This is a genomic window from Nocardia jinanensis (assembly GCF_014645735.1).
In the GTDB taxonomy this organism is placed as follows: Bacteria; Actinomycetota; Actinomycetes; order Mycobacteriales; family Mycobacteriaceae; genus Nocardia; species Nocardia jinanensis.
Genome location: NZ_BMMH01000005.1, coordinates 57551 through 172893 on the forward strand (window position 1 = coordinate 57551; position 115343 = coordinate 172893).

The window sequence follows — 115343 nt, forward strand, 5'->3', positions numbered from 1 at the left end:
AGTCTCGTCCAAGGTTCCCGGGAGCTTGCGCGGCGCCTCGTCGGTCGACCGCGCGGTCACCACCACGGCGGCGCCTTCTCCGGCCATGGCCGCGGCGATCGCGGCACCGATTCCACGGCTGGCTCCGGTGACCAGAGCCACCCGCCCTTCCAACTGCCCCACGTTCCGACAGCTCCTTCCCACTTCGGTTCCAGAAACCCGGCCAGGCCCGGCCGACGGGCCGGCGATACGGCGCGACTGCGCGTTCACTCGTCTTCCGGCGCGATGACGACATCGAGATCGGCCAGTTCCGCGCGCTGCCGCACCTGGCATGCCAGCCGCGAGCGGTCCGGGTCGTAGGAGTCGGTCTCCTCGAGCAGTTCGAGCTCGTCGTCACTGCGGTCTCCCAGAGCCCGCACCACCGACTGCGGCAGAAATACATGGCAGGTCGCGCAGGACGCGTTTCCTCCGCAGGAGGCCAGGATCGCGAAATCGCTGTCCCGCAATGCCTCCATCAGCGACTGTCCCGGAATCCAGTCGACGGTACGACTGGCGCCGTCGCGGTCGGTCACGTTGATTGCGGTCACGGTTCCGGCTTCCGACATACGCTGTCAGCTCCTTCAGATCTCGCTAACGGCCGATTCCTCGACCGCGTCGGACAATTTGGCAAAAGAATCCGCGGCTCGCCGCGGATCCAACCGGGCCCCCGCGCCGATGAGCTTCTTGCCGGCGTTGAAGTCCCGCAGCGTCCCGACCGCGTCGATGGCCGCCAGCCGGCCGGCGCGCAGGTACAGGACGGAGAACTGCCCACTTTCGTGGGTCCGCACGAGCACGGTGTCGTCCGGGCGTCGCAGACCCGCGGTTTGGAGGCGGACGCCGTGCTGGATGGTCCAGAACCACGGCACCTCGCGCTTTCCCGGCGGTAGGCCCATGATGTGATCGGCGGCTCGCGCCGCCTGGGATACAGCACTCTGGATACTCTCCAACCGCAGATCGACCCCATCGGCTTTGAGCCGGGTGACGTCACCGGCGGCGTAGATATCCGGATGGCCGGTGCGCCCGTCGTGGTCCACGACGATTCCGTCGTCGACGCGCAGGCCGCAGTCCCGTGCCACGTTCTGGCTCGGCACCACCCCGATCCCGACAACGACCACATCGGCGGGATGGATCGCGCCGTCCGAGGTGACGACTTCCTGGACTGCGCCCTCGCCCCGGATCTCGGTCACCGCCGTCCCGAAATACAGTTCGGTACCGTGTTCGCGGTGTAGCTGTTCGAAGAATCGGGATACCGGCTCGCTGGTCACCCGGTTCATCGCCCGGTCCGCGATTTCCAGGATCGTGGTCTCACAGCCGAGTGCGGCGGCGGCGGCCGCCACCTCCAGACCGATGTATCCGGCGCCGACAACGACGACTCGCGTACCCCGACGCAGCGCTTTTTTCAGCGCACCGGCATCTTCCCGGGTCTTGAGCCGATGAACACCGGGCAGGTCACCGCCGGGCACGGCCAGGTTCCGCGCCTCCGATCCGAGAGCGAGGACGAGTTTGGCGTAGTCGTACCGGGCACCGTTGTCGAGCAGGACATAGCGTCCGTCCGGCACAACCTGCCGGATCCTGCCGCATACGCGTTCGATGCGCTTGTCCTCGAAATAGCCGGCCCTGCGCAGCGGGACCACTTCCTCCGCCGACCCGGATGCGAGGAAATGCTTCGACAACGGCGGCCGCTCGTAGGGCAGGTCGGAGTCCGGCGCGATCATGGTGATCCGGCCGGGCCAGCCGAGCTCACGCAACCGGACCGCGGACTGCACACCCGCGTGTCCGGCACCACCGATGACGACGGTCTCTTCAGGCATCATTTCTCCAGAATCGACAGGACCGATAAGCTGGCCCGCTGGATGGCGATTACCGGCGAGGTGTCCGCATGGATCCTCTTTCGGCTGGTCAGGCCATGTTCACAGATATGAGCTGCGCCACAGGACCGGTTTTCGTTCAGTGAAATCCGCGCCGGATTCAGCGCGGCGCGATCCATAGTCCGTGGGCGTGGGCACAGATTTCTCCGCCGGACCGGATCTCGCCCTCGGCGAAAGTTTTCCGGCCTTCCGTGGCGGTCACGCGTCCCGTCACGGTGAGCGGTACTCCGAGCGGGACCGGGCGCTCGTAGACGACGGTGAGTTCGCGGGTGAAACTGATGCCCCGCACTTCGGTGCGCACCGCGTTCCAGATCGCTTCGTCCAGCAGCACCGAGACGTATCCACCGTGCAGAGTCCTGGGTGGTCCCTGGTACTGAATCGGCAGCACCACCGAGAATTCCGCGGCACCACCGGAGCCGGTCGCCACCATGGGCGGCGCCAACGGGTTACGGGCGCTCATGACCGGATTGGTCTGATTCCGCAGTCGGCCCTTACGGTCACGATAGGGCGGGGCGGCCGGCGCTGCGTCCGCTACCGGACCAGGGCATTCGATCAGTTCACGAAGCTGTCCCGCCGCCTGCCGGACAGTATCGAGAAGGCGGTCACCGGTCTCCTCCAACAGGGTGCCGGCCAGCTGTCGGCACCAGTCGGCGACCGCTTCGGCGAACAGGCTTTCCCCGGCGGTCTCCTCCCGGTCGGTGTCCCCAGGCGCTGTGCGCGGCGGTGTCGTTGTTTCGTCCATGACCATCCCTTCTATTGGTTTGACCATTACACCTACCCCAGGAGCTCGGCATTCGTCCAGATCTCATCGAAAACACCAGGAAGCACAGGAATAATGGTAGAACCAATTGACTCGAGCTATTCAGCTCGTTACGGTCGAACCGTCGAAGGGAGCCGGGCAATGTCGGCAGTGTTCAACGAGGATCAGAGCGAACTGCGCCGGATGGTGCGCGCATTCTGCGCTGACTACTTCTCGCAGGAGGACATCCGGCGCGATATCGCCGGCGACCCCGGATTCCGAACGGCCATCTGGCAGCGGATGGCGACAGAGCTCGGTCTCCAGGGCATCGCCATCGCCGAGGAATACGGCGGCTCCGGCGCCGGGCAAGTGGAATTGTGCGTGGTCATCGAAGAATTGGGCCGGTCACTGGCACCCGTACCCTTCCTGTCCACGATCGCGATGTCCGCCGCTCTCCTGTCGGCGACCGGCGACCGATCCGCCCAAAGCCGCCTGCTACCCGGTATCGCCGATGGCTCGCAGACCGTCACCGTGGCCCACCGCGAACCGAACCCCCGATCTCGCGCGAGCGAAATCACCACCGAAGGCACCTACCGGGACGGGCGGTGGACGCTTTCCGGAACGAAGACCCACGTCGTCGCTGCCGACCAGTCCACGGTCCTGCTCGTCAGCGCCCGCACCCCCGACGGGCTCTCACTGTTCGAGGTGGACGCCGCCGCACCCGGTGTGCGGATCACCGCACTGGATACCCTGGACCTCACCCGGCGGCAGGCAGCGATCGATTTCCAGGCCGCGCCGGCCACACCTGTGGGAACACTCGGTAGCGCACGCCTGCCCCTGTCCGAGATGCGCTTGCGGCTTTCGGCCGCTGTCTGCGCGGAGAACACCGGCGGCGCCCTTCGCCTGTTGGAAGAATCTGCCGGCTACGCGAATACCAGAGAACAGTTCGGCAAGCCGATCGGCAGCTTCCAGGCGATCAAACAAAAAATTGCCGATATGACCCTCGATATCGAACTCGCCCGCGCCGCCGCCTATCGAGTCGCCCGCGCGATCGACACCCGCGATGACGCGACCGCGCAGGAGGCCGCCATGGCCCACGCGCTGACCTCGGATACCTATATCAGCGCGGCCTACGACGCGATTCAGATCCACGGCGGTATCGGGTTCACCTGGGAGCATATGGCGCACCTGTATTTCCGGCGGGCCAAATCGAATGCCGCGCTCTTCGGAACCCCCGACGAACACCGCGAGCGCGCCGCCCAGCTCTTGGGTCTCTGACCCGGAACCGCACGAGAGGAACACTGCAGAATGCTGTTCTCCACCCGTACCGCCGAGGCCAAGCGCGTGGCGCTGCGGCAGCTTCTGGCGTCGAACACGATTGCCCGGTTCCCCGGCGCCTTCACCCCGCTGTCCACGCGGCTGATCGAGGAGCAGGGTTTCGAAGGGGTGTACATCTCCGGCGGAGTGCTCGCCAATGAACTCGGCTTTCCGGATATCGGACTGACCGCCCTCCCCGAGGTCGCGGCACGCGCCGGCCAGATCGCCCGGATCACCGACCTGCCCGCGCTCGTCGACGCCGACACCGGCTTCGGGGAGCCCATGAATGTGGCGCGGACCGTGCAGGAACTCGAGAACGCCGGTTTGGCGGGTTGCCACATAGAGGATCAGGTCGATCCCAAACGCTGCGGTCACCTCGACGGCAAGTCGGTAGTCGATCTGGCCACCGCCACCCAGCGCATCCGCGCCGCGGTCCAGGCTCGCAGAGATCCGAATTTCCTCATCATGGCCCGCACCGATATCCGCGGCGTCGAGGGCCTGAACGCGGCGGTCGATCGAGCGAAAGCCCTGGTAGATGCGGGCGCCGATGCCATTTTTCCCGAGGCCATGGCCGATCTCACCGAGTTCGAGGTTCTGCGCGCGGCCGTCGATGTGCCGATCCTGGCCAATATGACCGAATTCGGGAAATCGGAACTCTTCACCACCGACCAACTCCGCGACGTCGGCGTGAACCTGGTCATATACCCGGTCACCCTGCTGCGCACGGCTCTCGGCGCGATGGAGCGCACCCTGCAGACAATCGGCCGAAACGGCACGCAGCTTGACGCCGTTCCACAAATGCTGACCCGCGCACGCCTCTACGACCTGGTCGACTACGCGAGATACAACAACTTCGACGCCGGCGTCTACGATTTCGAGATCCCTGTCTGAACCCGGGAACCCAATCGGCCTGCCATCGGGGGCGCTCAGCATCCTTCGGGCCCACCCCGGCCGGGATCGGACGGGCCGCCCCCGGGCCGAGGAGAATCCGCGAACTCGCTACGCAATACATGCGAGTGGATCAGCTCAGTGGCGCGCCGAACACCTTGCGTACCGCGAGGTAGTCCACGGCCATCGTCGTCTCGTTTTCGTCTCGTTCGTGCCGAAGACGGTCCGCCGGTGTTCTTCGGCATGCGAAGCCGTACTCGACAGGCCACCGGAGACTTCCCGATCCGCAGTCGCGGCCGGAGTTGCGGCAGGCGAAGACCGGAGTGATCGGGAGAGCAGCCGTACTCGTTCGGCGCGGTCGGTCAGCTCCCGCGGCGCAGGCGGGTGACGCTCAGGAGCCACCGGTCGCTACTGCCGGATCGATGATCGGGGCTCCGAATCTCGGTGGCCGGTGTTCGTTGTAGGCGGCGATACCCTCTCGAAAATCGTTCTGGCGCATGAAATGACCGATGAGTTCTTTCGAATCATCGATGGCGCGACGAGGTTCGAGATGCAGGAGTTCCGCATACATCTGCCGTTTCGCGGACGTCACCGATGCGGGGGAAACCTGGGTGGCGATCATGCGGGCCACCTTGTAGACCTCCTCCATGAGGGTCTCACGGGGGAACAGTCCATTGAGGAAGCCCATCTGCAGGAGTTCTTCGGAGTACACGACCCGGCCGGTGTACAGGATGTCGGCAGCATGAGTCAGGCCGACTATCCGCGGGAGAATCCAGGACAGTCCGTACTCCGCGGGCAGCCCCAGCCGCGGTGTCGAAGTCGTGAACTTGATTCCCTCGGCGGCGAATCGGAGATCGCAGAAGCTGGTGATGGCGGCGGCGATACCTGCGCAGGCTCCGTTGACGGCCGCGATCACCGGTACGCGCAGACCCCACTGCCAGATGACATCGGTTTCGAACTCCGGATTGACACCGGTACCCGGCTGCGCGGCCGCGCTCGCGTCTACAGTGTCCGCGTAATCGTCCTCACTGGTGGTATAGAAGTTCAGCGCCTTGGTATCGGCACCCACACAGAACTGGTTGCCGCTGCCGGTCAGCACCACCACGCGCACCTCGGGATCCCGGTCGAGGGTGTCCATGATCCAGCGGTATTCGGTATTCATCAGGTTCGTCCATGAGTTACCGCGCCCAGGACGATGGAACCACACCGTCGCGATCCCGTGGTCGTCGACTTCGTACCGGGTGACCTTCAGTTCCATCAGTTGCCTTCTTTCGCATGATCGGACACATTCGGTGAAATCGGTGACAGGACCGGACATCGCGGCGGGCGAGTGTCCGCTCCGCTCGCCGGATACATCGGTCCCCGTGGCCCCGTACGTGCCTCCCCGAGGGGGCAACCACTACCCCTGGAACTCGGACCCCCGGCGTTCCAGGACCTGCTCGGATTCGAGGATCTCGCCGCTGACCCACTGCGGGCTCGACGAGCAGAGGATGACGGCAGCCCCGGCCATCACATCGGGGCTTTCGGCATCGGGATCGTCGGCCCGGAGGACGCCGTGGAAGACCGGCCCGGGGGTCGCCACCAACCGGGACGGACGCAGCGCGTTGACGGCGATGCCGTGCGCGAAATTCTCCGCCGCGAACCCTGTCGTCAACCTCTCGAGGGCGGATTTGACCATCCCGTACCCCGTGGTCGTCCCCTTGGCGTCGAAGCGTGACGGCGGGATGCCCGGATGCCTGGACTCGCCGGAGGTGATGTTGAGAATCCAACCCTCACCTCTGTCGCGCATCCCGGGCAGGACCAGTTGACTCAGGTGTATGGGGGCCTGGACCTGAATATCGAACATCAGCTGCAGTCGGCGCAGCGCGAGTTCGGCACCGGGCTGGAAGAAGGTGACGGCCGCGTTGTTGACCAGGATGTCGACCTGGCCGAAGCGGCGCGAACTTTCCCGCAGGATGCGCTCGCGGTCTTCCGGCTTCGTCAGATCCGCGACAACGGTGCAGCATTCGCCGCCGGCGGCATGGACGGCCGCGGCGGTTTCCTCCAATGTCCCCGCGAGTTTGCCCGGCTGCTCGGCGCTGGAACGTGCGGTCGCGATCACCGAGGCGCCCTCCTGCGCGAATCGCTCGGCTATCGCGGCTCCGATACCACGACTCGCCCCGGTCACCAGGGCTACTTTGCCGTCGAGAATGCCCATTGTTTCGCTCTCCTGAATATCGTGGAATGGTGCCGGCTCGCCTGGTCACCCGGCGAGCCGCGGACCCGGCGTCGACGTACCGGATCGGGCGCGCGAGCGCTTCGGGTCCACGCCGGTGCTCGCTCTGGTCGGCGCTGTCGCCGTATCTGCCTCGACGGTCATCCGATCGCCCCGGAGGTGCGAAGGGTTGAAATTGCGTCCCGGGTCCAGCCGAGTTCCGACAGAATGCTGTCGGTGTCCTGTCCCGGTCTCGGGCGCGGCCGAGCGCGCGACGGCGTCCGGCCGAAGCGCGGCGCCGGACTCGGTTCGAGGAATCCGTCGATATCCACGAAGGCACCGCGGGCGCGGTGATGCGGGTGCGCCGCCGCCTCCCCCGGGGACAGTACGGGTGCGAAGCATGCCTCCACCCCGGCCGTGGCCATCTGCCAGTCCTCTCGTGTGCGCTCGGCGATAGCCGCTGCCACCAGTTTCTTCCGGTCCGGCCACCGACTGCGGTCGTACTGCGGGAACATCCGGGTCGGGTCGAGGCCCAGAACGCCGACGAACTGTTCGTAGAATTTCGGTTCCACCGCACCGACCGACACGTAGCGGCCGTCCTTGGTCTCGTAGACCTCGTAGAAGGGCGCTCCGCTGTCGAAGAGGTTGGTGCCCCGGTCGTCGGACCATCGGCCCACCGACCGCAGCTGGTGCACAACGGTCATCAGCAGCGATGCGCCGTCGACGCAGGCAGCGTCCACCACTTGACCGCGTCCGGACGCCGACCGCTCGATGAGCGCACCGCAGACGCCGAGCGCGAGAAGCATCGCACCGCCACCGAAATCCCCGACCAGCGACAGCGGCGGCACCGGTGCGTCGCCGGCCCGGCCGATCGGTTCCAGCGCGCCGGCGACCGCGATGTAGTTGATGTCGTGTCCCGCCACCTGCGCCAGTGGTCCGTCCTGGCCCCAACCTGTCATCCGTCCGTAGACGAGGCCGGGATTCGCCGGCATACAGTCGTCCGGACCGAGGCCGAGGCGTTCCATCACCCCCGGCCGGTTGCCTTCGAGGAGAACATCCGAGGTGCCGACCAGTTCCCGGACGACATCGCGACCGGCAGCCTTTTTCAGATCGACGACAATCGACCGCCGACCACGGCCGAAGCTATCGGTCTTGCGCGTCTTCTCCGGATCGGCGGTCGGACGCTCCACACGGATGATCTCCGCTCCCATATCGGCCAGGAGCATCGCGCAGAACGGGACGGGGCCCTGTCCGCTGATTTCGACGATCCTGATGCCCGTCAAGGTTCCGGTCATTGCAGCCTCTCTCACCGGTTTCCGGCACTTCCGTGCGAAGGGGACCGATCGTGATCAGGTCCGGCCGAGATCGATCCAATGCGGTCCGAGGTCACGTTTCGCCATCCGACGCTTCCTTCTGAGATCTGGTGCCAGGGCGGTGGCCCGGATGAGGTCCGGGCCTCGGTCGGTACCTGTGCCACCCGTCTCGGCGCCTGATCCCGTAATGGTTCTACCAATTGGTACCGCGTCGGCATCGCCCTGTCAATGCCACAGGGACGCTTGCGGGGGCACAGGCCGCACTACGCGTTCAGAATGCCGCTGTCGCGCAATGCTCGAATCTCGTTCGCGTGGTAGCCCACTTCCCGAAGTATCTCGTCGGTGTGCTCACCGAGCCGGGGCGCATACCCCCACGGGCCGGTGGCGGCGTTCTCGAAACGTATCGGGTTGTTCGGCACCTTGTAGGGGCCGTAGTCGGGATGGATCAACTCGGTCACCGCCTCGTTGGCGATCACCTGCGGATCATCGAGAGCATCCTCGAGCCGGTGGATCGGACCGCACGGAACGCCCGCGTCCTCGAGTTCGCGCAACCAGCACTCGGCGGGCCGCTTGCCGAAGATCTCCTGGAGCCGGCCGCACAACTCGTCCCGGTTCTCGATTCGTCCACTGTTGGTTGCGTAGGCGGGATTCCGGAAGTCGTCGTACCTGTCGAGCACCGGGACCAGCTTGTCCCAGAACTTGTCGTTGAGCACCGCCAGGATGAAGTACTTGTCGTCCGAGCCCAGGAAGGGCTGATACGGCACGAGCTGAGGATGTCCGCCGCCCTGCGGCCGGAACGGCACACGAGTCTTGTCGTAGGCGGTGATGTAGTTCGCGAACGCCGCCACCTGACCGTCGAGCAGATTGATGCTGATCTTGTCGCCCGTACCGGTCAGGTCGCGCAACCGCAGCGCCGCACACACGCCGAATCCGAGGAAGAAGGATCCGACGAAGTCGGCGATGGGGACACCGACCTTCACCGGCCCGCCGCCGATCTCACCGGTCACACCCATCATGCCGCTCAGCGCCTGGGCGAGGATATCCATACCCGGCTGGTGCGCTCGGGGTCCCGCCTCCCCGAATGCCGTGATGGAAACGTAGACGAGCCGGTCGTTGATCTTTCGCAGGGTGTCGTAGTCGATGCCCATCCGCCGCACCGCGTCCGGCCGGAATGCCACAACGAGAACGTCGGCACCGCGGACGAGCCGCTCGAGCACCTCGTAGCCCGCTCGACTCTTCAGGTCGAGAGCAATCGATCGTTTACTGCGGTTGACCCCGAAGAAGTACGCACTTTCGCCGGGATCGAAAGCGCTGTCGACGTAGCGGAAACTGTCGCCCTGCAATGGTTCCACCTTGATGACATCCGCGCCCAGATCGCCGAGTAGCGACGTCCCGTACGGGCCGGCACCGATCTGGGACAGATCGACGATTTTGATTCCGGACAGCGGGAGGCGACCTTCGCCGAGAGCTTCTTTGCCCTCGATCGTGGTGTGATCGCGGCTGTTCGAAGTGGTCATCACTACCCCTAGAAATCGATGCGGAGATGCCGCTGATCGCGATCGGGTCGCGCCATGGAGCGGCAGAGACATATGGTAGAACCATTACAGACAGGTGCGGCGCGGTCTGTCAACCAAAGGTTCTCGACGCCGGATAGTCGAACCACGGTTCGCGGTCGCCCACGTCGGCCCCGCGACACAGTCGCCGCGGAGCCGGAGCGCTGATCACACGCCCGGCCGGCCGCCACGATCCACTCGTCGTTCATGCCGGGGCTCTCGGGCCATGTCGTTCTCCGGCCGTTAGAATCAATAATCGACGTAATCAATGGTCAAAACATTCGACCCAGCTACACGAGGTGGGAACATGACTGATTCCGCGGCACTATTCCGCCGAGACGGCGTGGATTCGTCGATCTTCACGAAAGTGCACACCCGGCGAGGGTTCGAATACATCTACGAGCAGGTCCGTAACGCGGTTGCCGATGGTCAGCTCAAACCCGGCGACCGGCTACCGGCGGAACGGGAAATGGCACAGATCTTCGGAATCGCCCGGCAGAGTGTGCGCGAGGCGCTGCGCGCTCTCGAGACCGCCGGACTCGTCGAGTCCCGTCTCGGAGTCACCGGCGGTGTATTCATCCGCAACGGCGATCCCGACGTGGTGTCGCGGGCAATGACCGACCTGGCCTCACTCGGCGCCCTCTCCCCCGCAAGCCTGCTCGAGGCCCGGATCATCCTGACCTCCGATATCATCCGGATGGCGTGTGAGCGGGCCACCGAGGAAGACTTCCAGCTGCTCGACGACGACATCACCTTCACCGAGCAGCAGGCACAGACCGAGGCCGGCCTCGAACGAACCACGCAGATCATGGAGTTCTACCACCTCCTCGCCGATGCGACGCATAACGAGGTGTTGGTCATGCTCACCGATTCGCTGTCCCGGATCGTCCATCTGCGGCTCAATCGGGCGGGGCCGCCACCCAGCAAGGACATCGGAAAAGTTCGCCGCCGAATCCTCAACCATCTGCGGGCCCGCGACGCGGACAAGGCGATCGCGGCAATCACGCGCCACCTGAAACGGCTGGAGAAGACCCTCGTGGAAGCGGAGAAGGCAAAGGCGCTCGAACTCGGCAAATCCAGCTGAGGCCCCCGGACCCGCACCGTGACATCCGGAGCGGGCCCCGGAGGGCCATTCGTACTCTCGCTGCTACGCCCTCACAGCTGCTGCATGGCGATGAACTTGGTCTCGAGGAATTCGTCGAGACCATCGCTCCCACCTTCGCGACCGAGTCCCGACATCTTGGCGCCACCGAACGGCGCCGCGGAGTTCGACACCGATCCCTGGTTCAGGCCGACCATGCCCGACTCCATCGCTTCGGCGACGCGGATCGCGCGGCGCAGATCCTCGGTGAAGATATAGGACACGAGGCCGTAATCGGTGTCGTTGGCGAGCGCGATCACCTCGTCCTCGGTGTCGAACGGGATCAACGGTGCCACGGGGCCGAAGATCTCCTCACGAGTGACCCTGGCCGTTGTGGGAACGTCTTTCAGCACGGTCGGCGGGTAGAAATAGCCGGCGCGATCCGGTCGCTCACCGCCCAGAACCAGTTCCGCACCGGCCTGGACGGCATCGCGGACCAGGTCGTCGACGAGGGTCTGCTGTTTTTCGTTGATCAACGGTCCCAGGGTGACACCCTCGTCGACCCCCCGGCCCAGGATGAATTCCGACATCCGGCCGGCCAGTTCGTCGGCGAAGGTGTCCATCACCGACCGGTGCACATAGATCCGGTTCGCGGCCGTGCAGGTTTCGCCGGCGTTGCGCATTTTCGTCAGCATGAGGCTGTCGAGAGCGTTCTCCAGGTTCGCGTCGTCGAAGACGACGAACGGTGCGTTGCCGCCGAGTTCCATGGACGTCTTGAGGACCTTCTGCGCGGCTTGTTCGAGCAGGTGGACCCCGACGCTGGTCGATCCGGTGAACGAGAGCTTGCGCGCCTTCCCGGATCGGATCAGCGGTTCGATGACCTCGCGCGGTGATTTCGTCGTGATGACGTTGACCACGCCGTCGGGGACTCCTGCCTCGTGGAACAACTCGGCCAGCGCGAACATCGTCAAGGGGGTCTCGCTCGCGGGCTTGACGACACAGGTGCATCCGGCGGCGATGGCCGGCGCGATCTTTCTCGCTCCCATCGACATGGGGAAGTTCCACGGCGCCACGAGGATCGCCGGACCGATCGGCTGGCGGGTGACGATCATACGCCCGCCACCTGCCGGGTTGACCTGGTAGTTCCCGGTCACACGCACAGCTTCTTCGGAGAAGTGCCGGATGAAGTCCGCCGCCAGTGCGATCTCGCCCTTTGCCTCGTCGATCGGCTTTCCGGCCTCGAGGGTCATGATGAGCGCGAGCTCGTCCACACGCTCGAGCATCAGCTCATAGGTCTTGCGGAGTATGTCCGAGCGCTGCCGCGCCGTGGTGGCGGCGAACGACGGCTGGGTGGCGACGGCGACGTCCAGTGCGCGCATCGCGTCGGTGGCGGACGCGTCGGCAACCTGGCACAGCACCTGTCCGGTCGAGGGATCGAAGACGTCGAGCGTGGCGCTGTCCGTGGCCGGTACCCACTGCCCCCCGATGAACAATTGTTTCGGTACCGCCGCGATGCCGGAAACTTCCTGTTCGACTGTGATGGTCATCGAGAGACTTCTCCTTTACTGTGCATCGGGCGCCGATGCGTTCTGTGGATTCGATGCCCACGCCGGGCTGTGCCGGACGGGGCCTGTGTCGTCAGGCGTCAGCGGGCCACCAGGCCGCCGTCCACCGGGAGGGGAACGCCGGTCACGAACGAGGAATCGTCGGAAGCCAACCAGAGGGCCGCATGGGCGATTTCGTCCGGCCGGCCGGGCCGTCCCATCGGAATCGCGGAGACGAATCGCTGCTCGGTCTCTTCGGGAGTGAACCGGGGATCGGAGGTCATGAAGTCGTTGTAGAGCATGGGTGTCGCGACCATGCCCGGGCATACCGCGTTCACGCGAATGCCATCGACGGCGTATCGAACCGCCAATCCCTTTGTGAGTCCGATAATTCCCGCTTTGAACAGCGAGTACAACGGACTCTGCGCCGAGCCGACCAGACCGGCCGACGACGCGGTGAAAACGATCGATCCGCGCTGTTGCTCGCGCATCACGGTAAGAGCCCGGCCGGCGAGCAGCGTCGATTGTGTGACGTTCAACTGCGCAGCGCGCTGGTAAGCGTCGAGATCGAGGTTCTCGGTCTCGGTGGGGGCCGGGATTCCCGCATGACTCCACAGCACATCCAGGCCACCGAGCCATCGGGTCGCCTGGGCAAACGATTCGACGACCGCATCGTTGTCGGCGAGGTCGGCGACGAAGCCGACCGCCTTGCCACCGTTCGCCTCGACCGCGGCGACCACCGCTTCGAGCGCTTCGGCGTCTCGGTCGATCGCGGCGACGAAGGCACCCTCGCGTGCGAAGAGTTCGACGCCCGCCTTGCCCATACCGGATGCGGCGGCGGTGATGATCGTGCGCTTGTTCTGTAGTCGCATACTCGGACCTCGGTTCTTCAGTGCGGGTGGGTGGTGTCGCGCCGCGAGAAGCCTCCGAATGCGTCGACGGTATCGCATACCGCAGGCCGAGCGGCTGCACGTCGCCGGTCCTCTCTCATGCGACGAGAAGTGTGAAATATATTGCGGCGCAGACTTTTATGGACACAGTCCCACTGCGGCGGTTCGCCTCGGACCGCATAGAGCCATGTTCGTGCGAGTGGCCTGCGACACAAATAGGGTTTTCGCTGAATGAAAACATCGCTTCGATACGTGGTCTCTTTTCGCGAAATCATCATTCGATCCAATGCAATGGTTCTACCATCTTGAAGTGTCCCGCACGCCACCCCCGGGACTGATGCCGCCACCGCGGCATCACCGCGACCTCGCGGTCATCGGCAACTCTTCTCTCATCCACCTTCAGCCCGAACGAGGTGTTGGCATATGTCATCCCCCACCGACCACCGTCCGCCCATCGATATCCGCACCGTGACCCGAGCCGGGGCAATCGGCAACTTCATCGAATACTTCGACAACGCTCTCTACGGCTTCTTCGCCGTGACCATCGCCGCGCTGTTCTTCCCCGAGGCGGACCCGGTGGTCGGGCTACTGGCGACGTTCGCGCTGTTCGGAGTCTCGTTCGTCGTTCGACCGCTCGGCGCGATCGCCTTCGGGCATATCGGCGACCGGTGGGGGCGCAAGACCGTCCTGATCAGTTCCATCCTTCTGATGAGCATCGCGACCGCGACCATCGGCCTGCTACCGACCTACTCGGCGGTGGGAATTCTCGCGCCGGTGCTACTCCTGCTGTGCCGTCTCCTGCAGGGATTTTCCACCGGAGGCGAGTCGACCACCGCCTTCGTACTCGTCGTGGAGCACTCCGCCGTCGCCACCCGCGCCCGCAGCACGGCGCCACTGATCTCCTCCACCATCGGTGCCAGTGTGGCCGCATCCCTCACCGCGATGCTCATCAGCGCACTGGTATCGACCGAACTCCTCGACAATTGGATGTGGCGAGTGCCGTTCCTCCTCGCGATCCCGCTCGGCGTCGTGGGACTCGTCCTGCGGATGAAAGTCGACGACGCAGACGTATACAAGGCCGCTGCCGAAGTTTCCTCGGTCGTCGGCAGCGACGAGAAGAACCAACGGCCCCCACTGGTGCAGGCGTTCCGGGTCGCCAAGAAGAAGATGCTGACCCTCTTCCTCTGGGTGGCTCTTAACGCCACCGCGGGCTACATCACCGTGGCCTATATGGCGACCAACTTGATGCACTTCGAAGGCCACAGCAAGACCAGCGCGTTCGCCATCATCGTCATCGCCCTCGGTTTCGCCTGCGTGGCCATGTTCCCGATCGGCCGGTTCGCCGACCGGATCAGCAGGAAACATTTCGCGATGATCGTCGCCGCCGGGCTTCTGATATGGAGCTACCCGGCCTTCGCCATGGCAGGACACGGGTTCGTCGTAGCGACCATCGGCCTGGCGGTATTCGCCACGCTGCAGTTCTCGACGATGATCACCTCGGGCCTCGCCGTCGTCGAACTCTTTCCCGTCGACATTCGGGCCAGTGCGAGCGCCCTGCCCTATGCCCTCGCCTTCGCGATCTTCGGCGGCACGGCTCCGTTCATCGCCACATCACTGGCCTCCGAATTCTCCCCCACAACACCGGCCTTCTATGTGATGGCCTGCGCGGTCGGCGGATTCTTCGTCGGATGGCTCGGCCTTCCGAACGCCCGGGAGATGGCCGTATTGTCCGAGGACCCCGATACCGCTCTCGATGTGACACCGCTGCGGGAAAGCCGATCCACGGCGCGTTCGACGAGTGAGAGCTGATAGGAACCGCAGGATCGCTCGTTCGGCATACGAGCACGGAGCAGCCGAGGTGGGATCGTGCGCCGAGAACCGACAGCGGGTCTCTGACCCACAAGTCCGGTCGGCGGGCCCATGTGAACGGCGAACACGGTCAGCGGGTGGTTCCGATCGTGGCCGGCACCGGTCCGCATCGACCACATGAGTCCTTCGGAGCGCTGGCCGAAAGATCGAGCACCGACATGAAATCGAAGAAAGCGAGTCAGCCATGCAGCTCGAAGGCAAACGGATCGTCGTCACCGGCAGCGCACAGGGCATGGGCGCCACATGCGTCCGTGCCTACGTCCGGGAGGGCGCGACCGTCGCCGCGATCGACGTCCGAGACGAACTCGGCCGGCAGACCACCTCCGAGGCCGCGGCCACCTCGACCGGACCGGGAAGCGCTGTCTACCTACACGCCGACGTCTCCGACCGCGCGCAGGTCGACGCCGCGTTCGACGACGCAGTCCACCACCTCGGCGGCCTCGACGTCCTGGTCAATGTGGCGGGTGTGCAACGCGCCCGGCCCGCAGCACAGTTCACCGACGACGACCTCGACTTCCTCCTCGGGATCAATCTCCGAGGAACCATCCTGACAAACCAGGCAGCCTTCCCCACGATGCGCGACGCTCGGACCGGAACGATCCTCAACTTCGGATCCGACGCCGGCCTCACCGCCATGCCCGGACTGGCCGCCTACTCGGCCACCAAAGGTGGGGTCATGGCCTGGACGCGCACCATCGCAGGCGAATGGGGCGCACACGGAATCCGGGCGAACTCCGTAATTCCTGCCATCCAGACGCCGATGACCACATCAGGTGCCACCGAACGAAGCGATATCTACTCCAGCGTCCCCCTCGGCGGCGCACTCGGCGACCCCGAACGTGACTTCGCCCCGGTCATGATCTTCCTGGCAAGCGACGGAGCACGCTTCATCACCGGTCAAGCCATCGCCGTCAACGGTGGACTCGGCATGGTCCGATAACCGATACCGGCGCCTCGACGCCGCCATCCGCAACACCCCGAGCAGCACGGTGATCACCGAGAACTGTGCCCATCGTGGTGACGGTAGAGCAGCGACCCGCCACCCGGAATCATGCGTAGCGGGTGAAGACCGGTGTCGCCGCCCGATCGTCACCTAGCGCTGCGGGCACGATTACCTTAGACCTGTCGCAAAAACGATCCCTGGGCTCAACCGGTCAGTGCATCGCCGCGTGGAGGATGCTGTCGGCGTGGAGGGTTCGGTGCGGGACTACGGGGTGGAGGTCAGACCCGAAATCGGGCAAGCGGTTTCGGTAGTGGACAAGCTGGACGTGCAGGCGTGCGCCGAGGACACCGCGCACGAGACCGCCGAAGTCGTGCAGAGTGAGGCGGCCGACTGCCGAGCATCGGGCCGAGCACGCGGCCCAGGAATGCTTCGCCGTGGGCGCGCTGTGCATTGGGCTGAGGACGACACGCTCCGGAGTCCGGCCGAGTTGCCTCCACGGCAGCGCGAGCAGCTCGGCCGACCCATGCTCCTGCAACCGCTTCCGCCTGTCGTGCACGTCCGGGCCGCGAACACCGCTGTTCCCCTGCGCGCCCGGCTCGACCAGCTGCTCGTCGAGGCGTCCGGTCACCGCATCGGCTCGGCTTCCGCGGTCCGCCAGTGAGCGGGACGAACACGTCGGCAGGTTGGCGTCCGATCTGGGCTACGCCTCGGAAGGCTCCTCGAGCTCCGCATTCGAACGCGAGGTCGGAGAACCACCACTGCGGTACCGGAAACGCGTTCGCGAGGGGTCACGCTGTGAATCCGCCGTCGATGTTCAGGCTGGAGCCGGTGATATAGGCGGCGTCGGGGCCGGCGAGATAGGAGGCGAAGGCGGCGATCTCGGCCGTGGTGCCGTATCGGTCCAGTGCCATGACGCCGAGCATGCTCGGCGCCGCGGGCCCGTCGGCCGGGTTGGCATCGGTGTCGGTCGGGCCGGGCTGGATGTTGTTGATGGTGATCCCGCGCGGTGCCAGTTCATGCGCGAGACCGCGGGTGAGGCTCGCCAGCGCGCCCTTCGTGAGGGCATAGACCGATTGGCCGGGGAACGGTGTGCGGTCGGCGTTGATACTGCCGATGTTGATGATCCGCCCGCCGTCGCCCATATATGCCAGGGACTCGCGAATGGCGACGATTACGGATCGGACGTTGATCGTCAGCATCGCGTCGATATCGCCCATCTTCAGGTCGACGAGTGGGGCGAAGGTGCCGACAGCGGCGTTGTTGACGAGGATGTCCAGACTGCCGAAGTGGTCGACGGTCTGCGCGACGGCGGCCTCGACGTCCTGCTCGTGCAGGCTGTCGGCGTGGATCGGATGTGCGATGCCGCCCGCTGCGACGACCGCAGCCGCCACAGCCTGCGCACTCTCACCGGAGCGGGCATAAGTGAACGCCACCCTCGCGCCGTCCGCGGCCAGCCGGGCGACGATACCGGCACCGACGCCCCTGGATCCGCCGGTTACCAGCGCGGTCTTGCCTTCGAGTGGTCGTGTGGTCATGTGTGGTGCCCTCTCGTCGAGTTATGGAATAGTCAATCAAATACATACGCATCCGGTCGGTTTGTCAAATTTGAACGATCACTCCATAACCAGTAGGGTGGAATTATGGCCAGGCCGAGGAAGTTCGACGAACAGACCGTCCTCACTGCCGCGCGAGATACGTTCTGGCGCTGCGGATACGAGGCGACGTCGGTCCAGGACCTCACCGCGGCGACAGGGGTGGGTACCCAGAGTCTTTACGGTGCGTTCGGCAGCAAACACGACCTGTTCCTGCGGATACTGGACGACTACTGCGCCTGCCAGTCCGCCGGGCTCGAGCGCGCTGCCACCGCGAATACGAGCCCGTGGCGCGGGGTCGCCTCGGCCGTCACCTTCGAGGACGGCGGCCGCTTGGACCTGCCACCGGAAGGCTGTCTGATGGCCAACAGCGCCGCGGCTCTGAGTACGCAGGACGAGGAGGTCCAGACCCGCGTGTCCCGGGTCTACGCCGAAACCCTCGTACTGTTCACCCGGCAGATCACCCGGGCTCAGGAGGTCGGCGAGATCGACGCCGATATCGATCCGGAGGCGACCGCTCGTGCCCTGATCGCCGTCATGCAGGGGATCGAGTTCCTGCACAAGTCGGGTATCGGCGAGCAGGAGCTGCAACTCGCCAAATCTGCCGCGCTCGAGATGATCGAACGCTCCGTCGGGCGCTGATGCACTCATCGACCAGAGCTCGAGGTGGATCCACTCATGGCAACGATCGGCATCATCGGTGCGGGCGAAGTCGGTAGCCAGATCGCCCGGGCGGCGATCGCGAATGGCTACGACGTCGTCATCGCCAACTCGCGAGGACCTGAGACGTTGAGGAACCTCATCGCCGAACTCGGCCCCTCGGCCCGTGCCGCGACCGCTACCACCGCCGCGGCCGCGGCCGACTTCGCCGTCATAGCGGTTCCCCTCAAAGTCGTCAACGACATGCCGGCGGAGGAACTGGCGCAGTGGCCCCGGTCAGCCCGCATGGCATGCGCACGAACACCAGACCCGCGCCGAACTGATCACCAACCTCGCCCGTGCGCAACGGATCGTCATGGCATAGCACCGAGAGCCTTGCTGTGCCTTCTTCCTTCGTGTCGCCGTGCGCTCTGAACCCCACCCCAACTCCGGTGACAGGGACGCGCAGGGCCGGACCCGGCGAGGTAGTCCTCCCTACTTTCTCCGCCCGAACCGAACCAACTGCCGCCGGACGACTGCAGTTCGGCGGCGCGGGGCATGAGTTCGTGTCGTCGTGGCGCCGGAGGGGTCATCGCTGTAGGTCCGGGTTGCTCAGGGGACATTGAGCCACTATCTTAATACGACATCCGTCGCATTAGTGAGGTTGCCTGTGCTCTTCCGAAATGTTCGTCCGGCCACGCGGTCCCTGACGACCGCCTCGTCCTCGAATGCTTTGGAGTGCCCGCATGCCCACACAGATCACCGCGCTCGACATCAGCACATCCTTCCAACCGCGGGCTCGTCCTGTATTCGGTGACCTGCTCACTCATTACGGGCGAGCGCACCGGGACCATCGGCGAGAACGGATCCGTCGAAACCACCCTGCCGTGCCTGCTCGCCGGGCACGACAGCCCGTTCAGGCGCAGGTCGTCGACCAGGCGCTGACCGACTTATGCGCCGGTCCAGGCGCGGATGCGCCGCCTGGAGGCGTCGACGACCCGGGACGATCGCTCAGGCCCGGCCGGGTACGGCGATCCGCGGGCAGCCTTCGAGCAACGCGGCGGCTACGACACCCGCGCAGCGCCACGGATAGCGCCCTGCGTGCGGTACCGCGCACTCCCACCTGCTATTCGTTCGTACTCCGACCACAGAATCGAGCCGTCCCCGTGCCTGCTCCGTCTCATCACAACTCCTTCGCCGACTGGCTCGGGTCCCATGCCGTCGACCTCGCCCACCTCGACCCCGCGGCCCCGCTGGATGACCTGGAGCCACTGCGCGGCATCATCGGTGACGCGCGCGTCGTCGCGATCGGCGAGAACTCCCACTTCATCACCGAGTTCTCGCTCATGCGCCGGCGCATCCTGCGGTTCTTGGTCGAACGCTGCGGATTCACCGTCCTGGCCTACGAATACGGCTTCAGCGAAGGCTTCCCGCTGAACACCTGGGCCCAGGGGGAGGGTCCGGACGACGACCTGTCGGCGCATCTCGCCGGGTCGATTCCGGTGGGCGTCGATGAGCCAGTGCGATGGATGCGCCGGCACAACGCCACAGCCGAGACGCCGGTGCGGTTCGCCGGGATCGATATCCCCGCGGCCGGCGGGTCCTTGCTTCCCGCTCTGGTCCCGGTCGCCGACTATCTGAGTCACATCGACCCCGAGGTCCTCCCGGCGGTCCGAGAGGCCGTGCGGATCGCCGGGTCGTTCGCCGGTGCGGCCGCGGCCGCGGCCGCACCGGCCTGGACCCGCCTGGTGCCGGCCGAGCAGGATGCTCTCAGTGCGCTCCTGATCCGCCTGGTCATCCGGTTCCGTGCCCTCGCACCGTTGTACATCACCCGTGGCGATCAGCACAGTTATGACATCGCCCTGCGTCGACTCGAGGCCGCTTGCCACGCCGATTACGGTTTTCGTGCCATGGCCGGCCTGTACTCCGGCAGCGGCCTGACCGCAGACACTTCAGCGCGGGACGTCTACATGGCCGGATCGGTCGCGTGGCACCTGGAACGTTCCAGCCCCGGAACCCGCGTGGTGCTGGTGGCCCACAATGCGCACATCCAGAGGTCACCGGTCTTCTTCGACGGCCACCTCACGGGGCTGCCCATGGGCCGGTACCTGCACGACTCCCTGGGCGATGATTACGTCGCCCTCGCGCTGACCAGCATCACTGGGCACACCGCCGATATGCGCCCCGACGAGGACGCGCGTTTCGGCTTCGCCATCGAGGACACCGCACTGCAGCCGCCGGAGCCGGGCAGCATCGAGGCCGCCTTCGCCGATGCCGGCCTCGGGCTCAGCCTCGCCGATCTTCGCCGGGCCCGTACCCGAGCTTCCGGCGGTCCCGGCCCCGACCGCATCCGGATACAGAGCACCTATTTGCACACGTCCGTCGTCGAGGCGTTCGACGGTGTCCTCAACACTCCGACCTCCACCGTGGCCGATATCGAAAGTTGAGGCGAATACGCTCGGCACTCACGAGTGGAGGCGTGGTCGCTGTGGTGATCGGCGCGGGCGCCGGCCATGTGTGTCGGTGTGGTTACCGCTGTCGGGAACCTCGTGGCGGGTGCGGTGGGCCGCGCGGAGTCCCGAGTCGGCATCGACGAACTCGACGCCCGAGCCGAGTTTTGGGCCTCACCGGAATCGGTGCCGCCACCTCCTTCGTCGACCTCCTCACTTCGGCGCTTTCTTCGTGATCGTCCGCCGGGACCCGATTCTGGCTCCGTTTACTGCTGATGCGATTCGATCGCGATCTTCGCGTTCGGCAAGAAGATCGTTCCGCCGCTTGATCTGAAGAACCAGCGTTCACTAGGACTACGGCGACGAGAGCCATCTGACGGGGGTCGAGTTCAGTGGGCCTACCGGTTCGGTCACCTGGATCGATTCGACCATCGGGCTCAACGGCTGCACGGGTTACGCCCGGGCCGGGGCCTCGTGCGGGTCAAGGTGACCTCGATGGCGGTGTGGGGGGCAGCCTTTCAGCCTCGGCTGAACGCGTCACCTTCTTCATTCCAGGGAGCCGAGCGCCTCGGTGGTGCGGCGGGGCGGGCGGCGAACCCAGTGCTTTGCCGCACCACGGCTGCAGCCGGTCCGGCAGGGAGTCGCCGAGCCTCGGTGTTGCCCGTGGCACAACCCCCGAGATATTCTCAATCAGGTTAGCGCAGGCTAACCTATTTAATTGCGTGGATGAGGTCGAGTAGTGGAATTGAATAGGCGTCAGGTATTCAAAGCGGGGTTGGGCCTCAGCGCGGTACTCGCGCTCGCCGCATGCACCGACGGATCATCTCCCTCCGACAGCTCGGGCGGCACTCCTCAGCGTGGCGGGACACTCCGCTTCGGTGCGATCGGAAAATCGTCCAAAATCGAGCGCGATCCGCACGAAACAATGAGCAACGAGAGCGATTTCCTGATCATGTCGCTCGTCTACGACCCACTGACCGTCCCCGGCACCGACCCGAATGTCGCACCGCGCCTCGCTTCCACCTGGGAATCGGATCGGGAACAGCGGAATTGGACTTTCACGATCGCGGACGGAGCTCGCTTCCACGATGGCCGACCGGTGACTTCCGAGGATGTCGTGTGGTCGCTTCGCCGACTCCGTGCAGCCGGGGGCGAGACAAAGGTGCCCGTAGCTTCCGTCGACGATATCAATCCCACCGGCCCGAATGCGGTGGTATTGACATGCGCGGCCCCGAACAGCCAAATGCCGCTATTGCTGCGAATGATGACTTTTGTGCTCCCGAAGGGGACCGCCGATGTCACCGAGGCGATCGGTACGGGGCCGTTCCGTCTCGAATCCTATGACAACGGCAATGCCCGGCTGGTACGCAATGACGATTGGTACGGTGGCGCGCCCCTGCTCGATGCCATCGAGGTGACCCTCTTCGAGAGTCCCGAAGCGATGGCGAACGCGATCATGGCGGGTCAGATCGATGTCGCCTCGAGTGTCGGCGCTGTCGCCGGGCGGATGGCGGAAACACGAGACGACCTCGAGGTGTTCCGGCGACCGAACGATGTCGCGGTAGCGATCGCGATGCGGACATCCGATGGCCCCTTCGCGGATCCGCGCGTGCGAGAGGCACTTCGTCTGGCGGTGGATCGCGAAGCGATGGTGTCGCAGGTTCTCTCGGGCTACGGCACTGTCGCCAACGATATTCTCGGTACCGCCGATCCGACCTTCGATGCGTCGATTCCACAGCGGGCCCGCGATCTCGACCGGGCCAGAAAATTGCTCTCCGAGGCGAAATTCGACACCAAGAAGACCTACCAACTGGTGACCAAGCAAGAAGCCGCAGGTGAGGTCGAGTCGGCCAAGGTCTTCGCGAGCCAGGCGAAGGAGATCGGCCTCGACATCGAGGTCGTGGTCCAGGAAGCGAACGCCTTCTACGACGCCACCTGGTTGAAGGCGCCGCTGTACACAGTGAACTGGGGCACCAACGACTCGGTCATGTTCTTCGCCAGCAAGGTCATGTATTCGCGCACCAAGTGGAACGAGACGAACTTCCACGACCAGACCTTCGACAAGGCCTACGCGACCGCACTCGCGGCGCCCCCCGGCGCGGAATTCACCAAGGCGAGCCGGGCGATTCAGCAGATCCAGTACGACCGCGGCGGCTACATCGTGTGGGGAATGGCCGATGGCATCGATATTGCCAGCAGCTCGGTCCGTGATCTGCCGAAGCTGGGTGGGTACGGCCGGGTGCAGCTCGAGCGGGTGTGGTTGTCGAATTGATTGCCTTCACCGGTGTGGTGGCACGTCGGGTCGGGCTGCTGATCACTCTGCTCGCGGTCGTGTTCGTGGTAATCGACCTGCTACCCGGTAATGCCGCCCGGGCGGTACTCGGACGCGACGCGAGTCCGGATCAGGTAGCGGCCAAAGAGCACGAACTGGGATTGGACCGGCCACTGCCGGTCCGCTTCTGGGATTGGTTCAGCGGCGCAGCTACCGGGGACTTCGGTGTCACTGCCCGCGGCCGGTCGGTGAATGAATTGCTGGCGGCCAAGTTCCCGCAGACCTTGCTGCTGGCCTCGATCGCCCTGCTCGCCACGATCGTGATCGCGTTGCTGCTCGGCGCGTGGTGGGCGGCCCGGCCCGGCAGCCTCGTCGCACGCATAGTGCAACCCGGTTCGGCGTTCGTGATCGCGGTCCCGGAGTTCGTTGTCGCGACGCTGCTGGTGATGGTCTTCTCGCTGTGGCTGGATTGGCTGCCCGCGGTGACGTTCACCGACCGGGCGGGGTACCCCGCAAGTGCGCAGATGCTGATCCTCCCGGCGTTGGCCTTGGCGATACCGCAGGCCGGCTGGAATCTGCGGGTGGTGCGCAGCGCGTTGATCGATGCTGCGGCCGCGCCGCATGTCGACAGCGCCATCCTCAACGGCCTATCCGAGAGGACGGTCCTGATCCGTCATGTGCTGCCGTTCGCGCTTCCGACCATCGCGATGTCGCTGGCCACCTCGGTCGGCACCTTGTTCGGCGGCGCGCTGGTCGTCGAGACGATTTTCAACTACCCGGGGATGGGTGCCATGGTCGCGGGGTCGGTATCGGACCGGGATACAGCATTGGTCGCGGCCGTTGTCGCACTGACCGGGACCACCATCATGTGCATTCTGCTGCTGGCCGATGCCATTCGGGCCTGGTCGAACCGAGGTCGTCCATGAAGACGCCGACACTGTCTCGCCCGGCCGGTTCCCGGCGATTGGGGCTGACCGCGCTGCCCGCGGTCGCCGTGGTCGCCCTGGCCGTGGCCGGTCCCCTGTTCGCGCCCTACGCGGTCGATCATCCCGTCGGCATCACCTTCGAGAATCCGAACGGCAAGGCATGGCTGGGCGGTGATCGGCTCGGCCACGACGTCCTCAGCCAGCTGCTGCACGGCGGGTGGGGACTGCTACTGGTAGCAGCGACCATCGCATTACTGGTCACCACGATCGCCGCTGTACTGGGATCGGTGGCGGCGTTGTATCCGAGAGCGGGAGCCTGGATCGAACGAACCGCGGATCTGGGCATGCTGCTGCCGCCGGTCCTGGCGATCTTGTTGTTCATGCTCTCCTGGCCGGAATCCGGTGCGGTCGGACTGGTCGTCATCTCCGTGGCCTCGGGCACGCCGTACACCGCGCGGGTCTTCGCGGCGGCCGCCAGCGGCGTGGCGGCCTCCGGTTTCATCGAGGCGGCCCGGGGGCGTGGCGAAGGGATGGGATACCTCGTCTCGCGGGAACTACTTCCGAATCTCCGCGAAACGCTGCTCACCCAACTGGGCCTGCGCTTCGTGGAAGCGATGTATCTCGTGAGTACTGCCGCGTTTCTCCAACTGCCGACCACCCTTGGTGACGCCAATTGGGCGGTCATGGTCCGCGAGAACGCATCCGGAATCCTGCTCAATCCCGCCGCCGTGCTGGCGCCGAGCCTGGCGATCGGCCTGCTGGCGGTCAGTGTGAACAGCGCCGTGGCGATATTCGGTCGAGGAAGGCGGGACATATGACCGACGAAATGACAGTCGAGACCGAAGGGGTGGTGGTCGACGAACTTTCGGTACGCTCACTGTCCGGTGCCGAACTGTTGGAGCCGACCTCACTGCGCGTAGCCCAGGGCACGATCACCGCGATAACCGGCCCGTCCGGTGCCGGCAAGACGACGCTGATGCGTGCTGTCCTCGGCCATCTGGCCGGCGGCACCACTCGATCGAGCGGTTCGGTGCGTGTGTGCGGGCAGGATGTGTTCGCGTTGGAGCCCGCTGCGCTGCAATCCTTCCGCCGGAGTCGCATGGCATTCGTGAGCCAGGATCCGGGCGCGGCCTTGAATCCGACGATGCGGGTACGGTCATTGCTCACCGAGGCGGTGGGCAAGCGCGCCGGCGCCGACCTGGTGGCCACTCTCGAACGCGTCGGGCTGCCCGGCCATTACCTGCGGCGGCGTCCGGGCGAGCTCTCCGGCGGCGAGCAGCGCCGGGTAGCGCTCGCCCTCGGCCTGGTCCGCAAAGTCGGGGTTCTGGTCGTCGATGAACCGATCGCCGGTCTGCACGGCCAACTGCGCAATGAGATCGGGGACCTGCTCCGTTCGCTGGCCACCGACGAGGGTGTCGCGGTAGTGGTATCCGGCCACGACACCACGGCCCTGCACCGAGTAGCAGATCATGTGGTCAATCTGGGCGAACCGCCGAAGACACCGCAGCGGCCGACAGGTCTGCTCCCGACCCCTGCTCCGGCGGACTCACCCGCGCTTCAGGGTCGTGCGATATCCGCGAGAGCGGGTGGCAGAGCGCTGCTCGAGTCGGTCGACCTTGCCGTTTCCTCCGGCGAAGCCGTAGCTGTCGTCGGGCCATCCGGGGCAGGCAAGACCACCCTCGCGCGCGTACTGGCAGGCCTCCACACGAACGCCTCGGGGACCTTGGAAGTAGGGGGGCGTCGCCTGGCCGTCGGTCGTTCACGGCGATCTCGGCGCGACCGCCGACGGATTCAGCTGATCCCGCAGAATCCACTGTCCACACTGAACCCGAAGCACACTGTGCTGCGAACTCTTTCACGCCCGTTGCGACTTGCCGGAGTATCGACGCCACAGGAAGTGGCCGAGCGCGCGGAAGCACTGATGCGGAGCGTCGAACTGGACTCCGAACTGTTGCGCCGGTACCCGGACGAACTCTCCGGGGGCCAGCGGCAGCGGGTGGCGATCGCGCGAGCACTGGCCGCCGAGCCCGACGTGCTCCTGTGCGACGAGATAACATCCGCCCTCGATGCCGGGACGGCTACCGCGATCATGGAGATGGTCGAGCGCACCCGGGTCGAGCGAGGGATCGGCGTTCTGGTCATCAGTCACGATATGACCCTGATTGCCGAGCATTGCCGGCAGATCGTGGTGATCGCCGACGGAAAGGTTGTCGAGACGGGAAACACCGCGGAAGTTCTCGCAGAGCCCAGCTCCCCGCACACCAGGGCGCTGTTGACCTGAAACCCATTCGCCCTCGATGCACGCGGCCGGGCGGAACCGACGCGCATCGGGCGCGTCCGCCGACCGCTCGGCGTGCGGCGAGCGTCCGGGCGGTCCCGAAACCCAGCCCGGTGTTCGCGCCGGTCACGGCGTGGCCGCCTGATGGCCAACAGCACCTGCGAACTCGGCAACGCCGATCCGGAAGTCCTCGACCGTCATGGGTGCGGCGGTATCGCGTGCCGGCCGGCTCACGCCGATCGACGAACAGACTCGAGCCCCACAACACCTGTCCGCACACAGTGACCGCTATCCAACCCTCGCCGCGAACGGCTACATGCTCGACGACGACTGGGACGGTACGTTCGCCCGCAGCCTGGACTACCTACTCGACGGCATTCGTGGCTGCGACCAGGGCCCGCCACGCACCTCCGACCCATCCGTCGAGAGGGTGCACAACACCGTCCGCTCAGGACACCTGACATCCCGGAGCCTGCGAAGCGCCTGCGAAGCGGTCGGCGAGGAAGTTCATACCGCCGAATGCTTCACCCGCGGCGGCTCCCATGTGGCCCGGAAACAGCGAATGGGTCGCGGTGAGGGTCGCGCCCTGCGCGCAGTAGGTATCGACGAGCGCGTTATAGCCGACGACGGGGATCTTCTCGTCGGAGATGCTGTGGTACAGGTACAGCGGGGTGTCGGGGGCGGTGCCGCCGAGCTCGTTGGGCGTCGCTGCATCGCGGAAGGCGGTATGCGCCAGCAAGTTCGGGACCGCAGCGAGGTCGGCGATGTGGGTGTCCGGGTATTTTTGAGCCAGATCCGCACCGCAGGCCGACGTGTCCGCGGTGCGCAGCGCGCTGCGCCCCTGGTCGTTCAATAAGTCGGCCAGGCGGGATTCGGGTTCATTGCGGGCCAGGCCGAGCAGGATCAGTATCGCTCCCGCGTCGCCGTCGGCGAGTTGTGCCATGGTCGGGATATCGGTGGGGACTCCGCCCGCGCTGGTGCCGGCGAGTCCCACATCCGGTGCGTATTCCTGACGCAATTGCGTGGCCCACAGTGTGGCGAAGGCTCCGCTGGAGTATCCCCAGGCACCGATCGGGCTCGCGGTATCGATCCCGGCCGGGGAGAAGGACCGCGCGGCCCGAATTCCGTCCAGGACCCCACGCCCGGACGTCACCCCGTCGAAGAGCCGCGACTGCGGCCCTTCGTAATCGCTCACCACGACGGCCCATCCGCGCCGCAGTGCGTCCGCGATGAACGGCACATCCTGCGCGACGGCCGCCATTTCGGTGTTGCGTCCGCCGCGCAGCGTGAACGACGGCGCGCACCGGGTGTCGAGACTGTTCTCGGGTACCTGATACGACAGCACCGGCCGCGGCCCGTTCCAGGGCACCGGCGGCACCAGCACACTCGTCACATTCAATTGCGGTTTTTCTTCGGAATCGGTTGTGCGATACCGTAATTGCCACGCATCCACCGGGATCGGCAGCCCGAGCGGTGCGATCGTCCGCGCCCCGAGCACCGCTCCGTTCGGATGCGAGGCGAGATCGGCGGGTGCGGCATAGAAGGGATCGTCACCGGGCGCCGGCACCGCGGCCCGAGCGACCGGCATCGACATCACCGCGGGCAGCACGATCGCGGCGAGCGCGAGGATCGCAAGCCATAGTCGACCGATCCGCCGGAACATCACCGGTTGCCGGCGTGCGCCGTCGACCGGCAGACCGGGTATATCGTTAGCCGAACGCGATGTCCGGCCCGAACTATTTCGATATGCCGACAATGATTGCCCGGATTCCATCACACCTCCAGCGTCAGGCCATCCGACGCGCAAGCACTTCGAACCCGCACCGACCGGCCACACCATTTCTGGGTCAAGATCACGATAGCGTAACGACTCACCACACGATAACATAACGATTGCATATTCATGCATGGTCGATCAGGAGCTCAGCGGAAGAAAGGTGCTGGCCACGATGATGAAGATCGATGCCGACACAATCGCCGAACACAACGGCACCATCCCGCTGATATCCGACAAGAGGCTTCGCTGGAAAGTCGCCGACGACCGGTGCGGCCGCCAGATACGGAAGAGAAGGCTCGCGGGACCGAGCCGATACCGGTGCGCATACCGACCTCGCCGCCGCGGGAAATTGTTCGGCGGACGCCGCCACGGAATGAGCCTGCGATCCGTACGCCACGCCAGCTTCACAGAATTCGATGTCAGAGGCACGACCTATACGATCGGGGCGAGTGATGAGTGACAACCCAGGAGGCCTCGACTTCGCCGGGCCGGTCGCAGCAAACGACCGCGTGGTCGGTTCGGGGCCCCGAAAATGGCTGCCACGCGGAAACAGAATGCGGACACAGATGTCCCGGGACGGTGCGGGAATGCCGATTCGACGGATTCGGTGGCTCGTGCTGGGGGTCATATCGGCAGCCGTATCCGCCACGCTGCCCCTCGGGCCGGCGAGCGCCGACCCGGTCGACGGCATCCCGGGTGGGTTGGAGTCGTTCTATCACCAGCGACTGGACTGGAAACCGTGTAACGACGCGGTTCTCGATGGTGCGGGGGCTCAGTGCGCGGGCGTTGTCGTACCGCTCGACTACAACCGACCGGACTCACGCACACTGACCGTGGCGATCTCGCGTATCCCGGCCACCGACCCGGCCCACAGACACGGGATCATGTTGTCCAACCCCGGCGGTCCCGGCGGTCCGGGGCTGAGCATGATGGCCGACCTCCAGGACCGGTTCACACCGGATGTCCGCGCCCGATACGACCTGATCGGCATGGACCCGCGTGGCATCGGCCGATCGGACCCGGTGAATTGCGCGCTGCCGCTGCCCACCATGTTGTTCTCGGCCGGTTTCGACGGCTTCGGCTTCGCGCGCGACACGGCCCTGGCCGCCGCGCTCGCGGCTTCCTGCACAACACCCGATCCGGAGAAGGCCCGCCAGATCACCACCCGCAATACCGCCCGGGACATGGATGTCATTCGCAGCGCATTCGGTGAACGCACACTCAGCTATTACGGCGGCTCCTACGGCACCTACCTGGGTGCGGTGTACACGCAGATGTTCCCTCAGCACAGTGACCGGATGGTGTTCGACAGCGCCGTCGACCCGGACCGCTACTGGATCGGCATCTACCAGGACATGGGCGCTGTCAACGAGGCCGCGCTCGACGAGTGGGCGACCTGGGCGGCCCGCCGCGACGCCGACTATCACTTCGGTAGCAGCGGACCGCAGGTCCGCGCCTTTGTCGAGGACATGATTCGACGTGCCGCCGCCCATCCGGTCATCGGCAACGGCTACCTCATCGATGAACACACCGCGCCGATGATGCTGCTGGCGCTGCTGTCGGATCCGCAGAAGAACGCCGACCTCGCCGAGGTCGTGCGGATCGTCGCCGACGCAGTGTCCGGGCGGCCCGTCGACATGGAGCAGCTGAAAACGAAGATCAGCGGCCCTGTTCAGCTGAACGCCTCTGGCATGGCCGCAGTTCTGTGCGGCGACAAGGCCGCACCCCGGGATCCGGCCTGGTATTACCGCAACATCGAAAATGTTCGGGCGACCCAGCCGGTGTTCGGTGCGTTCGCCAACAACATCACCGCCTGCGCATTCTGGCCGGAACCGGTCGAGGCACTCACCGCTGTGCACAACTCGACACCGGCCCTGATCCTGCAGGCGACCCGCGACACCCGCACCCCCTACCACCAAGGCCTTGCACTGCACCGGGACCTGACGGCGTCACGTATGGTCACATCGGCAGACACCCGCGTTCACGGCGTCCTCCGCGCCGGCACGAACAGCTGCGTGAACGACATCGTCAACACCTACTTCCGTGACGGCACCCTCCCCGAGGCCGACACCACCTGCCAACTCGACCCCGGCCGATAGGATGTACCGACCGCCGGGGACGATCCCGGTAAGAGTATTCAGCCGGTTTCTCTCCGTAGGTTCGGTCGTCGCGCCGACGGTCGGTCGAGGTAATCACCGACCCGGACGTTGGACCGCGGTGGCCGGGTGGCTCGTATGCGTGGTTGTGCCAGTGAACTCGGACATCATTGCTCGGCGGATTCCGACGTTGTCCGGAGCGCCCCGGATACAGTCCGTATCGGCGAATTCCGACGGCTCGGCGGTCCGGTACCTGAATACGCCCAATTCGCGCCGGCACGGTAGCCGACCAATCGAACGGTCCGGTGGCGGCCCCATCCGCGCCCGAAGAGATCTACGGTGGAGATATGACCGCCTTGGAGTATCAGCATTTGCTGGTCGCGCGGGACGTCGACACGGTGCGCATCACCATGAACCGGCCGGAGCGGCGCAATGCACTGTCGGGCGAGTATCTGGCCGCACTGCTTGCCGCATTCCGTGCCGCCGGCGAGACCGACGCCACCGGGATAGTTCTCGGGGCGCACGGCCCGGTGTTCTCCGCAGGACATGATTTCGCCGACGTCGCCGCGCGCGACCTGTTCGGCGTGCGGGAACTGCTCACCCTGTGCACCGAGCTCATGTCGACCATCGAGTCGGTGCCGCAGGTGGTGATCGCCCGGGTGCACGGTCTGGCCACGGCCGCCGGCTGCCAGCTGGTGGCCTCATGCGATCTGGCCGTCGCCGCCGAATCGGCCGGTTTCGCGCTTCCCGGGGGCAAGGGTGGCTGGTTCTGTCACACCCCCGCGGTTCCGGTGGCCCGCGCCGTCGGCCGTAAACGCCTGATGGAACTGGCCCTCACCGGCGACCCGATCGATGCCCGCACCGCCGAACAGTGGGGCCTGATCAACCGAGCGGTGCCAGACGCTGACCTGGACACAGCCGTAGGCGAGTTACTCGCCCGCGCTACCCGGGGCAGCCGGGCGAGCAAGGCACTCGGCAAACGCACTCTCTACGGCCAACTCGACCGCCCTGAAGCAGAGGCCTATGCTCTCGCCCTGGAAGTCATGGCCGCCGCCGCCCAACTTCCCGGCGCCCGCGAAGGGATGGCGGCCTTCCTGGCGAAGCGCCCACCCGTCTGGCGTGATTAGCGCTGCCAGGAGGCTCTCGGCCACGTGGATCACCTTGACTGTCAACGCGTTCCGTGGCGAAGAAGAACGTCCAGGGGTGGGTACACGCCGATGTGATCGGTTCCGGCGTAGAGGCGCGCGGCTACGGCGGGGCCGTCTCCGCACGCGGCCGGCGCGTCGATGAGTTGGTCGCTGCCGGAACCGGCCAGGTCTCGGTCCGGTGAAACCGGGCCGACGCAGGTTGTTCCCACCGGGCCACTCCGCGAGCAGAAGGTCACCCGGCTCTCGCAGGTCCGACTGCGCGCCGGGGAGGGTGATCCGCCCGTTGAGCAGCCTCCGACGAGCGCACTCCGGGCGGGTGTTCCCGGTGGTGGGCGGGCCGTGTCGTGGGTGGGAATCTGGGTCGACAGGTCTCCGTGCGACTCCGGGTGAGTGTTGTGGTCACATTTCCCGAGGGGTTCCCCTCACCTTGTGTGAACAGGTCATGGGACCGTATCCGCGGGGCAATCCGCAACAGATGTGGGCCGGTAGCGATGCCTGGACCGCGGCCGAACAGCAATGCCTGGCCGAGGCGGACCGGCTCGACGCGGTAGCAGCCTCGACACCGGGCCGATTCGACGGCGACGCCGGTGAAGCACTCCGACAGTCCGTCGCCGAGCTGTGCGCGGAGAAACACCGGGAGGCCCAGTACTGCCGAACCCTGGCCGCGCAATGTTCGGAAGCCGCCCTGGCAACCGACCTCGGTCAGTTGACCTGGAAATGGATGGCCGTCGCACTGGTCGCCGAACTGGTAGCGGATTGCTTCCTCGCCGCGGGCGCACCGGTCGCCGCCGCTGCACACCGCACCGCCGCACGGGTCGGATGGCGACTCGCGTTGACCCGCCTGGGCCGATATCCGCAGCCGTCACAACGTGACTCCGAAAGAATTCGCCGAACTCATCGGGATCATCCCGGCAGCCCTCGAGAGATTGGAAGAAGGAAGCCTCGGCCCTTCCGTCGACCGGCTCCGGATCCTACTGGGCAAGAACCTGGTACCGGAAAACGATCTACAGTCCGCCTACCATCATTTCTTCGACGACCCGGCAAGGTACCCGAACGGACTCCCACCTCTCACTCCCCTCATCAACAATCCCGTCGTCGGCAATTGGCTGGCCGAAGTCCGCGGACTACACGCTATGACCCAGCAGGAATTCGCCGGCACTCTCGGTATTCAATGGAAAACGCTTCGCTACTGGGAATCAGGCGAAGAGAAGCCTTCTCGCGAGCAGCTCGGATACCTACTCGACAGGAATGTCGCACCGAAAAACACCATGGAAGCGGCTTTCCAGAAATTCTACAAGAATCCCCACAACTTCCCGGGCGGACTTCCACCCCTTGTCCCCGAAGTCCACAACCCTATCGCCTACCCATCCTTCGGTACCTGGCTGACCGATATCCGCGAGCAACACAATATGGCCCGGAAAGAATTCGCCGAACTCATCGGATCCGACGAGAAATCCGTCCGCAGCTGGGAAATGAACACACGAAATCCTACGGTGCAGATTCTGCCGGCGGTCCGGCATGCCGCGGGCATATCCGTCGATATGTTCCGCACCGCCCTCGAACATTTCTCCCGGGCCCGGGCTGCTCGTTCTGTCGCTCGGAACTAGTACTTCGTCGAGCTTCCATTATCGGTCGCCCACCGACCCGGACAAGCTCCGCCTCCTGGGTAGCCGGCCCGGCGCGGTAGTCGCATTGACCCGAGCTATCCGGTTTCTACCAGGGGCGCTGCAAACAGGGCAACAGCTCACGTCTATCGCCCTGGGAGCGTCAGACCGAGGCTTATCGGCGTACGCGAACCGACATCGAATCCCACTGCGCGAGAGCCGTACGCATCGTCGCGACGAGAGCAAGCGGTTGATCCATCATCGGATGATGGCCCGCGTCGGCCAATTCGACAACTGTCGCCCGACGCTTGAAAGACCCTGCTATTGCCGATGCGGTATCACGCTCGACCAATCCGAGCTCGCACCGGATGTACAGCGTGGGGGTGTCCACTGTCCGGAGTAGGCCGGGCATATCGATGCTCTCCTGTTCGAGCCGCTTTCGGAACATCTCGGGATCGAACTTCCAGACCCATCCGTCGTCGGTGCGGCGTACTGATTCCTCCGCCACATGCCGGGCCACGTAGGGCAGCACCGTAGCCTGTGCCGGCTCGGTACGAAACCGACCACAGATTTCTTCCTTGGTCGGGTAGGCCTTCGGCTTACGTCCGAGCTGCCGGATAATCGTCTCTTCCGGCGGCTCACGGAACATCGGCGAGTCGATGATCACCAGGCCCCCGACAGAATCCCGATGTCGAGCGCCCACCGCGGCGGTCACCCCTCCGCCCATACTGTGGCCGACGATGTACGGTCGAGCCGATATACCCCCGGCCTCGGCGGCCGCGATCACCTCGTCGGCCCAGCCGTCGAGCGGATACCGGGATCGTACGGCGCTGTCTCCGTGGCCGGACAGATCGAGCGCAACCACGCGATATGTGGTCGCAAGCAACGGTGCAATATGGTCCCACCAGCCCGAATGCGCCGATCCGCCGTGCACCAGGACCACACCGGGCGTGCCGGCCCGGCCCCAGCAACGCAGATGAACAAGGCCGCCCGCGACCTCGACCTCACGATGTTCGGGTAACTCCGCGATGGCTTCCGTGAACCATCGCGGTACCGCCATTGCAGACGTCACCGTCACCGTCACTGTCAACTCCTTCGCGCAGTCCTACTCCATGGACCATATCCACCAGCGCTACCCCCCGTTCGTGCGGATTGTGCAGGACGTACGGGCGGAGCCCGGGAAATGCCGGTCACACAGGCGCGGATCGTCATACCGTGCCAACGCAGCGTGTCTTGCAGTAGTTGATCAAGCTCGGCACTATTGCCACCGTCGAGCTGTCCGATAATGCCGAATTTCGTGCGAATTCGCCGTGCTGGCAGGCCGCCGGAAAGCGACGGTCATACCGGCTCGAACTTGTCAACCAGCCCGGTTATCGAACATATGTTCTATTCTGGGGTAGGCTGGTTCGGGTGACCATACCTTCGACCGCGCCGGCGCCGGATGCTCCAGCGTCGGGATGGCCAGCACTGGCCGATGTCGACTTGCTGCGCACTCTCGTCGAAACCGAACGCCGCCGGAGGCGACTGGACGCCGCCATGCGCGCGGCAGTCGCCGAAGCCGAGCGGCGTGGCCTCGCCGCAGACACTGGCTATCGCGACACCGTGGAGCTATTGGCTGATCTGCTGCGGATCAGTGCCCCTGAAGCGCGCCGGCGAATCGAATACGCGGCTCCGCAGGCCCGCTCGCGTTCCAGAAAGGTGTGGAGGGTGCTGGCGGCAGCAAGTTGAGGCCGAGCCCGAGTACCTCGGTCTCTGTTCAGAGTGCCGCGAGGAGCCGAGGTCATCTCGACCGGCCGAACCACCGAGCTGCCGCGTACGGCGCCGACCGAGGCGGCCGGCCGCGTGTTCATGCAGGTCCCACAGGGTCGGCGCGCGCCTGGGCTCGAGACTTGTCAGATGCACGTTCTCGATGGTCTGGAACGGAGTAGTCATGGGCAGGCAAGTTCGAACTCTGCACCGATGCCGCCCACAAGATCCGGTCGCGGCTCGAGGCGGGCAACGATGGGCCTCTGTCTTTGGTCTCCTGGCGCCCGGTGGGCACTTCTCATGCCACCTTGATGACAACCTTGCCCGAAGTGTGACCATTCTCGACGGTGGCGAGGGCGGCCGGGGCGTCGGAGAGCGGATGGACCGCGGTGACCACGGGTGCGAGGACTCCGTCGAGGGCCAGCCGGGCGGACCGCTCCAGGTTCTCGCGGTCGAGGCGACGCTCGACGAAACGCCCACCGAGATCGGGCACAGACAAATCACCCACGGCGATGACATTGCGGGGATCCCGGGCCAGCGGAGCGACGGTCCGCAGCGAGGTGCCTCCGACCAGATCGACGATCCCGTCGAAGCCGTCCGGGACCAGCTCGCGTGCCGTGGCGACGACGTCCCCGGCGGCATAGTCGATGAACCGCACCCCGATGGCCTCGGCATGCTCTCGCTTGGCGGTACTCCCGGTGCCGATCACACGCAGCTCGCGTCCGATGGCCAGTCGGGCGACGGCGAGGCCGACCCCGCCCCCGACCCCGTTGACCAGGACCGTGGCACCGGCCGGGAGGCCGAGCTGGTCGAGCGCATCGACCGCGGTTGTCCCGGCCACTGGCAGTGTTGCCGCCACTGTCGCGGACAGACCCGCCGGGATGCGCGCGGTATTCGGTGCGGACAGCACCGTCGTCTCGGCGTAGGTGCCGCCACCGGTGAGTGCGAAGCCGAAGACCGCGTCACCCACCTCGAGCCCATCGACGTCCTCACCCCGGGCGAGGACGGTTCCTGCTGCCTCCATGCCCAGCACGCGGGGAAACGGACGCCCGCCGTCGAGCCCGGGGACCAGACCCGAGCGCAGCTGGTGGTCGAGCGGATTCACGCCGGCGACGTATACCCGGATCAGTACCTCGCCGCGACCGGGGACGGGATCGGGACGATCGAAGAACTCCTGCACCTCGGGCCCGCCATACCTGCCGAAACCCCACGCCTGCGCCATTTTTCGCCGCCTCCTGTGTGACCGACCCCGGCGGTTCCGGGCTCTGTAGCCATCCTCGCCCCTCACACCGACGTAAGGGGCAAGCGGCTGAGGTGCGGATCACAGCATCAGGCCGACCGCGCCACCGGTTCCGGGTCCGTGGACAGCTCCGCCCGGTGTCGGCCGTTGGTCCTGATCAGCGCGTCCCCATCTGCTCAGGAGCCGATGGTCGGGATAGCCCTCAGGGTTTCGGAATTGTCGGGTCCCAGTTCCCGTACCCGCTCCTCGTACACCTCGTCCAGTCGACCGGTGACGCCTGCCGTCGTTCCGTCATTTGTACTCGACGAAGCCGAGCCGTTCGTAGAGGGCCAGAGCCGCGGAGTCGATATCGGTCCCGCAGCGCCGACGGCGGCGCTCTACGCCCACCTCGCCCGGGAGCGAATCCTGACGCGGGCGATCACCGGCATCTCCGAGAACGGGTTGCTCCGGATCACCATCGGCCCACCGGCGCAGCGGACAGTGGTGCTCGATGCCCTGAGGTCCTATCCGATGTGAACGGGACCTGCCGGAGAGAGTCCGGCGAACTTCGCCGGCAGACTGGTGGTGATCCGGGCCCCTCCGCCCGGAATCCCTGCTGCTGTTCGGTCGCCGGCGTCGTGAGCGTCGGCGACCCAACAGGGAGCACTCACAGGATGGCTGCGACCCGCAGTGTTGTGCTTCAGCTGGATGAGGCAGGGCTGATCAGACGCCGTGCATCTGCCTCCACTCGGAGTATCGGTCCAGCCAGCCGTCGCAGGGCAGGCCGCGGTCGTGCTCGGCGAAGCCGTGGCCGCCGCGCTCGTACGCGTGCATTTCCACCGGGTGGCCGGCTTCGTGCCAATTCCGGTAGAGCGCGGCGCAGCTCGCGACGACGCCGTCGTCTTCGTCGTCGGTGGCGAAGGCGAGGAACAACGGGGGAGCGTCCGGTGGGACGCGGTACCGGTGCCAGGTCGTCGGGTAGAAGGTTGCGGCGAAGTCGGGGCGGGAGGCGGTGTCGTAGTCGGTGGCAGCATCGACGGTCAGAATCGCGCCCGCCGAGAATCCCATGATTCCGATGCGATTCGGATCGATGCCCCACTCGGCCGAGCGTTCGCGGACCGTCCGCACGGCCAGCCGCACGTCGGTGACGGCGACCCGGGAGTGCGCCTTGATCGCATCCATGTCCACAGCGTCCCAGTCACGCAGGAACTGACTGTCGTCCGGTGGAGTGGGCAGCAGGCGGTATCGCAGTACGAACGCGGTGATCCCCTGTGCCGCGAGTTTCTGCGCGATATGGGTGGCCGAGTCGGTCAGGACGACGAAGCTGCCGCCGGGGCAGACGATCACCGCGGTGCCGGTCGCCCGCGCGGGGTCGGGTCGGTGCACGGTGAGGGCGGGGTGGGTGACATTGCGGAGTACTCCGAAATCGCGGTGGCCCTGGATCTCGGGGATGACGGTGCGCTGCCCGTACGGCTCGGTAGCCGCGTCCGGCGGGAAGGCGCTCGATGCCAGGGGGATGAGCTCCTCGCCGAGCGTCACTGTGCATTCTCCGATCCGGTGCGCTCTTCGTGCACGGTGACCACGCCGGCATCGCCGTCGACGGTGACATACTGTCCGGTGCGCAGCTTTTCGGTCGCGGCCCCGGTACCGAGAACAGCGGGAATGTGGTACTCGCGGGCGACGATCGAGCTGTGGCTGAGTGCGCCACCGATATCGGTGACGATGGCCGAGGCGAGTGCGAACAGCGGTGTCCAGGCCGGGGTGGTCATCCTGGCGACCAGGACATCGCCCGGTCGCATCCGGTCGAACTCCTCGGGGCCCCGAATGATTCGTGCCGGACCGGTGATCCGCCCCGGGCTACCCGGGGTGCCCTCGACGGTCGGTCCGGAGTGGTGATCGGGATCGTCGGCGATTCGAATGCCCAGAATTTTCTTGCCGCCGCCGACCGGCAGTGTGTGCGGAACGACCAGGGCACGCTGTGCTCGCCACCGGGCGCGGCGCTCGGCGACCCGGAGACACGAATCCGGCGGTGCCTGTACGGTATCCAGGGCCGATGCGGCCGTGGCGAGCTCGTCGAGTTCGAGCCAGTACACATCGTCGGCCGTGGCGATCGCCCCGGTGGCAGCGAGGCGCCGCCCGAGTTCGGCCAGCAGCTGCCGCACCGCGGGCCAGCCGGCACCGACGTCGGCGAGGGCGTTCTCGCGTAACGGGGCGGCGGATTGCGCCCAGGCCAGCAGTCGCAGTGCCAGCGTGCGGCGCAGGCCGGGACGCTTCTGCTCGAGGACGCGCACCGCCTCGTCGCGGGACTGCCTCGCGGCGTCCCGGCGCTGATGCGGATCCCGGGCGTCGTCGCCGAGGAAGTACTCGAGCGTCCGCAGCTGGGCCGCCGGGTCGTCGGCGGGCAGCGGTTTGGCGAAGTCGAGGTCGTAGACCATATCGCCGAACTCCGACAGGTGCGCGCGGAACCGCGCGCCGAACTCCCGCCACGCGGAGTCGGCCGGTTCACCCGTGCCGGGCGCGGCACCGAACCGGGTGCGTTCCTCGGACGACAGGCACGTGATCCGCTCGGCAAGCCCCGGTATCGTCCGGACCCAGGCTGCCAGATCGAACAGCGACTGCTCTGCCCGGATCGGTTTACTGTCGAACCCCAGCAAGAATGTCGTCGCCGATGGATCATCGCCCCGACGAATGCTGTTATAGGCCTTGGTGAACATTGATTCACTGGTGTAGGCCGCCGGTAGCGCCCCGCCCTGGATGGTGAGGTAGTACGCCGCGGCCTCGTCGACGATCTCGCGCACTCCGGCCAGTATTCGGTCGGCCGATAGGTCGGCACTGTCGAGCTCCCGCCAGGTACGGGATGTTTCGCGGTAGCGATCCCGTGACTCGCTCCAGCGCTGCGGCGCGGAGTGGAGGTACCGCGGCAATGTGGTGGTGAGGAATCTGGGTTGGGCCAGCATCATTCGGAGCAGCAGCGACCCCGAATAGTCGACGTTGTAATAGCCGTAGCCGTTGACGACCGCGAACGGTTCGTCGAAGTACGGCAGCCGGATACGTCGGTAGTGATCGCGGGTGGCGCGGTCCCAGGCCGGAAGGCCGAGAGTCGCGAACAGCGGTGACAGGGGTTCGGGCAGCAACTCCATCACACTGCCGCGGACGTATCTACCGTGCGGGTCGGGCATCGTCCATGCCGGGTCCGCGAGAGCGGGATCGGGTAGCGCGGTGATCGGACGGGCCTGGACGATGAACAGGCGCCGATCGTGCAGCGCCCACTCTATATCCATCGGTTGCCCGTAGAGCTGTTCGATGCCGACCGCGACCCGGGCGAGTTCCGATGCCTGGGCCGGGGACAGAGCCGGGCGATCGCGGCGATCGGCGGGTACCCGCTCCTCCCGGGTGCCGTCCGGGCTGCGAACGGTCATGACCTGTTTGTCTCCGATATCCTGCTGTAGGACGGTGCCGTCGGCCTTGGCGACCACGAAGGTGTCGGGGGTGACCTGACCACCGACGATCGCTTCGCCCAGCCCCCAGGCCGCGTTGATCAGCACCCGGTCGCGGGTGCCGGTGACGGGATCGGCGGTGAAGGCGATCCCGGCCGCTTCGGCGGGGACGAGTTCCTGGACGACGACCGCGAGCGCGATCTCGCCGGAACCGATACCGTTGCGGGCCCGGTAGCCGATGGCGCGGCCGGTCCACAACGAGGCCCAGCAGCGTTTCACCGCCAGTAGTACCGCATCGGTGCCGCGTATATCGAGATAGGTCTCCTGCTGGCCCGCGAACGACATATCGGGTAGGTCCTCGGCGGTGGCCGACGAACGCACCGCGACGGCCACGTCGCCGAGCGCGCCGAGGGCCGCGCGGATCGATTCCGCTATCTCGTCGGGAACCTGTTCACCGGCAATGGCTTCGGCGATCTCGGCGGCCGCGCTATCCCAGGTCTCGGGCCGATCGGGCACTGCTCCGGCAGCCGCGGCGACGATCCGGTCGTGCAGGCCGCCGGTCGCCACGAAACGCCGGTAGGCCGCGGTCGTGACGTGGAAGCCCGGTGGCACGGGCAGTCCCGCCTCGGCCATACGGGCCAGTGAACTGCCCTTACCGCCGGCGCGTTCCAGTGTGGCGGTCGGATCGGCCAGCTCGAGGGTGTAGGGGTTCTGCTCGATGGCAACGCTGTTCATGATGATTTCCGTTCGAGTGCGGGCCGGTTTCAGGCCGGGTGTCGGCCGCGGAGCGTGGAAAGCAAGTCCAGGAGGAGGGCTTTGCCCGGCTCGAGGTCGGCGGACGCGGACGGGGTGAGGCCGAGTTCGAGCAGCTGGGACAGGGCGTCCACGACAGCATCGGTGGTCGGGAGGTCCGAGCGGCCCGACTGCTCGCGCCGGTGCTGGAAGGTGTCTCGTAATGCCGGAGTGAGGGAATCGAGGATGAACGCGACAGCGTCGGCGTCGATATCCGCGCGGACAGCGCCCGCGTCCTGCATCATCCGCACGAATTCCCGGGTACCGAAATGCTCGATTCGGCCGTGGAAATCACCGGATCTACGTAGGTATTTTCCGAAGATGTCCTCGTCGCGGGCGACGATCGCCCCGGCCAGCGGCAGTTGTCGCAGGGCCCCCGCCATGGCGCGGTAGACACTGGCCACGCTTCCGCCCCGGGGGTCGGTCCGCAGCCGCTCGCTCCACAGTTCGGCGTAGCGGTCGAGCTCCCGGCGGGCCACCGCCTCGACCAGTTCGTCCTTGGACTTGAACCGCAGGTAGACAAGCCCCCGGTGGAGTCCGACGGCCTCGGCGACATCGCCCATCGTCAGCTTGTTGTAGCCCAGCCGCAGCAGCAGCTCCGCGGCCACGTCGAGAATGGCCTGTTCGCGTTCCTGCTCGTCTACCATTTTTGACCTTTTGACGACTCTGGATAATTTGTCAAAGCGAACATACGCCTCACGGTGACACGGCGTCAAGCGCAGGTCCGGTCCGTCGGTGGCGACCGCGTCCTCGGCGACAGCGACTTCGAAGTTGCGTTCCAGGGCGGCGCGGACCATGGCTTCCACGCAAACGTTGGTCTGGAACCCGCAGACGATCAGGCGGTTCGTGCCGAGAGTGCGCAGGATCGGTTCGAGTTCGGTGTAGGCGAAGAAGCTGTGCCGGGTCTTACGCGAACGCACGGCCGGAGCGAGAGTCTGTGTTCGGCTGCTTGCTCGGACCGGCCGTCGAACCACAGGGAGGTACTGTCCGCCTTCTCGTTCGTCCTTGCCACAAGGGCTCCAACGGTACGCTGAAAGGTGGTCGCGGTCAGAGGGTTCGACGGAGTTCGCCACCTGTTCCATCCCACGGCCGACAAGGCACTTCCGGCAGGTGGGCAGCAGCCGGATGGACAGGTTGCGCTCCCAAAGCTGGAGTCGTGAATCCGGCGTCAGGTCGCCCTGGCCTCCGCTACGGGCGAATTCCTGGGCCCGTCGACGACCCGGTGCATTTCGCGTTGTTTGCGATGTAGGCGAGGCGGTGGTCACTGCCGCCCGCGGCGAGCTCCCCGGCCGCGAAAATACGCCCTATGAGCGCGAGACCGGTGCCGATACCAGACCTCGGTGTGGCCACCGGAGTCGAAGCCTTCACGGATTCTCCCTCTTGTCCGATTGTCCGATCGGAACTTTCGAGCGCGGGACTCGCGTACGGTGTACCCGATACGCAGCTCACCGTAGCGAAAGAAGCTACGTAATTCCACTGTGTCATTGGAATGAGCGCACTAGTTCGCCAATCGATATAACTAGTACACTCGGCAGATGCGCACGCCGTCGTTCGGCGGATCGGAGGAGTATGTCGTCGTCAGAACGTCCGGACTCGCCGTATCTGGTGATCGCCGCGGAGATCCGTGCGCGGATCTCGAGCGGCGAGCTGCGCCCCGGGGATCGGGCGCCCTCTATCCGGCAGATCGTCCAGCGATGGGGTGTCGCGGTAGCGACCGCGACCAGGGTAACGGCGACCCTGCGTGACGAGGGTCTGGTCGAGACGAAAGTCGGTTCGGGCACCGTGGTGAGCACGCCCGGCAACCGGAAACGTACAGCGGTAGCGAGGCCGTCGCCCGAGCCACGGAAACCTGTTTCCGCAGAGGGGTCCTTGCACCGGAAACAGCTGCTGCGCAAGGCCATCGAGGTAGCCGATCGCGAGGGGCTCGATGCGGTGTCGATGCGGCGTCTGGCGGTCGCACTGGGTACTGCGCCGATGTCGCTGTACCGGCATGTGGCGAACAAGGACGAATTACTGACCCGGATGGCCGACGAGACCTTCGGCGAGCTCGATCTACCCGAGCCCGGCTCGCGTGGCTGGCGCGCTGAGCTCGAACTCCACGCCCGTCAACACTGGCAGCTGTGTCGACGGCATCTCTGGCTGCCCAGAATCATCTCGTTCACCCGCCCCCTGCTCGCGCCCAATATGATGGCGCAGACAGAGTGGGTACTCAGCGCACTGGGCGGATTGGGATTGCCCATGGACATCCGGATGCGCGAAGCGCTCACCCTGCATGCTCTGGTCCTCACCATGGCACTGTCGGTGGCCGAGGAAGTCGAAGCCGAGCAGAACACCGGCGTCTCCCACGATGGGTGGCAGATGGCGCGTTCCCGCGATCTTCTCGACAGCGGGCGATTTCCCCTTCTGGCAGGGGTTCCTGGCGATATAGCCGCGAACTTGGACGAACTGTTCGAGTACGGACTCGCTCGCCACCTCGACGGGTTCGCCGTCCTGGTGGCGCAGGCGTCACGGAAGGACGCCGGCAACTCCGGAACCGGACCTTGAGGAGACGGCCGACTTCGGCAAACGGATCGCCTGCGGCAAACGCTCACCGAAGAGGGTGGCGAGCAGCCTCGTGCGCGCGAGGCACCGCAAATCGGCCGAAGAGCTCTCCGTGTCGCCATTCCATCATGGAGCGTCAAGTGTCGGCGGTTCCGCGATCAAGACGGCGAAACCGTCGAGGTGACGCGCGAGTCCGTATTCGAACAGTCCGTCGGGGTTTGCCGTCGCCTCCCCGGGAGTCGTCGCAAGAAGCGAGAAGCGGTCGGCGTCGAGCAGTTCGTGTGCGTGCGCTCGCGTGGCCGCCCACCAGTCGTCGAGGGTGACGCCGGTGTTCTGCTCGGCTTCGACCTCTTCGGACACCGACAGCGCAGCCGTGAGGACGAGCGCGTGCAGGGTGAGCGCTTCGCGCATGCCGGTACCCGGGGGCAGCCCGAGCCCTTCGAGCGCATTGAGTATCCATTCGGTCTGCGCCATCATCCCGGGTACGAGCAGGGGCCGGGTGAACGAGACGACTCTGGGCAGCCAGAGGTGCCGTCGGCACAACTGCCATTGCAAGCGGGCGATCCGTTCGAGGTCGGCACGCCACCCGCCCAGCTTCGGCCGCGGGAGGTCGAGCTCACCGAAGGCTTCGTCGGCCATCTGAATCAACAGTTCGTCCTTGTTCGCGACGAAGCGGTACAGCGACATCGGGCCGACTCCGAGTTCGGCCGCGAGACGTCGCATCGACACCGCGTCGAGCCCCTCGGTATCAGCGATCGTGATGGCACATCGCAGCAGGCGCTTGCGGTGCGGCTCCCGATCGGTGGGCGTCGCCCGCCGCAACACCTGCGGGGCAACCCGATTCGGCCCCGCGGGCGGGCCGAGCGGCTGTTCCCGGGCACCGGGCGCGCTGACCACCGCGCCCGTCCCGGTCTTCGTTTCGACCAGCCCTTCCGCGCGGAGTAGCGCCATCACTTTGGTCGCGGTCGCGACCGCGACCCCCCATCGCTCGGCTATCTGCCGGATGGAAGGCACCCGATCCCCGGGCCGCAGGTCACCACTCACGATCCGGGAACGGATCTGCGCGGCGATCACCTGATACGGCGGATCCGGACGTTGCGCCTGGGCGGACATTGTCCCTCCGATTCCTCGACACGGTCGACGCGTTGGGCTTGTGCACTAGTTCACTGTCGCCAGTAAACTAGTGCACTATTTGTCGACAGAACTGGTGATTGACAATGTATATGCCTACTCTGGTCGACGAGCGGAATACACCGTACGCGTTCACCGTAGTGCGGCCGTCCGCCGCTACACATCCCCGCTCGCCGACACCCCCGTCGGGACGGGTCATCGGCCTCGACGAGGACAACAGGAGAAGCAATGGAGAACCGGAGCATTCTGATTTCCGGTGCCGGTATCGCCGGCCCGGCTCTGGCGTACTGGCTGCACCGGTACGGCTTTCACCCGACCGTGGTGGAACGTGCCCCCGCGCCCCGCAGTGGCGGCCACGCGGTCGATATCCGTGGTACCGCCCGGGAGGTGGCCGCGCGGATGGGGATCGTCGCGCGGGTCCGGGCGGCCGGCACCGGGGCGCGGGGTATGGCGTTCGTCGACGGTACGGGTAAGCGGGTCGCGAAGATGGGTACCGACGTGTTCGGGCATTCCGGCGGCCCGGTCGCCGAATTATCGATCCGCCGCACCGATCTGGCACGGATCATCTATGACGGCACCCGCGCCGAGGTCGAGTACGTGTTCGGTGATGCCGTCACCGCGGTGGAGCAGGACAGTGACGGTGTCCATGTCCAGTTCGAACACGGTGAGCCCAGAAGGTTCGATCTGCTGGTCGGCGCGGACGGTGTGCATTCCAATGTCCGGCAGCTGGTGTTCGGACCCGAGGAACGCTATCTGCGTGATCTCGGCTCCTATATGGCGCTGTACACCGCTCCCACCGAGCTGGCTCATGACGGGTGGCGGTTGATGTATACGGTGCCTGCGGGCAACGGCCGGCCCGGCCGGACCGCGGCCCTGTATCCGCAGCTCGAGGCGGGCACCGCGCTGACCGGGTTCTTCGTGCGCTCGGCTCCACTGCCCCACGCCCGGGGCGATATCGACGCGCAGAAGCGGATCGTGATCAGCGCCTTCGAAGACGACCGATGGCAGGTCCCCGCCATGCTGGAGGCCATCTGGGACGCGCCCGATTTCTACTTCGACAGGACAGTGCAGGTCGAGATGGACACGTGGTCGCGCGACCGGACAGTGCTGCTCGGGGATGCGAGCTATTGCGCGTCACCGATGTCGGGTATAGGCACCAGCCTCGCTCTCGTCGGCGCCTACATCCTGGCCGGTGAACTCGCCGCCGCCGACGGTGACCACACCCGCGCCTACACCGGCTATCAGCAGAAGATGCGCCTGTTCGTCGACCGAGCCCAGGAATTCGCCCGCGCCTCCGGTGACGGCGGCCTCATGCCCGAAACCCCTCGGCAGATGTGGATGCGCAACCAGACGATCCGGACGCTGCGGTTCCTCCCCAAACGCTTCGTCCCACGCGGCATGGAAAAGGTGGCCGACACAGTCGAACTCGACGAATACCGAACCCCCGCACACCACTGACAACCCTGAGAAACCCGATACAGAGGAGAAAGACCATGCAAGCGAGCACCTTCCTGTGGTTCGACGGCCACGCCGAAGAAGCCGCCGACCACTACACAAGCCTCGTCGCCGGCTCGGCGGTACTCGACCGGCAACGCGACGCCGACGGCCGCGTCACCACCGTTACCTTCGAGCTGGCCGGACAGCGCTACATCGCGTACAACGGCGGACCACAGTTCACCTTCACCGGTGCGATCTCGCTGTACCTCGGCTGCGACACCCAGCAGGAAGTGGACACCGCCTGGGCGGCCCTCACCGAGGGCGGAAAGGAAGGCCCGGGTGGTTCACTGACCGACCGGTTCGGAGTCACCTGGCAGGTCGTGCCGAAGGCCCTCGCCGAACTGCTGGCGAAGGCCGATCCACCGGCGGCCGAACGCATTCTGCAGGCGGTCCATGCCATGACGAAGATCGATATCCAGGGCCTGATCGAGGCCCGCGACCGATGATGTCGCACCCTCACAAACACCGACCGGAGCTACACGTGCAGCGATCACGGCGGCAGCCCCCGGTCCAGCGGGCGAAATAAGCCGCCCAGGCCAGGGGCGGCACGAGATCGCCGCAGGCAAAGGCGACATCGATGTCGGTCGAGGATCTCGTGCTCCACGACGCACGCTCCCTCGGGCTGAGACATTGCCCGGGGGCGCTTCTCGACCGCACTCGATGCCGAAGCTCGTCTTCGGCCATACCGTCGAGACGGGGCAGTCGGCCACGAGGCCCGGCCCCCTTCGCCTGCGGCGAGAATCCACCCTCACAGTGATTCCGATTCCATGTGATACAGCGGATTACCTACGACCAGAGTCCGGCCATAGGTTCGGCTCGTCGCCCCGCCCCGAGGCGCCTCACAGCCGCCGGATCGGATCTCCGATCAACGTCGCCGGCCCGGCTGCCGAACGGGTGGAGGCGGGCGGGTTCCCGCCCAACTCTCAGGAAGATCTATGACGACACCGGCCTTGATCCCAGAGTCACCCCCACGTGCACCACGCGCAGCGGCGCCGAGGGTGATTACGCCGGGCTGCTCTCCTCCTACCGCGAGGCGCTGAACACCTGCACCAGGTCGGTGCACCCCTGCGCACCACCGACCGGCACCGGAACGACGGATGAATACTTCCTCAGTCGGTCACCGGCGACACACTGACGCCGGGACCGAGAGTTACCGATAGTAGAGGCCACTCGCGAACAAGCCGGAGGCACTCTCGTCGTGCGGGATGAGTGCTTCAAATATTCGCCCCCATCGAGACGATCGCCGAGATCGGCTACCGTCGAACCACTTTCACACGCGTCGCTGAACGAGGCGGGTTGGGCAGCACCCGGCGGATCTCCTACCATTTCGCTCCGGAGCCGGGGTCGTGGCGCTGACCAGAATCCCACCGTCGTGTTCCGCGACCGTCCCGGCCAGATCGATTCCCCGGGTCGGCTCTGTTCGATTCGACAGACAGACTCTGCGCTTGTTCGCCTCGTCGCGGACCTCGACCGGTATTCCGTTGAGAGACGATCGGCGGCACTGCGCACCCTGGCACCGCTGGAGCGGTACCTCGCCGACACACTCGAACCCACCCTATGGATGGCAGCTTCGATCGTGTGGGCGGCGGACCGGACGCCGCCGGAAATCGGTCGCCTCATCTGTGCAGGGCTCGGAACACTGGTCAGAATTCGTTTCGCATTGTCTGCCGCCGGGGTTGTGGAGGGCTGGACGGTATCTCGCGTCGTCGCAGGTGTCGTCCGAGGGCCATCAGCAGGACTACTTCCAGGCAGATGGTGATCAGTCCGATGAACGCACTGGCGAGTGAGGCGGGCATCATGAACGCCGTGTGGGAGATGAGGATGCCTCCGATCAGCCAGAGGCGGTGGCTGTCGGTCCAGTTGTGCGCACTTCGCCAGCGCAGCACCAGTAGGGCGAACGGGACCGCGGTCATCGCTGCGACGAACAGTCGAAGCGGCTGCGACATCATATCGCCGAGTAACAGGGTCGTTCCGAGACCGAGCGGCAGCAGCGTTGTCAGGAACGCCATCGTCAAGTACACCGACACGAAGCCGACCACCACAGGTCGCGGCGCTTGCCGGTCGGGTCGGATCTTGTTCTGGGATCGGAGTCGGGGCAGCACTCGCAGTGCCAGCAAGGCCAGCAGTGCGATCACCACGACATAGGTGACAGTCCATTCCCACGGGGTGTGGTATCCGGGATCCTCGGTGGCCGAGATGATGCCTCGCAGCCCGAAAACCCCGGCTACGGCCAGTGCGCCGGCGGCGGCGAATCCACCGGTGCGCAGGTAGGTTCGGTTGCGCAGACCGGGGAAGAGCAGGTCGGTGATCATGACGGGCAGGAGCACGCTGAATACGACGTGGACGCCGATCTGTGATTCCCAGTAGGTCCAGTTGATGCCGAAGGCGCGCAGACCCCAGTCGGCGGCACCGTACATCTGCGGGCTGGTCAGTGCCTGCAGGCCGAGTCCGTCCTCTGCCACTTGATAGGCCAGACCTAGCACCACCAGGCCGGGCCACCCGGCGCCGACTCGGACAACCGCCTCGCGAATGACCAGGACGCCCGCGCCGTACATCACCAGCAGCAGGGGAAGGAGCAGCCAGGTGATCGGGACGGCGACCGCTGTGAACGTCAGCTCCGCGCACAACGTCGTCAGCAGCGCCAAGGTCCACGCGGCACGTAGCCGACTGCGGTCGGGTCGCGAGTGGCCCGGCCGGAAGTCGGTGGCCGTCGCGCGACCGGGGTTCGTTGCTTGCGCTTGCCGTTCGGGCCATTTACCGGCCATGGGGGTCAACCAATCCTGGCGTGTCGATCTCGGTCGTGGAGTGCAGCTCGATACGGCGTTCCTGCGTCCACCGATTGCGTACATCGTATGACTGAATAGTGGCGCATATAAAGGTCCTTTGACGATAAATCGAACTAGTACAATGAGAAAAGTGACCTAGTGCAATAGGCCTGCCGCACTCGAAAGTGGCGGGAAACCGGGGTTCGTTTGTTGCAGAGGTCGTCTGCTACGTGTCCAGACAACTGACCACCGCGATACCCCCCGGCTCAACGTTTCGGTCGCACTACGACCTCGACGCGTTCTACTGCCGGGCCCGGGATCGGCGGGGCGCATGAGAAAGGCGGCGTCGAGGGATAGATCGGCTGGTTCCGCCGCAACCACTTCGTCCCGATCCCCGAGGTCGAGTCGATCGACGAACTCGATGAACCGAAGTCGCCCGCCACGAACGATTACCGGCCAAGGCCGGGACCCGGTTGGACCTGGACCACCTCGAAGGGCTGCTACGCAAACCTGACGCAGCGACGCATTGCTTCGCTGCCATCCGACCGTCGACCGATCCGGTCGGTCGCTGCCTATGACCAGGTGACACGACCGATAACGGCCCACCTATCGGGTCGATTCGGCCGCGCGAGTGCGGGTGGCGGTCGGTGTCTCGCCGGTGTGCCTGCGGTAGACGCGCCGGAAGGCCGCCGGATCGGCGTAACCCACCGCGCCCGCGATCACGTCGACAGGCTCGCGCGTGGTCGTGAGTAGGGTGGCCGCCTGCCCGACCCGGAGGCGATGAACGTACTGGGTGGGTGAGACGCCGACGCGGTCGCGGATGCGGCGGGTCAGAGTGCGCGGAGAAACCGATGCCACACTGGCCAATTCGTCCAGCGATAGTTGCCGGTGCAGATTGGCGTGCACGTGCTGTTGCACGGCACGCAGCACCGGGTCGGTGGCCCGTAGATGCTCGAGCACCATGTAGCGCGACTGCGACATGCGGGCATCGAGCACCAGGTAGTGGGCCACCTGCTCGGCCAGTGCCCCGCCGCCGAGGCGGGCGACCAGCGCCAGCAGCAGATCTGTGTGGGCGAAAGCCGCTCCTGCGGTGAGTATCGCGCCGCTGTCGACCACCATGCGATCGGAGTGCACGGTGATATCGGGGAAGCGGCGGGCCAACAGCGGCGCCAGCCACCAAGTAGTGGTGACGACCCGGCCCGACAGCAACCCCGAGGCCGCGAGCACGAAGACAGCCGAGCAGGAGGCGGCTACCGTAGCGCCGGAATCGGCGGCACGCCGGATGATTTCGACTGCCTGCATGGTCTGCGGCCGGGTCAGCAGTTCCTCGACACGCGCTTCGCTGGACGCGGACGGCCCCGGCAGCACCAGAATATCGCCCGGTTCGAACTCCGCCGCGCCGAGCGGGGTTTCGGTATCGACACTGATCAGCCGCCCACCGCTGGATCGGACCGGCAGCCCATCGAGTGATGCGACGCGCTGCCGCAGCCGCCCGCCCGTCGTGTCACCGGCGATCCCGGCTGCCGTCTCGACGATGTCGATACCGATTCCGAGTGCACCTTCGAGCACACCGTCCAGCGCAAGGTGGGTAATCATGTGGCGAGATTAGACCGAAGAGTGTCGATCTTGCCAATGGCGATGGCTGACCTGCTGCGGCAGGGTTTGGGGTGTGCAGCAATCTCTCCCGCAGGATCCCCTCGACGACGACCTCACCGATTTCGCACCCCGGTCGATCACGCTCGACGGAGTAGCCCGCACGGTGTACGTCAGCGGCACCGGACCGGCGGTCATCGTCATGGCGGAAATGCCCGGCATCAGTCCCGATGTGGCTCGCTTCGCCCGCTGGGTGCGCGACGCCGGGCTCACCGTCTACCTGCCGTCACTGTTCGGCCGCGACGGCGCCTATCCGGAGGCAGCGGCCGGCGCGGAGGTCCTCGAACGAGCCTGTGTCAGCGCGGAATTCCGGGCCTTCGGCGCGGGCAAGTCCAGCCCGGTCGCGGTGTGGCTGCGTGCGCTGGCAGCCCTGGCCCATCGCGAATGCGGCGGTCTCGGCATCGGCGCGCTGGGTATGTGCTTCACCGGGAATTTCGCGCTCACCATGATGCTCGAGCCCGCGATGCTGGCGCCGGTACTGTGCCAGCCGTCGCTGCCACTGGATGAGCCTGGTGGACTGGAGATTTCGCCCGGTGAGCTCGCGGCCGTGCGGGAGCGACTCGATCGCGATGATCTCGTGGTGCGCGCCTACCGCTTCGAGGGCGACCGCTTCTGCACCGCGCAGCGTTTCGCCGCCTACGCCGCAGCGCTGGGTCCGCGTTTCGAGCCGCGAGTGCTGCCCGCCGATGCGGCGAATCCCGCTCCCCCGCCGTTCTTCTCCCAGATCGTCGACTGCCCCCACAGTGTGGTCACCGCGCATCTTGTCGATGCGGCGGGGGAGCCGACCGCCGCGGCCCGCGACGAGATCCTCGCCTTTCTCGTGGACCGGCTGACTGCGGACGTCCCGTTGCAGTGACATAGCGTCCACACATATATGCGCATACCGACACTCAGCGCTGCCGCGGCCACCCCGGTTACCGACCGCAGGCGAGAACTACGTGACCTGCTCGAGTCCTGGATCGACTCCGTGGCGGAGGATCCCGGCGTCGCGAGTGACGAGGGACTGGTCACGCCGGTGATCACCCGCTCAGCGGTACCGGCGCGACCGGTTGTCGTCGAGTTGGGGGCCCGGCGGGTCGGTGACCGCCGCGAGCAGGCGCCGCGCGAAGGTCTCCAACCCGCTCAGGAAGCCGGCGGGCGCCGTCACGGTGAAACCGGTGTCCAGGAAAGCGAGTGCGCCGACCAGCCACTGCCAGGTGTCCAACCGGACTGTGACGGAGGTGTGCCGGTCGTCGTGGGCGGCGATCTCGGCATGTTGATAGACCAGCGCGTCCGCGACCCGCTCCGGCGGCGCCGCCACCAGCAGATCGACGCGCCGCTTGCCGGTATCGAGGCCGCGCTGCAGGTAGTCGAGGGCGGTATCGGCCGGTAGCGGGCGCAGCTCGTACCGTGCGCCGGTATTCAGCAACTCGCTGAGACGATCCACCCGGAACACCCGCCAGCCCGTGCGGCCGGTATCCCAGGCGAGCAGATACCAGCGCAGGTGCTGATGGATCTGGCGGTAGGGGTGGACTCTTCGGAGGCTCGTCGCACCGCGGATATCGGTGTAACCGAAGGTCACGATCTCGCGGTCTGCGATAGCGGCAGCCAAGGTGGCGAGGTGTTCCGGCGACACCCCGGGCGCGGAATGCCGACCCGTGTCCAGACCAGCACGCATCGCCGCCACCCGGGGCTGGAGCCGGGCGGGCAGGAACTGGTCGATCTTGCCGTAGGCGCGGGTCGCGGCATCGTCGAGCCCGCCCGCGGTCGCGGGGCCGGCGGCGCCGAGTGCGGCAAGGCCGAGCAGGGTGGCGATCGCCTCGTCGTCGTCGAGGACCAGGGGCGGCATCGTGCGCCCGGCCCGGAGCCGGTAATAGCCGCCCGGACCTGGGCGAGCCTCCACCGGATAGCCGTAACGGCGGAGCCGCTCGATATCCCGGCGCAGCGTCCGGGGGCTGCTGTCGAGCCGACGGGCCAGCTCCGCACCCGAGTAGACGCCGCCGGTCTGCAGTGTCGACAACAGCGCCAGCATTCGTTCGGTCACATCCGCCACCGGTCCTATTCTTCCGCGGATCGCGGCCGGAAACCGGCCACATCTGTCCATAGCGTCTGATCCATGGACACGAGCAACATCACCATTCGCGGCGCACGCACGCACAACCTGGCCGGTCTCGACCTCGATATCCCCCGCCACCGGCTTGTCGTATTCGTCGGCCGGTCCGGCTCCGGGAAATCGTCACTGGTGTTCGACACCGTCGCGGCGGAAGCCGGCTACCAGTTCAACGAGACCTATCCCCCGTTCGTGCGCAACCGGTTGCCGAAATGGGCGCGGCCCCCAGTCGACCGCATAGACGGAGTGTCGCCGGTTGTGGTGATCGATCAGCGGCGCATCGGCGGCAATGCCCGTTCGACGGTCGGCACGATCACCGACACCTGGACCTACTTGCGCCTGCTGTACTCCCGGATCGGGGAGCCGTGGGCCGGGGAATCCGATCACTTCTCCTTCAATGAGCCGGCGGGCATGTGCCGGGCCTGCACCGGGTTGGGCGAAGTGGTGGTGAGCGCGACCGAACGGTTCCTCGACCTGGACAGAAGCCTCGCCGACGGCGCGATTCTGCTGCCCGGATTCGGCCACGGCGGCTACTGGTACGAGCAGTACGCGGGTATCGGCGTCTTCGACCCCGATACCCCGCTGCGGGAGTGGACGGAAACCGAGCGCGACGCGCTGCTGTACGGCGGCTCTGCCGCGGACCTACTCGGCCGCCGCCCGCCCAAGGACTACGAGGGCATCGTCGAGCGGTTCGAACGAATTCATCTGCACACCTCCGACAACCTGTCCGAGCGCAAACAGGAGACCATCCGCCGGTTCACCCGCTCCGAACGCTGCGCCGAATGCGGCGGTGACCGGCTGAACGAAGAGTCGCGCGCCGTGACCGTCCTCGGTCACACGATCGGAGAGATGGCCGGGCTGGAGGTCGGCGAGCTCGCCGACCTCGTCGCGACCCTCCGAGTGCCGCAGGTCGCACCTGTGGTCGAGGCGTTGCGTGCCCGGCTGGACGCGATGACCACCATCGGACTCGGATACCTCACCCTCGGCCGCGCCACCACGACACTGTCCGGCGGCGAATCACAACGGATCAAGACGGTGAAACACCTCGGTTCCAGCCTCATCGAAATGACCTACGTGGTGGACGAACCCACCGTCGGCCTGCATCCCACCGATGTGGCATCGATGACGCGGCTGCTCGCCCGGCTACGCGACAGCGGAAACAGTGTGCTGGTCGTGGAACACGATCCGGCCGTGATGGCATGCGCCGATCAGATCGTGGAACTCGGTCCCGGCGCCGGAGCCGAGGGTGGCAGGCTGGTGTTCCAGGGAACGTTCGCCGACCTGCGCGCCGCCGATACGCCGACGGCGCGCGCATTGGCGCGGCAGCGGACCGCACGCCGAGAGCCACGGCAGGCGACCGGCAAGCTCACCGTGGCCGAGGCGTACCGCAACAACCTGTGTGGCGTCACCGTCGATATCCCGACCGGCGTAATGACCGTGCTCACCGGGGTCGCGGGTTCCGGGAAATCCAGTCTGGCCGCCGAATTCGCCTCCCGGCACGAGGCGATAGCCCTCGACCAGAAACCGGTGAGCGCCAACCGCCGATCCACACCGCTCACCTACACCGGTATCGCCCCCGCTGTCCGCAAACTCTTCGCCCGCCACAACCGGGCGCCCGCCGGGCTGTTCAGCGCCAACTCCGCGGGTGGCTGTCCGAACTGTGGCGGACTCGGTGTCATCTATACCGATCTCGCGTTCCTCGACGGCCAGCAGACCGTGTGCGACAGCTGCCACGGGCGACGCTTCACCCCGGAGGCGCTCTCCCACACGGTGGACGGCCTGTCCATCGCCGATATCGACTTCCTCACCGTCGCCGAGGCCATCGAGCGACTACCCGAGCCGGCCATCACCCGAGCCCTGGAACGGCTCGCCGAAGTCGGCCTCGGATACCTGCGGCTGGGCGAACCGCTGAGCGGACTGTCCGGCGGCGAATGCCAGCGGCTCAAGATCGCCAGAGAACTCCGCGAAGCTGCGGAACCCGCTGTGTATCTGCTGGACGAGCCGACCACCGGTCTGCATCCGGCCGATATCGAGACGCTGTTGCGGGTGGTCGACGCCCTCGTGGACTCCGGCCACACCGTAGTCGTCATCGAGCACGACCTCGAGGTGATCCGACACGCCGACTGGCTGATCGACCTCGGTCCGGGACCGGGTAGGCATGGTGGGACGGTGCTCTTCGAAGGCCCCGTAACCCACTACACAGATCACGCGACGCCCACCTCGCGGGCACTCGACGCCGCGCGCAGTGAGTAGCCGGTCAGGTGCGACACCAGCCCGGGAGAAGCAGATCGGGTACTCGCTCCCTATGGCATCGGCGTGGTCGGCAGGCGTCGGGCCCGATGCGTCACCGCGGTGGCCAGGTCGGTGTAGTCGTCGATCAGCTGAGCGAGCCGGTATTTGGACTTCACTCAACCGATCCTCACATAGACAAGAGGTCGCCGGGCGGCCCAGTCCATCCATAGAGCCACCCAGACCCTCGACGATCCGGGCATTATCCGAATACCAAGGAGACGCGATGGGTAGCACCCCGATTCGGCCGAGGCCGCTGACCGACCTCGAGGCCGCAGTCATAAGGAAGATGTTATCGGCGGGTAGACACGGTTCTGCCGAATACCGTGCGCAGATACCCTATTCGCAGGTTGTATCGACCTGGGGTGTCGGATCGCCCAGCGTTGATGTAGAGGTACGCCCGGGTCCCGCCCCGGCGGGCGATGTGACGGACGGGATCGTCGCGAACGGAACTGTCACCGATCCCTCGGGAAGGCCGATCGGTGAGGTCATCCTGTGGGTCGAAGCCGGCCGGCTGAGCGGGATCGAATACGCCTGGTATACCGACGAACGGCCCACGCAGCTACCTGGGCCTGACCAGATCGATCTCTTGTAGTTCGGCACCCACCTGTTGTCGATTCGGTGGTACCTGGTCAATCATGAAGCCGAAACCGCGGTTGCGCCCGGCAGAGTGATGTACGAGGCCGGGGTTTCAGACCGGGCATGCATGATCACCGTCGGCGAGACGGGCTTCCATCCGATCCCCACATAGGCCTCGACGGCACGTCCGGTAAGAAGTGGAGGCAGCGCGGTCGCAGTTACCAGAGCTGCGCTGGAACCAGGACTGTCCAGACCTGCCCCGGCGCGAAGGGGATGGCTGTAGCGGTGGGGGTTGTATAGGTTGTGCCTGCCTGCGGGGAGGGCCGGGACCACACGGCCGGGAACGCTTGACCGTCCCGAAGTACGAGGGCCCGACCGCTACCGGTCGTCTGGGCCAGAGGTGAGACGCTGCCCGCGATATCGCTGACGGCCGAGTCGTACACCTGCACACTCTGCAGCACGACCGTACTCGCCATGAGCTGTCCGGTATCGGCAACGGTATAGGCAGCACCGTCCATGGACACCAGCCACCGGTGGTGGCCGGGTGACCAGTCGAAACCGATCACCGTGTCCTGATACCGCGCTTCCTGATATTGCGTGGGCAGGCCACCGGCAGGCGTAGGACCGAAGTGCAGTTGCGACGCCGAAGACCAGCCGCCGCCCACGGGCAACTGATCCGACCGGACGAACAGATTGTGCGGAGCGTCGCGACTGTAGTCGCGGTAGTACGCCGCAGGTTGCCGATCGGCCGAGGCGTTCTGGAGCGACGAACGATCGACAGAGGCAACCAGCTCAGGTGCGGCACCAGAGGATGCCAACGTCGGGTTGCCGAACTGGTCCAACAGCGTCAGATCCGTTTCCCGCACGCTTCGGACAGGTCCGATCGCCGGGGGTTTGTCGGTCGAGAACACGGCGGCCAACCGGCTCAAACCACCCTCGACCGGCTCGACGTAGACCAAGTCGGCGGCTCCGAGCCCTACCGGTGGTCGTGCCTGCGGACTGTTGTCTATCTTCGCGACCAGCACGGGCACCCCTACCCGGGATGATCCGTCCGGGCCGAGTGGAGCGCGCTCGGGCCGGGTGCCGCTACTGCACGCGAATACAGCGCACATCCCCAGTGTCGTCAGGAACGCGGCAATCCACACCCACCATCGCTGCTGCATAGGAGCAACCCTCGTAACGCACCCGATTCTACGCCGCACTCGACCATGGCAGGAGTGGTCGAGCCGACCGCTGAGCTCGGCTATAACCATGCTCTGGCCGACCATGTCGAAGGGACCGGCCGACCCGGAGCCGACCGAACCCGCGCACTATCCATCGGCTGTTATGACGCGTCCGGCACTACCCCTCCCGCTTCCCGGGAAGCGTTCGCCGCATCGGCCGATTCGGTCTGGGTCAGCGGCAGAACGATCACCACCCGATCCGTATCGGTACGCCCGTACCGCCGACCGTATTCGAGCAGTAGCCGGGCCAGCCGTTCGGTGACGGTGTACGCACCGTAGTCCAGGCGGTGTACATCGGCCTCCCGCAGCCGGGCCACCACAGTACGCAACAGTTGATGCCAGGGCACCAGCAACGCGCGGAAGGTCGTACCCTGCACGGTGGCGGCGACCACCGGCGAGATCGCGGTGATCGTCGCCGACCGCGCACCCCCATCGACCGCACTGAGCTCACCGAGCAGATCCCCGGGACCACGAATACCCAGGACGACCTGTTTTCCGCTGGGTGCGGAAGAGCTCACTTCGACCCAGCCCTGTTCGACCACCAGAACGTTGTCGGATGTATCGCCTTCGTGGAGCAGTACCGCTCCCCTTGGCCAGCGCTGCCGCGTACCCGCTCTCAGCAGCCGCTTTCTGTCGAAGTGAGGTAAAGCATCGGAATCCAGTGGTGTTCCACTTTTGAGTCACCGTCCTCCACGGTGATGACCTCGCGACGGAGTAGTCGATCGACCCCGGCGGAACACGGAGAACGCCGCTGCCGAGCCAGATTCGATATGGGGTAATCGAAACATCCACTGCAATAGAAGGATTCAGGCGCCAGCACTCGGCGGTGCAACACCAGCCGCACCGTCCGCGGGCCGGGTGACAGGCCGTGCGCCGATCAGATTGCACGCTTGCGCGCACCGAGGTCCCGGCCGGATCGGCAAGGGCGACCTCGTCGTAGTGGCGATGAACGCCGCGAACCGTGACCCGCGCGTCTTCACCGACCCCGATATCCCCGACTTCGAGCGAAAGATGACCCGCCACCCTCCGCTGTCACGGTTCGCTCATTCCGGCGAATACGAGACGCGCGGATCAATCGCCGGCGACAACCCAAAGGCCTGCGACGGAAGGAGAATCGAGCCCCGTGAAGGACACACCTCCCACGGTCGGCGCCGAGAGCAATGCACTTCCGGGACGAGTGTAGAGAATGAAAGGAGTCAACTCGATCAGCCGATCCTGGACGGTCCCGTACGCACGCCGGCGTTCATCGACATCGGTACTCATCCGGCCCTGAGCGAGGGCTTCGTCCAACTGCGGATCTACGACCTTGAACGGATTGCCCCGGCTCTGTGAGAAAAGGCGCTGGTAGAACATCGGCTCCGGGTCGGTTCCGTTCATACCGGTGATGGACATATCGTAATCCCCGGAATTGAGGCGTGCGGCGAGACCGGCGAAGTCCATGGATTCGACGGTGACTTCGATGTTGTCGAACCGGAGGAGCTGAGCCTGCAATGCCTGGCTCCCCCGCTGGCTCTCCGGTGTCGAATAGGCCGTGATCGAGAACGACAACGGTTTACCCTCCGCCGCGAGTTCGTCCAGGAGTTTTTGAGCGAGGACCGGGTCGTGAACGTGAATCTTCTTGTCCGGGTCGTAGAACGGCGAGGAATCGACGAACAGCGTATCGGGATCGTCCGGCACACCGGATCGGATCAGATTGAATTGTTCGAGGTCGATCGCCGCGCTGACAGCCTTACGAGCACGCACGTCGGAGAACGGACCCCGCGCGTTGTTCAATGCATAGATGATCCCGCCACTGTGCTCGACGACGATCGGGGTCATACCCGCGTCGCGCGCTCGCTGCTCGTTCAACCGTGTCGGTTCGAAGATCACCTGTGCCGCACCGCTCTGCAGCGAGGCGAACCGCTGATTCTGGTCCGCGGTGGGCACGATCCGCAGTGTGTCGAGGTATGGCTTCGGGGCATCGAAATAGTTCGGGTTCTTCACGAGGTCGAGGGCACCACCACGAACCCAGCGTTGTAGTACGAACGGGCCGGCACCGATAGGCGCGTTGTCGAAAGCCCGTGGTCCCGCGCGCAGTGCCGCCGGAGACGCTATCCAGTTGAGTGCGGTGGCGGCTACTGTCCGGCCGAACTGCATGGTGGGCGCGACGAGGTCGATCCGCAGCGTGGTGGGCGAAAGAACCGTGGTCGAGACGATACCCGCGGCGTGCCCCCCGTCCAGCGCTCCCAGAGTCGGATCTTTCATCCTGTCCCAGCCGAACGCGACGGCGTCGGCACCGAATGGTGACCCGTCCGAGAAGACCAGGCCATCGCGCAACGTGAGGGTCCAAGTCGACCCGTCCTGCGAGGTGAGGCTTTCCGCGAGTTCGGGAGTGATCTCGCCGGTCGTCGCGTCACTCGCCACGAGTTGTCCGTACAGCGCATTGCCGAGCGCCCCGTCCTGCGGGCCCTGATTGCTCATGACACCGGGATCGAGTATCCGCGGATCCTTGTTGGTCATCAGGGTTATCGATCCCCCGAATTCGGGTTCACCCACGGCGCCCGGGGACGATTTCGTTCCGGCACCGCACCCGGATATCAACAGGAGCGCGGAAACCGCGCAGAGTGCGCGCCATTTGAAGTCGATCATGTGTATTCCTCGGTGCAAAATCAACTGGTGGACGATATCGCCGGCATGGACTTCGCGCCGTGCCCGACGGGATAGAAGTTCCGCACCCACTTGCGGAGTCGGGTGAACCCGGCCGCTTCGGATGCGGCCAACCCAGGAGGGTCGATGTAGATCTGGTGGGCCCAGATATTGACATCGTCCGGCAGCGCCGCATGCGTTTCCTGCAGCCGGCCTTCCAAATAACCGGGCTCGGCGTCACGTTCCGTCTTCTCGATCCAGACCGTGCCGAAGATTTCACACGTTTCGTCATCGACCGGGGTGGGACAGATGTTGACCACCCGTACGCCGGCGCGCATATGTTCGGCGGTGACGCTGATCCCGATACCCGACCACACGATGTACAGGGTATTCGTCGTCTCGTCGGTGTCCTGCCCGGAAGCCCATCGACGCCCGAACCCGATCTTGGCTTTCCAGGTGTGCTCGTCGGCCTCCTCGTGCAAGGCCACCGGCGCGGTCGGCGTGCGGTGCACGAAGCGGAAATGCTCGACGTCGACGGCGTTCTCCGGGAGCACGTTCGGTGGAATTCGGACGCCGGTGAAGTGGTTGCGGCCACCAGGATAGGCCCGGTGGAAGTCGCGGCCCGCTGTATAGGCTTCGAGATCACGGAACACGTCGGGAACTTCCCATACCGGCGGGCTCCCGTCGACGTCGTGCCAGAGGTAGATCGACTCGTTGATCTCGGCCACCGGCCAGGACCGGACCCGGCGGGTGCGGTTGGGACGGTCCTGGTAGGGGATGCTCACGTTCCGGCCGTTCTCGTCCCACACCCAACCGTGGAACGGGCACTGGATGCCGTCGTCGACGACACAGCCGCCATAGGCCAGATTGGCGCCGAGGTGCTGACAGTGCGCGTCGAGGATCCGCACCACTGCGTCCTTGCCGCGGAAGGCGACCAATTCGTGGCCGAAATACTGCATCGGCACCACTTTCCCCACGGGGAGGTCGGCGGACCAGCCGACCTGGAACCACCCCGTGGGCTTCATCAAATGCGCAATTGTCATCGCCGACCTTCCTCCTGGCTCGTCACGACACCCCGGCACGCCGCGTGAGGGGCCTGCTGGACACGAGTTGCAATAAGGGTAATGAATACGAATCGTCAGTAGATCAGTTGCGGCGTCGAATCGGGCTGAAACAGCTAAATCGGGCAGATGATTCGCGATTTCGGTGTAATCTCATCCACGCCCTCGCGACTCCATCCACCAGGCGGTATCCGACACGTAGTGAACGATGTAATTCACAGGTCAACCATCCCTTCGCGGAATGAAGCCAGCGGCTCGCGCCCGACTCCACCCGAACCGGCACAGGAGATTCCGGCAGGCACGAATGGATCGATGACCTCGCAGCCTCCGCCTCACCCTCACGACAAACGTTAACATATCAGTATCCTGAAAAGGAGCGGTTTTGAGTCTCTTCCGTACCTCCGGCGATCGTCTCTGGCTTCTCGTGGAGCAACGTGCGAATCTCTCGCCGGATCGAATCCTTCTCGTGGACACCTACGGCCGTTCGATGACGTTCGGTGCGTTCCGCGCAACCGCGGAACGCGTAGCCGCCGGACTGCAGGAGCAGGGAGTCACCGAAGGACGGCGCGTGGCGTGGCAGTTGCCCACCAGCCTCGAGGCCGTGGTTCTGACCGCAGCCCTCGCGCGACTCGGGGCGGTGCAGAATCCGCTGATCGTCATGCTGCGAGAGGCGGAACTACAGGCAATCGACGCACAGGTCCGCGCCGAGTTGGTGATCACCATTCCGGATTGGCAGGGCTTCGGGCATGCCGCGGCTCATCGGGCGATCGTCGGTGAGCGGGCACAAGTCCTCGACTGCGACCACCGCACAGTAGGAAGCGAGGGGATCGCACTGCCCGAAGCAGACCCGGCAACATTGCCGGGCCTTCCGGGTCACGACGATCGACGATGGGTGTACGTAACGTCCGGAAGTACATCGGTACCCAAGGCCGTCTGGCATACCGATGCGTCGGTATGCGCCTCGGCCCGCGCCATGGTGGAGGATCTGCCGCTCGAAGCAGACGATGTGGTACCGATCCCGTTCCCCTATCCCCATATCGGCGGTGCCGCATGGCTGGTGACCGCCCTGCGTACCGGATGCCGGCTGATACTGGTGGATCGTTTCGATCCAGTGCGCTCGCCGTTGGATATGGCGGAGCAGGGCGCAACGATCCTCGGCAGTGCGACACCGTTCTTCCGGGCATACATCGCCGCACAACGAGAGCATGGGCCCACACCCTTGTTTCCGGCTCTCCGCTTCACCATGGGCGGCGGTGCTCCGTCCCCGGCGGGAATGGATCAGGAGTTCCGGGACACCGTGGGCGGTAGGGGAATCTACAATGGTTACGGCTTGACCGAATGCCCGCTCGCCGGATTCCCGCCTTTCGATCGCCCCGACCTGCGCGAAAAATCCTCGTGGATGCCCGGACCGGATGTCGAGGTTCGTATCGTGGCGCCGGACGGCACCGGATCACCCCCTGGAGAACAGGGGGAGTTGTTGCTGCGAGCACCCCAGCAATTCAGCGGGTATCTGGACGAAGCCGCTACTGCTCTCGCCCTCGATCCCGAGGGCTTCGTACGCACCGGCGACCTCGCGAGCGTCGACGAATCCGGCGCTGTGACGATCACGGGCCGGTTGAAAGAGATCATTGTGCGCAACGGCGAGAACATCTCGTGCGCCGAGGTCGAATCGGTACTGATGGCACACCCGTCGATCGCCGAGGCCGCGCTGATCGCGATCCCGAATCCACATACCGGTGAACGAGCCTGCGCCGCGCTCGTCGTCGAAAACGACATGCCCACACCGACCGTGGCGGAGATCCACGCCTTCTGCACTGCGGCCGGATTGGCACGGTTCAAATCACCCGAAGAACTCGTAATCGTCGACACGATTCCCCGCAGCTCGATGGGAAAGATAGCCCGTATGCAACTGCGCGCCGAAGTTCTGGCGGCTGCACGCACACCAGCTCGGCCACACTGAGCACCGGGTTCCGGGGGGCGGTGAACCGGCCCCCCGGAACCCGATTCACCGTTCCGGACAGCCGGAAAGTGTGTCGAACTTTGCTGTATCGGTTCACGCATTTCGTCTATTAATCTAACTGTATCGTGGTATCGGCGACCAGCGATCCCGCACGGCGCTCGTCGCCGAGCAGCATCATCGACCCAGAGGACACATATCCATGGACTACCGGATCAAGGGGCGAGTCGCACTCGTCGTCGGCGGCAGCAAGGGTATCGGTAAGGAGACCGCGAAGATGCTCGCGGCGGAGGGCAGCCGGGTTGCGATCGTGGCACGCACCCGCACGCACATCGACCGTGCGGTCGAGGAGATCACCGAGGCGGGCGGCACGGCGCTCGGGGTGCCGGCCGATATGAGTTCACAGGAAGGCATCGAGTCCGCGGTCGCGACGGTCACCGAGAAGCTCGGGGCCCCACTTATAGTGGTGACCCAGGCGGACTTTCATGTCCGTGGCTTCTTCGAGGAGATCACGCGCGTCGAGGACTACGTCGACTCGTACCGCACGTATACGCTCAGTCAGGTACATATGCTGCGGGCCGTACTCCCTGCCATGCGCGAGGCCGGCTGGGGCCGGTTCGTCCACATCGGGTCGGGCACCGCCAAGGAACCGCAGAGTCTGCCGCCGCATACGGTCGCCAACGCCACGCGTCCTTCCACCGTCGGCCTTCTCAAGAGTGTGGCCGACGAGTACGCCCAGTTCGGTATCACCATCAACACCGTAGCGCCCGGCTGGATAGCGACCAAGACCACCAACTGGTACCTCTCCACCCATGAGGGGCTCACCGACGACGCCGCACGCAAGAAATGGCTGATGGAGAAAGCGGGAGTTCCAGCGGGCCGGGCAGGTGACCCCGAGGAGATCGCCTCGACCATCGCCTACCTCTGTTCAGATCAGGCCGGCTATCTGAACGGCCACTACATCTGTGTCGATGGGGCCCATCACCGGTCCGCCTTCTGACCGGCGTCCGCTGGTAGATGAATCCGGTACCGGCGCCGTCGAGGACGGGATCGTCGGGAAGTGTCAGTGCGACGGTCAGGTGGGCTCATCTGGCGGCAATGCCGTCTACCCACTGTGTCGCCCGCTGGAGGAATTCCGGACCGTTGAGTGCGAGATTCATCGAGTGGCCCGCCCGCGGGAGCACATAGGTGGCCAGGTCCGCCTTCGGGAAGTACGGACGCTCGGAGCGACGCAGTGCGTCTGCGTCCGAGCAGTCGGCCTCTTCGCATTGTGCGCCCGATGTCGGGACCGCGCCCGCCATCGGGGCCACCGCACCCGCCGGAATCGCCATTGCCGTAACGACCAGCAGTTGCCACAGACGGCGCGGAAAGATCATGGTTGCCTGCCCTTTCGACGGTCGAACGGAACGAGGCCAACAGAATCAGCACAATTAGATGCCTATTTATGGTCGACCGCCGGCTCACCGGTGGATATCCGGATGTCCGACCGGGTCCCCTGACCTGTCACCGCAGGTCCGGGCGCCCGTAGCGCACCATCCGCGCCGACGAGCACGGACCATGCCCCCGAAGGCCGGCCGGGCCTTCGGGGGCACTTCGTCCCCACCCGACCGATCCGGCTAACCCGTGCGGAATCGGGGCAGGCAGTCGCTCAGTTGTTTCGCATCATTGCGCGGGTCGAAGATGGTGGCGACATAGGTCGTCGAATAGATCCACCACAGCAGCGCGGCCCGGATCTCCTGCCGGGCCAGCGTCGCGTCGTTGGTCGCTACGGCGGTGAGAGCGTTGAGGCTGTCGGCCTTGTTGTACATGACCGCGTACGAGGCCCACGCGAGCAACCGGTCGTATTGCTCCTGATCCCATCCGCGATAAATGGTGACCGTTCCGGGAATCACGCCGTTCCGGTAGATCGCGTCCCCTGCCGCGGTGAAGCGTTGCTGTGTTGCCAGCAAGGGCTCCTGCCCCGGCCGCCCGCGGACCATTTCGGTCACCCGTCCGGCGACGCCCGGGTCGACCGTTGCCTCGGCGTGCCTGCGCTCCGCGTCCTGGAGATACTGTTGGATCGGCAGGGCGAAGTGCGCGTCGAGGAGTACATCCGGGTTCGCGCTGAAGTAGTTGTCGGTGAACGGTTTCGCGGCCGACGGTGCGTTGGGGTTCGGGGGCAGCAGGTTCCGCAGCCACGCCGCGTCATAGCCGAACATTCCTACTTCCGCCGGGCCGCGCTCGAGGAGGTCACCGAAGGGTCCCGGCAGATCGGCGGTGAGGGGAGCGTTGCTCCGCAACGTCTGTTCGGCGAAGCCGACGGCCCGGGCGTCGTCACCGGAGAGCGCCGCGTCGCGGTATTGTCCGAGCGCCTGACTGTAGAACTGCGCGTAGACATCGTCGGTGGGGGTCACCGAGATCACGGTGGTCCGATCGAAAACGGCCATATTGGACCGCAGCCAGGTGCTGGAGTAGTAGCCGGTCAGGTGGGCGAGCCATGCGGCGCGGCTCAATCCGTCGGATGTGGTGAGATCCAGATCGTGGCCCGCCGGCGGCTCGGCCTGGTCCATGGCGATATTGGCCAGCCGGTGCGGCAGCCACCAGACGAGGAAGTCCTGCACGTTCGGATTTGCCGTGGTCATCTCGCCGGTGTTGCTCGGGTGCGCACTGTTGGCGTATTCCCGGGCGAAGGCATCCAGCAGCTCCGGATCGGCGACCAGCCCGTTGCGCCCGAGACTCGGGTAGCCGTTGTCGACCCACGGGTAGTAGGTCAGATCCACCCCGGTCACCGACGCGTGGGGCTCGGCGTGCGCAGCCACCACCCCCGACAGACTCAGCGTGACCGCCGTCAGCAACGCAACCGACGATCGGAGCACCCAATGACGGCCTCGATGGCCCTGACCTCTCACAACACCCACGGCGTCGCCCCTTTCTGCTGGCGGAAAGAGTGTGACACATAGAGCTGAATGAGATAGTGATTTCAAATTATTCTCTTTACTGCACCACCAATGTCGCCGCGTCCGGATCGGCGCGATTCACTCACTGACGGTCTCTCGGCGTCACCCACTTCGCCGCACGGTTCACTCGTCGTCGGGGAAGTGGCACGCGACCTTTCGTCCGCCGTCGAGTTCGCGGAGCTCGGGAACCTCCGCCGCGCATCTGTCCGCGGCCTTCGGACACCGGGTTCGGAAGGGGCATCCCGACGGCGGGGACAGCGGGGACGGAATTTCGCCTGCGAGTGCCGGCCCACGGAACCCGCCCTTCGCCGTCATACTGGGGACAGAGTCCAGCAGCGCCCGGGTGTAGGGATGGCTCGGGCTGTCGAAGATCTGGTCGACCGCGCCGATTTCGCACACCCGGCCGAGATACATCACCATGACACGGTCGCTGACCGACCGTACGACGCTGAGGTCGTGGCTGATGAACACCAGCGTCAGGTCGTACTCGTCTTTCAGGTCCTGCAGCAGGTTGACGATCTGTGCCTGTACCGAGACGTCCAGGGCGGAGACCGGTTCGTCGCAGACGATCAGATCGGGTCGGATCGCGAGTGCGCGGGCGATCGCGATACGCTGCGCCTGGCCGCCGGAGATCTGTCCCGGACGTACCTCACCGAAACGGTCCGGATCCATCCCGACGGTTTCGAGAACTTCCCTGGCCAGGCTCGCGCATTCGCGCGCCGGGGTGCCGGCGATCAGCAGCCCCTCGACCACGAGTTCGGAAACTCGGCGGCGCGGGTTGAGCGAGGACACGGGATCTTGGAAGATCATCTGCAACTTGCGCCGGAGCGTGCGCAGCTCCTTGGTCGACGCCGACGCCAGGTCGGTGCCCCGGTACAGCACTTCGCCGGAGGTGATCTTCTCCAGGCGCAGGATCGCCCGGCCCGTGGACGATTTACCGCAGCCCGATTCGCCGACCAGCGCCAGCGTCTCGCCGGGGCGGACATCGAAACTGACATCGTTGACGGCGTGCACCGTCCCACCCGTGGTGTGATAGTCGACCACGAGATTGCGGACCTCCAGAACACGTTCCACCGACGACGCGGTGGCCTCCTCCGGAGTGGACAGGGGCCGGGTCATACCGAGATCACCTCATTCGACCGGACAGGGTGCAGGCAGGTGTGTGTATGCGTGGGCGTCGGGCCGGAGAACAGCGCATCCTTGCCGAGCACCTCGCACCCCGATGTTGTTGCCGTACACCGCGGCCGGAACCTGCATCCTTCCGGTGGTTTCCGCGGGTCGGGCAACTGGCCCTCGATGGCCAGCAGGCGTTTGGTGCGTGGTCCGTCCAGGCTCGGGGTCGAACCGAGCAGCGCCGCGGTATACCGATGCTCGGGGGCCCGGAAGATCTCCGCGGTCGTACCTGTCTCGACCGTGCGGCCGGCGTACATCACCATCACCCGGTCGGTACGGCCGGAGACCATCCCCAGGTCGTGGCTGATCAAGATCAGAGCCATATTGTGCTGACGGCGCACTCGGTCGAGGAGATCGAGGATCTGGCGCTGCACGGTGATGTCCAGTGCCGTCGTCGGCTCGTCGGCGATCAGCAGGTCGGGTTCGCAGGCGAGCGCCATCGCGATCATCACCCGCTGCCGCATCCCGCCCGAGAGCTGATGCGGGTATGCCGACATCCGGCGCGCGGGGTCGGATACGCCGACCTCGTCCAGCAGCGTGATCGCACGTTTGCGGGCCTCGTCCGTGGCGATGCCCAGATGCTTCACCATCGGCTCACACATCTGACGCCCGATGCGTACCACCGGGTTCAGCGCCCGCCCGGCATCCTGGAACACCATGGCTATCCGGGCACCCCAGATCGACTGCAACTGCCGCCCGCTCGCCCGGGTCATCTCCACACCGTCGAACACCACACTTCCGGAGACCACCGCCGCGGGTGGAAGCAGCCCCATCACCGTCCGGGCCAGCACGGATTTCCCCGATCCGGATTCACCGACGATTCCCAGCGCCTCTCCCCGCTGCAGCGTGAACGACACACCGTCCACCGCCCGGACCGGGTCCGAATTACCCGCCATCCAGGTGTGCACACCCTCGACACGTAACAGCCGGCCCTCATCGCCGCCCGTTACGGTCTCGACATTCTCGATCGTCGATTCCGATGTACTCATGGGGTTCTCACCTATTTCCCGCGCCGCCGTAGCGGCCACGCAGATAGTCACCGATCTGGTTGAACGAAAACACCGTCAGGAAGATCGCCGTACTGGGCACAGCCACCGCGAGCGGGTTCGTCGAGATGTAATCCTTGGCGTCGTTGATCATCCCGCCCCAGCTCGGCGTAGGTGGCGGGATGCCCAGGCCGAGAAAGCTCAGCGACCCCTCCGCGACGATGAGCGTCGCCACCACGACCGGCAGGTACGCGGCGACGGACGGAATCAGGTTGGGCAGGATTTCGCGGAACATGATGCGCAGCGGAGAAGCACCCATATTGTCGGCGGCGCGCACGAAGTCCCGCGCCGACCACCGGATAGTGTTCGCCCGCGCCAACCTGATGAAGGTGGGGACGACGACGATCGCCAGGGAAACCGTCAGCGTGGTCAGGCTGGGCGTGAACGTCGCGGTGATCGCCAGCAGCAGGATGAGTGCCGGGAACGCGAGCAGCGTATCGGTCAGCAGCGAGATGACCGAGTCCACCGGCCCGCGGAGATACCCGGCGATCAGGCCGAGGATCGTCCCGGCGACGAAACCGATGATCCCGGCCACCGCACCGACGACCATCGAAACCTGCGCGCCCGCGAGGACCCGCGCCATGGTGCTCCGGCCGAGGGTATCGGTGCCGAGCAACAGGCCCTCGGCGAACGCCGGATCCGCCATCGGCCGGCCGAGCGGACTCGCATAGTCGAGACCGAAGAACAGCTTCCACACGAACGGCGCCGCGACGATCACCACCAGCCAGATGAGCGACACTCCCAGGAGGTAGCGCCTCGGCTTCTTCGCCGCGGGCATCACAGGGGTACCCGTGAGGGGAACAGGTGGGGCTTTGCTGCCCACCACATCGGTGACGGTCATCGGACACCTTCCTGCTGCCGCACTCGGGGATCGAGGACTCCGTAGCAGAGATCCACGAGGGTATTGAGGAGAACGAAGACAACGACCACGAAGCACACGACCCCCTGCACGACGAGAACGTCGCGGGCCGTGATCGATTGAAAGATGAGCTGCCCCAGCCCGGGCAGGCCGAACAGGTACTCGACGATCACCGTGCCGCCGAGCAGCCGGCCGAAGCTGATCGCCGACAGGGTCAGCAGTGAGAAGGAAGAGGGACGGAACGCGTGGCGCCACAGGATGTACCAGCGTCCGAGGCCCCGCGCGCGCGCCGAATCGATGAAGTCCTCGTCGAGGGTCGTCCCGAGATCGGCCCGCAGCATGCGCAGATAGGCCGCGATCTCCATCAGCCCGACGGCGAGCGCCGGGAGCAGCGCGGACAGCAGGTTCGGGCCGAGCCCGTCGGCGAGATCCTTCCAGCCGCTGACCGGGAACATATCCAGCTGAATCGCGAAGAAGTAGACCAGGATCGGGCCGGCGATGAAAGCCGGCACCGACATGGCGACCGACGCGAACGCCGTCACGACCTTGTCGACGATGCCGCCGGGCCGGTTCGCGGCGGCGATCGCGAGCACCACGGCCACGCCGATGGCGATCACCTGCGCCAGGATCGCGATCTCCAGCGTGACCGGCAGCCGTTCCCAGATCGATTCGAGCACCGACTGGTGGGTCAGCGGTGAGGTGCCGAGGTCACCGCTCAGCGCGTCGAGCAACCAGTCGAAGTACCGCACCCACACCGGATCGTCGAGGCCGAGGTCGGCCCGGAACTGCTCGACGGCCTCCGGCGTGGCCTCCGGGCCGAGGATGACGACGGCCAAGGAGCCCGGCGCCAGGCTGAGCAGAGCTACCGGCAGGAATGTCGCCAGAACGAGAACGGGAATGATTCGGAGTACCCGCATCAGCACAAACCGCGGCATCGTTGCTCCTTCGAGGTCGCCCATACGGACGAGTGGTTGGGTCACCTTCATCGGCGCACTCGGGCCGTAACAGGTCGAACCGATCAGCTATTGAGGATACTGTACGACCTGAAGCAGATGAGGTCTAGGACACATTTTCAAAATTTTTCAGCCGGTGTCGTCCGGGTTTCCTCGCCCATACCGATGTTTCCGTGAACCGCCATGCAAGATGCCAAGTATTCAGTACACTCTTGGATGTGTAGCATCAGTGACGCGAGTCCCCGCAGCGAACCTGCCGGTCTCCCACTCGAACGGTGCCGTGATCACGCCACGGCTCCCGTCGCAACGCTCGAGAACGGCAGGACCCGCGATGACGCCGACCGCACCGACCCCTCGCGGCCCGGCCCAGGGAACAACCGGCAACACGTGCGAACGGCACGTCGAGACCGTGGCGAGTCCCGTGATCCACCCACCACACCACCCTCGAACGCGATGTCACGGTGACGGTCTCCCGTGCGAGCACACCGCCCGAACAGACAACCCATCGCCGACGACTCCCCGACAGAAAGGCACCCATCGTGTCCACCGATCAGATCCTGTACCGCACCGACGGTGCGGTCGCCGTCATCACCCTCAACCGTCCCGAACGCGCCAACGCGCAGACGCTGGAGTTCCTCGACGACCTCGATGCCGCGTGGACCCGCGCCGAACGTGACGACGAGGTGCGCGTCATCCTCGTTACGGCGAACGGGAAGAACTTCTCCGCGGGACACGACCTGAAAACCGGGAAACCGGCGCCGGCGACACTGGCCGAGATGTACGACCGGGAGACCCGGCAGTACCTCGGCTATTCCCTGAAATGGCGCAATTGCCACAAGCCGTCGATCGCGGCGGTACAGGGCGCCTGTATCGCGGCCGGCCTGATGCTCGCCTGGCCGTGTGATCTGATCATCGCCGCCGAGAACGCCTACTTCTCCGATCCGGTGATCGATCTGGGCATCGGCGGCGTCGAATACCACGGCCACACCTGGGAGCTCGGACCGCGCAAGGCCAAGGAATTCTTGTTCCTCGCCGAGCGTATCGGTGCCGCGGAGGCGGAGAAGTTCGGCATGGTCAACCGGGTGGTCCCGCTCGAACAGCTGCAGGACGAGGCTCTCGCGCTGGCACACAAGATCGCCGAGAAGCATCCGTTCGCACTGCGCCAGGCCAAGCGGGCGGTCAACCAGACCGTGGACGTCCAGGGATTCCAGACGGCACTGCAGGCGGTATTCGATCTGCATTCCGTCGGGCACGGACACTGGTTCAGCGAGCGTGACTACCCCATCATGGCCGGGCTCGAAGCGGTGAAGAAGCCGCAGGCCTGATCCGGCCCGCCGGGCGGATCGCAGCGATCGGTCCGCCCGGCGCTTTCACGAAGGAGTTCTCCATGTCCGATATGGCTCGCGCCTGGCTTCATGTCCAGCTCGGCAGTACCGATTGGGAAGCCGCCCAGCGCTTCTATGTCTCCACGTTCGGTTTGCGGGAGGTGATGCGCACCAGCAGCGCACCCAAACCGGACGGCAGCGCCTGGGGTATCGACGGCCCCCAGCACAGCGACGCCCTGTTCCTCTACGATGCGCGCGGCGCGCGCACCACCGTGGGTATCGAGATCCAGGCATGGCATACACCGCCGGTCGAGGGTGAGACCTACCCGATGTTCCATCACGTCGGGTTCCAGGGGATCGGGCTGCTCGTCCGCGATCTGGACGCAACTCTCGAGCGGGCCGCTCAGGCCGGCGGCACCGTCGTCGGGGTCGCCGATACCGCGCTGCTCACCGAGGCCTCCCGTACGGCGTGGCTGCGTGACACCGACGGCGTCCTGGTCGAGGTCGTCGAGAATCGAGAGTTGCCCGCGGAAAGCCACCTGCACCGCCATATTCTCAGCTGCAGCGATCTCGAGGCCAGCATCGCATTCTACGAGAAGCTCGGTTTCACCCGGCAGGCCACTGAAAGCGCCGTGGACATCGCCGCCTGGGGCCCCGCCCTGACGGGCAATGTCGTCGCCGATACCGCGTTGCTGACCCTGCCCGCCGGCGGCTACGCACTACTGCTGGTCGGCTGGCGTACCCCCGCCGCGGTGGGACGCGCATACGACAAGGCGTACAACCGCGGCCTGTTCCGCTGCGCACTCGCCACCAACGATCTGTCCCGAGCACTCGCGTCGATCGAGGGCGAGGGAATCCCCATGAACGGTCCGCACACCTTCGAACTCACCGGCACCAAGTTGCCGCCACTGACCATCTGTTTCCTCACCGACCCCGACGGGGTCACGGTCGAGCTCGTCGAACGCCCCCTGTCCTGACCCACCGAATGCGATCGGGCCGCCGAACCAGTTAATTCGGCGGCCCGATTTGTCTTGTGGCGATTCGAGATTCGCCCGTGCGCCGACCTGCCCGGGCACGCCGGGCAGGTCGCGCGCCGGCTACTTCGGTGTGAAACGCTGTGCGCCGTCGAGCCGGATGACCTCACCGTTGAGGTAGTCGTTCTCGGCGATCGACACGGCGAGTTGCCCGTACTCGTCGGGACGCCCCAGACGTTTCGGAAACGGAATGTTCTCGGCGAACTTCGCCAGGCGCTCCGGACCGACGGATTCCATGATCGGGGTGCCCATCGTGCCCGGCGCGATTCCCATCACCCGCACCCCGACGGCACTGAGATCGCGTGCCGCGACCAGGACGAGTCCGGCGACACCGGCCTTCGCCGCGGCGTAGGAGGCCTGGCCGATCTGCCCCTCGTAGGCCGCGATGCTTGTCGTCGCGATCACGACGCCGCGCTGCCCGTCGCCCTCCGGCTCGGTGGCCGCCATCGCGGCAGCTGTCAGCCGCAGCACATTGAACGTACCGGTGAGGTACAGCGAGATGGTCTTGTTCCAGCCGTCGAGGCCGAGCGGGCTGCCGTCGCGGGCGACGATCCGGCCGTTGGCGCCGAACCCCCCGTGCGCGATAACCACCGTGCGGAGCGCACCGAACTCCTGCGCCGCGGCGATCGCGGCCCCCACGCTCGCGTCGTCGAGCACATCGGTGCGGCAGTAACGCACCTGCGATCCGAGATCGGCGGCCAGCTTCTCGCCGCGGTCGTCGGCGAGATCGGCGATGACCACGCGCGCACCGCGGTCGGTGAGGCGTCGCACCGCCGCCTCACCGAGTCCGCCGGCACCGCCGGTGACCAGGGCGACCGTATTGGCCAGTTCCATTCCTACTCCTTCTTCGACATCGGTCCGGACGGTTACACCGCGGGTGCCGTATCCAGATCGCGGCGCAGTTTGTTCTTGTCGACCTTCCCGGTGCCGCTACGCGGCAGGTCTGCGGCGATCTCCAATTGCTCCGGCAGTTTCTGGGGCATGACCCCGGCGGCGCGCAGGAAGTCCGTGAGGTCGCCGAGGCGTAACGCGGATTGCGGGTCACGCGGTATCACCACAGCGCATACGCGTTCGCCGCGCTCCGCGTCGGGCAGTCCGATCACGGCCACCTGGGCGATCGCCGGATGCGTCGACAGCAGCTGTTCGATCTCCTGGGGCGCGATGTTCTCGCCCTTGCGAATGATCAGATCCTTGGTCCGGCCGGTGACCTCGAGATGCCCGTCGGCGCGTAGATGGCCGCGATCCCCGGTGCGGAACCAGCCGTCGGCGGTGAATGCCGCGCGGGTGGCCGCCTCGTCCAGGTAGCGCAGGAACAGGTTCGTTCCCCGCAGTTCGATATCCCCGTCGGTACCCACCGCAACCGGCTCGCCGTCCTCGACGATCCGGACCTGCATACCCGGTGCGGGACGACCCTCGGTTTCGGCGAGCTGTTCCGCGGAGTCCAGTGGCGAGGCGATACAGATCATGGGGGTTTCGGTCATACCGTAGGAGTGCAGGACCGTCACGCCCATTTCGGCACGCACCTGCGCGTACAGGCTCGGCGGGCACGGCGCGCCGCCGCCGGTCAGGTAACGGAGACTCGGGATCAACGGCCGGTCCGGATCTTTACGCTGTTCGGCCAGCAGGGCCGCATAGAAGACCGGGCCCCCACCGGTCGTGGTCACCGAGTTCCGGCGGAGGGTCTCGGCGGTACGCCGGGGGTCGAACGCCTCGATCAGGACGGTGGGTTTGCCGGTGACGATCAATGCCGTGAGCTGCGCGATACCGCCGACATGGGCGATGGGGTAGGTCATCGACGTCACCTCGGCCGGGTCCGCGCCGAGCCGGCCCTGTTCAGCCATACCGTACGCCGAGGAGATCAGCGAACGGTCATGGTGCAGAGCGGCTTTGGGAGTGCCGCTGGATCCCGAGGTGAAATAGACCCAGCGGCCGTCCTGCGAGTCTCGCGGCGCGATATCGGCGACGGCGGGAAGTCCGGTCACCTCGTCGAGTTCGGGGGCGTCCACTCCGATCCGCACGATTCGCGGCGAGCCCGGCACTTCGCGGGCGAGCCGGTGGTAATCGATTGCGCCGCCCTCCGTGGGTACGAGCAGGAACTCCGCTCCGGCGGCGATCACCGCCGCCGTCGTCTCACGGCTGCGGTAGGCGGGGATGACGGGCGCCTGCACGGCACCGAGCCGCGCCAGTGCGCCGATCAGCAGCGCCGTGGAAATACGGGTCGGGAGCTGCCACACCACCCGGCTGCCGGGCCCGGCCCCCGCCGCGGCCAGTGCCGCCGCGATCCGTTCGGCACGGTGCCGGTACTGCCCGAACGTGACGCGGCCACCGAGTTCGTCGAGGAGAAACGGTGCGTCGGGTGTGAGCCGGACCCGTGCGTCGAGCAATTCGACGAACGAATCGCCCCGCACGAGAGAAGGGTTGGTGGTGGTCACTGCTCCCGGTTCCTTTCGTCTCCTGATCCCGCGGAAGGTATCGCCGCGACGTCGACCGGAACCGGCAGCTGCGCCCGCAAACGATCGGCGATATCGGCGATATCGGCGCCGGCTTCGATATCTACGCCAAGGGCGCCGCCGGGCCGGACGGACAGTGTGAACCGGCGGTCGAACTCGGCGTCCAGCCCGCGGCGCACATCGACGGGTGTGATCACGCGATCACCGATCGGGACCGAATGGTTCGCCCGGCCCAGCTGAATCAGACGGGGCCCGGGGCGGCCGCACGCGCAGGGCGCGCGGTCGATATATCCATAGCGTTCGAGGTCGTATCGAATCCACAGCGAATCGAGCCCGACGGTCGTGACGACGACATGCCCGCGCCGACCGTCCGGGACCGGCCGGCCGGTCACCGGGTCGACGATATCGAGGTAGAGATAGTCGGCGTCGAGATGCAGTCCGGCGTGCTCGGCACAATCACCGGCGATGAAGGCCGGTACCTCGGGAGCCAGCTCGAGCACCTGGATTCGCGCACCGAGCCTGCGTTCCATTTCCCGGCGGGGCTCGTCGAATTGGTACAGCGGATCCATCAGCACCAGGGTCGTGTTCCCGAACACCGTCGCGGGGTCGCGCCCCAGCCGGCGCGCCACCCGGAGGTAGCGGTGCAGCATATGCCCGGTGATCAGGAACCAGTTCGGCTGCAGCAGCTGCCACAGATCGAGGTGCTCCGCCGCATCCCGGTCGGAGGCCGGCACCCCCACGGCGAGCTCGGCCACGCCCAGCTCGGACAGGACACGGGAGACGCACGAGGTCTGCAGGCCGCCGCTGCGGGTATGGGCGAATCGATCGCCGGCCCGGACGCCGAAGCGACTCAGTACGGTCGTCAGTTCCTCGTCGCGCACCCGGACATCACGCTCGCCGTAGAAGATCAGGAAGGGCACCCCGTCGGCATCTCGCCAGGTGGACAGCTCGACCGCGTCGTCGGGCTGGATGAGCCGATAGGAACCGAACGGCGCGTTGCGCGATTCGTCCGCGCGCAGCTCGGCCGCCCGGGTGAGTGGCACCTCGGATCGGTCCGGAACCCGCTGCGGACCGAAACCCGCCGCGCGGTACTTTTCGCGGTAGAACGGGGGCGCCACGTCGCACCACAGGAAATTCCATTCCCGCGCCAGGCCTTCCTCCTCCGCCCTCGGCACGACAAACAGGCCCCTGTTTCTTTGCAGTTCCGAGACGGGTCCGCTCATGTTCTCCACCAACTTCCGTCCACCGAGGGCAGCGACACCGCGCCCAGCAGCTGCCAGATTCACCCTTGACAAGAGGCAAAACCGGAAATACCGCAACAAGGCCACGCCCACGGATAAATGGGCCGTGAGCAGTCTCACATCGAATTGAGTGTACTGATTAAGAATCAGTTACGTCAATGCCCGGACTCGGACCGGGCCACGACCTCGCGCCCGAAAGTACGCAGGGCCGCTACGGCCTCCGGATACGACGCCGCCGGAACGCGGACCATGGCCCATGTGACACCGGCCGCGGCGTACCGGTCCAGCGTGTACCGGTACTCGTCGAAATCGCCGGTCGCGTAGGCGGCCTCGATTCCGGGAACCGTCGTGAAGACCTCCGGAACGCCCGCGCGGCCGGTGCGGTCCCAGTGGTCGCGCAGATCGGCTATCGCGTTCGCCAGCTCGTCGAGCGTGGAGATCGCCGCCGTCCGGACCGCGGCGGCCTGCGACGGCGGGGAGATCATCGGCGACCACCCCTGCCCGAATTCCACCACCCGGCGCCGCGCCGCGCGACCGTTGCCGCCGATCCACAGCGGTGGCGCGGGCTGCGTCACCGGCGGCGGGCTCTGCACCTGGTCGACCGCCTCGAAATCCCGGCCGGACAGGGTGATCGGCCCTCCCGGCCAGACCCGGGTCAAGACCCGCAGGGATTCCTCGAACAGCTCGTTACGGGCGGTGAAATCGACACCCAGCGCGGCGAATTCGGAGCGGAGATAGCCCGGGCCGACGCCGATGGTCAACCTGCCGGCGGACATCCTGTCCACCGTCGCCAGCGCTTTCGCCGCCAAGAGGGGGTTATGGTACGGAAGTACGAGCAGGTGTGCGATCAGGCGCAACCGCGCGGTGGCCCCTGCCATGAAGGCCAGGGCCGTCAGGGTATCGAACGTCTCGTGCCCTCCGCTCGCGAGCCATTTGCGCGACGGCGCGGGATGCTCGCTGAGCGCCACCGCGTCGAGTCCCGACTCCTCGGCGATACGAACGAATTCACGGATACCCTCGGCGTCCCCGAATTCCGGCGCTCTGCCGTGCTGCTCGATCGGATACTGGACCGCGAATTTCACCGGGCACGCTCCTGGTCGAGCCGACGGCCATCGGTGGCGGTCACAGTGCCTCCAGAACCAGCGCGGAACCCATCCCGCCGCCCGCGCACATCGCCGCGACACCGAGCCCGCCGCCGGCGCGGCGCAGATCCCCGATCAGCGTCGTCACCATCCGGGCGCCGGACGCGGCGATCGGATGCCCGAGGCTGATGCCGCTGCCACTGATGTTGACGATCTCCTCGCTGATCCCGAGAGCCCGGGTCGTGGCGACGCACATCGCCGCGAACGCCTCGTTGATCTCGAACAGCGCGATATCGCCGAGTTTCAGGCCCGCGCGATGCAGCGCCTTCGGGATCGCGACGGCGGGCGCGAGGCCGGTTTCGACCGGATCGACGCCCACCGAGGACCAGCCACGAATTACCGCCAGGGGTGTCAGTCCGTACTCCCGCGCGAACTCCGCGGAGACGACCAGCACAGCGGCGGCGGCATCGTTGATACCCGAGGAATTACCCGCGGTGATACTGAAGCCGTCGATCTCCGGATGCAGCACCCGCAAACCGGCGAGCTTCTCGGCGGTGGTGTCGCGGCGGGGATGTTCGTCCCGGTCGAACACCGTGGTGGTGCCATCCTTGCGCACCACCTCGATCGGGACGATTTCCTCGGCGAACCGGCCTTCGTCCTGGGCCCGCACGGCGCGCTGATGCGACCGCAGCGCCCAGGCGTCCATATCCGCCCGGGATACGCCCCCGATCTCGGCGGCGTTCCACCCGACGGTGATCGACATATCGCGGTTCGGCGCGTCCGGGGTGTCCGGATGCGACGGCGACATCCACTTGTCCTCGATCTCGTCGGTGCCCGGTATCCGGCGGCTGAGTACCGGGGCCGTCGAACTCGAATGCGCCCCGCCCGCGATCACCGCCGATTCCATGCCGGCCATCACCCCGGCGGCCGCGTACTGGATGGCACCGAGACTCGAGGCACACTGCCGCTGGACCGCAGTACCCGGAACCGATCCGAGGCCGAGCCGCACGGCTGTATGGCGGCCGATATTGCCACCCCCGTACATCACCTCACCGAGGATTAGATCGTCGATGAGATCCGCAGCGATTCCGGTGCGCCGCACCAGTTCTCGCACCACCGGTTCGGCCAGGTCGAAGGCTGACGTTTCGGACAGAGTTCCTTTGTAGGCGGTACCCACGGCGGTGCGGCACGCGGAAACGATAACGGCGTCGGTCACGGTCGACTCCTGTGACTAGGTGACCCGGCCCCGGATTCAGGGGCGGATGAGAGCTGGCTCCGATGATCGCACCCCAGCACAATCCATGGCAATAGGGGATACTGAAAATATCCGAACAAGTTGACTATCCACATCAACCATGGGAAGAATCCAATAAGAGGACCCTTTAAATCATGGGTCATCCAATGATGGGCCAGGTTACCGGGACGCGAAACCAGCGCCGGACCCCCGAGACCAGGAGCACACTCGTGGCACTCACGACCGGAACACGACTCCGTAGCCAGAATTCGACAGTAGAGGTGGTCGTCATCCGCGGAACGGATGATTCCTCCCCCGTGCTCTGCGCAGGCACCGCCATGAGCGAGGACGCCGCGGGCACGGACGGCGCCGCGGCCGACGGCCCCGCCATTCTCGTCGGCAAACGCTACGTCGACGAGGCGGCAGGCGTCGAACTGCTCTGCGTCAAGGCCGGCGCCGGCCCGCTCGAATACGCCGGACGGGAGCTCACCCTGAAATCGGCCAAGCCGCTGCCCTCGTCCGACTAGCGAAAGACCCCCGGAGTACCGATGAACCTGTTGATGCTGCTGGACATGGTTGCCGAGGGCAACCCGGAACCGATTCTCATCGGCGACCTCGAGAACGGGCTCACCGGGGCGGAGCTCCGCCGCCGCGCACTCGCCGGTGCCCAGCTGATTCGCCGCAGCGGTGCCGACACCGTCGTCTACCTCGGTGGCAACGGACCGGTGTTCCCCGTCGCCCTCTTCGCGTCGGCGTTCGCGGGCGTCCCGTTCCTCCCGGTGAACTACCGGCTCTCCGATGACCAGATCCGCGAGATCGTGGCACGCCGCGACCAGCCGTATCTCATCACCGATAACACCGACCGGGTCCCGGCGCGCCACGTGATCGAGACCGCGGCATTCTTCGCGGCGAGCGCGGCGGGTGCAGCACTCCCCGATCCGGCCGAACCGGATATCGACGATATCGCGGTGCTCCTCATGACCAGCGGGACCACCGCGGCACCCAAGAGCGCCGTACTACGGCACCAGCACCTGGCCTCGTATGTGTTCGGTTCGGTCGAGTTCGGTTCGGCCGAACCCGGGGACGCCACGATCGTGAGTGTGCCGCCCTATCACATCGCCGCGGTCGCGAATCTGCTGTCGAACCTCTTCGCCGGCCGGCGCATCGTCTACCTCGACCAGTTCACCGCGCACGAGTGGCTCGGCACCGTCTCCCGCGAGCAGATCACCCACGCCATGGTGGTCCCGACCATGCTCGTGCGAATCGTCCGGGCACTCACCGAATCCGGCGCCACCGGACCCGAGACCCTGCGCTCGCTCTCCTACGGCGGCGCCCGGATCGATCCGAATATGCTGGTGAAAGCGCTCGAATTGTTCCCACACACCGGGTTCGTGAATGCGTACGGCCTCACCGAAACGGCGTCGTCGATCGCGGTTCTCGGCCCCGACGACCACCGGGAGGCGGCCGGATCGGCCGACCCGGCGGTCCGGGCCCGGCTCGGCTCGGTCGGCCGTGCGCTGCCGACCGTCGAGATCGAGATACACGACGAGAACGGCGCGGCCTGCCCGCCCGGCGTGGTCGGCGATATCGTCGTGCGCGGGCCGCAGGTGGCCGGCGAATACCTCGAGGCCGGTTCGGTCGTGGACGGATCGGGCTGGTTCCACACCCGCGATATCGGTCACCTGGACGCCGACGGCTATCTGTTCGTCCAGGGACGCGCCGACGATACGATCATCCGCGGCGGCGAGAACATCGCCCCCGCCGAAATCGAGACCGTGCTCACCGAGCACCCCGGCGTCCTCGAATGCGCGGTCGCCGGGATCGCGGACAGCGAATGGGGCCAGCGCATCGCCGCCTTCGTCGTCGCGACCCCGGGTGCCGCCGAAGACGCCGAGGGCCTGAAGACGTGGGTCCGCGCCCGTCTCCGCGGTTCGAAGACACCCGACGACGTGGTGTACCTGGCCGAATTGCCGACCACACCCACCGGAAAAATCCTGCGGCGCACACTTGTGGACCTCCTCGGTAGCCCCGCGGACGCCTGAGCGTCGCGGATCAGAGCTGCCAGGAGGAAACAGAACAGATGACCCGGCAACAGACCGCACTCGTCACCGGCGGCACCGGCGGACTCGGGTCCGCCGTCACCGCTCGATTGCTCACCGACGGCTGGCGGGTGGTCGTCGATCCGGGTGTCGGCTGACAGCGAACTCGTGGCAAAGAGGCGGGGCCGCAGTTCTCGGCTCCGCCTCGTCTCATCGGTCGGGTCCCGCCCGGTACTCGGCGTGCGGCGCTTCAGAACTCGACTTCGATATCCGAGGTACCCGAGGGATGCGCCTGGCACGCGAGGATATAGCCCTCGGCCATATCCTCCTCCGTCAGAATCGAATTCGACTCCATGCGTACCTCACCCGACTTCAGCACGGCCTCACAGGAACCGCACGCGCCCTCCCGGCACGAATGAGGTACCGGCAGGTCCATACGGAGCAGCAATTCGACGAGGTCGATATGTCCGGGCCAGTCCAGCGTTGTCGAGACGCCGTTCAGGTTTACCGTCACTCGATGCGCCGGTGCGGCCGTTTCCGCCGGCCGGTGCTGCTGGGCCGAGAACGGGTCCTCGGTCAGTGAGGTGAAGACCTCCCGATGGATTCTCGCCCGGGGAACTCCGCGCTCGGTCAGCGCGCGCACGGCGATATCCATGAAGGGGCCGGGGCCGCACAGGTAGATATCCCGATCCGGATGGCTGTCATATGCCGCCGCGATCGCGCCGACTCCGGGTAGGCCCTGAACATTCTCCATCCAGTACCCAACGGTCAGCCGGGTGTGATATTTGCGTTCGAGGGCTTCGATTTCCGCGGCGAAGATGACGTTCTCGTCCGACCGGTTGGCATAGAACAGGTGGATATGCCCGCCGCCCTGCACCAGCGCCGATTTCACGATCGACAGTATCGGCGTGATCCCGCTGCCGGCCGCGAACAACAGGAGGTCGACGTCGAGCGAGGCCGGGGTGAACGCGCCACTGGGCGGCAATATTTCGAGCTGCATATCGGTAACGACGTTGTCGCACAACCAGTTCGAGGCATACCCGGCACTCGTGCGTTTGACCGTGAAGCGAAGGGGTTCGTCGATATGCGGTGAACTCGACAACGAGTAGCAGCGCGAAACCCAGCCCGTCAGATCGCTCGGTACGCGCACGGTGACGAACTGGCCGGGCCGGTACGCGACTCCCGGCAGGTCGAACACCACGGAGCGGGCGTCCGCTGTCTCGTCGATCACCTCGAGGACACGGACGGTATGGGATCGAACCGCTTCCATTGACCACCTCGGGACGTTCGAGGTCAGCGCGAGATCGCGCGACACTGCGGCCAGTATAGCAAACAGTACCCTGATATATAGGACGTATCGTTCGCATCCGGTATACCGGAACCCCGTGGGCAACAGCACACGATTCGACCCTCTCCGCTTCCATACCAGTTCCGGGGAGTGGATTTCACGCCATGGGTTGACTCCACATTGCCCCGGCGACGACAATAGATCGAGAGCAAAGAGGACACTCAACCGATACCAATGCCGACGACTGATTCCTCTCCACCTCGCGCCCCTTCCCGCGTTCGACGAGCGAGCAAGCGATTCCTTGCCCGCCACCAGCACTAGGAGTTCCCGCGATGAGCACCACTATCGTGTCGGGCAGCACCGTGATGAACGATGTGAACGAATTCGTCTCGGACTCCGGCACGCGATACCGCATCGGTAATGTCTTCGGCAATGTCGGTGAGCGTGCGGCGGGGCCCCAGGTTTTCCTGGTCGACCAGCTCGAAGGCGCCACGGGCGCGCATTTCCACCGGGTCCCCCAGTTCCAATTCTTCGTCGACGGTGCAGGCTCTTTCGGCAAGAAGCCGATCCGGCTGGTCACCATGCATTACGCAGACCCGTGGTCACCGTACGGCCCCATCGAATCCGCCGAGAACGGGATCAAGTACTTCACGGCCCGGGCCGCGGCCGATGTCGGCGCCTTCTACATGCCCGGCGCGCGGAAGAAGAAGGAAGGCAAGTCCGGTCGCCAGGTCACGGCGGTACTCGACGCGGAACCCACCGCCGAGGGCACCTGGTTGATCGAACCGCAACCCGATGGTGTGGCCTGCCTCGACATCTGGCTCGCCGAGGGCAGGACGCTGCCGGCCCACCGCCTCGGCGGTACGGCGCGTCTTGCCCTCTGCCTGGAAGGCAACCTCCGGTCGGAAGAGGCAGATTTCCCGCCGCTGTCGTGGATTTCGGTGGACGTGGACGACCTCGCCACCATCACGGCCGGCGCCGGCGGTGCGCGGGTCGTGGTGATGGACTTTCCGCATCAGCCCGAATAGCCCGCGGCCCGCTGCAGTTCCGGGCGGGGAATCCTGGAACTGCAGCGGCCGGCACACGTACCCATGACGCTGCACCCGTTCCCACCGATCGGGTGCAGCGTCATGATTGCGTCATTGCCCTCCGGCCGACTGTTCCCGGCCGAGTTCGGCAAGTATCTCCGCGGTGTGGTCGCCCGGTTCGGTAGAGGCCGATTCCCGCGGGATTCCCGATGACCATGTCGCGAAACCGCGGACGACTGCCATCCGTCCATGTCGGTGATGCCGTACTACATGACCGAACCCGTTGGCCCGCAGGTACTCGTCCCACATTTCCCCCTCCCGATCCAGGACGGGGCAAGCCGGAACCCCGTGGCGCACCGCGGTCGCGATCGCTTCCTGCACAGTGAGCGCTTCGAGCAGCGCTCCGATCTCGGCAGGATCCCTCTGCGCGCTGTTGCTCAGCGCCGCGACCATCGCCACGACCCGATCGCGTTGATCGCAGGCCAATGCCACCCAGCCGTCGCGGCATAGATGGTATCGGCGGCCCGGATGCGGACCGGGAAAATCCACCGCGCCGGTCAAGTGGTCCGGGTGGCCGGGGTACTCGGTGAACTGGTCGAACTGCGCGAACGTCGCCGTCTGCGCCAACGAGGTATGGACTCGTTGCCCCAGACCGTGCCCCGAAAACCGGGCGTACAACGCGGCGGCGATACCCAGCGCGCTCAACGCGCCGGTGCCGGTGTCGTGTACAGCGACATTGGTGACGATCGGTGCACTCGCGCCGCCCTGTGCGACCGCGAGACCGCTCAGGCACTGGAACACGGGATCGAAACCGGGCAGATCGGCCGCGTCACCGGTGGACCCGAATGCCGACACCGAACAATGCACCAGCGCGGGGTTGGCTTTCTCCAGCGATTCCGCCGACAGACCCAGACGTTCCAGCCGGCCCGGACGCAGATTCTCCACGAGCACATCGGCCTGTGCCGCCAGCGCCCGGAACGTCTCGCGATCGGTCTCCCGGCGCAGATCGAGCGCGACCGATCGTTTCCGCTGATTGACGGCGAGATAGGAGATCGAATACGTGCGGTAGGGATCCCCCGCCGGGGGCTCGACCTTGACCACATCCGCACCGTGTTGTGCGAGAAATGCTGTCGTACTCGGTCCGGCCAGGAACGACGAGAGGTCGACGACCCGGATACCGTGCAGCGGCAGCCGATCCGGCGATGCCGTCTCGCGCGCGGGCGCGGCGTCCGGCGGCCGGGTGCCGGCCCGCCCCGAGGTGGCCTCGCCGCCGGCGAACGAGCCGACCGCACCCGGGTCGCGCGATAACCGCACCGGAAGATCGGGCATCGTCATATCACCGAACGACGGGTGCGCGCGGGTTACCAGCCCACCGTTTCCTGCCACGATGTTCCCGCCCGCCCACTGCTCGCGGGTTGCCGCGGGTGCGCACGGGACCTGCGCGTCCTGCAGCAGCGCAAGCCAGTGCGCACGCGGCTGCGTCCGGAAATGATCCTGCAGCACGGCACCCACCACCGCGCCCGCCTCCGGCACCTGGATCCGCGCGGGGTCCCCTGCTATCTCCGGGATCAGCAGCAGGTCGAGCCGATCGAGGCCATCGAGCGCGCGCACGAACCCTTCGGGGGTCAACGCCGCGAGGAAGAACCACAGCTCGTCGCCGGCCTGATACATACGCCACGAGGGTGTCGGCTGGGTGGCCTTGCCGGGGTTGAACACCTCCTCGTCGAGACCTTCGAGCATCATCGTGACCATCAGCGCCGCCACGGCGTGCAAACCGCTCACCACCGCGCCGCGGCCGGCACCGTCGCGGGCCCGCCCCACCAACCCCGCGACCGCCGCGGTCGCACCCAGTGCGCCCTGTACGGGGGCGACCAGATCGATGACCGAAGCGACCGGGCGATCCTCGATCGACGGCTGATGGGCGGCGATCCCGCTCAGTGCGGCGAGGAGCAGCGGATCGGGGGGCAGGCTGTCCGACCACTCCCCGGTCGTTCCATACGGCGGCATCCACAGATGCACGAGGTCCGGCGCCACCGGCCGCACCGCCGCCTCGCCCAGGCTCCGGCGCGCCAGCTCTCCCGGCGCCCGGTCACTGAGAAAGATATCCGCGCTCGCCAGCAGTCCGCTCAGGGCAGTGCAGTCCACGACCGGCACGGAAACCTCGCGCTTGCCCCGCCGATACGCGGGGTTGCCAACGGGCAGGTCCTCGTCGGCGCCGGCAATCCGAGTGACGTCTGCTCCCAGATCCGCCAGGAGCATTCCGGCCATTCGCGCCGCGGGTGTCAGCGCGTCCTCGACGATGCGTACTCCGCGCAGCGGGCCGCGTACTTCATCGGTGTCGGTCATCATCTCACTCCGTCTCTGTGGGAGCGCGCCGTCGGGTACGCCTGCTGACAGACATCAGTCCAGCAGATCGCCGTAGAGCGCGTGGGCCTCCGCCAACCGATTACTACGCATCTCACTCGGCCACAATCCCTCGACGGCCTTGTAATCGCGCAGCAGCGCCTTCGCCAGGTTCACCTTGTGTACCTCGGTCGGGCCGTCGGCGAGGCCGAGTGTCATACCCGAGGTCCACATGCGCGCGAGCGGAAGTTCCGCGGTCAGGCCCAGTCCGCCGTGCAGCTGGATAGTGCGATGGACGGCATCGGTGACCAGTTTCGGGGTCGCGATCTTCAATGCGGCGATTTCCTTGCGTGCGGCGTCACCGCCCTGGGTCTCGATGATCCAGGCCGTGTAGAGCACCGCCATCCGGAACTGCAGGAGTTCGGTGTAGGAGTCGGCGAGAAACCCCTGCACGAACTGCTTGTCCGCGAGCACCCCCGGGGCTGTCTTGCGACTCAACGCACGCTCGGCCGCCATATCGAGCAGGCGCCGGCAGTAGCCGATCGCCCGCATGGCGTGATGGATACGCCCACCGGCCAATCGTGACTGCGCGACACCGAACCCATTGCCGGGATCGCCGAGCATCGCGTCGAGTGGCACCCGGACATCGGTGTACCGCACCAGACCGTGGCCGGCGGCGCCGGGCGCGTGGCCGTAGATCTGGTGGTTCTCCTCGATGACGATTCCCTCGGTCTCCCGCGGCACCAGGAACATCGAGGTGCCCTTCTGCACCGGTACGTCCGGGTCGGTCAACGCCATCACGATGAGGAACGACGCGGTCGAGACATTCGAGGAGAAGTACTTCAGCCCGTTGATCACCCACTCGTCGCCCGCACGTACCGCCCGGGTGGTGAAGACCCGGGGATCGGCCCCGCCCTGTGGTTCGGTCATCGAGAAGCACGAGAAGATCTCACCCGACAGCAACGGCTCCAGGTAGCGATCCTTCTGTTCCGGTGTGCCGAAACGGGCCAGGATTTCGGCATTGCCGGTATCGGGCGCCATGGTTCCGAAGACGACCGACGCCCAGGTGCCCGCACGACCGAGAATCTCGTTGATCAAGGTCAATTTGACCGCACCGAAGCCCTGTCCGCCGAGTTCCGGGTCGAGGTGGGGTGCCCACAGACCGTGGTCGCGGACCTCCTGTTTGAGCGGGTCGACAATGCGTCGCCGTTCCGGCGTGAGGGGCTGGAATTCCAGATCGGGGAAGAGGGCCTCGAGCGGCACCACCTTTTCCTCGACGAAAACCTCGGCCCAGTCCAGCTTCCGCTGGAATTCCGGATCGGTGGAGAAATCCCATGCCATGACGAGCTCCCTGCTGCCGGTTGTTCGATGAAAGAAGGGGACGCGGGTGATCAGCGCAGTGTGGTGGACGCGCTGAGCGATGCCGCCTTGCGCAGAAGTTCGGGCGGCATCGGGCCGAAACGGGCCACCCGATCGTCCGCCGTGCCCGAGACGAACCTCGCGACACTGGATTCCAGGATGATCCCGAGTTTGAACCGCGCGAGCACCACGTAATAGTCGATATCGGTGACATCTCGGCCGCTGACCGTCGCGTAGTGCTCGAGCAGATCGTCGCGCGCGGGCAGCCCCGCGTAGTCGAGGTAGCGCAGATGCTCCATATCGTCACCCTCGGGCCCCCAGGCCAGCAGTGCCCAGCCCAGATCGAGCAGCGGATCGCCGACGGTGGTCATCTCCCAGTCGATGATCGCGGCCAGCTTCGGCTCGGACCCGGGAGCGAACATCACGTTCGCGAATTGATAGTCGCCGTGCATGATTCCCGGGGCCGAGGCGCGGGGCCGGTTGTTCCGCAGCCAGTCGGCGGCCTCGTCGACCCCGGGAAGGTCACGGAATTGGAAGGTGGACAGGTGTTTCAGCCACCGGTCCACCTGGCGATCGAGGAATCCATCCGGTTTGCCGAACGATCCGAGCCCGCGCGCCTGCCAGTCGACCGTGGACAACCGCGCGATTCCGTCGACGAGTTCGACGGCGAGCCCGGCCCGCGCCGTGAGATCGGTATCGAACGGGGCGGCCCATCCCTGGGTCGGGCTCCAGCCCTCGACGAAATCCATCACGTAGAAGGGTGTGCCGAGCACGGAATCATCGGCGCTCACCCCGCGCAGCCGGGCGTGCGGCACATCGCTGTCGGCGAGTGCCCGCAGCAACTGCGCCTCGCGCATCAGCGCCTTCGCGCGGCCGTCCACTCCGTAGGCGGGCGGACGCCGGAGCGCGTATCGCCGACCGCCGCGGTCGAGTTCGTGCAATTCGTTCTGCGAGCCCCCGGCGAGGGTACGGGTGCGCACCCGATCGCCGGCGCCGGGGAAGCCCTGCTCATCCATCCATCGGCTCAGCGCGTCGATGTCCAGGTCTGCCGCGCCGGTTCCGGCCACATCCTCTGCCATACCAAGTAATGTAATTTCTAGTTTAGAAAAATACAATTACTCAAACCGGGCTCGATCTTTTGGTCTCGTCGCTCTACACCCCGGAAGGCGCCATGGAAACCCCCCAGGACACGACCCCGGTACCGCCGACGATGCGCGTCGCCCGCGCACACCACGCCGGTGAGCCCGCCGTTCTCGGCACCGACACCGTCGCCACACCCATCCCGGGCCCCGGGGAGGTCCTGGTCCGCGTCCACGCCGCGGCCGCCAATTTTCCGGACGCGCTGATGGTCGCGAACCGCTACCAGGTGGCCACGAATTACCCGTTCGTCCCGGGATACGAGGCCGCCGGAGTGATCGCCGCCCGCGGAAACGGCAGTACCGCATATTCTCTCGGCGATCGCGTCGCGGTACTCGCCGCGGACTGTTTCGCGGAGTACGTCGTGGCTCCCGAAACAGCGCTGACCCCGGTACCCGCCGCGGTCGACCTCGAATCCGCCGCCGCGGTGTTCGTCTGTCACCTGACCGCGTACCACGCCCTGCGCTCGGTGGCGGGTGTCCGCCCCGGCGAGACGCTCCTCGTCTTGGGAGCGGGCGGCGGCGTCGGGCTCGCGGCGGTCGAACTCGGCACCCACCTCGGGGCCCGGGTCATCGCGGCGGCATCATCGCAGGACAAGCTGGCGGCGGCCCGGACCCGCGGTGCGGTGCATACCGTCGATTACGGCAGCGGCGAATTGCGCGAACGAATTCGCGGCGCTGTCGGGAAATCCGCCGTCGATGTGGTGATCGATCCTGTGGGCGGCGCCCTCGCCGAACCCGCGCTGCGCGAGATGGCATGGGGCGGCCGTTTCGTCACGATCGGCTACGCCAGCGGCACCATTCCCCGCATCCCACTCAACCTGGTTCTGCTCAAGGGAATAACCCTGTCCGGGTTCGAGATACGGACATTCGCACAGCGTGATCCGGAACGCGACCGGCGCGACCGGCAGGAGTTCCTCGAACTATGGGCCTCCGGCGCGGTCACACCGCTACTGCACCGCCGCTACCGGCTCGACGAGGCCGGTGCGGCGCTGGCCGAGGTCGCGCAGCGCCGGGCCGTGGGAAAGGTGCTCGTCATACCGTGATCCGATATCGGCGGCGCCATGAACGAGGATGCGCGGGATGCCGTCCCCGCGGCACCCCGCGCACGCGGGCCGTCACATCCGGACGACCGTTTTCCCCAGGTTCTCGCCGCGCAGCATCCCGATGAATGCTGCCGGCGCGTTCTCGAGCCCGTCGGTGATGTCCTCGCGGTAGACGAACCGGCCGTCCTGTATCCAGCTGCTCATATCCTTGACGAACTGCTTGTACAACTCGCCCACGAACTCGGTCATCGCGAACGCCCGGACGGTCCCGTGTACCTCCAGCAGCCGGTCGAGGAAACCCGGGAGCCGATCGGTACCCGGCGCCTCGGTGGCGTTGTACTGTGCGACGAGCCCGCACAGCGGGATGCGGCAGAACTCGTTGAGCCGGGGAAGCACCGCGTCCAGCACTGCACCACCGACATTCTCGAAGTACACGTCGATACCGTCGGGTACCGCGGCGGCCAGACGACGCGCGAAGTCCGGGTCACGGTGATCGACCGCCGCGTCGAATCCGAGATCGTCGATGAGATGCGCGCATTTACGCGGTCCGCCGGCGATTCCGACCACCCGCGCCCCCGCCATCCGCGCGACCTGCCCCACCGTGGAACCGACCGGTCCCGTCGCCGCCGCCACCACGACCGTCTCCCCCGGCTGGGGAGCGCCGATCTTCACGAGACCGGCATATCCGGTGAAGCCCGGCATCCCGAGAACACCGAGTGCGGTGGCCGAGGGCATCGCGGTGACATCGAGGGCGCGCACGGCCCGCGCGTCGGCGACCGAGTACTGCCGCCAACCGGCGCCATTCGTGACGAGGTCGCCGGGACGAAAGTCCGGGGTCCGGGACTTGACGACCTCGCAGATCGTCCCGCCCGGCATGAGCCGGCCGGGGCGGACGGCCCGGGGATCCGTATCGCCCCGGTCGATCCGGCGGCGCATATACGGATCCAGCGAGAGATAGATCGTCCGCAACAGGACCTGCCCGTCCCCCGGCACGGGCATCGCGACCTCCTCGAACCGGAAATCGGCGGGCCTGGGCTCACCGACCGGATGGTCGGCCAGAACTATTCGGTGATTACCGGAAGACATCGGAGCTGCAATCCCTTTCTCTGGACCAAAGGTCCGGAGAAAACGGCCGCGCCGTTCCCCCGGCCCTCGTCGATGTCACTTTCCGGTGGCGAACCGCGAATTCTCCGGTATGGGCATACCCATCAGCTCATACGAATTACGGCCCATGATCATCGGAATCTTCTCCGGCCGCACACCTTCGAGATAGGCCAGGTAGTTCAACGGCGCCTCCAGGCCCTCCGGATGCGGATAGTCCGAACCGAAAATGATCCGCGAGGGATCCACGACAGTGGACAGAACCTCCACATCACCTTCCCAGAACGGGTTGATCCACCAATTCCGGCGGAATACCTCGACCGGGTGCTCCGGGCACAGCTGCGGCATTTTCGAGTATGCCGATTCGAAGCGGTGCAGCAGCGGCACCAGCCAGTCGCTGCCGTTCTCGAGCGAGGCGAACCGGATCCCCGGGAAACGGGTGCACACGCCGTGCAGGATCAAGGCCGAGACCATATCCTCGATATCGCGGTGGCCCAGCGTCACATACTTGAACGGCGACCGTTCGAACGCGCTGTTGGTTCGCGCGTTCTCCCACTGCTCGACATAGTCGATCAGCGGCTGCATGGCGGCGTGGATGATCACCGGGACGCCGGACTCTTCGACCCGTTTCCAGAAGGGGTCGAATTCCGGCAGACCCGGCGACCGGTATCCCCGCAGGCCCTTGACCGGCGCCGGCCGGATCAGGATGGCCTTCGCACCCCGTTCGAGCACCCAGTCGAGTTCGGCGACAGCCTCGTCCACCATGGCCAATGCGATCACCGGTGTCGTGAAGATCCGGCCCTTGTAGTCGAACGACCACACCTCGTCGATCCACTGATTGAGCGAATGGATCACCGCGTGCACCAGATCCGGGTCGTCGACCGCCGACTGCTCCACCAGATTGGCCAAGGTCGGATATACCAGGGCCGTATCGACGTGCTGTTGATCCATGACCTCCAGCCGCGGGCCCGGCTCCCGGAAAGCCGGGATGGCGTCGATCGGATCACCGGTCATCTGGCGCAACGACAGACCTTCGGTGTTCTTGCCCGCGTAGTACAGCTCGTGCGCGCCCGGCCGCGCCACCCGATCGAACGTCGGGTTCGGAATGTAGTTGGTGACGTGATTGTTGACCGACAGGCGAATCCGGCCGCCGCCGACGTCCACATACTGCAGGGCGCGTTCGTACTTTTTCGGGAGATACTTCAGCAGCGCCTCACGCGGTTCGTACAGATGTGAATCGGAGTCGAAGACCGGATACGGCAGGTCGAAGGTGCCCTTCGCCTCGGTCGTCTCGTCGTGGTCCACCATGGTCATCGCGCAACCTCTTTCGGGATCGAATCATTTATCAAGGGGAATATTTCGGCTGCCGGGTCGACGAGCTCACCTCGTACCGGTACCACCGCCTCAGCCGTGGATTTCGACGGTGTCGTACGACCCGATTCGAGCGGACAGCACGCAGAGATGCTCTTCGGAGCCACCGAGTGTGTGCTCGATGGAGGTCAGGCGCATCACGTGATGCCCTACCGGATACTCCGCGGTGAGGCCGATTCCGCCGTGCATCTGTATCGCCTCGCGGCCGATATGGCGGGCCGACCGGTTCACCACCAGCTTGGCCCGCGAGGCGATGACCGGATCCACCACACCGTCGGCGAGTGACATCGTGATGTACAAGCTCATGCTGCGCGCCAGTTCCAGGCGTACGTACATATCGGCGGCTCGGTGCGTCAGCGTCTGGAAGGTCGACAGCGGGACACCGAATTGTTTGCGGGAGCCGAGATGGGCGCAGGTCAGCCGGAGGATCTCGTCCATCGCGCCCACCGCCTCGGCACAGAGCGCGCCCACGCGGCGGACCTCCGCCGCCGTGATCGCGGCCGCGGCAGCGTCACCGGAGGTGAGCAGTTCGGCCTGGGCACCCTGGAAGTCCAGCTGCGCACCGCGGCCGCCGTCGGGAGTACGGAACGGTGTGCGGGTGACGCCCGAGATCTGCGTACCCACGAGGAACAGCCCGGTTTCGCCGCCCGGTAGTGACGCGCTCACCACCAGTAGATCGGCGCAGTCGCCGCGCAGAACGGGATTCTTACATCCGGTGAGTGTCCACCCGGTGCCGTGCCCGTCCGCCTTCGTCGACAAGGCGGTGGACGGCCAGCGCACACCGGGTTCGTCGTGGGCATACGCGAGCAGCAGTGTTCCCGCGGCGAGGTCCGGGATCAGCCGGCGGCGCTGCTGCACGGACCCGGTTTCGGCGAGGACGCCACCCGGGACATAGACCGAGTCGAGCAGCGGCTCGGGAGCGAGACTGCGGCCGACCTCGTTCAGCACGGCCATGACCTCGACCGGACCGGCGCCCATTCCGCCGTCGGCCTCGGCGAACGGCAGGCCCGTCAGGCCCATCTCGGCCATTGCCGACCACGTGCCCCGATCCCAGCCGCTCGCGGAGGCGAGGACAGTGTTGCGCTTGCCGACGTCGTAGCGACTGACCAGGAGATCGCGGGCGGCGTCCTGCAGCATGCGCTGTTCGTCGCTCAGTTCGAAGTCCATCTCAGGCCCCCAATCCGAGGATCGAGGAGGCGATGATGGTGCGCTGTACTTCGCTCGAACCGCTGTAGATGGACACCTTGCGGTGGTTCAGGAACGCGGGCGCCGCGGCGCGGGCCCAGGCCGGGCTCGCGATACCGTCGTCGACGGGGTCGGGCGTGCCGTAGACGAGCGAATCGAGCGCGGCGATATCCATCTCGATTTCGGTGACTGCCTGCATCAGTTCCGATCCACGCAATTTCAGCAACGAAGACGCCGGGTTGGGCTTGCCATCGGCCGAACTGGCGACGACGCGCAGCAGAGTCAGCTCGAGCGCGAGCAGCTCGGTTTCCGTTTCGGCGATCCGCGCCGCGAAGAGTGGATCCTCCAGCAGGGGACGGGCATTCCCGCCGAGGGTGCGGGCCGCGTGCTGTTTGGTCCGGGCCAGCTGCGCGGCGGTGTGCCCGGCCCGCGTGACACTGGTCCGTTCGTTCCCGAGCAAGAACTTCGCCATCGTCCAGCCGTTGTTCTCCGCACCGATGAGGTTCTCGGCGGGCACCCGTACGTCTTCGAAGAAGACCTCGTTGCATTCGTGGCCGCCGTCGACGAAATCGATCCGCCGCACCGTGATCCCCGGCGTGTCCATCGGCATGACCAGGAAGGAGATACCCGCCTGCTTCTTGACGGCCGACGGATCCGTGCGAACCAGGCAGAAGATCCAGTCGGCATGGTGCGCCAGCGTCGTCCAGATCTTCTGGCCGTTCACGATATAGCTGTCACCGTCGCGGACTGCGGTCGTGCGCAGCGAGGCCAGATCCGATCCGGCCTCCGGTTCGGAGAACCCCTGGCACCACCAGATATCGAGGTTCGCCGTGGCCGGGAGAAACCGCTTCTTCTGCTCCTCGTTGCCGAACTCCGCGATCACCGGGCCGACCATGGAGACGTTGAAGCCGAGCGGCTCGGGGATGGACATGCGCTGCATGGTGTCGGCCCAGATATGCCGTTGAACGGACGTCCACTCCTTGCCGCCCCATTCGACCGGCCACGACGGCGTCGCCAGCCCGTGCGAGTTGAGTATCCTCTGAACGATTCTGAAATCGGACGGCACGACATCACCGCCGCGGCCGTACCGTTCCCGGATCTCCGCCGGGATCTCCGTCGCGAGGAATTCCCGGGCCCACGCCCGGAACTCCTGTTCCGCCACGGTATATGCCAGATTCATCCACTCACCTCGGTCCGTTCGACAATGGAGATCGAATCTCCGCGCGGCTGCGACACCCACGGAGTTCTTCCGTTAATGAGGATACTCATTAACACCTAGCAGCGCCAGACCTCACCCATCGAACATCGATACCGGGACCCGCACGCCCGCGCATCCGGGGTGGTCCCGCGGCGAACTCAGCGCTGGGCGGCCGCCACGATGGCGGGTACGTTCGGCTCACCGGTCCACGCGGTGAGGCCACCGTCCACGACGAGGTTGTGACCATTGACGAACGACGCATCGTCGGAAGCGAGAAAAGCCACCGCGGCGGCGATCTCCGCGGGAGTGCCCTGGCGCCCGGCCGGAATGACCGCCCGGTAGGCATCGTCCAACGCCGGCAGGCTCATCGCGGCCTTGCCGTTGTTGGTGGGCCCGGGGCACACCGCATTGACGCGGATACCCTCACCGCCGTGTTCGACCGCGAGGTACCGGGTCAGATTGACCACGCCGCCTTTGGCCGCGTAGTAGGGGGCGAGCCCCTTCGCGCCACCGAATCCGGAGATGGACGCGGTATTGACCACGCTTCCGCCGGTCCGGCGCAGATGCGGGAGGGCCGCGCGCACACCGTAGAACACCGAGTTCAGATCCACATCGATCACCCGGTGCCACTGCTCGGGGGTGATCGTCTCCACCGTTCCGAACAGGGCGAAGCCGGCATTGTTGACCAGCGTATCCAGCCGCCCGAATATCGCGATCGCCGCATCGACCATCGCCTGCACCGATTCGGCGTCCGAGACATCGGTCCGGTGCGCCGCGAGGCGGTCGGTATCGCCGGACCGGCCGGCGACGAAACGGTCGAGTCCGTCGGCATCGATATCGGCGACGAGCACCGAGGCACCCTCCTCGAGGAAGCGCGCACTGATCGCCGCGCCGATTCCGCCCGCGGCACCGGTCACGATGACGGCCTTTCCAGCGAACCGTGCGGTCATATCGTCTCCTCCATCACGTTGTCATCCCTTTCCTGAATCCGCTCGTCCCCGGGACAGCGCCGGACTCCCCGGTCCGAGATCCGGCCGAGGCTCGCAGCGAGCGCTTATCGATCTTTCCCATGGCATTGCGCGGGAGCGCGTCGGCGAACACCACCGTGCGGGGGCATTTGTAACCCGCGAGACGTTCGCGGCAATACGCCCGCACGGCCGCCGAATCCAGCCCGGTACCACCCGGCCGGCGCACCACCACGGCATGCACCGACTCGCCGAATTCACTGTCGGGTACCGCGATCACCGCGGCATCCGCGATCGCGGGGTGGCCCAGTAGGATCTCCTCCACCTCGGCCGGATACACATTGACCCCACCGGTCACGATCAGATCGGTCGCCCGATCGGTGAGGTGGACATAGCCGTCCGCGTCGACGAAACCGATCTCGCCGAGGGTGAACACGCCGGGCCGCAGGTGCGCCGCCGCCGTCTTGACCGGGTCGTCCAGGTAGGCGATACCCGTTCCGGTCGGATCCTCGAAGTACAGCAAGCCGGACTCGCCCGCGGCCAGCTCGTTCCCGCGGTCGTCGACAGCGAAGGCGCTGCGGAACGCGGCGGTGACCCGCCCCACGCTCCCCGGGTGCGCCAGCCATTCATCGCTGGTAATGGTGCAGACCGTGCCGGATTCGGTGGCGCCGTACGCTTCCAGGAACACCGGGCCCCACCACCGGATCATCGCCCTCTTCACCTCGACCGGACAGCGCGACCCGGTGTGACCGACCCGCACCAGCGAGTCGAGTACATACCGGCGCTTCACATCCCCGGGGAGGTCCAGTAATCGGCGGAAGTGGGTGGGGACCATGATCGAGGTCGCGACAGAATATTGCTCGATGGCCGCGAGCGTGCCCACGGCGTCGAACTTCTCCTGGACGACCACCGGTTGACCCGCGGCGAGCAGCCCGATGGCGGTCAGCGGACCGGTGTGGGAGAGCGGTCCGACGACCAGATGCACTCCGTCCTGTGCCATCGGCTGGGCACGCAACGCAGCCAGATGCTCGCCGAGCGAGAGGCTCCCGGACCGCCGGCCACCGAGTTCGACCGCCTTGGGTGAGCCGGTGGTACCCGAGGTGTACATCACCGTCGGTCCGACGAGACGGTCGTCACCGGGGCGGCCGGCCGGGCTCGCGGCGAGCCGGTGTTCCCAGTGCACCAGTTCGATTCCGGTCGGATCGGAACCGGCCGGGGTTCCGTCGATCCCCCAGACGATCACCGTGCCCACGCCGGCGGATCGCGCCGCGTCGAATGCGCGTTCCGCCGTTTCCGGGCCGGCGAACAGGGCGGCCGCTCCGCTGTCCCGGAGCAGCCGCGCCACCTCCGGTGCCGTCAGGTGCGAATTGATCACCACAGCCGATACCCCGGCATGCAGGATGCCCAGGTGAGTGAGGACGAGTTCGGCGCAGTTGGCGGCGAATACGGCGACGCGGCGGCGGCTTCCCAGGGCGATCGAATCGAGGGCGTGGACCAATCGGTCGACGGTTTCGTCCACCTCCGGCCAGGTGAGTGCGCGGTGGCTGTCCCGCAACGCGATCTCGTCCGGCCGAACGGCCGCACACTCTTCCAGGTACATCGCCACGGTGATTCTCCTGTACCGCTCTGCGGATCAACGGCCCTGCCAGACCGGCGGGCGTTTCTCGGCGAAGGCCTTCGCGCCTTCCGCGGCGTCGCGGGAATCGAAAACCGGTCGCAGGATCGCGCGCTGGCGATCGAAGGCTTCGGCGTCGGACCAGTCGCCACTCCGGACGATGATCTCCTTGGTCGCGGCCACCGCCAGCGGCCCGTTCGCGGTGATCGTCTCGGCCAGTTCCAGCGCCACGGTGAGCGCCGCGCCCTCCGCGGTGAGCCGGTTCACCAGACCGTATCGGTGCGCCTGTTCCGCGGTGAAGTGCGCGCCCGTGAGCGCGAGTTCCATGGCGACCTGATAGGGGATTCGCTTGGGCAGGCGCAACAGCCCGCCACCCCCGGCCACGAGTCCCCGCGCGACTTCCGGAATACCGAAGCGCGCGCTCTCCGACGCCACCACCAGATCACAGGCGAGGACGAGTTCGGTGCCGCCGGCCAAAGCGAAACCCTCGACGGCCGCGATGATCGGTTTACGCGGCGGGGTCTCGGTGAATCCGAGGCCCCGGCCTTCGACCGCCACCTTCTCCCCGCGGACGAATGCCTTGAGATCCATTCCGGCGCAGAAGTTTCCACCCGCGCCGGTGAGCACTGCCAGCGAGAGGTCGGCAGCGGAGTCGAGTTCGTCGACAGCCTCGGCCAGCCGGTGGCTGACCGCCGCATTGATCGCGTTGCGGGCCGCCGGGCGGTTGAGGGTGATCACCATGACGCGACCGCGCCGTTCGACCAGGACTTCCTCCGACATATGAGCTTCCCTTCGAGTTCTCGGTCCGGTGCGTGTGGTGCGCACGGGTCAGGTCACGGCACCGGCGATCTTGAGGTCGAGGGCCTGCGCTTCGTCGTAGCCGAGTTCGGTCAGGATTTCGTCGGTGTGCTCGGCGAACTGCGGCGCACGCGTCAGGGCCGGCGGCACCTCGTCGAACTTGACCGGATTGGCGACCAGCTTGCGCGCGATTCCGTCGGCATCGATCACCTCGACGATCCGGCCGTTGGCCAGCAGCGCTTCATCGTTGCCGAGTTCCCACGAATTCTGCACGGCGGCCCACTGTCCCTGCATCCCGGTGAACGCGTCGAACCATTCGGCGAGCGTCCGGCCGGCGATGACCTCGGTGACGATTTCGATGGCTTTCAGGCTGTTGGCCAGCAGTGATTCCACAGTCGCGAACCGTTCGTCGGTGATCAGATCGTCGCGGCCGATATGCCGGCAGAACTCCGGCCAGTATCGCCCCGGCTGCAGCATCGAGAACTGGATCCAGCGGTCATCCGAGGTGCGGTAGGTGAGGGTGAGCGGATTGCGGCCTTCGGACCTGCGCTCCACCTTCGGAAGCGGGCCACCGTTCAGTAACGCCAGGTTGACGGTGAACTGATTGGCCCAGGCACCCACGGCCAGCAGGGAGATATCGAGCGCGGACGGCTCTCCCGAAACCTTGCGGCCGTACAGGGCCGCGGCGATTCCCCCGGCGATGGTCATCCCGCCGATCGAATCACCGTAGGCCCCGGCCGGCATTGCCGTGACCGCGGCGGCGTTCGGCGGGGTGCAGCCATCGGCGCTACCGCCGCGCGCCCAGAACGCGGTGGAGTCGTAACCGCCCTTCTCCGCGTCGGGTCCCTCGCCGCCGAACCCGGTGCCGGAAACGTAGATGATATCGGGGTTGATCTGTCGAATGGACGCCAGATCGATACGCAGCTTCTCGCGGGCGGCGGGCAGATAGTTGGTCAGGAACACATCGCTCGCCCGGACGAGTTTCTCCAGCAGCGGCCGGGATTCGGGCTTCTCCAGATCGATCCCGATACTGCGTTTGCCTCGATTGGGCCCCTCCATGATGGGATAGAAGGACGATCCTTCCCGGCCCCCCGCCTGTCCCAGGATCCGGCTCAGGCCGCGCTGCGCGTCCCCGCGTTCCGCGTGCTCGACCTTGACGATATCGGCGCCCCAGTCGGCGAGGACCGCTCCCGCCGCGGGTACGAAGGTGAACTGCGCGACTTCCAGGACGCGCACGCCTTCCATCGGGCGATGCATTCTCAGCTCCTCTCGTGCGGCCCGGTGCCGCAGCTGTCGTATCGGAAAAGGGGCGGCGTGGACCGGCCGTGCCTCCGAAGGCAAAGGGTCATCCGGTAACCCAGAGCGTGTCCACCAGCGGGGCGTCGATACCGGACAGCGCGACACCGCCCACGGTCGGCGCGGCGATCACGGCCGTCTCGTTGCGCGTGTACAAGATCATGGGCAGCAACTCGATGAAGCGCTCCTGGAGCTTCCGGTACGCCTCGGTGCGCTGCCCTTCATCGGTGGCCATCCGGCCCAGCCGCAGCGCCTCGTCGAGTTCCGGATCGGCCACCTCGGCGAAATTGGCGGTGCTGCCGGATTGGAGGCGTCGGGAGAATATGGGTTCGGGTTCGAAACTGTTGATACCGGTGATCCCGAACTCGTAGTCACCGGCGGCCAATTTCGCACCGATCGCGGCGTAATCGCCGGTCTCCACATCGACCTGCACATTGGCGAAAGTCGACAACTGCGACTGGACGGCTTGGGCGCCGCGCTGGTTCTCGGTCGTCGGGTAGGCGAGGATGGAGAACCGCACGGGTTTGCCCTCGGCGGCCAGCTCGTCGAACAGTCGCTGCGCGAGTCCGGGATCGTGGCCCGGAAGACCCAGCGCCGGATCGTGGTAGGGCGAGGTCTCGGTGAACAGTGAGGTGGGAACGGTGCCGTTGCCCCGGTTGCGGACGTCGTTCAGCGCGTCCAGGTCGAGGGCGGCGTTCACGGCACGCCGGGCCCGGATATCGTCGAACGGCGCCGCGGCGTTGTTGAGGACGAAGGCCAGGCCGCCGCTCTGATCCACCGGAGTGACGACGAAGCCGGCGGCTTCGGCAGTGGGGCGGTCACCCGCGCTCAGGCTCAGAATCAGATCGGCGCCACCGGACTGCAGGGTGGACAGCCGCTGGTTCTGGTCGGCCATCGCGCGGATCGTCAGGCGATCGAGGTAGGGGCGCGGCGCGTCATAGTACGACGGGTTCTTCGCCAGCACGATATCCCCGCCGCGTGACCAGCTGTCCAGCGTGAACGGTCCCGCACCGATCGGGTTCGCGTCGAAGGCCGCGGCCCCCTTTTCCACCGCGGCCGGGGAGGCGATCCAGTTCATCGCCGTTGTGGCGAGGGTCTGCCCGAACTGCCTCGTCGGCTCGCTCAGCCGGATCGACAGTGTGGCCGGCGAGGTCACCTCGGTGGCCGCGACCGTCCGCGCGTATCCCCCGTCGAGCGCGCCCACCGCCGGGTCTTTCATCCGGTCCCAGGCGAATTGCACGGCCCCCGCGTCGAACGGCGAACCGTCCGAGAAGGTGAGACCGGCGCGGAGCGTCAACGTCCATTCAATACCGTCCTTCGACTCGAGGGATTGCGCGAGTTTCGGGACGATCGAATGATCCGCGGGATCGGTGCCCACCAATTGACCGTAGAGCGCGTTGCCGAGAGCACCGTCCTGCGGACCCAGGTTACTCAGGGTCGCCGGGTCGAGCGTGCGCGGCTCCTTGTTGACCAGGAACGTGGCGGCGCCGCCGGGCCGGGGCTCACCGGTGGCGGCGGGCGAATTCCCGCCCCCGCCGCAGGCCGACGCGGCGAGAGTCGCCGCGGCGACCACCGCCAGAATCACCTTCGTCACTCGTGCCATATCTCCGTGCTTCCTTCCGGACCGTCGATGTCCAGCGACTCGACCGAATGCTGTGCGGGCGGTGCTCATTCGGCACGGATCACTCGGAACGCAGGAGAATGGCGCCCGAGGGCACTCCCCCACCGGCCGAAACCACCGCGCACCGGGCCTGCGCCACCTGCCGGCCCGGTGCCCGGCCCCGCAACTGGAGTACCGCTTCGCGGAACAATCCGTAGCCGTGCGTACGCCCGGCCGAGAGCTGGCCCCCGTGCGGGTTGACCGGCAACCGGCCGTCGATCGCGATACCCCGGCCTTTGTCGATGAAGTCTTCGGCCCCGCCGAACTCACAGAAACCCAGGCCCTCGAGCCAGGAGAGCGCATTGAACGTGAAGCCGTCGTAGAGACATGCGATATCCACGTCCTCGGGCCGCAGCGAGGTCCGGCTCCACAGATGGGCCGCGGGCCCGAGCGACTGCGGCATATGGGTGAGCGTGCCCTGATCCCACGACAGCCGTTCCATGATCTGGGTACCGACCGCCTCGACGAAAACGGAAGGTTGCGGCCGGTCCGCCGCGGTCTCGGCGGCCGAGATGACCACGGCCACCGCCCCGTCGATCGGGACGTCGCAGTCGTAGAGCCCGAACGGGGTCGAGATCATCCGTGCCGCGAAGTAGTCGTCGATGGTGATCGGATCCCGGTACACGGCTTCCGGATTCGCTGCCGCGTTCGCGCGCGCAGTGACAGCGATCCACCCCAGGGCGTCGCGGCCACGCCCGTACCGGTGCATATAGTGCGATGCCTGGCAGGCGATCCAATTGGCCGCCGACATCGCACCGTAGGGCGCCCGGAACTCATAGATTCCGGTCGCGGCGCCACCCGCGTCCCGCCAGCGCCCGCTGCGCTGGAGTTCACTCAGCGACGACTGCCATACGGTGCGGAAACACAGCACATGGCGGCACAGGCCCGACGCGACCGCGAGCATCGCCGCGATGATCGAACCGTTCTGACCCGGTGTATCTCCGCCGCCGTTGATCCAGGTGGGACGGATCTGCAGGGCATCTTCGAGCGGTCCGATCCCGCCTTCGGACATTCCCGGCGACGAGCTCCCCGGGTAGGTGGACAGGCCGTCGATATCGTCGAGGGTCAGGCCCGCGTCCTCGACGGCCTGCAGGCACGCGTCCACGGTCAGTGATAGTGGATCGACCATGAGCCGGCGCCCCAGCGACGACTGGCCGACGCCGGTGACGGCCACACGATCCTCGAATTTGGCGGCGGCCGCCATCGGACGCAGGCGCGGGGTGATGTCCTCCGGCTCCGGTAGCACACCGGGCTCCCCGCCCGCGGCGGGATCGGGTTCGAACAGTGGAATGAACACCTCGTCGGAAAGCTGCTCGAACAGCACGCGCACCCGCAACCCGACGGAGACATCCCCCGGCTCACAGCCCACGATATTCGTGGTCAGCCGGACACCCGAATCCTCCTCGAGCGCAACGATCGCCACAATGTAGGGCGGCGGAAATGCCGGCAGCCACGCCTGCGCGTTCACGGTGAACCCGACGACAACGCCCCGGCCCGATACCGGCACCGAGCTGAGCCTACGGCCGCGACAGGCGGCACAGATCGGTGGCCGCGGCGTGGCCATCCGGCCGCAGTCGTCGCATGTGGCGATACGGAGGACGCCGTCTCGACCCGAAGCCCAGAACTCGGCGCTGGCGAGCGTCGGCTGCGGGATCGGACGTTGGATATCCACGATGGCGTGCTCCTCCACCTCGACGGACGGACCGCGGTTCTCCTCACCGGCCGGCGAGAACACTGAACGTGCTGCGGGTCACTGAGAAAATAAAGTAGCCTCAATTAACGAGAGGTGTCAATGGACCACAGAACGGCCACCACCCACTCCCCGACGACGACATCGCCGGGCGATTGCGTCGGCCCTTCACCTCGTCGGAAATCCCGCACACACACCGGATGCCCCGCGGCTGCGTAGCCCTCCACTCACCGATCGCTAAAGAGTGCACTTTAATAGAAGTGCGGCCGCCCTGCGCCCGAGTAGGGAAACGCTTCCGCGGCATGCGCCGTCACCGAACAACGAAGGAAGATCATGGCCATCGCACTGAGCCAGGAGCACCGTGACCTCGCCGAGGTCGCCCGCGATTTCCTCGCCCACCACCACGCGCTCACCACCGCGCGCGCCGTCACCGACGGTGACGTGACGGGCGTGACCGGACTCTGGTCGGCCATGGCGGACCAGGGCTGGATGGGCATTCATCTACCCGAGGAGTTCGGCGGCGCCGGCTACGGACTCCCGGAGCTGGCGATCATCCTCGAAGAACACGGTCGCGCCCTCACACCGGGGCCGTTCCTCGCCTCGACGGTCGTCTCGGCCGTTCTCGCCCAGGCGGGTTCGCACACCCAGAAGTCCGCCTACCTCCCCGGCCTGGCAGACGGATCGGTCGTCGGCGCATTCGCCACGGGCACCACACTCGTCGGCGGGGCCTACGCCGCGGTATGCCTCGTTCCGGCCGGGGACGATGCCGTCCTCGTGGACCGCGCGTCTCTCACGCTCACCGAGCCCAGGTCGCTCGATTCGACCCAGGGGCTGGTCCGGATCGAATCGGAGGTACCCGCGCCGACCGCCGAGAACACGGTCATCGGAGGTGGCCTGCTGCTGCGCCGGCTCGCGCGGCTGCTCGCCGCCGCGGAGATGGCGGGCGGTGCCGGCGCGACCCTCGATGCGGCGGTGCGGTACGCGAAGATCCGCACCCAATTCGGCCGGACGATCGGATCCTTCCAGGCGATCAAACATCACTGCGCCGATATGCTCGTACAGTCCGAGCTGGCGATCGCGGCGGCCTGGGACGCGGTGCGCACCGCACCGGAAGCCGCCGGTATCGATCTCGTCGCCGACAGCGCCGCCCTGGTGGCATCGCAGGCCTTCCTGCACAACGCGCAACTGAGTATTCAGATTCACGGCGGTATCGGCTTCACCTGGGAACACGACGCCCATCTGTATCTGCGGCGCGCCCGCAGCCACGCCGCGCTGCTGGCACCCCGCACCGAGATCCTGTCGACTGTGTTCGCCGGTGTCGCGCGGGGCACGCGCCGTGAGTTCTCCGTCGCGCTGCCGCCGGAGGCGGACGAGTACCGCGCGGCCGCACGAGCCCTGGTAACCGAGTACCACGCCGCCGCCCCGCAGCGGCGTCGCGCGGTCCTCGCCGATTCGGGCTACCTCGTTCCGCACTGGCCCGCCCCGTACGGACGCGGCGCCGGCGCGATCGAACAGCTGGTGATCGACGAAGAACTGCGGGATATCGAGATTCCGGGTCTCGGCATCGGCGGATGGGTCCTGCTGACGCTTGTCCAGCAAGCGGGCGAAGCCCAGCAGCAGCGCTGGATCCGCCCGAGCCTGCACGGTGAGCTGACCTGGTGTCAGCTGTTCTCCGAACCGGGTGCCGGATCCGACGCCGCGGCCGTGAGTACCAAGGCGGTGCGCGTGGACGGTGGCTGGCGGGTGAGCGGCCAGAAAGTCTGGACCAGCAATGCCCAGGCCTGTAATCGCGGGCTGGCGACGGTCCGGACGAATCCGGACGTCCCCAAGCACAAAGGCATCACCGCGATGGTCATCGATATGTCGGCGCCGGGTGTCACCGTGCGGCCGCTGACCGAGCTGACCGGCCGCGCCTTTTTCAACGAGGTGTACCTGGACGAGGTTTTCGTGCCCGACTCCGATGTCGTCGGCGAGGTCGACCGTGGTTGGTCCGTCGCCCGGGCCACCCTGGGCAATGAGCGAGTGAGTATCGGTGGCGGAGCGCAACTCGGTCCCGACGCCTACGACCTGGTCGACTGGGCAGCCACGTTCGCACCCGGCGATACCGGCGTCGGCCGCGATGTCGCCGAACTCGTGGTGGAAGAACTGGCCATGCGGGTGCTCGAACTGCGCCGGGTCGCCCGCGCCGTATCCGGTGAGGGGCCGGGGCCGGGGCCGGAGGGCAGCGTCACGAAGCTGCTCAGCGCCGAGCACGCCCAGCGCGTCACCGAACTCGGTATGGAGATCCGCGGCGCGGCAGCGGTTCTCGGGGCGGCGGCGCCGCTCGATCACGACTATTTGTTCGCGCGGAGCCTGACGATCGCGGGTGGCACCTCGGAGATCAGCCGCAATGTGATCGCCGAGCGAGTACTCGGCCTGCCTCGCGATCCGCTGGTTCGCTGACCGCTCCCCGGGGCGGAAGCACCCGGTGCGGGCCGGCTTCGCCGCTCGGGTGACCGTCGGCCCGGACGCTACGGTCGCGGGACGATACCGGCGATCACGAAGTCCCGGAGCGCCTGCCATTCCTCCGGCTCCGGGACGGTACCGCCCCACAGGTGCCGACGCAGCGCCCCGAAAACCAGATCCGCGACCAGCGGGCTGTAGATCCGCGGGGCCCGCCCGATCGCGGCGACCGGGCCGTCCAGTAATTCGACGACCGGAGCCAGCATCGATCCGCTGTATCGCTGCCCCTCGATCGAGTTGTCGAGATTACCGAGGACCACCCGGCTCACGCTTGCGGCCTCGGTGTGCTCGACCTGGCGCAGGATCCCGTCCACCCATACTCCTATCCGGTCCAGCGGATCCTCGAACTCCTCCATCCGGGCCTCGAGCCATTCCGCCAGACGGATCACGCCCTGCTCCAGGACGGCCAACACGAGCGCGTCCTTGCTGTGGAAGTAGCGGTAGAGAGTTTGCGTGGAAATTCCTGCGGCAGCGACTATTCGAGAAATAGAGGGCATCGTCGGGGCCGACTCCTCGATGAGACCGACGGTCACCGCCAGAATCCGGGAAACCTCACGTTCCACCGCGTCGCGCTGGTCGGCAAGCCGCCTTTCCGCGGCGGCCGCCGCCCGGGTGGCCGGCCGCCGGTTCGATATTGCCTCGTTACCCATTCCATCCATCCTTGCCGAATCTCCGGGATGCCCAGTATCGGGTACATATTACTCTCCTGGAGATGTATCGTTTCTCTGATAGAGAAATGGCATTTTTGTGTAGACGGAGGTACCGCCCATGTCCGAAACCTCGCGCCGCGCGCCTACCGGGGCGTCCCCGTACGAGCTGTTCGACCTGACGGACAAGGTCGCGCTGATCACCGGCGGCAGCCGCGGTATGGGACGGGAAATGGCATTGGCCTTCGCGCGCGCCGGCGCCGACGTCGTCGTCGCGAGCCGCAAGATCGAGAACTGCGTGACCGTGGTCGGCGAGATCGAAAAGTCCACCGGACGACGCGGACTCGCCTACGGGTGCCATATGGGCCACTGGGACGAGATCGAGGGTCTCGCGGACGCCGCCTATGCCGCGTTCGGGCGGATCGACATTCTCGTCAACAACGCCGGTATGTCCCCGGTCTACGAGAAGGTCACCGATGTCACCGAGAAGATGTACGACAGCGTGCTCGGCCTCAACCTGAAGGGCCCTTTCCGGCTCACTCAGCTCGTCGGTACCCGGATGAAGGAGCAGGGCAGCGGCACGGTCATCAACGTCAGCAGCACCGGATCATTGCGTCCGGCCGGTTCGATCATCCCCTACGCCGCCGCGAAGAACGGCCTCAACGCGATGACGGAAGGTTTCGCGGACCTACTGGGGCCGGAAGTCCGGGTGAACACGCTCATGCCCGGCCAGTACCGTACCGATATCTCGGCCGCGTGGTCACCCGAGCAGATCGCCCGATCCGCCGCCGGGCTGCGGCTGGGCCGCATCGGCGAGCCGCCCGAAATCATCGGCGCGGCACTGTTCCTCGCCAGTGACGCATCGAGTTACACCACCGGATCCATCGTGCGTTCCGACGGCGGAATCCCCTGATCGGCACCACTCACCGCCCACGCCCGGCCACCGGGCAGTCGCGGTGATCACCGCTGCGCACCTGTTCACGAAGATCCTCGAAAGGTTCCCATGTCGAATCAGCTGACCGGACGCCGTATCGTCGTCACCGGCGGCGCCAGCGGAATGGGGGCGGGCCTGGTCCGCTCCCTTCCCTCGCTGGGCGCACGCGTCGTCTCCCTGGATATCAATGCCGGCCCCGGCACCGAGATCGCCGGGGCCGCGGGCGTGCCGTTCGTGCAATGCGATGTCGCCCGCGAGGCGTCGGTCGAGGCGGCGTTCGGCCGCGCCGCGGATATCCTCGGCGGCCTCGACGTCCTGATCCATGCCGCCGGAATCTCGCCCTCCGGTGCCGCCGAAAGCACCGACCTCGCCCTGTGGAACAAGGTGATGGCGATCAATGCGACCGGAACGTACCTCACCAACACCGCAGCTTTCGCGTATCTGCGTGACCACGGCGGTCGCATCATCAATTTCTGCTCGGCCGCCGGCATCGCCGGCCTGCCCGGAAAAGCGATCTATTCGGCGAGCAAGGGCGCGGTAGCCGCCTGGACCCGGACGGCCGCCGCCGAATGGGCTCGATACGGAATCACGGTCAACGCGATAGCCCCGGCGATTTGGACACCGATGTACGACAACACCCGGTCCGAAATGACCCCGGAACAATTGGCGCGGCACGACGCACGTCTCGCCGAATCGATTCCGCTCGGGGGCCGGCTCGGAGATGTCGATACCGACCTGGTCCCGGTTCTGGCATTCCTCGCGGGTGCGGGATCGAAATTCATGACCGGGCAGATATTTCCCGTGGACGGCGGCTCGCTGGCCATGCGCTGACCCGGCCCCGGCAGGGCTGTACGGAAAAAGGTGGGGGCCGCCCGCGATTCGCGGATGCGGCCCCCACCTCGTTGATCGCAGGTGGCGGGGAGGTCAGCCGTCGACGATCCCGGTCGGCAGCGTCAACCCCTGGGCACCGAGCAGGGCAACATATCCGGCGAGTGCTCGCTGGGCGTCCATATAGCCGAGCGTCCCGCCGTCCTCGGTGACGTCGACCTGGCCGCCGTGAACGATGAATGTCGCCTCGACGTCTTCGTCGACCACCAGGCTGTGCTCGGTCTCCGGAGTCTCCGCCACGTAGGAACCGGGTGTCGCGAACCAGTCGTACTCTTTGTAGTGCCACTTCCCCGAATGGGTGAAGGCATGCACCACACCGAAGTGGCGATGTTTGGGGACCGCCAGCCCGGCCGACCAGCGCACCCGGACCGTGTAGCAGTTCTCCCGCAGACTCGCACGGAGGACCTTCAGCTCCGTGGTGCCCCAGGCCTTCTTACTGATCACCCAGGGAATGCTCTCGATATCCACCGGACCGGGAACACCGAGGTCCATCGGCACGGTCGGAGATGGTGCGGTCATTTTCACTCCTCGTAACGAAATATGGTGCGGCAGAATGCCGGACTCATGCGGCGTCGTCGCGCTGGAGCCACAGATCGTCCAGCGCGATCCCGCCCTGACCGTAGATATGGACACCACCGATAGCCGGTGCCGCGAGGACATTGGCCGTATTGCGGGTGTAGAAGATCTGCGGGACCAGACTGATCAGCCGGTCCTGCACTTTCCCGTAGGCCGCCTTGCGGGCCGGTACCTCGGTAGCGGCACGGCCTGCTTCCAGGGCGGCATCGAGTTCGGGATCGACAACCTCGACGATATTGCCGGTCGCGCTGGACGAATGGTACCGGCGATACAGCGAAGGCTCCGGATCACTGAACATCAGACCCGAGATCGAGGCCTGGAAGTCGCCTTTGACCGACCGTGCGGTCACCGCCGCCGTATCCTGTACGTCGACCCCGACCTCGATATTGTCGAGCGCGCTGAGCTGCGACTGCATTGCCTCCGCACCGCGTTTACTCACCGTGCTCGAGTACGACATGATCGTGAATTTCAGCGGTTTCCCGTCCGCGGCCAGTTCGTTCAGCAGGCGTTGCGCCTCGGCCGGGTCGTAGGCGGGCAGCTTCTTGCTCTCGTCGTAGAACGGGGAGTCGGCGGTGAACAGCGTGTTCACCGGCTCACCGTACTCGCCGTTGAGCACCATCCCCAGTGCCGCGTAGTCGATACCGGCGGCGACGGCTCGCCGGGCGCGGATATCGTCGAACGGAGCCGCGGCATTGTTCAGGACCAGCACATTTCCGCCGCTGGTCTTGCTCCCGTGTACCACCAGTCCGGTATCGATCGCACGCGCGCTCTCCGCGGAGGAGTCGTTGACGGTGAGTTGCGAACCGCCGGAGAGCAGGGTGCTCATCCGTTGCGCCGTATCGATCAGCGCACGCACTGTCAGTTTGTCCAGGTACGGCTTCGGCGCGTCATAGTATTTCTCGTTGCGGACCAGGACCATATCCCCGTTGCGCGTCCATTTCTCGAGGACGAACGGGCCGGCGCCGATCGGGTTCCGGTCGAACTCCGCGGGCCCCGACCGAATGGCCTCCGGCTTGCCGACCCAGTTGAGTGCGCTGGCCGCGATGCTCTGGCCGAACTGCATATTCGGACTCACCAGTTCGAAGGCGAGCTCGGTCGGCGACACCACCTCGGTACGCGCCACGGTGGCCGCGAACCCGGTATCGATCGCGCCGAGCGCCGGATCCTTCATCCGGTCCCAGGCGAACTTCACGTCATCGGCCTCGAGCGGCGTGCCGTCGGAGAACTGCAGGCCGGCACGCAACGTCAGCGTCCAGGACACACCGTCAAGGGATTCCAGGCTTTCGGCCATCTTCGGTTCGATCGCCAGCGCCGCCTCGTCGGAGGTGAAGAGCTGCCCGTACAGCGCATTTCCCACCACCGATTGCGTCGCCAGCACGTTGCCCAGCACGCCGGGATCGAGGGTGCGGGGCTCCATCGACGTGGTGAAGACGACCTCGCCGCCCTGCTGCGGTGGACCACCAGCGGCCACCCCCGGTGTGGAGGCGCCGCCTCCACACCCGGACAGCAGAAGCGCGGACGCCACACTCACCGCCCCCATCGCTACACGCAACGACCTCATCGTCATCCTCTCGACGGAAATTCCGAACCCTCGACGGAGGGCGGTTGGGTCCGATCCGAAGTTCACACCCAGGTAGTATATTCAGCATCCTTTTTACACGATCGTTGTGATTCACACCATAGCGACCGCGAATGTGGCCGAAAACCCCTACAGACGGCTAAACCAGTGGATAGAATGTGTTTCCTCTGCTTCCGACCGAGCCGGAACCGCGGCGGTCACGCTCGAGTCATCCAGGAACCGGAAACCATGCAACCCGGTTACAGGACCCTGTAACCGGGCAACAGCGGGAACAGTACACAGAACCGGGGCCGGTCAGCGGTGACGCGGGGTACCGACGTAACCGAAGAACTTCTCGAAATTCTCCTCATTGATCCGCCGACGCGAATTACGCGTAGCGGCGTCGCGGAGATCCGCTATGCGGGATTCGAGCCCGGCAATCCGGTCGGCCGCATCCGCCGCGCCGCGCAGCGCCGCGATTTCCTGCCGGACGGCGGCGATCTCCTCGTCGACCCGGACCGCGACCTCGCTGTAGGTCAGCAGATCGTTATCGTCCTCGTCCGCACGCCGGACTCCCGGCGTCGCGTCTTCCACCACCGGCCACCGCCTTCCACAGCCACAAAAATCCGAATTGGTTCGATGATCGCGAGACGAGGCCGCTGCCTCAGTCCAGCACTTCCCGATCGGCGTACAGCTCTCTACGCAAAGCGGTTTGCCACCACTTGGCAATACCGCCGCGTTCGAATGCGCGGGCGAAGGCCGCGACCACCTCGTCGGCGATCGGCACGCCTCCCCCCAGGCATTCGATCTCATACGCCCGGCGAGATCGCCATTCCAGCGTGTAACCGCGCACGAACGCCTCCGCGATACTCGACGCGGTCACCAGCACACCATGGTTCGCGAGCAGCCCCCACTGGGCATCGCCGAACTTCTCCACCGCGATATCCGCGTTGCCGAGATCGGCGAACTGTCCGTCGTATTCGTCGACGAGAGCGAGCTCCGCACCGATCTGCGCGGACGTCTGGTCGTAGATCGGCGGAATCTTCTTCATCCCCGCCCAATTGTTCGACCAGCGGGGATGGTTGTGAATCACCACCACGACCTCCGGGCGCCGGCGGCGCAGGCAGGTGTGCAACTCCACCGCGGGACTGACGTTGTAGCGGCCGGTGATCTTCGCACCGTCCCCGTCCATGACGACGACATCCGAGGCACGGACCTCGTTCCACGCCAGCTCGAAGGGGTTGACCAGGATCGTCCCGTCACCCACCGACACGGTGACATGACCGGCCAGCAGATCGTCGTAGCCGGCCCGGTGCAGCGCCCGCAGCAGCAGTGCGAATTCGCCCCGAAGCGAAAGCTGCGGTACCGGCGGAGGTTCCCACGCGGACCGCCGCCGCGCGCTCCCACTTTCCCGCACCGGGCCCGCGCCGACCTCGACACCGCCGCCGTTCATCATGGTCACTCCTCCGGTTCGAGGTTGCTCGCGATGGGCATACGGTGGCCGGCCGGGCCGGCGCGCGCCATATAGGATCCAGCAATCAGTATCCTAATTAGAAGCCCAGTTGGGACGATACCGCACAGGATCCTTTTCCTCAAGGCTTCACCGAAGCCCCCTGGGGGATATCACCACCTCCTCGTACGCCGACCAGCTTCGTTGACCGCCTACCTGCCCTGTGGTAATAATCGCCATAGACGATATAACAGTATCCTTAAATATGACCGAGGCGGGAGAGGACACCATGCCGCTGCAGGACCATCACCAGATTATTTCGGTCGACGACCACGTCATCGAACATCCCCGCGTGTTCCAGGACCGGCTACCGGCCAAATACCGCGACAACGGTCCCCGCATCGTCGAAAACGGGACCGGCGACCATATCTGGGTCTACGACGGCGTCGAGTATCCCAATGTCGGGCTGAACGCGGTCGCGGGCAAGGAGCCCAAGGATTTCGGGATGGAACCGGTCCGCTACGAGGATATGATCCCCGGCTGCTACGACCCCCTCGCGCGCGTCGCGGATATGAACATCGACGGAGTGCAGGCCGCCATGTGCTTCCCCTCGTTCCCCGGGTTCGGGGGCGGAAAGTTCCACCGCGCGAAGGATAAAGAACTCGCGCTCGAATGCGTGCGGGCCTGGAACGACTTCATGCTCGACGAATGGTGCGGCAGCGCACCCGACCGCTTCATCCCGCTCGCCATCCTGCCCACCTGGGATGTCGAACTCGCCACCGCCGAAGCCGCCCGCACCGCCGCCAAGGGCGCCCGGACGATCTCCTTCCCGGACAGCCCGGTCCCCCTCGGCATGCCCAGCTTCCACACCAACTATTGGGATCCGCTGTGGGACGTGTGCGAACAGACCGATATGCCCGTCTCCCTGCATTTCGGTTCCTCGAGCTTCGTCCCCGGCTTCTCACACAGCGCCGCCCCCGCGGGCAGTGACCCCGGCGGCCCCTACGTCACCGCGATCACCCTGTTCGCCTGCAATCTGATGTGGTCCGCCGTCGACCTGATCTTCTCCGGAACCCTGCAGCGGCACCCCCGCCTCAAATTCTCCCTCGCCGAGGGCGGTATCGGCTGGATCCCCTATATCCTCGAACGCGCCGACTTCTCCTGGGAGCGGCACCGCTGGTACCAGGACATCGACTTCGACGCCAAACCTTCGGACCTGTTCGCCCGGCATTTCTGGGGCTGCTTCATCGACGACACCCACGGACTGGCCAATCGCCATACCATCGGTGTCGATCGCATCATGCTCGAAATCGATTACCCCCACTCGGATTCCCATTGGCCGCGCAGCCGCAAACGTGCCGCCGAAGTCCTCGCCGATGTCCCCGACCACGAAACCGCCCTCATCGTCGAGCACACCGCACGCACCTTGTTCAACTTCCCTCGCAGCAGCTGACACCTGCGCGCGGCGCCCCGCCACGAAATATCGGAGGAGGCGCCGCGCATTCGGCATTCCGCGGCCTCGAGATCGGGCCCGAGCTCACTGGCACGAACCCCGCCACCAGTGCGGCGATTCCTGCGCCGGCCCGATGCCCTGCAACTATCGGATACCCGGAACGGGAGCGCGCGACCGCGGAAATCGGTCGCGCGCTCCCGCCCCCCTTGGTCGGCACCTACCCGAATACCGCCGAAACGAAGATCATTCGGTCCAACGGAAACCAGTGGTGCGCAACTCGGTATGCAGTGCGGTGTCCTGCACCACGAAACTCCGCATCAGCCCGGTCCCGCGATTGTGATGTGAGTGAACGGCACCGGGCGGCGTCACCATCACCACGTCCGGTTGCCAGTCGATGCGTCGGCCGTCCACCATGGAATACACACCGTCACCGGCGATACTGAGTGTCAGCGCCACCGAACTGTGCCGGTGGGCCCGCTGATCACCCCCCGGTTCGAGGGTGTTGACCGACGCGAGGATGGTCGGCGTAGTGACCCGCCGACCGGCCATGAGCTCGGTCAGGAAGATCACCGATTTACCGGCCGACCGCTGCGCGCCGCCGCGGGCGTGCACCTCCCGCAGGCACCGTTCGATCCGGTCGGCATCGAATACCGTCGGATGGATCGTTTCGGGGCCGGGCTCCACCGGGCGCACCCGCAGATACGACAGCGCGGGTTCGTCGGTGATCAACAACAGCACGGCCGGCGAATCCGCCTCGTGCTCGCAACGCGCGCCGCCGCCGAGACAGAAGACGTCTCCAGGTCCCCAGCGCACAGTTTCTCCCGCGCTGTGCGTCCGTCCTGTTCCCCGCAGCACGTAGTACACCTCGCCCGAGGAGAAGAGGTGGCTTTCGAAGTCTTGTCCTTCGTGCAACACGAGATACCGCGCGAGCAGTGTCGGCGTCGTCGCCGGCCACTCGGTACCCAGCAAGCCGGATCGGTCGAGCACGACGAATCCGGTCGGTGCGGCCGGCGCGAAGGCCCGGTCACGCTCGTCGGTGAAGGCGGTGGCCGCGATTTCCGGCACCGGCCGGTCGAATGCGATACGTGGTGTGTAGAACTGTGCCCGCGCCCGCGCGGCGTCCGAGCTGCGCTGTGGGTTGCCGGAAGTCATGATTCACCTTTCGGTCCGGCGGGTGCGTGGCGATTCGAGCCGCAGTACCGGGCCGGCGAATTCGGCCGGCGCCGCGATGACCGCACAGACGTGCTCACCGATCTCGCTGTCGGTCAGCCAGCGTGGATCCGCCCCGGCCCGATTGCTGCGGCCGTTCACCTTCGATACCACCATCACTTCGCGGATCTCGATTCCGCTGCCCTTGTTCTCCTGGTGCAGGCCGCGATACAACATCCGTTGCGCGGCCTGCATCATCGAGACGGGCACCAGACCGGGAACCACGAAATCGGCCATTCCGCCGCCTATCCCGATGAAGCGGGAATCCGCGGACATCGCGGGCAGGAAGGCCTTCGCCGCGGCCAGATGGGCCCGCAGATACGCCCCGAAGAACGTCGAGAGATCGGCATAGTCGGTCTCGGCCAGCGGACGTCCGGGCCACTGGGTGCTCACAGCCAGCACCACCGCGTCGAAGCGGCCGATATCGATCTCGTCGCGTAAGGCGGCGGCCGCGGCGTCGTCGGCGATGCTGCCGGTGTGCACGCGCAACGGCGCCGAACCCGCCCACTTTTCGTCCGCGAGCGCCGCCAGCGCCTCCGGTCTGCGTCCCACCGCGGTCACCGGCCATCCGCGGGCCAGGCATCGGGCGACGACGCCGTACCCGACATCGCCTGTGGCCCCTACCACCACTACGTTCACGGCCGGCTCACTCCCGGCCGCGGACCAGCCGGGTCGGCCGGAAGACGAGCACGACCTCGTCGTGCTGGTTGAGGACCTCGTTCACGGTTTCCACCACACCGCGCGCACCCTTGCTCGCCGCGCGGGTCTTCTCGACCGTCACCCGGACCCGCAGCGTATCGCCCACGTACACCGGGGATTTGACGGAGACGTCCGCGTGCATGAAGGCGAGCCCCGTACCGTAGAGATCGCGGGTCTGCAGCGTGAGACCCTCCGCGATGCAGTAGGTGAGCGCACCGGGTACCAGGCGCGCCTTGTACCCTTCGGTCTCCGCGTAACCGGCTTCGAGGAACAGCCGCTCGGTAAAACCGAACCAATTGGTGAACGTCACGAGGTCGGTCTCGGTGACTGTGCGGGACATGGTGATCTGGCTGGAGCCGACCTCCATATCCTGCCAGAACAGTCCGGTGGGCGCGGTCATGCGTCGTCTCCGGCCGGGATATCGATCGGCAAGGGCTTCGGGGGGTTCACCGAATAGTCGTAGAACCCGGCGCCCGCTTTGCGCCCGAGGCGGCCGGCCTCGACCAGTGGCCGGATGACCTCGACGGTGAGCCGATCGCCGATCTCCCCGTGCTTCTCGTAGCGCGCGGTACGCGACTCGAGCAGCACGTCGAGGCCCGACAGATCGGCGAGTTCGAACGGGCCCAGCGGCCAGCGCAGGCCCCGCCGCACCGCGATATCGATCTCTTCGACCGTGGCGACACCGGTGCCGAGCAGAGAGAACGCTTCGCGGGAGGCCGCACCGAGCACCCGGTTGACCAGGAAACCGTCGACATCTTTGGTCAGGACGACCGGCGTCCGTTTCATCCGGTCCGCCCAGCCCCGCGCCCGCTCGAGGATATCCGGGCGGGTCCGCGGCGAGGCGACGACCTCGACGAGATCCATGACCAGGACCGGGTGGAAATAATGCATATTGAGGCAGCGATCCGCGTACTCCGCATCCCCGGCGATCGTCGCGGCCCGGATATGGCTGGAGTTCGTCGCGATACCGGCATCACTGGGCAGCAGCTCGGCCAGCCGCCGGAAAACCGCCTGTTTGACGTCGAGCTTCTCGACGACGGCCTCGATCGCCCAGGTGCACACCGGTGCGACGGCGTCGAGGCCGGCCGAGAGGGTGAGCCGGGCGCGGGCGTCGCGCTCCTCCTGTTCGGTGATCCGTCCCTTGGCGACCCGGGTGGTGAGCAGCCCGTCGATTTCGGTCCGGGCGCGGTCGACGGCATCGGTGGAGATATCCACCAGGGCTACCTCGATACCGCACAGCGCGGACTGCAGGGCGATCTGGGTGCCCATCGTGCCCGCGCCGAGCACGAGTAGCCGCTCGCCGGTTGTGTTGGTCATTGCTGCAATTCCTTTCGGGAAGCTTGTCGGTGCGATGTCGTGCGGCCGGCGGAGTCAGCCGACCAGCGTCTCCCAGACACGGTCGGGGCCGTTCGCGAGAACGCGCTGACCGGCGATCTCGGACCACTGCGCCTCGCTGCGGCCCTCATCGCGCCACGACCACAACCGGCGGGTGTACTGATGCAATCGGTATTCGCGGGTGTAGCCGATCGCGCCGTGGATCTGGTGGGCGATCTTCGACACCTCGGTGGCCGCGAGCGCCGCGCGCAACCGGGCCGCCGCGATGGGGAATCCGGCGGGCGCCCCGGCCTCCACCAGGTCCACCGCCGCGGACACCGCCGCATCGGTCACCGCGACCTCACCGGCCAGTACCGCGGCGAGCTGTTTGACGGCCTGGAACTTGCTGATCGGTTTCCCGAACTGCGCCCGCTCGTTCGCGTATCCCACGGTGAGTTCCTGAACGGTGTGCAGGGCGCCCGCGATGGACAGGCTCAGGCCGAGCGCCTCGATATCACGCAGCCGCTCGATGATGCCGTCCAGCTCCGCCAGCGGTAGGGCGCCGAGCGCGGTCACCGCGAGCGAGAGTTCGGCGCTGTCGCGCGGTTCACCGGCGAGATTCTCGTGCTGCTCCCAGTTCACCTCCGCGCCGGGAATTTCGGCGAGCAGGACGCGGCCGGCGGCTTCGTCGCGGCCGAGTACGAGGACGGTGTCCGCGATCCGCCCGTAGGCGACCTCGGTGATCGTTCCTTCCAGCCGGACGCCGTCGTCGCCGGCGACAGCCCGGACGGAACCCACCGCGACGGCGCTCGGGCCGCGACGATGCGGGGCACCGAATACGGTGCGCAGGTGCGGGGCGAGCAGGAGTGTGCCCACCAGCGGAACCGGGGCCGCGGCACGAGCCGCGGCCCGGATGACGGCGGCGGCATCGGCGAACGTGCCACCGGATCCGCCCGCACTCTCGTCGATCCCGACGGCGGTCAGGCCGGTTTCGTCGAGCTGGGCCCACAGATCCGCAGACCAGCTCCGCTCGCTTGTTTCGACGATATCCGGGCCCGCATGGGCCTTCATGATGTCGGCGACGAGGTCCGTGAGTTCGGTCCGATCGTTCATTTCACATCCCAAGCTTCTTGCCGATAACGGAGCGCAGCATCTGGGTCGTGCCGCCGCGCAGGGTGAATCCCGGTGCATGTGTGATCGCCTCGTCGAGGAGCCGGGCGAGACGTGTCCCCCGGGCCGGCGGGGTGGGCAGCCCCGAGCGGACGATATCGATCGATCGCTGCTCGAACTGGGTGCCGACGTCCTTGGCCGTGGCCGCGAGCAGCGACGGCGTCTCACCCCGTTGCACCGCGGCGGCCACCTGCGTCGACAACGCGCGGGCCGACCACAATTCGCTGACCAGCCGGCCGAGCGTGTCGTGGCGGTAGTCGTCGGGCACATCCGGTGCCGCGGCGTAGGCGGTGATCAAACCCGTTGTGCTCATATAGCGTTCGGGTCCGCTGCGTTCGTCGGCCAGTTCGGCGGTGACCTGTCGCCAGGCCTGGTCCACCTCACCGAGGACCATATCCGCCTCGACGCGGACATCCTCGAGGACGACCTCGTTGAAATGGTGTTCGCCGGAGAGCAGATACACCGGGCGGATCGTGACTCCGGGAGCGTGCAGATCCACGATGAACTGGGTGAGCCCCTCGTGCCGCTTCGATCCCGGGGTACTGCGGCACAGCGTCAGCATGTAGTGCTTGTGATGTGCGCCGCTCGTCCAGAGCTTCGTCCCGCGCAACAGCCAGGAACCGTCGTCCTGGCGAATGGCCGCGGTCTGGACCGATGCCAGGTCGGAGCCGCTGTCGGGCTCGGAGAGTCCGAGGCAGAAGAAGATCTCGCCGGCGGCCATACCGGGCAGGAAACGCTCGCACTGTTCCGGGCTTCCGTTGCGCAGCAGGGCCGGCCCGATCTGGCGATCGCCCGCCCAGTGCGCCGAGACCGGGGCGCCCGCCGCCAGCAGCTCCTCCATCACGGTGAAGCGTTCCAGGCCGGTGCGCTCGTGACCGCCGTACTCCGC

At 66.3% G+C, this 115343-nt stretch carries 98 protein-coding genes and 2 pseudogenes (2 of these 100 running past the window's edge); 39 read left to right on the forward strand and 61 right to left on the reverse strand.

All coding sequences use genetic code 11. The features are described from left to right. The 4 genes from IEY68_RS13675 to IEY68_RS13690 form a co-directional block, all read right to left on the reverse strand. On the reverse strand, positions 1-162 hold the start of the coding sequence (locus tag IEY68_RS13675) for an SDR family NAD(P)-dependent oxidoreductase (RefSeq protein WP_062997903.1). It extends 642 nt beyond the left edge of the window; 162 of the gene's 804 nt are visible here — the first part of the coding sequence; it begins with the start codon at positions 160-162; its stop codon lies off the left edge, out of view. 83 nt (positions 163-245) lie between these two features. Continuing rightward, entirely contained in the window at positions 246-584 is a 339-nt protein-coding gene (locus IEY68_RS13680; RefSeq protein WP_062997901.1) for a 2Fe-2S iron-sulfur cluster-binding protein, read from the reverse strand. A 15-nt stretch (positions 585-599) separates the two neighbouring features. Beyond that, positions 600-1832: an NAD(P)/FAD-dependent oxidoreductase gene (locus IEY68_RS13685; protein WP_189094254.1), complete on the reverse strand. Its 1233-nt coding sequence runs from the start codon at positions 1830-1832 to the stop codon at positions 600-602. A gap of 154 nt (positions 1833-1986) precedes the next feature. After that, positions 1987-2628 carry a PaaI family thioesterase gene (locus IEY68_RS13690; protein WP_189094255.1) on the reverse strand — a complete coding sequence of 214 codons (642 nt, stop codon included), beginning with the start codon at positions 2626-2628 and terminating at the stop codon, positions 1987-1989. A gap of 159 nt (positions 2629-2787) precedes the next feature. Between IEY68_RS13690 and IEY68_RS13695 the strand changes: the two genes are divergently transcribed. Further along, the gene (locus IEY68_RS13695) at positions 2788-3903 is read left to right on the forward strand and encodes an acyl-CoA dehydrogenase family protein (RefSeq protein ID WP_062997895.1); all 1116 of its coding nucleotides are present in this window, start codon (positions 2788-2790) and stop codon (positions 3901-3903) included. A gap of 30 nt (positions 3904-3933) precedes the next feature. Then, on the forward strand, positions 3934-4833 hold the full coding sequence (prpB, locus tag IEY68_RS13700) for a methylisocitrate lyase (protein ID WP_062997893.1): 900 nt from the start codon (positions 3934-3936) through the stop codon (positions 4831-4833). Positions 4834-5221: 388 nt separating this feature from the next. Here the strand turns inward: prpB and IEY68_RS13705 are convergent, their stop codons facing one another. From IEY68_RS13705 to IEY68_RS13720, 4 genes are all read right to left on the reverse strand, one after another. Then, the gene (locus IEY68_RS13705; protein WP_062997891.1) at positions 5222-6088 is read right to left on the reverse strand and encodes an enoyl-CoA hydratase-related protein; all 867 of its coding nucleotides are present in this window, start codon (positions 6086-6088) and stop codon (positions 5222-5224) included. 141 nt (positions 6089-6229) lie between these two features. Then, positions 6230-7027 (reverse strand): SDR family NAD(P)-dependent oxidoreductase, encoded by a 798-nt coding sequence (locus tag IEY68_RS13710; RefSeq protein ID WP_062997889.1) that lies wholly within the window; start codon positions 7025-7027, stop codon positions 6230-6232. A 158-nt stretch (positions 7028-7185) separates the two neighbouring features. Beyond that, a complete protein-coding gene (locus IEY68_RS13715; protein ID WP_062997887.1) occupies positions 7186-8319 on the reverse strand; it encodes a CaiB/BaiF CoA transferase family protein in 1134 nt (377 codons plus the stop codon). Between the two features lie 281 nt (positions 8320-8600). Further along, the gene (locus IEY68_RS13720; protein WP_062997885.1) at positions 8601-9854 is read right to left on the reverse strand and encodes a CaiB/BaiF CoA transferase family protein; all 1254 of its coding nucleotides are present in this window, start codon (positions 9852-9854) and stop codon (positions 8601-8603) included. A 343-nt stretch (positions 9855-10197) separates the two neighbouring features. Here IEY68_RS13720 and IEY68_RS13725 point away from each other — a divergent pair, with 343 nt between their 5' ends. After that, positions 10198-10974 carry a FadR/GntR family transcriptional regulator gene (locus IEY68_RS13725; RefSeq protein ID WP_062997883.1) on the forward strand — a complete coding sequence of 259 codons (777 nt, stop codon included), beginning with the start codon at positions 10198-10200 and terminating at the stop codon, positions 10972-10974. A 71-nt stretch (positions 10975-11045) separates the two neighbouring features. On the opposite strand, the gene IEY68_RS13730 is transcribed toward IEY68_RS13725, so the two are convergent. After that, positions 11046-12518: an NAD-dependent succinate-semialdehyde dehydrogenase gene (locus IEY68_RS13730; RefSeq protein ID WP_062997881.1), complete on the reverse strand. Its 1473-nt coding sequence runs from the start codon at positions 12516-12518 to the stop codon at positions 11046-11048. Positions 12519-12616: 98 nt separating this feature from the next. Further along, entirely contained in the window at positions 12617-13387 is a 771-nt protein-coding gene (locus IEY68_RS13735; RefSeq protein WP_062997879.1) for an SDR family NAD(P)-dependent oxidoreductase, read from the reverse strand. Positions 13388-13828: 441 nt separating this feature from the next. On the opposite strand from IEY68_RS13735, the gene IEY68_RS13740 reads away from it, so the two are divergent. The 3 genes from IEY68_RS13740 (at position 13829) to IEY68_RS13750 (ending at position 16878) form a co-directional block, all read left to right on the forward strand. Then, a complete protein-coding gene (locus IEY68_RS13740; RefSeq protein WP_062997877.1) occupies positions 13829-15214 on the forward strand; it encodes an MFS transporter in 1386 nt (461 codons plus the stop codon). A gap of 244 nt (positions 15215-15458) precedes the next feature. Continuing rightward, complete coding sequence (locus IEY68_RS13745) at positions 15459-16214, forward strand: SDR family NAD(P)-dependent oxidoreductase (protein ID WP_062997875.1); 756 nt, start codon at positions 15459-15461, stop codon at positions 16212-16214. A gap of 229 nt (positions 16215-16443) precedes the next feature. After that, positions 16444-16878: a hypothetical protein gene (locus tag IEY68_RS13750; protein ID WP_189094256.1), complete on the forward strand. Its 435-nt coding sequence runs from the start codon at positions 16444-16446 to the stop codon at positions 16876-16878. Positions 16879-17005: 127 nt separating this feature from the next. On the opposite strand, the gene IEY68_RS13755 is transcribed toward IEY68_RS13750, so the two are convergent. Next, positions 17006-17752, reverse strand: coding sequence for an SDR family oxidoreductase (locus IEY68_RS13755; protein ID WP_062997871.1), 747 nt, complete (start codon positions 17750-17752; stop codon positions 17006-17008). Positions 17753-17857: 105 nt separating this feature from the next. Here IEY68_RS13755 and IEY68_RS13760 point away from each other — a divergent pair, with 105 nt between their 5' ends. The 7 genes from IEY68_RS13760 (at position 17858) to IEY68_RS13790 (ending at position 26377) form a co-directional block, all read left to right on the forward strand. Beyond that, positions 17858-18451, forward strand: coding sequence for a TetR/AcrR family transcriptional regulator (locus IEY68_RS13760; RefSeq protein ID WP_062997869.1), 594 nt, complete (start codon positions 17858-17860; stop codon positions 18449-18451). Positions 18452-18487: 36 nt separating this feature from the next. Next, positions 18488-18883 carry an NAD(P)-binding domain-containing protein gene (locus tag IEY68_RS36180; protein ID WP_229718765.1) on the forward strand — a complete coding sequence of 132 codons (396 nt, stop codon included), beginning with the start codon at positions 18488-18490 and terminating at the stop codon, positions 18881-18883. Between the two features lie 731 nt (positions 18884-19614). After that, positions 19615-20895 carry an erythromycin esterase family protein gene (locus IEY68_RS13770; protein WP_062997865.1) on the forward strand — a complete coding sequence of 427 codons (1281 nt, stop codon included), beginning with the start codon at positions 19615-19617 and terminating at the stop codon, positions 20893-20895. Between the two features lie 928 nt (positions 20896-21823). Beyond that, positions 21824-23170, forward strand: coding sequence for an ABC transporter substrate-binding protein (locus IEY68_RS13775; protein ID WP_229718766.1), 1347 nt, complete (start codon positions 21824-21826; stop codon positions 23168-23170). Then, the gene (locus IEY68_RS13780; protein WP_229718767.1) at positions 23155-24096 is read left to right on the forward strand and encodes an ABC transporter permease; all 942 of its coding nucleotides are present in this window, start codon (positions 23155-23157) and stop codon (positions 24094-24096) included. Before IEY68_RS13775 ends, IEY68_RS13780 begins: the two co-directional genes overlap by 16 nt. After that, complete coding sequence (locus tag IEY68_RS13785; protein ID WP_062997861.1) at positions 24093-24914, forward strand: ABC transporter permease subunit; 822 nt, start codon at positions 24093-24095, stop codon at positions 24912-24914. Before IEY68_RS13780 ends, IEY68_RS13785 begins: the two co-directional genes overlap by 4 nt. Continuing rightward, positions 24911-26377, forward strand: a complete 1467-nt coding sequence (locus tag IEY68_RS13790) for an ABC transporter ATP-binding protein (RefSeq protein ID WP_062997859.1) — start codon at positions 24911-24913, stop codon at positions 26375-26377. Before IEY68_RS13785 ends, IEY68_RS13790 begins: the two co-directional genes overlap by 4 nt. Positions 26378-26822: 445 nt before the next feature. Here the strand turns inward: IEY68_RS13790 and IEY68_RS13795 are convergent, their stop codons facing one another. After that, positions 26823-28037, reverse strand: coding sequence for a lipase family protein (locus tag IEY68_RS13795; protein ID WP_189094257.1), 1215 nt, complete (start codon positions 28035-28037; stop codon positions 26823-26825). Between the two features lie 244 nt (positions 28038-28281). Here IEY68_RS13795 and IEY68_RS13800 point away from each other — a divergent pair, with 244 nt between their 5' ends. From IEY68_RS13800 to IEY68_RS13820, 6 genes and pseudogenes are all read left to right on the forward strand, one after another. After that, positions 28282-28611 carry a hypothetical protein gene (locus IEY68_RS13800; protein WP_062997851.1) on the forward strand — a complete coding sequence of 110 codons (330 nt, stop codon included), beginning with the start codon at positions 28282-28284 and terminating at the stop codon, positions 28609-28611. Between the two features lie 127 nt (positions 28612-28738). Next, positions 28739-30250, forward strand: coding sequence for an alpha/beta hydrolase (locus IEY68_RS13805; protein ID WP_189094258.1), 1512 nt, complete (start codon positions 28739-28741; stop codon positions 30248-30250). 344 nt (positions 30251-30594) lie between these two features. Then, positions 30595-31374 carry an enoyl-CoA hydratase-related protein gene (locus tag IEY68_RS13810; protein WP_062998085.1) on the forward strand — a complete coding sequence of 260 codons (780 nt, stop codon included), beginning with the start codon at positions 30595-30597 and terminating at the stop codon, positions 31372-31374. 53 nt (positions 31375-31427) lie between these two features. Next, positions 31428-31577, forward strand: coding sequence for a hypothetical protein (locus IEY68_RS13815; protein ID WP_189094259.1), 150 nt, complete (start codon positions 31428-31430; stop codon positions 31575-31577). A gap of 260 nt (positions 31578-31837) precedes the next feature. Next, positions 31838-32191, forward strand: a pseudogene (locus IEY68_RS37340) (WXG100-like domain-containing protein); the annotation flags it as partial. Between the two features lie 73 nt (positions 32192-32264). After that, a complete protein-coding gene (locus IEY68_RS13820) occupies positions 32265-33002 on the forward strand; it encodes a helix-turn-helix transcriptional regulator (RefSeq protein ID WP_062997849.1) in 738 nt (245 codons plus the stop codon). 172 nt (positions 33003-33174) lie between these two features. Here IEY68_RS13820 and IEY68_RS13825 read toward each other — a convergent pair whose 3' ends face one another. Beyond that, a complete protein-coding gene (locus tag IEY68_RS13825; RefSeq protein WP_229718768.1) occupies positions 33175-34083 on the reverse strand; it encodes an alpha/beta fold hydrolase in 909 nt (302 codons plus the stop codon). A 158-nt stretch (positions 34084-34241) separates the two neighbouring features. Between IEY68_RS13825 and IEY68_RS13830 the strand changes: the two genes are divergently transcribed. Further along, a complete protein-coding gene (locus IEY68_RS13830; protein WP_229718769.1) occupies positions 34242-34727 on the forward strand; it encodes a 13E12 repeat family protein in 486 nt (161 codons plus the stop codon). 316 nt (positions 34728-35043) lie between these two features. Here IEY68_RS13830 and IEY68_RS13835 read toward each other — a convergent pair whose 3' ends face one another. After that, positions 35044-35967 carry an NADP-dependent oxidoreductase gene (locus tag IEY68_RS13835; RefSeq protein WP_189094260.1) on the reverse strand — a complete coding sequence of 308 codons (924 nt, stop codon included), beginning with the start codon at positions 35965-35967 and terminating at the stop codon, positions 35044-35046. Between the two features lie 288 nt (positions 35968-36255). Here IEY68_RS13835 and IEY68_RS13840 point away from each other — a divergent pair, with 288 nt between their 5' ends. Then, the gene (locus IEY68_RS13840; RefSeq protein WP_062997845.1) at positions 36256-36501 is read left to right on the forward strand and encodes a hypothetical protein; all 246 of its coding nucleotides are present in this window, start codon (positions 36256-36258) and stop codon (positions 36499-36501) included. Positions 36502-36687: 186 nt separating this feature from the next. On the opposite strand, the gene IEY68_RS13845 is transcribed toward IEY68_RS13840, so the two are convergent. Genes IEY68_RS13845 through IEY68_RS13855 form a run of 3 tightly spaced genes read right to left on the reverse strand, consistent with a single transcriptional unit; the run spans position 36688 to position 41113 of the window. Further along, positions 36688-37503: an alpha/beta hydrolase gene (locus IEY68_RS13845; RefSeq protein WP_062997843.1), complete on the reverse strand. Its 816-nt coding sequence runs from the start codon at positions 37501-37503 to the stop codon at positions 36688-36690. Continuing rightward, positions 37500-40136: a PEP/pyruvate-binding domain-containing protein gene (locus IEY68_RS13850; protein ID WP_062997841.1), complete on the reverse strand. Its 2637-nt coding sequence runs from the start codon at positions 40134-40136 to the stop codon at positions 37500-37502. Before IEY68_RS13850 ends, IEY68_RS13845 begins: the two co-directional genes overlap by 4 nt. Positions 40137-40165: 29 nt before the next feature. Continuing rightward, positions 40166-41113 carry an isochorismatase family protein gene (locus IEY68_RS13855; protein ID WP_062997839.1) on the reverse strand — a complete coding sequence of 316 codons (948 nt, stop codon included), beginning with the start codon at positions 41111-41113 and terminating at the stop codon, positions 40166-40168. Positions 41114-41762: 649 nt separating this feature from the next. Here IEY68_RS13855 and IEY68_RS13860 point away from each other — a divergent pair. Beyond that, a complete protein-coding gene (locus tag IEY68_RS13860) occupies positions 41763-42737 on the forward strand; it encodes a TetR/AcrR family transcriptional regulator C-terminal domain-containing protein (RefSeq protein ID WP_062997837.1) in 975 nt (324 codons plus the stop codon). A 123-nt stretch (positions 42738-42860) separates the two neighbouring features. Here IEY68_RS13860 and IEY68_RS13865 read toward each other — a convergent pair whose 3' ends face one another. After that, positions 42861-43847 (reverse strand): GntR family transcriptional regulator, encoded by a 987-nt coding sequence (locus tag IEY68_RS13865; RefSeq protein ID WP_062997835.1) that lies wholly within the window; start codon positions 43845-43847, stop codon positions 42861-42863. Positions 43848-44093: 246 nt separating this feature from the next. Here IEY68_RS13865 and IEY68_RS13870 point away from each other — a divergent pair, with 246 nt between their 5' ends. After that, positions 44094-45323: an FAD-dependent monooxygenase gene (locus IEY68_RS13870; RefSeq protein ID WP_062997833.1), complete on the forward strand. Its 1230-nt coding sequence runs from the start codon at positions 44094-44096 to the stop codon at positions 45321-45323. A 35-nt stretch (positions 45324-45358) separates the two neighbouring features. Next, the gene (locus IEY68_RS13875) at positions 45359-45808 is read left to right on the forward strand and encodes a VOC family protein (protein WP_062997831.1); all 450 of its coding nucleotides are present in this window, start codon (positions 45359-45361) and stop codon (positions 45806-45808) included. Positions 45809-47005: 1197 nt separating this feature from the next. Here IEY68_RS13875 and IEY68_RS13880 read toward each other — a convergent pair. Both IEY68_RS13880 and IEY68_RS13885 read right to left on the reverse strand, forming a co-directional pair. Next, entirely contained in the window at positions 47006-48127 is a 1122-nt protein-coding gene (locus IEY68_RS13880) for a hypothetical protein (protein WP_229718770.1), read from the reverse strand. A 606-nt stretch (positions 48128-48733) separates the two neighbouring features. Beyond that, positions 48734-49723 (reverse strand): GlxA family transcriptional regulator, encoded by a 990-nt coding sequence (locus IEY68_RS13885; RefSeq protein WP_062997829.1) that lies wholly within the window; start codon positions 49721-49723, stop codon positions 48734-48736. Positions 49724-49796: 73 nt separating this feature from the next. On the opposite strand from IEY68_RS13885, the gene IEY68_RS13890 reads away from it, so the two are divergent. After that, positions 49797-50636, forward strand: a complete 840-nt coding sequence (locus IEY68_RS13890) for a dienelactone hydrolase family protein (RefSeq protein ID WP_062997827.1) — start codon at positions 49797-49799, stop codon at positions 50634-50636. Positions 50637-50807: 171 nt separating this feature from the next. Here the strand turns inward: IEY68_RS13890 and IEY68_RS13895 are convergent, their stop codons facing one another. Beyond that, entirely contained in the window at positions 50808-51812 is a 1005-nt protein-coding gene (locus tag IEY68_RS13895) for a helix-turn-helix transcriptional regulator (protein ID WP_063916257.1), read from the reverse strand. 63 nt (positions 51813-51875) lie between these two features. Here IEY68_RS13895 and IEY68_RS13900 point away from each other — a divergent pair, with 63 nt between their 5' ends. Continuing rightward, the gene (locus IEY68_RS13900) at positions 51876-54122 is read left to right on the forward strand and encodes an ATP-binding cassette domain-containing protein (protein WP_062997825.1); all 2247 of its coding nucleotides are present in this window, start codon (positions 51876-51878) and stop codon (positions 54120-54122) included. Between the two features lie 833 nt (positions 54123-54955). On the opposite strand, the gene IEY68_RS13905 is transcribed toward IEY68_RS13900, so the two are convergent. The 4 genes from IEY68_RS13905 to IEY68_RS13920 all read right to left on the reverse strand — a co-directional run bounded on the left by IEY68_RS13905 (position 54956) and on the right by IEY68_RS13920 (position 59628). Continuing rightward, entirely contained in the window at positions 54956-55900 is a 945-nt protein-coding gene (locus IEY68_RS13905; RefSeq protein ID WP_063916256.1) for a DUF3048 domain-containing protein, read from the reverse strand. A 161-nt stretch (positions 55901-56061) separates the two neighbouring features. Next, positions 56062-56622, reverse strand: coding sequence for a Crp/Fnr family transcriptional regulator (locus tag IEY68_RS13910; protein WP_189094307.1), 561 nt, complete (start codon positions 56620-56622; stop codon positions 56062-56064). Between the two features lie 409 nt (positions 56623-57031). Next, a complete protein-coding gene (locus IEY68_RS13915) occupies positions 57032-58588 on the reverse strand; it encodes an ABC transporter substrate-binding protein (RefSeq protein ID WP_062997817.1) in 1557 nt (518 codons plus the stop codon). Between the two features lie 20 nt (positions 58589-58608). Next, complete coding sequence (locus IEY68_RS13920; RefSeq protein ID WP_062997815.1) at positions 58609-59628, reverse strand: aromatic ring-hydroxylating dioxygenase subunit alpha; 1020 nt, start codon at positions 59626-59628, stop codon at positions 58609-58611. A 400-nt stretch (positions 59629-60028) separates the two neighbouring features. Between IEY68_RS13920 and IEY68_RS13925 the strand changes: the two genes are divergently transcribed. Both IEY68_RS13925 and IEY68_RS13930 read left to right on the forward strand, forming a co-directional pair. After that, on the forward strand, positions 60029-61606 hold the full coding sequence (locus IEY68_RS13925; RefSeq protein WP_189094261.1) for a class I adenylate-forming enzyme family protein: 1578 nt from the start codon (positions 60029-60031) through the stop codon (positions 61604-61606). Between the two features lie 199 nt (positions 61607-61805). After that, a complete protein-coding gene (locus IEY68_RS13930) occupies positions 61806-62603 on the forward strand; it encodes an SDR family oxidoreductase (protein ID WP_062997811.1) in 798 nt (265 codons plus the stop codon). Between the two features lie 85 nt (positions 62604-62688). Here the strand turns inward: IEY68_RS13930 and IEY68_RS13935 are convergent, their stop codons facing one another. From IEY68_RS13935 to IEY68_RS13960, 6 genes are all read right to left on the reverse strand, one after another. After that, complete coding sequence (locus tag IEY68_RS13935) at positions 62689-62979, reverse strand: hypothetical protein (RefSeq protein WP_062997809.1); 291 nt, start codon at positions 62977-62979, stop codon at positions 62689-62691. A gap of 240 nt (positions 62980-63219) precedes the next feature. After that, complete coding sequence (locus IEY68_RS13940) at positions 63220-64437, reverse strand: hypothetical protein (RefSeq protein ID WP_062997807.1); 1218 nt, start codon at positions 64435-64437, stop codon at positions 63220-63222. 225 nt (positions 64438-64662) lie between these two features. Continuing rightward, entirely contained in the window at positions 64663-65658 is a 996-nt protein-coding gene (locus IEY68_RS13945) for an ABC transporter ATP-binding protein (RefSeq protein ID WP_062998078.1), read from the reverse strand. Continuing rightward, positions 65655-66701 (reverse strand): ABC transporter ATP-binding protein, encoded by a 1047-nt coding sequence (locus IEY68_RS13950; protein ID WP_063916254.1) that lies wholly within the window; start codon positions 66699-66701, stop codon positions 65655-65657. Before IEY68_RS13950 ends, IEY68_RS13945 begins: the two co-directional genes overlap by 4 nt. A 7-nt stretch (positions 66702-66708) precedes the next feature. After that, positions 66709-67599, reverse strand: coding sequence for an ABC transporter permease (locus IEY68_RS13955; protein ID WP_062997805.1), 891 nt, complete (start codon positions 67597-67599; stop codon positions 66709-66711). Beyond that, the gene (locus IEY68_RS13960) at positions 67596-68552 is read right to left on the reverse strand and encodes an ABC transporter permease (protein WP_062998076.1); all 957 of its coding nucleotides are present in this window, start codon (positions 68550-68552) and stop codon (positions 67596-67598) included. The genes IEY68_RS13955 and IEY68_RS13960 overlap by 4 nt, the downstream gene beginning before the upstream one ends. Positions 68553-69109: 557 nt before the next feature. Here IEY68_RS13960 and IEY68_RS13965 point away from each other — a divergent pair. Together IEY68_RS13965 and IEY68_RS13970 are read left to right on the forward strand one after the other, a co-directional pair. Continuing rightward, entirely contained in the window at positions 69110-69895 is a 786-nt protein-coding gene (locus IEY68_RS13965) for an enoyl-CoA hydratase (protein WP_062997803.1), read from the forward strand. A 62-nt stretch (positions 69896-69957) separates the two neighbouring features. After that, positions 69958-70872 carry a VOC family protein gene (locus tag IEY68_RS13970; protein WP_062997801.1) on the forward strand — a complete coding sequence of 305 codons (915 nt, stop codon included), beginning with the start codon at positions 69958-69960 and terminating at the stop codon, positions 70870-70872. A gap of 120 nt (positions 70873-70992) precedes the next feature. Here the strand turns inward: IEY68_RS13970 and IEY68_RS13975 are convergent, their stop codons facing one another. The 5 genes from IEY68_RS13975 to IEY68_RS13995 form a co-directional block, all read right to left on the reverse strand. Then, positions 70993-71763 (reverse strand): SDR family NAD(P)-dependent oxidoreductase, encoded by a 771-nt coding sequence (locus IEY68_RS13975; protein ID WP_062997799.1) that lies wholly within the window; start codon positions 71761-71763, stop codon positions 70993-70995. Between the two features lie 32 nt (positions 71764-71795). Next, entirely contained in the window at positions 71796-73361 is a 1566-nt protein-coding gene (locus IEY68_RS13980) for a class I adenylate-forming enzyme family protein (protein ID WP_062997797.1), read from the reverse strand. Beyond that, positions 73358-74554: a phenylacetate--CoA ligase family protein gene (locus IEY68_RS13985; RefSeq protein WP_062997795.1), complete on the reverse strand. Its 1197-nt coding sequence runs from the start codon at positions 74552-74554 to the stop codon at positions 73358-73360. Before IEY68_RS13985 ends, IEY68_RS13980 begins: the two co-directional genes overlap by 4 nt. Before the next feature lie 221 nt (positions 74555-74775). Then, positions 74776-75702: a TIGR03619 family F420-dependent LLM class oxidoreductase gene (locus IEY68_RS13990; protein ID WP_062997793.1), complete on the reverse strand. Its 927-nt coding sequence runs from the start codon at positions 75700-75702 to the stop codon at positions 74776-74778. A 40-nt stretch (positions 75703-75742) separates the two neighbouring features. Next, positions 75743-76918, reverse strand: coding sequence for a thiolase family protein (locus IEY68_RS13995; RefSeq protein ID WP_062997791.1), 1176 nt, complete (start codon positions 76916-76918; stop codon positions 75743-75745). A 248-nt stretch (positions 76919-77166) separates the two neighbouring features. On the opposite strand from IEY68_RS13995, the gene IEY68_RS14000 reads away from it, so the two are divergent. The 3 genes and pseudogenes from IEY68_RS14000 to IEY68_RS14010 form a co-directional block, all read left to right on the forward strand. Then, positions 77167-77463: a hypothetical protein gene (locus IEY68_RS14000; RefSeq protein ID WP_062997789.1), complete on the forward strand. Its 297-nt coding sequence runs from the start codon at positions 77167-77169 to the stop codon at positions 77461-77463. A 21-nt stretch (positions 77464-77484) separates the two neighbouring features. Beyond that, positions 77485-78978, forward strand: a complete 1494-nt coding sequence (locus IEY68_RS14005; RefSeq protein ID WP_062997787.1) for a class I adenylate-forming enzyme family protein — start codon at positions 77485-77487, stop codon at positions 78976-78978. Between the two features lie 38 nt (positions 78979-79016). After that, positions 79017-79115, forward strand: a pseudogene (locus IEY68_RS14010) (oxidoreductase); the annotation flags it as partial. Positions 79116-79225: 110 nt separating this feature from the next. On the opposite strand, the gene IEY68_RS14015 reads toward IEY68_RS14010, so the two are convergent. Then, a complete protein-coding gene (locus IEY68_RS14015; RefSeq protein ID WP_062997785.1) occupies positions 79226-80245 on the reverse strand; it encodes a ferredoxin--NADP reductase in 1020 nt (339 codons plus the stop codon). A 350-nt stretch (positions 80246-80595) separates the two neighbouring features. Here IEY68_RS14015 and IEY68_RS14020 point away from each other — a divergent pair, with 350 nt between their 5' ends. Continuing rightward, positions 80596-81291 (forward strand): hypothetical protein, encoded by a 696-nt coding sequence (locus IEY68_RS14020; protein WP_062997783.1) that lies wholly within the window; start codon positions 80596-80598, stop codon positions 81289-81291. A gap of 111 nt (positions 81292-81402) precedes the next feature. On the opposite strand, the gene IEY68_RS14025 is transcribed toward IEY68_RS14020, so the two are convergent. The 3 genes from IEY68_RS14025 to IEY68_RS14035 are packed head-to-tail and all read right to left on the reverse strand — an operon-like array spanning position 81403 to position 86072. Beyond that, positions 81403-83637: a CaiB/BaiF CoA-transferase family protein gene (locus tag IEY68_RS14025; RefSeq protein WP_189094262.1), complete on the reverse strand. Its 2235-nt coding sequence runs from the start codon at positions 83635-83637 to the stop codon at positions 81403-81405. Positions 83638-83691: 54 nt separating this feature from the next. Continuing rightward, a complete protein-coding gene (locus IEY68_RS14030) occupies positions 83692-84975 on the reverse strand; it encodes an acyl-CoA dehydrogenase family protein (protein ID WP_062997779.1) in 1284 nt (427 codons plus the stop codon). A gap of 50 nt (positions 84976-85025) precedes the next feature. Continuing rightward, positions 85026-86072, reverse strand: a complete 1047-nt coding sequence (locus tag IEY68_RS14035; RefSeq protein WP_062997777.1) for a phosphotransferase family protein — start codon at positions 86070-86072, stop codon at positions 85026-85028. 92 nt (positions 86073-86164) lie between these two features. On the opposite strand from IEY68_RS14035, the gene IEY68_RS14040 reads away from it, so the two are divergent. Continuing rightward, positions 86165-87175, forward strand: a complete 1011-nt coding sequence (locus tag IEY68_RS14040) for an NADPH:quinone oxidoreductase family protein (RefSeq protein ID WP_229718771.1) — start codon at positions 86165-86167, stop codon at positions 87173-87175. 72 nt (positions 87176-87247) lie between these two features. Here the strand turns inward: IEY68_RS14040 and curA are convergent, their stop codons facing one another. The 10 genes from curA to IEY68_RS14090 form a co-directional block, all read right to left on the reverse strand. After that, positions 87248-88261, reverse strand: coding sequence for an NADPH-dependent curcumin/dihydrocurcumin reductase (curA, locus tag IEY68_RS14045; RefSeq protein WP_062997775.1), 1014 nt, complete (start codon positions 88259-88261; stop codon positions 87248-87250). 75 nt (positions 88262-88336) lie between these two features. Next, positions 88337-89590, reverse strand: coding sequence for an amidohydrolase family protein (locus IEY68_RS14050; RefSeq protein WP_062997773.1), 1254 nt, complete (start codon positions 89588-89590; stop codon positions 88337-88339). A 90-nt stretch (positions 89591-89680) separates the two neighbouring features. Further along, the gene (locus IEY68_RS14055; RefSeq protein WP_062997771.1) at positions 89681-90814 is read right to left on the reverse strand and encodes an acyl-CoA dehydrogenase family protein; all 1134 of its coding nucleotides are present in this window, start codon (positions 90812-90814) and stop codon (positions 89681-89683) included. Between the two features lies 1 nt (position 90815). Beyond that, positions 90816-92012, reverse strand: coding sequence for an acyl-CoA dehydrogenase family protein (locus IEY68_RS14060; protein WP_062997769.1), 1197 nt, complete (start codon positions 92010-92012; stop codon positions 90816-90818). Positions 92013-92188: 176 nt separating this feature from the next. After that, positions 92189-92980 (reverse strand): meso-2,3-butanediol dehydrogenase, encoded by a 792-nt coding sequence (gene budC / locus IEY68_RS14065; RefSeq protein WP_062997767.1) that lies wholly within the window; start codon positions 92978-92980, stop codon positions 92189-92191. A gap of 13 nt (positions 92981-92993) precedes the next feature. Next, positions 92994-94595, reverse strand: coding sequence for an AMP-binding protein (locus IEY68_RS14070; RefSeq protein WP_063916253.1), 1602 nt, complete (start codon positions 94593-94595; stop codon positions 92994-92996). Between the two features lie 33 nt (positions 94596-94628). Next, positions 94629-95390, reverse strand: a complete 762-nt coding sequence (locus tag IEY68_RS14075) for a crotonase/enoyl-CoA hydratase family protein (protein ID WP_062997765.1) — start codon at positions 95388-95390, stop codon at positions 94629-94631. Positions 95391-95438: 48 nt separating this feature from the next. Beyond that, positions 95439-96665 (reverse strand): CaiB/BaiF CoA transferase family protein, encoded by a 1227-nt coding sequence (locus IEY68_RS14080; RefSeq protein WP_189094263.1) that lies wholly within the window; start codon positions 96663-96665, stop codon positions 95439-95441. Between the two features lie 88 nt (positions 96666-96753). Next, positions 96754-98307, reverse strand: a complete 1554-nt coding sequence (locus IEY68_RS14085) for an ABC transporter substrate-binding protein (protein ID WP_063916252.1) — start codon at positions 98305-98307, stop codon at positions 96754-96756. 79 nt (positions 98308-98386) lie between these two features. After that, entirely contained in the window at positions 98387-99928 is a 1542-nt protein-coding gene (locus IEY68_RS14090) for a thiolase C-terminal domain-containing protein (RefSeq protein ID WP_229718804.1), read from the reverse strand. A 459-nt stretch (positions 99929-100387) separates the two neighbouring features. Here IEY68_RS14090 and IEY68_RS14095 point away from each other — a divergent pair, with 459 nt between their 5' ends. Continuing rightward, complete coding sequence (locus IEY68_RS14095) at positions 100388-102496, forward strand: acyl-CoA dehydrogenase family protein (protein WP_062997759.1); 2109 nt, start codon at positions 100388-100390, stop codon at positions 102494-102496. Positions 102497-102564: 68 nt separating this feature from the next. Here the strand turns inward: IEY68_RS14095 and IEY68_RS14100 are convergent, their stop codons facing one another. Continuing rightward, positions 102565-103206 (reverse strand): TetR/AcrR family transcriptional regulator, encoded by a 642-nt coding sequence (locus tag IEY68_RS14100; protein ID WP_062997757.1) that lies wholly within the window; start codon positions 103204-103206, stop codon positions 102565-102567. 118 nt (positions 103207-103324) lie between these two features. Between IEY68_RS14100 and IEY68_RS14105 the strand changes: the two genes are divergently transcribed. Both IEY68_RS14105 and IEY68_RS14110 read left to right on the forward strand, forming a co-directional pair. Next, on the forward strand, positions 103325-104116 hold the full coding sequence (locus tag IEY68_RS14105) for an SDR family NAD(P)-dependent oxidoreductase (RefSeq protein ID WP_062997755.1): 792 nt from the start codon (positions 103325-103327) through the stop codon (positions 104114-104116). 90 nt (positions 104117-104206) lie between these two features. Further along, entirely contained in the window at positions 104207-104968 is a 762-nt protein-coding gene (locus IEY68_RS14110) for an SDR family NAD(P)-dependent oxidoreductase (RefSeq protein WP_062997753.1), read from the forward strand. 93 nt (positions 104969-105061) lie between these two features. On the opposite strand, the gene IEY68_RS14115 is transcribed toward IEY68_RS14110, so the two are convergent. The 4 genes from IEY68_RS14115 to IEY68_RS14130 all read right to left on the reverse strand — a co-directional run bounded on the left by IEY68_RS14115 (position 105062) and on the right by IEY68_RS14130 (position 108615). Next, a complete protein-coding gene (locus IEY68_RS14115) occupies positions 105062-105544 on the reverse strand; it encodes a 2,4'-dihydroxyacetophenone dioxygenase family protein (protein WP_189094264.1) in 483 nt (160 codons plus the stop codon). Positions 105545-105587: 43 nt separating this feature from the next. Beyond that, positions 105588-107162: an ABC transporter substrate-binding protein gene (locus tag IEY68_RS14120; RefSeq protein ID WP_189094265.1), complete on the reverse strand. Its 1575-nt coding sequence runs from the start codon at positions 107160-107162 to the stop codon at positions 105588-105590. 312 nt (positions 107163-107474) lie between these two features. Further along, positions 107475-107756: a hypothetical protein gene (locus IEY68_RS14125; protein ID WP_062997747.1), complete on the reverse strand. Its 282-nt coding sequence runs from the start codon at positions 107754-107756 to the stop codon at positions 107475-107477. Positions 107757-107823: 67 nt separating this feature from the next. Further along, the gene (locus tag IEY68_RS14130; protein ID WP_189094266.1) at positions 107824-108615 is read right to left on the reverse strand and encodes a class II aldolase/adducin family protein; all 792 of its coding nucleotides are present in this window, start codon (positions 108613-108615) and stop codon (positions 107824-107826) included. A 283-nt stretch (positions 108616-108898) separates the two neighbouring features. Here IEY68_RS14130 and IEY68_RS14135 point away from each other — a divergent pair, with 283 nt between their 5' ends. Continuing rightward, the gene (locus IEY68_RS14135) at positions 108899-110062 is read left to right on the forward strand and encodes an amidohydrolase family protein (protein ID WP_062998070.1); all 1164 of its coding nucleotides are present in this window, start codon (positions 108899-108901) and stop codon (positions 110060-110062) included. 243 nt (positions 110063-110305) lie between these two features. Here IEY68_RS14135 and IEY68_RS14140 read toward each other — a convergent pair whose 3' ends face one another. The 6 genes in view from IEY68_RS14140 to IEY68_RS14165 are tightly spaced (at most 54 nt apart) and all read right to left on the reverse strand, a layout consistent with a single transcriptional unit that may run on beyond the window. Next, positions 110306-111214 (reverse strand): cupin domain-containing protein, encoded by a 909-nt coding sequence (locus IEY68_RS14140; protein WP_062997743.1) that lies wholly within the window; start codon positions 111212-111214, stop codon positions 110306-110308. Between the two features lie 3 nt (positions 111215-111217). Continuing rightward, the gene (locus IEY68_RS14145) at positions 111218-111910 is read right to left on the reverse strand and encodes an SDR family NAD(P)-dependent oxidoreductase (protein WP_062997741.1); all 693 of its coding nucleotides are present in this window, start codon (positions 111908-111910) and stop codon (positions 111218-111220) included. Positions 111911-111917: 7 nt separating this feature from the next. Then, positions 111918-112370, reverse strand: coding sequence for a MaoC family dehydratase (locus IEY68_RS14150; protein ID WP_062997739.1), 453 nt, complete (start codon positions 112368-112370; stop codon positions 111918-111920). Beyond that, the gene (locus IEY68_RS14155; RefSeq protein WP_062997737.1) at positions 112367-113287 is read right to left on the reverse strand and encodes a 3-hydroxyacyl-CoA dehydrogenase family protein; all 921 of its coding nucleotides are present in this window, start codon (positions 113285-113287) and stop codon (positions 112367-112369) included. Before IEY68_RS14155 ends, IEY68_RS14150 begins: the two co-directional genes overlap by 4 nt. 54 nt (positions 113288-113341) lie before the next feature. Then, on the reverse strand, positions 113342-114397 hold the full coding sequence (locus tag IEY68_RS14160; RefSeq protein ID WP_062997735.1) for an acyl-CoA dehydrogenase family protein: 1056 nt from the start codon (positions 114395-114397) through the stop codon (positions 113342-113344). 1 nt (position 114398) lies between these two features. Further along, a protein-coding gene (locus IEY68_RS14165) for an acyl-CoA dehydrogenase family protein (RefSeq protein WP_062997732.1) crosses the window boundary here: on the reverse strand, positions 114399-115343 show its 3' portion. The gene runs 186 nt beyond the window's last position; 945 of the gene's 1131 nt are visible here — the last part of the coding sequence; its start codon lies off the right edge, out of view; its stop codon occupies positions 114399-114401.

Excerpts from the sequence above, each read along its gene's own strand:
- IEY68_RS13680 (WP_062997901.1), bottom strand. The coding sequence starts at position 584 with ATGTCGGAAGCCGGAACCGTGACCGCAATCAACGTGACCGACCGCGAC.
- IEY68_RS13685 (WP_189094254.1), bottom strand. The coding sequence starts at position 1,832 with ATGATGCCTGAAGAGACCGTCGTCATCGGTGGTGCCGGACACGCGGGT.
- IEY68_RS13690 (WP_189094255.1), bottom strand. The coding sequence starts at position 2,628 with ATGGACGAAACAACGACACCGCCGCGCACAGCGCCTGGGGACACCGAC.
- IEY68_RS13695 (WP_062997895.1), top strand. The coding sequence starts at position 2,788 with ATGTCGGCAGTGTTCAACGAGGATCAGAGCGAACTGCGCCGGATGGTG.
- prpB (WP_062997893.1), top strand. The coding sequence starts at position 3,934 with ATGCTGTTCTCCACCCGTACCGCCGAGGCCAAGCGCGTGGCGCTGCGG.
- IEY68_RS13705 (WP_062997891.1), bottom strand. The coding sequence starts at position 6,088 with ATGGAACTGAAGGTCACCCGGTACGAAGTCGACGACCACGGGATCGCG.
- IEY68_RS13710 (WP_062997889.1), bottom strand. The coding sequence starts at position 7,027 with ATGGGCATTCTCGACGGCAAAGTAGCCCTGGTGACCGGGGCGAGTCGT.
- IEY68_RS13715 (WP_062997887.1), bottom strand. The coding sequence starts at position 8,319 with ATGACCGGAACCTTGACGGGCATCAGGATCGTCGAAATCAGCGGACAG.
- IEY68_RS13720 (WP_062997885.1), bottom strand. The coding sequence starts at position 9,854 with ATGACCACTTCGAACAGCCGCGATCACACCACGATCGAGGGCAAAGAA.
- IEY68_RS13725 (WP_062997883.1), top strand. The coding sequence starts at position 10,198 with ATGACTGATTCCGCGGCACTATTCCGCCGAGACGGCGTGGATTCGTCG.
- IEY68_RS13730 (WP_062997881.1), bottom strand. The coding sequence starts at position 12,518 with ATGACCATCACAGTCGAACAGGAAGTTTCCGGCATCGCGGCGGTACCG.
- IEY68_RS13735 (WP_062997879.1), bottom strand. The coding sequence starts at position 13,387 with ATGCGACTACAGAACAAGCGCACGATCATCACCGCCGCCGCATCCGGT.
- IEY68_RS13740 (WP_062997877.1), top strand. The coding sequence starts at position 13,829 with ATGTCATCCCCCACCGACCACCGTCCGCCCATCGATATCCGCACCGTG.
- IEY68_RS13745 (WP_062997875.1), top strand. The coding sequence starts at position 15,459 with ATGCAGCTCGAAGGCAAACGGATCGTCGTCACCGGCAGCGCACAGGGC.
- IEY68_RS13755 (WP_062997871.1), bottom strand. The coding sequence starts at position 17,752 with ATGACCACACGACCACTCGAAGGCAAGACCGCGCTGGTAACCGGCGGA.
- IEY68_RS13760 (WP_062997869.1), top strand. The coding sequence starts at position 17,858 with ATGGCCAGGCCGAGGAAGTTCGACGAACAGACCGTCCTCACTGCCGCG.
- IEY68_RS36180 (WP_229718765.1), top strand. The coding sequence starts at position 18,488 with ATGGCAACGATCGGCATCATCGGTGCGGGCGAAGTCGGTAGCCAGATC.
- IEY68_RS13775 (WP_229718766.1), top strand. The coding sequence starts at position 21,824 with ATGAGCAACGAGAGCGATTTCCTGATCATGTCGCTCGTCTACGACCCA.
- IEY68_RS13785 (WP_062997861.1), top strand. The coding sequence starts at position 24,093 with ATGAAGACGCCGACACTGTCTCGCCCGGCCGGTTCCCGGCGATTGGGG.
- IEY68_RS13790 (WP_062997859.1), top strand. The coding sequence starts at position 24,911 with ATGACCGACGAAATGACAGTCGAGACCGAAGGGGTGGTGGTCGACGAA.
- IEY68_RS13795 (WP_189094257.1), bottom strand. The coding sequence starts at position 28,037 with ATGTTCCGGCGGATCGGTCGACTATGGCTTGCGATCCTCGCGCTCGCC.
- IEY68_RS13800 (WP_062997851.1), top strand. The coding sequence starts at position 28,282 with ATGGTCGATCAGGAGCTCAGCGGAAGAAAGGTGCTGGCCACGATGATG.
- IEY68_RS13805 (WP_189094258.1), top strand. The coding sequence starts at position 28,739 with ATGCCGATTCGACGGATTCGGTGGCTCGTGCTGGGGGTCATATCGGCA.
- IEY68_RS13810 (WP_062998085.1), top strand. The coding sequence starts at position 30,595 with ATGACCGCCTTGGAGTATCAGCATTTGCTGGTCGCGCGGGACGTCGAC.
- IEY68_RS13835 (WP_189094260.1), bottom strand. The coding sequence starts at position 35,967 with ATGGCGCAGGCGTGGGGTTTCGGCAGGTATGGCGGGCCCGAGGTGCAG.
- IEY68_RS13850 (WP_062997841.1), bottom strand. The coding sequence starts at position 40,136 with ATGAACAGCGTTGCCATCGAGCAGAACCCCTACACCCTCGAGCTGGCC.
- IEY68_RS13860 (WP_062997837.1), top strand. The coding sequence starts at position 41,763 with ATGTCGTCGTCAGAACGTCCGGACTCGCCGTATCTGGTGATCGCCGCG.
- IEY68_RS13865 (WP_062997835.1), bottom strand. The coding sequence starts at position 43,847 with ATGTCCGCCCAGGCGCAACGTCCGGATCCGCCGTATCAGGTGATCGCC.
- IEY68_RS13870 (WP_062997833.1), top strand. The coding sequence starts at position 44,094 with ATGGAGAACCGGAGCATTCTGATTTCCGGTGCCGGTATCGCCGGCCCG.
- IEY68_RS13875 (WP_062997831.1), top strand. The coding sequence starts at position 45,359 with ATGCAAGCGAGCACCTTCCTGTGGTTCGACGGCCACGCCGAAGAAGCC.
- IEY68_RS13880 (WP_229718770.1), bottom strand. The coding sequence starts at position 48,127 with ATGGCCGGTAAATGGCCCGAACGGCAAGCGCAAGCAACGAACCCCGGT.
- IEY68_RS13885 (WP_062997829.1), bottom strand. The coding sequence starts at position 49,723 with ATGATTACCCACCTTGCGCTGGACGGTGTGCTCGAAGGTGCACTCGGA.
- IEY68_RS13900 (WP_062997825.1), top strand. The coding sequence starts at position 51,876 with ATGGACACGAGCAACATCACCATTCGCGGCGCACGCACGCACAACCTG.
- IEY68_RS13905 (WP_063916256.1), bottom strand. The coding sequence starts at position 55,900 with ATGCAGCAGCGATGGTGGGTGTGGATTGCCGCGTTCCTGACGACACTG.
- IEY68_RS13915 (WP_062997817.1), bottom strand. The coding sequence starts at position 58,588 with ATGATCGACTTCAAATGGCGCGCACTCTGCGCGGTTTCCGCGCTCCTG.
- IEY68_RS13920 (WP_062997815.1), bottom strand. The coding sequence starts at position 59,628 with ATGACAATTGCGCATTTGATGAAGCCCACGGGGTGGTTCCAGGTCGGC.
- IEY68_RS13930 (WP_062997811.1), top strand. The coding sequence starts at position 61,806 with ATGGACTACCGGATCAAGGGGCGAGTCGCACTCGTCGTCGGCGGCAGC.
- IEY68_RS13935 (WP_062997809.1), bottom strand. The coding sequence starts at position 62,979 with ATGATCTTTCCGCGCCGTCTGTGGCAACTGCTGGTCGTTACGGCAATG.
- IEY68_RS13945 (WP_062998078.1), bottom strand. The coding sequence starts at position 65,658 with ATGACCCGGCCCCTGTCCACTCCGGAGGAGGCCACCGCGTCGTCGGTG.
- IEY68_RS13950 (WP_063916254.1), bottom strand. The coding sequence starts at position 66,701 with ATGAGTACATCGGAATCGACGATCGAGAATGTCGAGACCGTAACGGGC.
- IEY68_RS13955 (WP_062997805.1), bottom strand. The coding sequence starts at position 67,599 with ATGACCGTCACCGATGTGGTGGGCAGCAAAGCCCCACCTGTTCCCCTC.
- IEY68_RS13960 (WP_062998076.1), bottom strand. The coding sequence starts at position 68,552 with ATGCCGCGGTTTGTGCTGATGCGGGTACTCCGAATCATTCCCGTTCTC.
- IEY68_RS13970 (WP_062997801.1), top strand. The coding sequence starts at position 69,958 with ATGTCCGATATGGCTCGCGCCTGGCTTCATGTCCAGCTCGGCAGTACC.
- IEY68_RS13975 (WP_062997799.1), bottom strand. The coding sequence starts at position 71,763 with ATGGAACTGGCCAATACGGTCGCCCTGGTCACCGGCGGTGCCGGCGGA.
- IEY68_RS14005 (WP_062997787.1), top strand. The coding sequence starts at position 77,485 with ATGAACCTGTTGATGCTGCTGGACATGGTTGCCGAGGGCAACCCGGAA.
- IEY68_RS14015 (WP_062997785.1), bottom strand. The coding sequence starts at position 80,245 with ATGGAAGCGGTTCGATCCCATACCGTCCGTGTCCTCGAGGTGATCGAC.
- IEY68_RS14020 (WP_062997783.1), top strand. The coding sequence starts at position 80,596 with ATGAGCACCACTATCGTGTCGGGCAGCACCGTGATGAACGATGTGAAC.
- IEY68_RS14025 (WP_189094262.1), bottom strand. The coding sequence starts at position 83,637 with ATGACCGACACCGATGAAGTACGCGGCCCGCTGCGCGGAGTACGCATC.
- IEY68_RS14030 (WP_062997779.1), bottom strand. The coding sequence starts at position 84,975 with ATGGCATGGGATTTCTCCACCGATCCGGAATTCCAGCGGAAGCTGGAC.
- IEY68_RS14035 (WP_062997777.1), bottom strand. The coding sequence starts at position 86,072 with ATGGCAGAGGATGTGGCCGGAACCGGCGCGGCAGACCTGGACATCGAC.
- IEY68_RS14040 (WP_229718771.1), top strand. The coding sequence starts at position 86,165 with ATGGAAACCCCCCAGGACACGACCCCGGTACCGCCGACGATGCGCGTC.
- curA (WP_062997775.1), bottom strand. The coding sequence starts at position 88,261 with ATGTCTTCCGGTAATCACCGAATAGTTCTGGCCGACCATCCGGTCGGT.
- IEY68_RS14050 (WP_062997773.1), bottom strand. The coding sequence starts at position 89,590 with ATGACCATGGTGGACCACGACGAGACGACCGAGGCGAAGGGCACCTTC.
- IEY68_RS14055 (WP_062997771.1), bottom strand. The coding sequence starts at position 90,814 with ATGGACTTCGAACTGAGCGACGAACAGCGCATGCTGCAGGACGCCGCC.
- IEY68_RS14060 (WP_062997769.1), bottom strand. The coding sequence starts at position 92,012 with ATGAATCTGGCATATACCGTGGCGGAACAGGAGTTCCGGGCGTGGGCC.
- budC (WP_062997767.1), bottom strand. The coding sequence starts at position 92,980 with ATGACCGCACGGTTCGCTGGAAAGGCCGTCATCGTGACCGGTGCCGCG.
- IEY68_RS14070 (WP_063916253.1), bottom strand. The coding sequence starts at position 94,595 with ATGTACCTGGAAGAGTGTGCGGCCGTTCGGCCGGACGAGATCGCGTTG.
- IEY68_RS14075 (WP_062997765.1), bottom strand. The coding sequence starts at position 95,390 with ATGTCGGAGGAAGTCCTGGTCGAACGGCGCGGTCGCGTCATGGTGATC.
- IEY68_RS14080 (WP_189094263.1), bottom strand. The coding sequence starts at position 96,665 with ATGCATCGCCCGATGGAAGGCGTGCGCGTCCTGGAAGTCGCGCAGTTC.
- IEY68_RS14085 (WP_063916252.1), bottom strand. The coding sequence starts at position 98,307 with ATGGCACGAGTGACGAAGGTGATTCTGGCGGTGGTCGCCGCGGCGACT.
- IEY68_RS14090 (WP_229718804.1), bottom strand. The coding sequence starts at position 99,928 with ATGGCCACGCCGCGGCCACCGATCTGTGCCGCCTGTCGCGGCCGTAGG.
- IEY68_RS14095 (WP_062997759.1), top strand. The coding sequence starts at position 100,388 with ATGGCCATCGCACTGAGCCAGGAGCACCGTGACCTCGCCGAGGTCGCC.
- IEY68_RS14100 (WP_062997757.1), bottom strand. The coding sequence starts at position 103,206 with ATGGGTAACGAGGCAATATCGAACCGGCGGCCGGCCACCCGGGCGGCG.
- IEY68_RS14105 (WP_062997755.1), top strand. The coding sequence starts at position 103,325 with ATGTCCGAAACCTCGCGCCGCGCGCCTACCGGGGCGTCCCCGTACGAG.
- IEY68_RS14110 (WP_062997753.1), top strand. The coding sequence starts at position 104,207 with ATGTCGAATCAGCTGACCGGACGCCGTATCGTCGTCACCGGCGGCGCC.
- IEY68_RS14115 (WP_189094264.1), bottom strand. The coding sequence starts at position 105,544 with ATGACCGCACCATCTCCGACCGTGCCGATGGACCTCGGTGTTCCCGGT.
- IEY68_RS14120 (WP_189094265.1), bottom strand. The coding sequence starts at position 107,162 with ATGAGGTCGTTGCGTGTAGCGATGGGGGCGGTGAGTGTGGCGTCCGCG.
- IEY68_RS14130 (WP_189094266.1), bottom strand. The coding sequence starts at position 108,615 with ATGATGAACGGCGGCGGTGTCGAGGTCGGCGCGGGCCCGGTGCGGGAA.
- IEY68_RS14135 (WP_062998070.1), top strand. The coding sequence starts at position 108,899 with ATGCCGCTGCAGGACCATCACCAGATTATTTCGGTCGACGACCACGTC.
- IEY68_RS14140 (WP_062997743.1), bottom strand. The coding sequence starts at position 111,214 with ATGACTTCCGGCAACCCACAGCGCAGCTCGGACGCCGCGCGGGCGCGG.
- IEY68_RS14150 (WP_062997739.1), bottom strand. The coding sequence starts at position 112,370 with ATGACCGCGCCCACCGGACTGTTCTGGCAGGATATGGAGGTCGGCTCC.
- IEY68_RS14155 (WP_062997737.1), bottom strand. The coding sequence starts at position 113,287 with ATGACCAACACAACCGGCGAGCGGCTACTCGTGCTCGGCGCGGGCACG.
- IEY68_RS14160 (WP_062997735.1), bottom strand. The coding sequence starts at position 114,397 with ATGAACGATCGGACCGAACTCACGGACCTCGTCGCCGACATCATGAAG.